The sequence below is a fragment of the Nostoc sp. genome (assembly GCF_036917155.1).
Taxonomy (GTDB): domain Bacteria; phylum Cyanobacteriota; class Cyanobacteriia; order Cyanobacteriales; family Nostocaceae; genus Nostoc.
Genome location: NZ_JBALDZ010000089.1, coordinates 1 through 89,861 on the forward strand (window position 1 = coordinate 1; position 89,861 = coordinate 89,861).

The 89,861-nt window shown below is 43.0% G+C and carries 76 protein-coding genes, 1 tRNA gene and 4 pseudogenes; 54 read left to right on the plus strand and 27 right to left on the minus strand.

Translation table 11 applies throughout. The features are described 5' to 3' along the window. Positions 1-127 precede the first annotated feature (127 nt). Together V7K67_RS12960 and V7K67_RS12965 are read left to right on the plus strand one after the other, a co-directional pair. Positions 128-736, plus strand: a complete 609-nt coding sequence (locus V7K67_RS12960) for a TetR/AcrR family transcriptional regulator (protein WP_334710572.1) — start codon at positions 128-130, stop codon at positions 734-736. 342 nt (positions 737-1,078) lie between these two features. Beyond that, positions 1,079-2,161 carry a class I fructose-bisphosphate aldolase gene (locus tag V7K67_RS12965; protein ID WP_334730243.1) on the plus strand — a complete coding sequence of 361 codons (1,083 nt, stop codon included), beginning with the start codon at positions 1,079-1,081 and terminating at the stop codon, positions 2,159-2,161. A 131-nt stretch (positions 2,162-2,292) separates the two neighbouring features. Here V7K67_RS12965 and V7K67_RS12970 read toward each other — a convergent pair whose 3' ends face one another. From V7K67_RS12970 to V7K67_RS12980, 3 genes are all read right to left on the minus strand, one after another. Next, entirely contained in the window at positions 2,293-3,753 is a 1,461-nt protein-coding gene (locus tag V7K67_RS12970; protein ID WP_335166843.1) for an inorganic phosphate transporter, read from the minus strand. A 444-nt stretch (positions 3,754-4,197) separates the two neighbouring features. Continuing rightward, a complete protein-coding gene (locus V7K67_RS12975) occupies positions 4,198-4,863 on the minus strand; it encodes a ribonuclease T2 family protein (RefSeq protein ID WP_334730245.1) in 666 nt (221 codons plus the stop codon). A 624-nt stretch (positions 4,864-5,487) separates the two neighbouring features. Continuing rightward, entirely contained in the window at positions 5,488-5,739 is a 252-nt protein-coding gene (locus tag V7K67_RS12980) for a gas vesicle protein GvpG (protein WP_334730246.1), read from the minus strand. A 212-nt stretch (positions 5,740-5,951) separates the two neighbouring features. Between V7K67_RS12980 and gvpN the strand changes: the two genes are divergently transcribed. Genes gvpN through V7K67_RS12995 form a run of 3 tightly spaced genes read left to right on the plus strand, consistent with a single transcriptional unit; the run spans position 5,952 to position 7,889 of the window. Further along, positions 5,952-7,124 carry a gas vesicle protein GvpN gene (gene gvpN, locus V7K67_RS12985; protein WP_335166844.1) on the plus strand — a complete coding sequence of 391 codons (1,173 nt, stop codon included), beginning with the start codon at positions 5,952-5,954 and terminating at the stop codon, positions 7,122-7,124. Next, positions 7,121-7,468: a gas vesicle protein gene (locus tag V7K67_RS12990; protein ID WP_334710566.1), complete on the plus strand. Its 348-nt coding sequence runs from the start codon at positions 7,121-7,123 to the stop codon at positions 7,466-7,468. The genes gvpN and V7K67_RS12990 overlap by 4 nt, the downstream gene beginning before the upstream one ends. Continuing rightward, the gene (locus V7K67_RS12995) at positions 7,455-7,889 is read left to right on the plus strand and encodes a gas vesicle protein K (protein WP_334710565.1); all 435 of its coding nucleotides are present in this window, start codon (positions 7,455-7,457) and stop codon (positions 7,887-7,889) included. Before V7K67_RS12990 ends, V7K67_RS12995 begins: the two co-directional genes overlap by 14 nt. Before the next feature lie 89 nt (positions 7,890-7,978). On the opposite strand, the gene V7K67_RS13000 is transcribed toward V7K67_RS12995, so the two are convergent. Continuing rightward, entirely contained in the window at positions 7,979-9,112 is a 1,134-nt protein-coding gene (locus V7K67_RS13000) for an RNA-guided endonuclease InsQ/TnpB family protein (RefSeq protein WP_335166846.1), read from the minus strand. Between the two features lie 112 nt (positions 9,113-9,224). Between V7K67_RS13000 and V7K67_RS13005 the strand changes: the two genes are divergently transcribed. The 16 genes and pseudogenes from V7K67_RS13005 to V7K67_RS13080 all read left to right on the plus strand — a co-directional run bounded on the left by V7K67_RS13005 (position 9,225) and on the right by V7K67_RS13080 (position 34,880). Beyond that, complete coding sequence (locus tag V7K67_RS13005; RefSeq protein ID WP_335166848.1) at positions 9,225-9,974, plus strand: GvpL/GvpF family gas vesicle protein; 750 nt, start codon at positions 9,225-9,227, stop codon at positions 9,972-9,974. Between the two features lie 233 nt (positions 9,975-10,207). After that, a complete protein-coding gene (locus V7K67_RS13010) occupies positions 10,208-12,031 on the plus strand; it encodes an AAA family ATPase (RefSeq protein ID WP_334730250.1) in 1,824 nt (607 codons plus the stop codon). 303 nt (positions 12,032-12,334) lie between these two features. Beyond that, positions 12,335-13,024 carry a GvpL/GvpF family gas vesicle protein gene (locus tag V7K67_RS13015; RefSeq protein WP_334730251.1) on the plus strand — a complete coding sequence of 230 codons (690 nt, stop codon included), beginning with the start codon at positions 12,335-12,337 and terminating at the stop codon, positions 13,022-13,024. 238 nt (positions 13,025-13,262) lie between these two features. After that, a complete protein-coding gene (gene gvpA, locus V7K67_RS13020; protein ID WP_334710560.1) occupies positions 13,263-13,484 on the plus strand; it encodes a gas vesicle structural protein GvpA in 222 nt (73 codons plus the stop codon). 75 nt (positions 13,485-13,559) lie between these two features. Next, positions 13,560-14,258 (plus strand): gas vesicle protein GvpC, encoded by a 699-nt coding sequence (locus V7K67_RS13025; RefSeq protein WP_334730252.1) that lies wholly within the window; start codon positions 13,560-13,562, stop codon positions 14,256-14,258. A gap of 430 nt (positions 14,259-14,688) precedes the next feature. Then, on the plus strand, positions 14,689-16,020 hold the full coding sequence (locus V7K67_RS13030; RefSeq protein WP_334730253.1) for a response regulator: 1,332 nt from the start codon (positions 14,689-14,691) through the stop codon (positions 16,018-16,020). Between the two features lie 148 nt (positions 16,021-16,168). Then, entirely contained in the window at positions 16,169-16,531 is a 363-nt protein-coding gene (locus tag V7K67_RS13035) for a response regulator transcription factor (protein WP_073640802.1), read from the plus strand. 50 nt (positions 16,532-16,581) lie between these two features. After that, the gene (locus V7K67_RS13040) at positions 16,582-17,079 is read left to right on the plus strand and encodes a chemotaxis protein CheW (protein WP_334730254.1); all 498 of its coding nucleotides are present in this window, start codon (positions 16,582-16,584) and stop codon (positions 17,077-17,079) included. A 240-nt stretch (positions 17,080-17,319) separates the two neighbouring features. Beyond that, positions 17,320-22,566 carry a GAF domain-containing protein gene (locus V7K67_RS13045; RefSeq protein WP_335166851.1) on the plus strand — a complete coding sequence of 1,749 codons (5,247 nt, stop codon included), beginning with the start codon at positions 17,320-17,322 and terminating at the stop codon, positions 22,564-22,566. A 235-nt stretch (positions 22,567-22,801) separates the two neighbouring features. Further along, positions 22,802-25,942, plus strand: coding sequence for a hybrid sensor histidine kinase/response regulator (locus V7K67_RS13050; RefSeq protein WP_335166853.1), 3,141 nt, complete (start codon positions 22,802-22,804; stop codon positions 25,940-25,942). Between the two features lie 110 nt (positions 25,943-26,052). Beyond that, complete coding sequence (locus V7K67_RS13055; protein WP_335166855.1) at positions 26,053-26,439, plus strand: four helix bundle protein; 387 nt, start codon at positions 26,053-26,055, stop codon at positions 26,437-26,439. A gap of 74 nt (positions 26,440-26,513) precedes the next feature. After that, complete coding sequence (locus V7K67_RS13060; RefSeq protein WP_334710553.1) at positions 26,514-27,539, plus strand: chemotaxis protein CheW; 1,026 nt, start codon at positions 26,514-26,516, stop codon at positions 27,537-27,539. Between the two features lie 164 nt (positions 27,540-27,703). Beyond that, a complete protein-coding gene (locus V7K67_RS13065; RefSeq protein ID WP_335166857.1) occupies positions 27,704-28,975 on the plus strand; it encodes a GAF domain-containing protein in 1,272 nt (423 codons plus the stop codon). Positions 28,976-28,992: 17 nt separating this feature from the next. Then, positions 28,993-31,245: a chemotaxis protein CheW gene (locus V7K67_RS13070; RefSeq protein ID WP_335166859.1), complete on the plus strand. Its 2,253-nt coding sequence runs from the start codon at positions 28,993-28,995 to the stop codon at positions 31,243-31,245. A 1,249-nt stretch (positions 31,246-32,494) separates the two neighbouring features. Beyond that, positions 32,495-34,147: pseudogene (locus V7K67_RS13075) on the plus strand (calcium-binding protein); the annotation flags it as partial. Positions 34,148-34,640: 493 nt separating this feature from the next. Next, positions 34,641-34,880, plus strand: coding sequence for a hypothetical protein (locus tag V7K67_RS13080; protein ID WP_104909601.1), 240 nt, complete (start codon positions 34,641-34,643; stop codon positions 34,878-34,880). A 67-nt stretch (positions 34,881-34,947) separates the two neighbouring features. On the opposite strand, the gene V7K67_RS13085 is transcribed toward V7K67_RS13080, so the two are convergent. After that, complete coding sequence (locus V7K67_RS13085) at positions 34,948-35,187, minus strand: hypothetical protein (RefSeq protein ID WP_334733014.1); 240 nt, start codon at positions 35,185-35,187, stop codon at positions 34,948-34,950. Beyond that, a complete protein-coding gene (locus tag V7K67_RS13090) occupies positions 35,153-36,307 on the minus strand; it encodes an RNA-guided endonuclease InsQ/TnpB family protein (RefSeq protein WP_335166864.1) in 1,155 nt (384 codons plus the stop codon). Before V7K67_RS13090 ends, V7K67_RS13085 begins: the two co-directional genes overlap by 35 nt. Positions 36,308-36,552: 245 nt before the next feature. Between V7K67_RS13090 and V7K67_RS13095 the strand changes: the two genes are divergently transcribed. From V7K67_RS13095 to V7K67_RS13115, 5 genes are all read left to right on the plus strand, one after another. Beyond that, positions 36,553-36,858, plus strand: a complete 306-nt coding sequence (locus V7K67_RS13095; RefSeq protein ID WP_334792707.1) for a hypothetical protein — start codon at positions 36,553-36,555, stop codon at positions 36,856-36,858. Beyond that, positions 36,855-37,277 carry a type II toxin-antitoxin system VapC family toxin gene (locus tag V7K67_RS13100; RefSeq protein WP_335166866.1) on the plus strand — a complete coding sequence of 141 codons (423 nt, stop codon included), beginning with the start codon at positions 36,855-36,857 and terminating at the stop codon, positions 37,275-37,277. The genes V7K67_RS13095 and V7K67_RS13100 overlap by 4 nt, the downstream gene beginning before the upstream one ends. A gap of 642 nt (positions 37,278-37,919) precedes the next feature. Continuing rightward, the gene (locus tag V7K67_RS13105) at positions 37,920-39,518 is read left to right on the plus strand and encodes an Hsp70 family protein (RefSeq protein WP_335166868.1); all 1,599 of its coding nucleotides are present in this window, start codon (positions 37,920-37,922) and stop codon (positions 39,516-39,518) included. Between the two features lie 5 nt (positions 39,519-39,523). Next, positions 39,524-39,823 carry a type II toxin-antitoxin system HigB family toxin gene (locus V7K67_RS13110; RefSeq protein WP_335166870.1) on the plus strand — a complete coding sequence of 100 codons (300 nt, stop codon included), beginning with the start codon at positions 39,524-39,526 and terminating at the stop codon, positions 39,821-39,823. Continuing rightward, positions 39,807-40,208: a helix-turn-helix domain-containing protein gene (locus V7K67_RS13115; protein WP_334733026.1), complete on the plus strand. Its 402-nt coding sequence runs from the start codon at positions 39,807-39,809 to the stop codon at positions 40,206-40,208. Before V7K67_RS13110 ends, V7K67_RS13115 begins: the two co-directional genes overlap by 17 nt. Positions 40,209-40,496: 288 nt before the next feature. Here V7K67_RS13115 and V7K67_RS13120 read toward each other — a convergent pair whose 3' ends face one another. From V7K67_RS13120 to V7K67_RS13130, 3 genes are all read right to left on the minus strand, one after another. Continuing rightward, complete coding sequence (locus tag V7K67_RS13120) at positions 40,497-41,015, minus strand: L,D-transpeptidase (protein WP_334733027.1); 519 nt, start codon at positions 41,013-41,015, stop codon at positions 40,497-40,499. Positions 41,016-41,921: 906 nt separating this feature from the next. After that, positions 41,922-42,437: a L,D-transpeptidase gene (locus V7K67_RS13125; protein ID WP_334733028.1), complete on the minus strand. Its 516-nt coding sequence runs from the start codon at positions 42,435-42,437 to the stop codon at positions 41,922-41,924. 113 nt (positions 42,438-42,550) lie between these two features. Next, the gene (locus V7K67_RS13130) at positions 42,551-43,183 is read right to left on the minus strand and encodes a bifunctional 4-hydroxy-2-oxoglutarate aldolase/2-dehydro-3-deoxy-phosphogluconate aldolase (RefSeq protein WP_334733029.1); all 633 of its coding nucleotides are present in this window, start codon (positions 43,181-43,183) and stop codon (positions 42,551-42,553) included. 342 nt (positions 43,184-43,525) lie between these two features. On the opposite strand from V7K67_RS13130, the gene V7K67_RS13135 reads away from it, so the two are divergent. The 4 genes from V7K67_RS13135 (at position 43,526) to V7K67_RS13150 (ending at position 47,263) form a co-directional block, all read left to right on the plus strand. Next, positions 43,526-43,798, plus strand: coding sequence for a hypothetical protein (locus tag V7K67_RS13135; RefSeq protein WP_334706447.1), 273 nt, complete (start codon positions 43,526-43,528; stop codon positions 43,796-43,798). A gap of 351 nt (positions 43,799-44,149) precedes the next feature. Then, on the plus strand, positions 44,150-44,422 hold the full coding sequence (locus V7K67_RS13140; protein ID WP_334706446.1) for a GlsB/YeaQ/YmgE family stress response membrane protein: 273 nt from the start codon (positions 44,150-44,152) through the stop codon (positions 44,420-44,422). An 850-nt stretch (positions 44,423-45,272) separates the two neighbouring features. After that, positions 45,273-46,103, plus strand: coding sequence for a metallophosphoesterase (locus V7K67_RS13145; protein WP_334733030.1), 831 nt, complete (start codon positions 45,273-45,275; stop codon positions 46,101-46,103). 326 nt (positions 46,104-46,429) lie between these two features. After that, positions 46,430-47,263, plus strand: a complete 834-nt coding sequence (locus V7K67_RS13150) for a metallophosphoesterase (protein WP_334733031.1) — start codon at positions 46,430-46,432, stop codon at positions 47,261-47,263. A 604-nt stretch (positions 47,264-47,867) separates the two neighbouring features. Here V7K67_RS13150 and V7K67_RS13155 read toward each other — a convergent pair. The 3 genes and pseudogenes from V7K67_RS13155 to V7K67_RS13165 form a co-directional block, all read right to left on the minus strand. Beyond that, the gene (locus V7K67_RS13155; protein ID WP_334733032.1) at positions 47,868-48,593 is read right to left on the minus strand and encodes a hypothetical protein; all 726 of its coding nucleotides are present in this window, start codon (positions 48,591-48,593) and stop codon (positions 47,868-47,870) included. 298 nt (positions 48,594-48,891) lie between these two features. Next, positions 48,892-48,996, minus strand: a pseudogene (locus V7K67_RS13160) (WD40 repeat domain-containing protein); the annotation flags it as partial. Between the two features lie 164 nt (positions 48,997-49,160). Next, on the minus strand, positions 49,161-49,772 hold the full coding sequence (locus V7K67_RS13165; RefSeq protein ID WP_334733033.1) for a J domain-containing protein: 612 nt from the start codon (positions 49,770-49,772) through the stop codon (positions 49,161-49,163). A 25-nt stretch (positions 49,773-49,797) separates the two neighbouring features. Between V7K67_RS13165 and V7K67_RS13170 the strand changes: the two genes are divergently transcribed. Further along, positions 49,798-50,886 carry a tocopherol cyclase family protein gene (locus V7K67_RS13170; protein WP_334733034.1) on the plus strand — a complete coding sequence of 363 codons (1,089 nt, stop codon included), beginning with the start codon at positions 49,798-49,800 and terminating at the stop codon, positions 50,884-50,886. Between the two features lie 33 nt (positions 50,887-50,919). Continuing rightward, a tRNA-Arg gene (locus V7K67_RS13175) sits at positions 50,920-50,993 on the plus strand. On the opposite strand, the gene V7K67_RS13180 is transcribed toward V7K67_RS13175, so the two are convergent. Continuing rightward, positions 50,962-51,267: a hypothetical protein gene (locus V7K67_RS13180; RefSeq protein ID WP_335166874.1), complete on the minus strand. Its 306-nt coding sequence runs from the start codon at positions 51,265-51,267 to the stop codon at positions 50,962-50,964. The two genes, V7K67_RS13175 and V7K67_RS13180, sit on opposite strands and share 32 nt — an antisense overlap. A gap of 222 nt (positions 51,268-51,489) precedes the next feature. On the opposite strand from V7K67_RS13180, the gene V7K67_RS13185 reads away from it, so the two are divergent. Next, the gene (locus V7K67_RS13185) at positions 51,490-52,059 is read left to right on the plus strand and encodes a YdcF family protein (RefSeq protein ID WP_334708495.1); all 570 of its coding nucleotides are present in this window, start codon (positions 51,490-51,492) and stop codon (positions 52,057-52,059) included. Between the two features lie 466 nt (positions 52,060-52,525). Further along, positions 52,526-53,689, plus strand: a complete 1,164-nt coding sequence (locus V7K67_RS13190) for a GuaB3 family IMP dehydrogenase-related protein (protein WP_334708494.1) — start codon at positions 52,526-52,528, stop codon at positions 53,687-53,689. A 256-nt stretch (positions 53,690-53,945) separates the two neighbouring features. Here the strand turns inward: V7K67_RS13190 and V7K67_RS13195 are convergent, their stop codons facing one another. After that, positions 53,946-55,244 carry an ABC transporter substrate-binding protein gene (locus V7K67_RS13195; protein ID WP_334733036.1) on the minus strand — a complete coding sequence of 433 codons (1,299 nt, stop codon included), beginning with the start codon at positions 55,242-55,244 and terminating at the stop codon, positions 53,946-53,948. A gap of 152 nt (positions 55,245-55,396) precedes the next feature. Between V7K67_RS13195 and pilM the strand changes: the two genes are divergently transcribed. The 5 genes and pseudogenes from pilM to V7K67_RS34375 form a co-directional block, all read left to right on the plus strand. Further along, positions 55,397-56,503 carry a type IV pilus biogenesis protein PilM gene (pilM, locus tag V7K67_RS13200; RefSeq protein ID WP_334708492.1) on the plus strand — a complete coding sequence of 369 codons (1,107 nt, stop codon included), beginning with the start codon at positions 55,397-55,399 and terminating at the stop codon, positions 56,501-56,503. Between the two features lie 4 nt (positions 56,504-56,507). After that, on the plus strand, positions 56,508-57,284 hold the full coding sequence (locus V7K67_RS13205) for a PilN domain-containing protein (RefSeq protein ID WP_334708491.1): 777 nt from the start codon (positions 56,508-56,510) through the stop codon (positions 57,282-57,284). Next, positions 57,281-58,045 carry a pilus assembly protein PilO gene (locus tag V7K67_RS13210; RefSeq protein ID WP_334733037.1) on the plus strand — a complete coding sequence of 255 codons (765 nt, stop codon included), beginning with the start codon at positions 57,281-57,283 and terminating at the stop codon, positions 58,043-58,045. The genes V7K67_RS13205 and V7K67_RS13210 overlap by 4 nt, the downstream gene beginning before the upstream one ends. A 167-nt stretch (positions 58,046-58,212) precedes the next feature. Beyond that, positions 58,213-60,654, plus strand: coding sequence for an AMIN domain-containing protein (locus V7K67_RS13215; protein WP_334733038.1), 2,442 nt, complete (start codon positions 58,213-58,215; stop codon positions 60,652-60,654). A gap of 194 nt (positions 60,655-60,848) precedes the next feature. Further along, positions 60,849-61,075, plus strand: a pseudogene (locus V7K67_RS34375) (RNA-guided endonuclease TnpB family protein); the annotation flags it as partial. Positions 61,076-61,158: 83 nt separating this feature from the next. On the opposite strand, the gene V7K67_RS13225 reads toward V7K67_RS34375, so the two are convergent. After that, positions 61,159-63,372: a phosphoketolase gene (locus V7K67_RS13225; protein WP_335166878.1), complete on the minus strand. Its 2,214-nt coding sequence runs from the start codon at positions 63,370-63,372 to the stop codon at positions 61,159-61,161. A gap of 536 nt (positions 63,373-63,908) precedes the next feature. Continuing rightward, the gene (locus V7K67_RS13230; RefSeq protein WP_334731514.1) at positions 63,909-64,070 is read right to left on the minus strand and encodes a hypothetical protein; all 162 of its coding nucleotides are present in this window, start codon (positions 64,068-64,070) and stop codon (positions 63,909-63,911) included. On the opposite strand from V7K67_RS13230, the pseudogene V7K67_RS34380 reads away from it, so the two are divergent. Further along, positions 64,039-64,182: pseudogene (locus V7K67_RS34380) on the plus strand (IS701 family transposase); the annotation flags it as partial. The gene V7K67_RS13230 and the pseudogene V7K67_RS34380 sit on opposite strands and share 32 nt — an antisense overlap. 94 nt (positions 64,183-64,276) lie before the next feature. Here the strand turns inward: V7K67_RS34380 and ctpA are convergent. Next, positions 64,277-65,521, minus strand: coding sequence for a carboxyl-terminal processing protease CtpA (gene ctpA, locus V7K67_RS13235; RefSeq protein WP_335166880.1), 1,245 nt, complete (start codon positions 65,519-65,521; stop codon positions 64,277-64,279). A gap of 405 nt (positions 65,522-65,926) precedes the next feature. Here ctpA and petB point away from each other — a divergent pair, with 405 nt between their 5' ends. From petB to V7K67_RS13265, 6 genes are all read left to right on the plus strand, one after another. Continuing rightward, entirely contained in the window at positions 65,927-66,574 is a 648-nt protein-coding gene (gene petB / locus V7K67_RS13240) for a cytochrome b6 (protein WP_179064867.1), read from the plus strand. 255 nt (positions 66,575-66,829) lie between these two features. Then, complete coding sequence (gene petD, locus V7K67_RS13245; protein WP_334708485.1) at positions 66,830-67,312, plus strand: cytochrome b6-f complex subunit IV; 483 nt, start codon at positions 66,830-66,832, stop codon at positions 67,310-67,312. 460 nt (positions 67,313-67,772) lie between these two features. Then, complete coding sequence (locus V7K67_RS13250) at positions 67,773-68,216, plus strand: ATP-binding protein (protein ID WP_334708483.1); 444 nt, start codon at positions 67,773-67,775, stop codon at positions 68,214-68,216. Between the two features lie 289 nt (positions 68,217-68,505). Next, a complete protein-coding gene (locus tag V7K67_RS13255) occupies positions 68,506-69,519 on the plus strand; it encodes a GDP-mannose 4,6-dehydratase (protein ID WP_334708482.1) in 1,014 nt (337 codons plus the stop codon). A 10-nt stretch (positions 69,520-69,529) separates the two neighbouring features. Next, the gene (locus tag V7K67_RS13260) at positions 69,530-70,732 is read left to right on the plus strand and encodes a glycosyltransferase family 4 protein (protein WP_335166882.1); all 1,203 of its coding nucleotides are present in this window, start codon (positions 69,530-69,532) and stop codon (positions 70,730-70,732) included. Between the two features lie 26 nt (positions 70,733-70,758). Then, positions 70,759-71,130 (plus strand): hypothetical protein, encoded by a 372-nt coding sequence (locus V7K67_RS13265; protein WP_334708480.1) that lies wholly within the window; start codon positions 70,759-70,761, stop codon positions 71,128-71,130. A 202-nt stretch (positions 71,131-71,332) separates the two neighbouring features. Here V7K67_RS13265 and V7K67_RS13270 read toward each other — a convergent pair whose 3' ends face one another. The 5 genes from V7K67_RS13270 to V7K67_RS13290 form a co-directional block, all read right to left on the minus strand. After that, positions 71,333-71,548: an acetyltransferase gene (locus V7K67_RS13270; RefSeq protein WP_334708479.1), complete on the minus strand. Its 216-nt coding sequence runs from the start codon at positions 71,546-71,548 to the stop codon at positions 71,333-71,335. Positions 71,549-71,946: 398 nt separating this feature from the next. Then, a complete protein-coding gene (locus V7K67_RS13275; RefSeq protein WP_334731510.1) occupies positions 71,947-72,255 on the minus strand; it encodes a DUF3181 family protein in 309 nt (102 codons plus the stop codon). Positions 72,256-72,377: 122 nt separating this feature from the next. Beyond that, positions 72,378-72,635 carry a hypothetical protein gene (locus V7K67_RS13280; RefSeq protein WP_334708477.1) on the minus strand — a complete coding sequence of 86 codons (258 nt, stop codon included), beginning with the start codon at positions 72,633-72,635 and terminating at the stop codon, positions 72,378-72,380. Between the two features lie 60 nt (positions 72,636-72,695). Further along, entirely contained in the window at positions 72,696-73,373 is a 678-nt protein-coding gene (gene msrA, locus V7K67_RS13285; RefSeq protein WP_334708476.1) for a peptide-methionine (S)-S-oxide reductase MsrA, read from the minus strand. Positions 73,374-74,164: 791 nt separating this feature from the next. Further along, positions 74,165-74,647: a beta-class carbonic anhydrase gene (locus V7K67_RS13290; protein WP_334731509.1), complete on the minus strand. Its 483-nt coding sequence runs from the start codon at positions 74,645-74,647 to the stop codon at positions 74,165-74,167. A 466-nt stretch (positions 74,648-75,113) separates the two neighbouring features. Here V7K67_RS13290 and V7K67_RS13295 point away from each other — a divergent pair, with 466 nt between their 5' ends. Next, on the plus strand, positions 75,114-75,305 hold the full coding sequence (locus V7K67_RS13295; RefSeq protein WP_334731508.1) for a hypothetical protein: 192 nt from the start codon (positions 75,114-75,116) through the stop codon (positions 75,303-75,305). Positions 75,306-75,481: 176 nt separating this feature from the next. On the opposite strand, the gene tmk is transcribed toward V7K67_RS13295, so the two are convergent. The 5 genes from tmk to V7K67_RS13320 form a co-directional block, all read right to left on the minus strand. Further along, a complete protein-coding gene (gene tmk, locus V7K67_RS13300; protein ID WP_334731507.1) occupies positions 75,482-76,117 on the minus strand; it encodes a dTMP kinase in 636 nt (211 codons plus the stop codon). Between the two features lie 92 nt (positions 76,118-76,209). Then, positions 76,210-77,493, minus strand: a complete 1,284-nt coding sequence (locus V7K67_RS13305; protein ID WP_334731506.1) for a lactate racemase domain-containing protein — start codon at positions 77,491-77,493, stop codon at positions 76,210-76,212. Positions 77,494-77,495: 2 nt separating this feature from the next. Further along, a complete protein-coding gene (locus V7K67_RS13310; RefSeq protein WP_334708471.1) occupies positions 77,496-78,332 on the minus strand; it encodes an SDR family oxidoreductase in 837 nt (278 codons plus the stop codon). Between the two features lie 122 nt (positions 78,333-78,454). After that, complete coding sequence (gene uxaC / locus V7K67_RS13315) at positions 78,455-79,876, minus strand: glucuronate isomerase (protein ID WP_334731505.1); 1,422 nt, start codon at positions 79,874-79,876, stop codon at positions 78,455-78,457. A 133-nt stretch (positions 79,877-80,009) separates the two neighbouring features. Next, on the minus strand, positions 80,010-81,038 hold the full coding sequence (locus V7K67_RS13320; protein WP_334731504.1) for a LacI family DNA-binding transcriptional regulator: 1,029 nt from the start codon (positions 81,036-81,038) through the stop codon (positions 80,010-80,012). A 191-nt stretch (positions 81,039-81,229) separates the two neighbouring features. On the opposite strand from V7K67_RS13320, the gene V7K67_RS13325 reads away from it, so the two are divergent. From V7K67_RS13325 to V7K67_RS13355, 7 genes are all read left to right on the plus strand, one after another. After that, positions 81,230-81,715, plus strand: a complete 486-nt coding sequence (locus V7K67_RS13325; RefSeq protein WP_335166887.1) for a gluconokinase — start codon at positions 81,230-81,232, stop codon at positions 81,713-81,715. Positions 81,716-81,853: 138 nt separating this feature from the next. Continuing rightward, positions 81,854-82,177, plus strand: a complete 324-nt coding sequence (locus V7K67_RS13330; protein WP_334708467.1) for a DUF1815 family protein — start codon at positions 81,854-81,856, stop codon at positions 82,175-82,177. Positions 82,178-82,644: 467 nt separating this feature from the next. After that, positions 82,645-83,541 (plus strand): inositol oxygenase family protein, encoded by an 897-nt coding sequence (locus V7K67_RS13335; RefSeq protein WP_335166889.1) that lies wholly within the window; start codon positions 82,645-82,647, stop codon positions 83,539-83,541. A 1,071-nt stretch (positions 83,542-84,612) separates the two neighbouring features. Beyond that, the gene (locus V7K67_RS13340; protein ID WP_334708464.1) at positions 84,613-85,614 is read left to right on the plus strand and encodes an ABC transporter substrate-binding protein; all 1,002 of its coding nucleotides are present in this window, start codon (positions 84,613-84,615) and stop codon (positions 85,612-85,614) included. Between the two features lie 125 nt (positions 85,615-85,739). Continuing rightward, positions 85,740-86,792 carry an ABC transporter substrate-binding protein gene (locus V7K67_RS13345; RefSeq protein ID WP_334731499.1) on the plus strand — a complete coding sequence of 351 codons (1,053 nt, stop codon included), beginning with the start codon at positions 85,740-85,742 and terminating at the stop codon, positions 86,790-86,792. Between the two features lie 424 nt (positions 86,793-87,216). Further along, positions 87,217-88,773, plus strand: coding sequence for a sugar ABC transporter ATP-binding protein (locus V7K67_RS13350; RefSeq protein ID WP_334731498.1), 1,557 nt, complete (start codon positions 87,217-87,219; stop codon positions 88,771-88,773). Then, complete coding sequence (locus V7K67_RS13355; protein WP_334708462.1) at positions 88,770-89,768, plus strand: ABC transporter permease subunit; 999 nt, start codon at positions 88,770-88,772, stop codon at positions 89,766-89,768. Before V7K67_RS13350 ends, V7K67_RS13355 begins: the two co-directional genes overlap by 4 nt. Positions 89,769-89,861 lie beyond the last annotated feature (93 nt).

The window sequence follows — 89,861 nt, forward strand, 5'->3', positions numbered from 1 at the left end:
ACGATGTTTCAATGTGTCCTTGTACAAATCCCCTGATTTTAATTATGGGGATTTCCCTGTTGCCTGTTGCCCGTTCCCTGTTCCCTTTTAAATAACATATCATTTAAGTAAGTACTTGCCGGCATAAATGAATAAAATCATCCGTTCATCAACTCTCACCCGTACACGTTTGATAGAAGCTGCCTTGCAGGTATTTGCCAGTTTAGGTGTTCAAGGAGCAACTACCCGTGAAATAGCTCGTGTTGCTGGTGTGAATGAGGTGACTTTATTTCGCCATTTTGCTAGCAAAGAACAACTTTTGGGAGCAGTAATGAAAAATGCTTTGGCACTCCAGACAGAAGCCCTTGCACACCCAGAAGCATGGACGCAGGATCTAAAAGTTGATTTAAGACAGTATGCTTATCTTTACAATACTATGTTAGAGGCACAGGAGGACTTAATTCGTACCTTCATTGGAGAAGCCAAACGTCATCCAGAGGCAGCCAAACAAGTCATTCAAGAAGCTGCCAAGCCTTTAGGGGAAAAACTGGTAGCTTACCTGCAATCGAGTCAAAAACGAGGCACTGTCAGAGCAGACCTCGATCCATTTCCGGCAGTGGATATGTTTACAGGAATGCTGTTAGCTGGAATGCTATGCCGCAGTGTAAAATTCAATCAAGGTAGCTATAGCTGTGAGGATTATATCGAAACCTGTGTAGATATTTTTGTGTGCGGTATCAGTGCTACTCCTCTCTAAATGCTTATCTGCTTTGACGATTAAAATATATTCATCTACTTTTTCTTCAGGACATAGTTGCATTAACTTGCGGTAAGTAAATGAGATTTGCTCCTGCTACTTAGCTCAGTGAGCAATACTTCCTATCTCTTGATATTGTTTCAGCAATTTTTTACTCACAACAAGATTCCTGACTTCTTAAAATAAGTGATAAATCTCTGCCTTTTGATTTTCATTTATAAAAGAAGATTGCTATATATTCAAAAAGAATACACATAATTAATTACCATACAACTAAGTTAGCAGTATTAAAAATGCTATCTTAAAAGTAAGGTCATTTGCTCAAATTTTGAGGAAAACGCTATGACTACAACGCTCAAAGAGCCTAATTCTATTGAGTCATTGCTAGGTAAAGAGGCTGAAGACCTGTTTACCTACAAAGCAAAAATTTCTCGTGATTTACTACATTTGCCGGGGCCAGATTTTGTAGATCGAATCTGGCTCAACAGCGATCGCAATCCTCAAGTATTGCGTAATCTCCAGTTACTTTATTCTACTGGTCGTCTGGCAAACACAGGTTATTTGTCTATTCTACCAGTAGACCAAGGGATTGAACACTCAGCCGGTGCGTCTTTTGCGCCCAATCCGATTTACTTTGACCCCGAAAATATTGTCAAGCTAGCGATCGCCGCAGGTTGCAATGCTGTTGCTACCACTTTGGGGACATTAGGTATAGTTTCGCGCAAATATGCCCACAAAATTCCCTTTATTGTCAAAATCAATCACAACGAATTACTGACTTTCCCCAATCAATTTGACCAGGTGTTGTTTGCTGATGTGGAACAAGCTTGGAATTTAGGGGCAGCTGCCGTAGGTGCGACGATTTACTTTGGTTCAGACCAGTCTACCAGACAAATTCACGAAATCAGCCAAGCTTTTAAACGGGCCCATGAACTCGGTTTAGTGACTATTCTCTGGTGCTATCTGCGTAATAACGCCTTTAAACAAGATAAAGATTACCACCTGGCGGCTGACCTCACTGGACAAGCGAATCATTTGGGTGTAACGATTGAAGCCGACATCATCAAACAAAAGTTACCTGAAAATAACAATGGTTATGGTGCAGTTGCCAAAGCTACTGGTAAGAGTTATGGCAAAACCGATGAGCGGGTTTACACAGAATTGACAACCGACCACCCAATTGATTTAACTCGTTACCAAGTACTGAATTGCTACTCTGGGCGTGTGGGGTTAATTAATTCTGGTGGTGCGACTGGTAAAAATGACTTCGCCGAAGCAGTACGCACCGCTGTAATTAACAAACGCGCTGGTGGTTCAGGATTAATTTCTGGGCGAAAAACCTTCCAACGTCCTTTTGAGGAAGGTGTGAAGCTATTTCATACCATTCAAGATGTTTACTTGTCGCCAGATGTGACGATAGCTTAGGGATTGGGGATTGGGGAGTTGGGGATGAGGGAGATAAGGGAGATAAGGGAGCAGGGGGGAGAAGAATTAATAACAAATGCCCCATACCCCATGCCCCATGCCCCATGCCCCATGCCCCATGCCCGATTATCCTACTTTAAACCCAGAATATTCAAGACTATGTACAAGCCACCCGCGTATGTAGCAGAACCCAGCAGTACGCAAACTGGTAGGGTCAGTACCCAGGCTAGCAGCAAATTTCTCAGGGTGTCTATTTGCAAGCCAGAATGGTTCGCCGCCATTGTACCCGCTATACCAGATGACAGTACGTGAGTGGTGCTGACTGGTAGACCGAAGTAATCGGCAGCACCTATAGTTGTCATCGCTACTAACTCGGCGGAAGCTCCTTGAGCGTAGGTAAGGTGGTCTTTACCAATTTTTTCACCCACTGTCACTACGATGCGCTTCCAACCAATCATTGTGCCAAGACCCAGGGCAATAGCAACGGCAAATTTCACCCAATTAGGAATGAATTTGGTTACTTTATCCAACTGGCTCTTATAGCTGGTAAGCAGCTCTTCTTGTTTGGGATTGGTTAATTTTTTCTGCTTGTCCAGCTTCCCAATTGTTCCAGCTACTAGATACATATCGGTTCTTAATGAGCCAAGTTCATCTTTGGAAAGCTGCTTGAAACTAGTCTTACCAGTAAGCTTATCTCCAATTACACGACTCTCGGCAGCAAGGGCTACGAATGTTTTGTCGCTGGCTTCGCCAGTTGGTTTGAGGAAGTTGGAAAGCTCATCTGTGATATTTTGGCCGTTTGAGAATGTCCCAGCTGCTTGTGGTTGCAGCACTGTAATCACAGAGTTGGATGTCGCAGACAACTGAGCGATCGCAGCTGTATCAGTATCCATATTCAGTGCAAACATACCTGGTATGATACCCACCAAGATCAGCATGATCAAACCCATACCTTTTTGACCATCATTTGAACCGTGGGCGAAGCTCACACCAGTACACGTCAAGATTAACAAAGCACGTATCCAAGGTGGCGGTGGTTTACTCCCATCTGGCGCACGGTACAACTCTGGTCGATTGATCAGTCTCTTCGCCAGGATTAACAGCAGTGCAGCACAGGTGAATCCCACAATTGGCGAAACCAACAGAGATGTAAAAACTTCCTGCACCTTTGACCAATTCACGCCCTCGCCAAAGACATGACCCGAAGTTAACATTGAATTTGCTAAACCAACACCCATGATTGAGCCAATCAGTGTGTGTGAACTGGATGCAGGTAAGCCTAAGTACCAAGTTCCCAAGTTCCACATGATCGCCGAAATCAAAAGTGCAAAGACCATTGCGAAGCCTGCACTTGAACCAACATTAATTACCAACTCAACGGGAAGCAAGGCAATAATGCCAAAAGCAACGGCTCCTGTCGATGTCAGCACACCAATTAGGTTCCAACAACCTGACCAAACGACGGCGATGTTTGGCTTCAGCGTGTTAGTGTAGATGACTGTAGCAACTGCATTGGCAGTATCATGAAAACCATTGACAAATTCAAAGCCGAGTGCTAGACCCAGCGCCAAAGCCAGAAATAAATATTCCACTTAGCACTCCTAATAAAAGACAAGAATGCAGTCTGACCAAAACAAGTTGTGTTACAAAAAAACTATTAAAACTATGAAAAAAACCTGGGATCATTGCAATTGTGCGATCTACTCAAAAATTTATGGTTATAAATACAACCTTTCTCTGAACAGATTCTCTGATTGGGTCTACTATCTCGAAATAAGAATGGGTTCTAATTACACTTGAAGATTAGGACAGATAGATTAAGAAATAACTAAGTAACGGTAAAGAATAAGTTAAGGAAATTTAAATATATTATAGTTGTGGGGAGATGAGGGAGCAGGGGGAAAGAGAGCAGGGGAAGCAGGGGAGGTAGGGGGAGAGAAACAAGTTAAAAGTTAAAAGTTAAAAGAAATATTGAATTTATCTTTCTTTTTACTTTTTACTTGGTTCTTTTTACTTGTATGCCCCATCCCCCATTCTTATCTAACGTTTCTCAGTAAGAAATCTGGCTGACCACAACTTTTTTGCGATCGCTTCAAAATCTCGGCGCTACAAATACCAGGTTCACCGTTTTTGGAATAACAAAAGAATACTTCTTGCAAAAATCTTCCTGAACCAGAACAAAAAGGTGCTATACCATCAGCAGTAATATTATTAGCACTCACAAATGAATTTTTAAAATTTGTAATTGTGGTACGCAAGGGTTTTGTAGGACGATTATAAGCTGCGGGAATAGCGATCGCATCTTTTAACTTTTTACTCAATCCCAAGTATTCCGCAGGAGTTTTCCCTGAACAGGTACCATGTTTTTCCCATTCATGATCGTAAAGTTTATTACTAGGATACAAATTGGGAAACTGTCGCTTTACTTCCGACGGTAATTTTTGCGTGGAACAATTAGCAGGATAACCATTTTGGTACTGCGGCCACAAACCATGTAATACAAAACCAAGTTTCCTTCCAGAACCACACTGCTGCTGGTCACGGCTGCCATTTGTTGCACAATAATCTGGCGACCAAGAGAGTGTCAGTACATAAAAGTCAAATTTACCCGGAGTACCGCGATTTTGAGCAATGGCAGCATTCGGTATAAAAAGACTATTAATTAACAGAGAAGATGCGATGAAAAGTCTATTGAATCGCATATAAACAGTTAGTTTTCTCTAAAATTAAAACACTACATAGATTACATTGTTAATAGTCAAAGGTCAAGAGTCAGTAATTATTCGTAATTCCTAGTTCCTAATCCCCAACCAGGGGAAGCGCATCTCAAATACTATTGACCTTAATCAGTAGTAAGACAAAATTAATTACACAAATTTCGACCTGAAACCCTTATGTAGCCTAAAACCTAATGTTTAAAAGGGAACAGGGAACGGGCAACAGGCAACAGGGAAATCCCCATAATTAAAATCAGGGGATTTGTACAAGGACACATTGAAACATCGTGGCTGACGCCATCTCGTTTCAAATATTTTTATCTCTTTTCATAAATAAATTTAGGGGCTTTAAACCCTGTATTCGGGGCTAATTTTTTTTCTGTTCCCTGTTAAGAGTTCCCTGTTCCCGCCCCGAAGGGGCTTGGTAAATATTTCTGTCCGATTACTTATTTGTAACCTTGCGATGCTGTTAATGATTTGGCTGCGCCTGCTATGGCTAACGTATCCAATGCTTGCTCCTGTTTGTTTTGCATCAAGGGTACATTCTACCTCTATTGGTAAATTCTTTCCTAGAAATCACCTAAGTCTAAACTCCAGAGGAAAGATTCACTACTCTTGTGTTTGATTGCGTTCCTCCTGTTCTGCTTCCAGAATTGCTAATAAAAGAGCTTCTTCCTGAATTTCAAACTCTTCTTCAGGAATTTCTCCCATATCAAAAGCAAGTTGGAGTCCAAGAAGCTGCTTGCTGAGATTTTCTTTATCATCAATTTCAGTACTCGCCTGTTCTAAAATTTTTTCCCCAAGCCACGTTACCCCCATTAATGGGCCAGTAATCGGTAATAGTAAGAAGCGCAGAACCATATTGCTTTACACTTGTGTGGACTTATTAAAGGTATCCTCTCAAGACCGTAATCATGCTGATGACATAAATATTAAACATTACTAGTCTTGTGTTGATGCCAAAATCCGTTGGATTTGAGTCCAGTTAAGGCTGATGGACATCTGTATTTTATATTTGCAATGTAAAAAAAATACTTTTGCATGACATTCCTATTTTAGGAGGTACTTAGAGTTTGACAACAGTATTAAATGCATCTCCCCAGCGATTTGTCAATACACCTGCTGTTCAACGCATCGCTCAACGTGCTTTGCGCTATCTACAGTCAGGGTTTTCAATACATTTACGTGGTTCAGCCGGAGTCGGAAAAACTACTCTGGCAATGCATCTAGCTGATTTGCTCAACCAGCCGATTATCCTCTTATTTGGAGATGATGAGTTTAAAACCTCAGACTTGATTGGTAATCAATTAGGTTATACCCGTAAAAAGGTTGTTGATAACTTCATCCACAGCGTTGTCAAAGTTGAGGATGAACTCCGACAACATTGGGTTGATGCACGATTAACCCTAGCTTGTAAAGAAGGATTTACGCTGGTTTATGACGAATTCAATCGATCGCACCCGGAAGTAAATAACGTTTTACTCTCCGTACTTGAGGAGAGGTTGTTAGTATTACCAACAAACCAACATCGAGCCGAGTATATCCGGGTTCATCCTCAGTTTCGGGCAATTTTAACATCAAACCCTCAAGAGTATTGTGGAGTTCATGCAACTCAGGATGCTTTGATAGATCGTGTGATTACCATCGATATGCCTACACCTGATGAACTGACTCAGCAGGAAATTGTAGTTCATAAAACAGGCATAGATTCTGAGAAAGCAGAAGAAATTGTCCGCTTAGTACGGACGTTTTGGAGTCGATCTGGCTCTGGACAGGGCGGTGGATTACGTTCCTGTCTGATGATTGCCAAAATCTGCCACGAACACGAAATTTCCGTAAACCCTGGAGATCCTTGCTTCCAAGATATTTGTGCCGATATCCTGCTTTCTCGCACGAATCAACCTCTCACGGAAGCAACTCGGCTACTGGAAGAGGTTTTAAGTGAATTGTATCATCGTATAAATACTCAATCTCAGTCGTCAGAGATAATACCAAACAACCAAAATCAGATTGTATTGGAACAGCGAGTACCTTACGAGCATGAAGTCTACAACTACCTGTGTAATTCTCCAGGAAGGCGCTTCTCTGAATTGGCAGTAGAATTAGGGATCGATCGCAGTCAAATTGTCGCTGCACTCAAGTCTCTCAGGGAGCAGGGAGTATTAGTCCAAATGCAGGGCAATGCCGAGTCGCCGAAGGTATCACAAACAGTTGCTTTTGATTCTGGCCATTTAATAAACAAATGAGTACTAATACTAACCGAGGAGTGATCACAGCAACTCAGGGTTCTAGCTTGGCAGATATTCTAGAACGGGTTCTGGATAAAGGCATTGTGATCGCAGGAGATATTTCTATTTCCGTAGGCTCTACAGAACTGCTCAACATCCGGATTCGTTTGTTGATTTCTTCTGTTGATAAAGCCAAAGAGATTGGAATTAACTGGTGGGAGAGCGACCCCTATCTTAATAGTCAAACTCGCACCTTATTAGCAACTAATCAACAACTTCAAGAGCGTGTTGCCAGTCTAGAAACAGAACTGCGATCGCTCAAAGTCCTCAATCCTAATAATCATCAGAATGCAGGCGATTAGTAAATCAAAAGGTTCCGATTCCGGTTTAGCACCATTGTTACTGACGGTTGTTGAGCTGATACGCCAACTCATGGAAGCTCAGGTGATTCGGCGAATGGATGCTGGCACCCTCAACGACTATGAGCTAGATCGAGCTGCCGAAAGCCTGCAACAGCTTGAACAACAGGTTGTTAAACTTTGCGAGATATTTGATATTGACCCAGCCGATCTAAATATTAACTTGGGTGAAATGGGAACTTTACTTCCCCAATCTGGAGGATATTACCCCGGTGAAACCTCTAGTCAACCTTCTATTTTAGAACTTCTCGATCGCCTATTAAATACGGGTGTTGTGGTTGAAGGTGACTTGGACTTAGGACTGGCTCAGTTAAGCTTAGTTCATGCCAAGTTAAGACTAGTACTCACTTCTAAACCCCTATAACTTTTTTATCTAAATTCTTCTTGGTAAGACATTCTTGTAAGCAACTCAGGTCTAAAGACACTGAGCTTTAGCCCAGATCGAACATGCCTTCACATTGACATTTGTCCTTGCAATTGGCAGGTCAACCCCGGACTTTCAGGCTGGCTTACAGACAACCCCAAAGCAGCGATATTTTTAGCCGCGTTTATATCAGCATCATGCTCAAATCCACAATGCCCACATTTAAAAACTTTTCCGTTGCGGTAAGATTTGCCCTTAACAGGGTGAATATGTCCGCATCGAGAACAAGTTTGACTCGTGTAAGCAGGTGGAACAAATATCACTCTCACCCCAGCAATATTTGCTTTGTACCCAACAAACAAACGCAGTTGATAAAACGCCCAATTATTAGTTCTACGACGTTCTATTTTACTTCGAGGCTTGGTATTGAGAGATTGTCTAATATTGGTCAAATCTTCAAAAGCCAAACTCGCAAACAGGATCTGAGATTTTTGAACAAGCTGCTTAGAAATATTGTGATTCAACCATTCTTGAAACCTCCGCTCTCTCCCAGAAAGCCTTCTCAAAAGTCGCCTAGACGACCGAGTGCGTTTGGATTGAATATTAGCTCTGACCTTGGTATAACGGTCACGAACCGATTGAATCTGTTTACCACTCCACGAGTCACCTGTAGAAGTAGTGGCGATATCTCTTCTACCAAGATCAACTCCAATTACTTTGGGAGTCTTGCCAGTAGGTTGAGTTGGGATATCGACAACAAAGTTGATATTGTAGTCGCCAAGTTTTGTTTTATTCAGCGTTGCACTGGTTGGAGTCTGACCCCTCAGCAATGCAATCTGATAACCACCAATGGACAGCTTAAATTCAACTCGCCCACACATCAAAGTCACTCCTACAGATTGGGTTTCTTCCTTATAGATAAAGGTGCGAACATCCAAGCTGATAGAGGTGGGTCTAAATTTGTGGATTTGTTTAACTGCTTTAGCATTACCAATAACTCGACGGATAGCTTGACAAACATGATTAGCTTTCAATCCCGTTGTCTCACGCACAGGCTTGTAAACCAAGTGGTGAAGCTTGGTAGTATTCCAGCAATTTTCGCGCTTGGCTACTTCCAAAATCTGATTGCAAGCATCGGCAAACCCCTCCATCGTGCGGTCAATCTCGCCTCGAAAGTCAGGGAGTACTATAAGCTTGCATTTGACAGATATAGGTTGAGTCATCTTTATATGATAACTCATCCAGTGCAATTAATTCTGACTGCGGTTAAAACCGCTTGAGTCGCTTACCTCTCAGCCCTAAAGGGACTGAGTTTCCCGCTTACCAGGAGTTTCTATGAGTTATGGCTTTTACATTTATGGAATTTTGACCTTGCCTGCTCCACAAAATTTAAATTTAGAGGGCTTAGATCGGCAACCTGTACAAATTAAAATTTTGGATGATTTTGCAGTCATCTACTCGGAAGCACAACAAGAGCGTTATTTGGCCAGCCGTCGTAACCTGCTAAGTCATGAGAAAGTCCTTGAGGAGATCATGGAAGGAGGCGATCGCTATTTACTGCCCGTGCAATTTGGACTTTTGGTTTCAAGCTGGGAGACGGTTTCACAGCAATTAATTCGTCCTCATCAAGAAGCATTGACGCAATTGCTTGCGAAGTTATCGGGTTGCCGAGAAGTTAGTGTCAAAGTTTTTTGGGATACCGAGGCAGAAATTCAGGGACTATTGGCAGAACACCCAAATCTCAAAACCGAAAGGGATAAACTAGTGGGTCAACCCCTGAGTATGGAGCGGGTAATCCAAATAGGGCAAGTCATCGAACAGGGAATGAACGATCGCAAGCAAGGCATCATCAATGTATTTCAAGGCACGCTCAACTCCATTGCGATCGAGGTGGTAGAAAATACTCCCCAAATGGACACAATGATCTACAATTCAGCCTACCTAATTCCTTGGGAAGCAGAATCACAATTTAGCGAACACGTTGAAGCACTCGATCGTCAATTTGAAGACCGTTTGCGAATTCGCTACAACAATTTCACTGCCCCGTATAACTTTGCTCGTCTTCGATTAACCACTTCCAACTGATTAATTCTTCTCTCTGTTGAACAGCAATAAAAATTAAAAATCAAAAAATATTGAAACTTTTAATTTTTGGGAACAGAACTTACGCAATAACTCTCTAAAACTCTTATTTCTCTGCGTCCTTTGCGTCCTATCCCAAGGGAAGACGCTAACGCGAATGCGGTTCGTTTTTTCATTATTTTGCGTAAGTCCTATGAAAATAAAATTTTTCTCTGCCTTTTATTTAAGTAAAATCAATGGACGACATATTTAAAGGATTTGAACACCTATTAGAAATTGCCAAAGCTTTAGAAGAAAAAGTAGAGAAAGGGGAGTTAAAAACTTCTATTCAAATTCGATCTCATCATCTCAGTAGTATTCCCCGACAAGGCAATATTCCCAGAACAAGGAGTTCCAGCCGAGTCAGATCCAATTCCACCGATGCAGCTACACCAATGGATGATGCTGATGTCACCCCCCCATCAGTTCGGACGAACTCAAAAACTTCTTGGCAAGATGTCGGCGGCTTGGCTGATGTTCTCCAAGAAATCAGAGAGTTAGTTGAAATTCCACTTAAACGTCCAGATTTATTGGTGAAATTAGGGTTAGAGCCTCCGCGTGGGGTTTTGCTCGTTGGCCCGCCTGGTACAGGAAAAACTTTAACAGCCCGTGTTTTGGCAGAAGAGTTAGAGTTAAACTACATTGCCATCAATGGCCCAGAGGTGATGAGCAAGTATTACGGGGAAGCAGAAGCTCGTTTGCGAAGTATTTTTGAGAAAGCAACTCGTTCTGCTCCCTGCTTGATATTTATTGACGAAATTGATAGCCTTGCCCCAGATCGCAGCCAAGTGGAAGGTGAAGTTGAAAAAAGACTAGTGGCGCAGTTGCTTGGGTTAATGGATGGGTTTGCCAAAACCGAGGGCGTAATTGTATTAGCGGCAACAAATCGTCCCGATGATCTCGATCCGGCGCTTCGTCGTCCGGGACGCTTTGATCGCGAAGTTCATTTTCAAGTTCCCGATCGCAATGGACGATTGGAAATTCTGACGATTTTGACAAGTGCCATGCCCTTGGAGACTTCAGTTAATTTAGGAGCGATCGCCGATTTGGCTGTCGGTTTTGTCGGTGCCGATATCAAAGCTCTTTGTCAAAAAGCAGCCTACATTGCCCTTCGTCGTCAAGTCCCCTCCCTCAACAGTCCCGTTCCTGAGAACATGACTATCATACAGCAGGATTTTCTCGAAGCAATTAAGGAGATAAAACCCTCAGTTCTCAGGACTGTAGCAATTGAAGTACCTAGTGTAAGTTGGGATGACATTGGTGGTTTGGATGATGTGAAACAAAAACTTCAAGAATCTGTTGAAGGCGCACTCCTCTATCCCGAACTATACGAGCAAACCAAAGCCAAGCCTCCCCGTGGGATTCTATTGTGGGGTCCGCCGGGAACGGGAAAAACATTACTGGCAAAAGCGATCGCTTCTCAGGCTAGAGCCAACTTTATTGCTGTCAATGGCCCGGAATTACTCAGCCGATGGGTAGGTGCCGCAGAACAGGCAATCAGAGAACTCTTTCGCAAAGCTCGGCAAGCAGCTCCTTGCGTTGTGTTTATAGATGAAATTGATACCCTGGCACCAGCACGGGGACGATTCAGTGGTGATTCTGGAGTTAGCGATCGCGTTGTCGGTCAACTGCTCACCGAACTGGATGGGTTGCATGAATGCCCGAAAGTACTGTTAGTAGGAGCAACCAATCGTCCAGAAACGCTCGATCCTGCCTTACTCAGAGCCGGAAGATTGGACTTACAAATAAAAATCGATCTACCAGATCGAGCCAGCCGATTAGCGATTTTAGGAGTTCACAATCTAGATCGTCCCCTGGTTGATGTCGATTTAGAAACCTGGGCGACAGTTACCGAGGGTTGGAATGGAGCAGACTTGGCTTTATTGAGCAATCAAGCTGCTTTAAGCGCAATTCGTCGATACCGCGCCCAAGGATTGACTGACTCCAGCTTGATTCAGATTACAAATGATGATTTCCAAGTTACATACCAAATGCTTGCTAATCAGCATCAATCTCAATAGTGGCCTATCGCATTAATTCTGATGGCTGAACTCATTCTTAACTTTTCTTCCTTTGCGCTCTTTGCGTCCTTCTCCCAAGGGGAGACGCTAACGCGAATGCGGTTCGTTCTCTTATCCCTCAAATTTTATGAGACAGACTAATAGTCTCTAGCTTGAAAAAACACAGAAGTTCAGAGCGGAAGCTAGTTATCCTCCGAAAACACCTTTGATGTCAAAAGAAGCGTCCCGGAGGACTTCCTAACTTTGGTAGAACAAAAGGGAATTATTAGTTAGTTAACTTTATTTGTCCAGACTTAATTACTTATGTCAATATACGTTTATGCTCTTCTAGTCCCGACCGCATCACCGCTTGTTCTACCCTTAGGGATGGAAAGGAATATTGAACTCTTTTACTCTTCTGGTTTAGCCGCGATCGTAGAGCCGGAAATCTCACTGGAGGCAATACAGGCAACGGATGAGCGTTTACTTCAAGCTGTATTAAACCACGATCGCGTGATTCGAGAACTTTTTCAACAAACTCCCCTTCTTCCCCTACGCTTTGGGAGGGGTTTTACCTCTGTAGAAAAACTGCTAAATCATCTAGAAAAGCAGCAAGAGCAATATCTAGAAGCCCTAACTCAGCTAGCAGACAAAGTTGAGTACACTTTAAAAGGGACACCCTGTTATTTGCTTGACGATTCTGAGACTATTGATGCTAAGGGAAAAGCATATTTATTAGCTAAAAAACAACGCTACCAAACACAGCAAGTATTTCAGACACAACAATGCGAACAGTGGGAACTCTTGAACCAGTTAATTCTCAAAACATATACAAATGTTATCTGTGAAACTCGACAGCCAGATATGCAGCAAATCCACTTTTTGGCACAGCGCAACGATTCAACGCTCAGTACGCAGCTGTTTTCCCTTTGGCAGGTACAATGCTCGCACTGGCAATTAGCACTGAGCGAACCTCTGCCACCATATCATTTTCTCAAAAATACTCTCATATAAATTCATAAAAAATAATATTTAAAATTTTCTCAGAAAAAATAAAGACGATCTGATTTTTTGTTTAATTTTTTTAGAAAAAATATTGTTAACTTTTTAATATTTTTTTATTTTATTATATTTATCTCAGATTTTTGGGAACACTAAACCCAGGAAGAATAAAACACATAGTGTAAGTTTTACCTACTGCTCAATCAGAGCAAGATGAAATCAATAATTAGAGTTGTGAGAGGAAAAGAAAATGGCTGTTGAAAAAGTTAACTCATCTTCAAGTCTGGCTGAAGTTATTGACCGCATTTTGGACAAAGGAATTGTAATTGATGCTTGGGTACGTGTTTCTTTAGTTGGTATTGAACTGCTATCAATAGAAGCTCGGATTGTGATTGCTTCAGTTGAAACTTACTTAAGATATGCCGAGGCAGTTGGTTTAACATCTCAGGCTGCTGTTCCATCTGCTGTTTAACACCACATTAGAAAAAGGGAGTCTTCATGGCTCCTATTTAATATTTCTAGTTAAAAAAATAGGAGATTTCATCTGATGGCTCTCAAGAATTTATGGGAACAAGAGCGATCGCAGCGATTGCAAATAACTGCTGAACGCCGTCAAAAAGTTAACCAGTGGAAACAGCTAACTCAACAAGAATTTCGGCTGCAAGCAGATCTGCTTCATCAAGAGTTGAGCAGTTTTGTTACCAGCCTTGACAACAACAGAAAGTTACAACAACAGCAATTTCAGCAAGAGATTGTAGAGCGGCAATTGGAAATATTGCAAATAAAAATAGATGTCTGGCAACGCCAGCAAGAATACCGCCAACAGCGGTCAGCAAAGGCTCAGGCATTATTCCAAAACTTGCAAAATTTCCGGGCAATCTTACATAACAGTGTTTGGGACGATTACAGTCATAAACAAGCTGTTTCCCCGACTCCTGCTAAACAAGAGAAATTAGTTGTAACAGTTCCAAAACGCTCAATCTCCCGTTCTGTAATTAAAGCCACTGGTTTTCGTCCTTCCGTCAATACCATGACTAAGAAAGTGCCTGCCTTGAATGCGGATACTGCTAAATCTAAAGTGCAGCAATACATTCAGCAAGCTGAAGGAGCTACTCTGATAGAAATTGAAGAGGTGATAGGCTTAAGCCGGGTGCAAACGATAGATGTCCTGCGCTCCTTGATCAAGCAAGGCGTACTAGAACAACGCGATCGCCAATACTTTATTCGGCAACAAGCAATTTATTGACTTAATTCAAGCTCATTTTTTGTATTTGCAGACTAGCTGTTGGGCGATCGCTTGTGTCTGTCGCCTTAAGCAGCATAGTCCAAAATCGATAAGCATTAAAGCTGGTCTATGCTTTGTAGTATTCAAGATTTCCATCTTTTTCAGGTCTGTATTGCAACTACATCTATACAAGCAATATGCTTAGTAGATGTAACATGGCAAGAAGTTAACCTATTAATAATTAGAAAAAGAGCTTAAATCTTTGTTCAAGCTTCCGGCTTTTAACTTTAAAAATATCCGGATTGGAAAGGCATATAACAAGCTGGGGTAGCTCAATCAAGGTTTTGAACTGTGCTATTGGCAATCGCACAATGAAGTTAGTAAGCTGGATTGTTTGAAGAATTCTAATGTAAATGCAAAAGTCAAGAGATATAAGGAGGTGCGATCCATTGTGAATCAATTGATCAACCAACTTCAAACTAAATTATTCACAGGCAGGCTGAATCTTGAAGCAAGGGATGGGCCGACTTGGACGCTATATTTTCGGTTAGGACGATTAATTTGGCAGGCTGGCGGTTCTAATGCCGATGAGCGATGGCGAAGACACTTGTTGCGGTACTGTTCTCATCTGGATGTGACACAGTTGGAACAGCTTGTCTCTCCCCAGGAAAATTATCGCGAGTATTGCATTCTTGGTAAGTTGCGAGAACAAAAATTAATCGAACAACAACTACTTGTTAACCTGATTACAAGCTCAATAGCTGAAGTCCTGTTTGATATAATGCAGTACATTGAAGCCAAAAGAAATGCCGACAATTCAGCAGGGCAGTTGTCACATACTACCGTTGTTGGTGAAGTTCCTGGGGTTCTCCTAGCTATAATACCAACTGAGGAAATCTTGAAACAGGCGACACTTGCCTGGCAAGAATGGCGAGATGCAGGACTGGCTAGTTGCTCGCCCAATTTATTTCCGATCATTCAACAAATTGAGCTACTCCAAGGACAAGCATCCTCTAAACAGATTATTTCTCTAGTTGATGGCACAAAAACTTTACGAGGTCTAGGGCAAAAAAGCGGTCGGGATGTCTTAGCTTTGACTCGGTTATTGATGCCATTGGTAAAAGCAGGGGCGATCGCTTTTTCACCTACCCCAAGACTCAGGAAGGTTGGGATGAGTCAAGAAACTGGCAACCCGTCCAGTGCAGTTAATAATTCCAATTTTTCACTAAAGACAGAAGAGGATACTGTTATACAAGTTGGACCCAATTTCAAAAAAGTTGCTCTCCCAGCGACTAGTAAAGAAATTGTCAGTCCGTCCAGTGCAGTTAATAATTCCAATTCTTCACTGAAGAGAGAAGAGAACACTGTTTTACAATTTGCCCCCCCAGCGACTAGCAAAGCAATTATTGATGTCTCAAGACCTTTAGTAGCCTGTGTGGATGATAGTCCGACGATCTGTCGCAGTTTGGAGGAAATTCTCACTCATCAAGGTTATCGCTTTGTTGGCATTCAAGAGTCCTTGACGGCAGTTTTAAACCTAATTAAAAGCAAGCCTGACTTCATTTTTTTGGATCTGTTGATGCCAAAAGTGAATGGCTATGAAATTTGTTCTCAAATCCGTAAAACTCCAAGTCTCAAAAATGTGCCGGTTGTCATCTTAACGGGGAAAGATGGAATAGTAGATCGGATGCGAGCAAAATTAGTAGGAGCAACTGACTTTTTGGGTAAACCCGTAGAACCAGAGAAAGTACTCAATGTGCTTCACAAGTATTTAAGCGTTTAGGTTAAAGCGGTAGTCATGCCAGTGGTTACCCTACACCCATTTTCAAAACAGATTTTGGATTGGAAATTGCTTTCTACATCTGGGTTGGTGTTAATTCATTTGTCGCAATCATTTTTCAAATTCTCAATTAAATAGTTAGGAAATAAAAATGAAAAAAGTTCTTTTAGTTGAAGATAGTCTCACAGAATCCGAAAAGATGACACGTTACCTGGAGCAAGGAGGATATTCAGTTTATGAAGTTCGCAGTGGTGAAGAGGCTCAACTCAGGTTGAAACAACAAAAACCTGACTTGATCTTACTGGATTTAATTTTGCCAGGTCAAAGTGGATTTGAGTTCTGCCGTAAGTTGAAAGCCGATCCGACAACAAAAGCAATTCCGGTAGTGATTTGCTCAACTAAAAATACAGATGTTGATAAAACTTGGGGCACTATGAGTGGTGCCGATGGCTATTTAGTCAAACCTGTAGATGAAAATACCTTGCTCCAGACTGTTAATAAATTTATTCGCTAAAGGAAACTAGGGCAATGCTACAGGGCAATGATAGCTTTAGAGAGCTACCCATGAATAGTCAATTTCGACTTGAAAACTCTTCTCAAGGAAACAACCAGAGGTTTTTAAGATTTCCGTTGAATGGAAAGGTAAATGGGTTACTCCCATTAGCTGATTTGCGGGGAGTAATTCAGGTTGCGCTGACCGAGATTTTGCCAGTACCGCAGGTAGCAGAATTCTTGTTAGGCATAATGAATTGGCGGGGAGAAGCGATCTGGATTCTTGATTTAGCAGCTTTGTTGGGAGCAACACACTGGTGTCGGCGAGAAGGTGTGCGTAACTCTGGCATGGCGATGCTTGTTCAAGTCCAAAATCAAACCGTCGGGCTGTTGGTAGAGCAAGTCAATACCATTGAAGTTCACGATCCCCAAGAGCGGTTAGCGATTTCGACATCGATGTTACCTGCCCGACTAGGCTCGTTCTTGCAGGGTTACTTTGTGGATTCTCAAGGTAGCCCTTTGATGTTACTTGACACCCAGGTTGTGATTCAAGCCCTTCAGCCTCTTTAAAGTTCAGAGCTTCCTATACAACGCCAAGGGCGGATGCACAAGGGCTTATGGACGCTGAAGCCGTTCTAGAAAAGTAAAAAGTAAAAAGATAATCCCCATAAATAAATTTCGGCGGCTCTTGACCATTTTTCTTTTTCTTTCTTTTGCCTTTTAACTTTTTACTTTTGCCTTTTTTGGTAATTAGCCTACGCTCTGCATTCTACTTATTAACTCCGACAACCTTACATAGCAAGAAAGATTATGGTAGCGCAACACAATCTTAGACCGAGCCAACCTCAGTCAAATTCCAGCAACGGTTATAAGGAAACCGATAATGGGCATACCGTTGATGTACCAGCAAAACAGCAAATCGCCTCCACTCTAGAAGAATTGCGAACTGAACTGGATCAAGCTGATTGGGTGGAAACAGGGCCATTGCGAGAGAGAATCCGCAACTTAAAAGAACTGGTAAGTGTGTTGCCATATCAAGACGGAGGAGATGGATTAGAAGTAGAGCAAGTACAGGCGATCGCCAGCAAAATCCGCCAATTTTCCGATCTAGATACCTTGCTCGCTACTGCTGTCATAGAGGTACAAAGCTCACTGCAAGCCGATCGCGTGGTGCTGTATGAGTTTACGAATCCGACGCTGGGGATAGTTGTTGCGGAGGCGATGAGGGATGGTTTTACCCCAATGCTGAAGGAAAAACTACCCGCCGTCACTTTTGGGTTAGGTTCTGCCAAGCTTTATCAACAAGAAAAATTAGTCGCGATCGCGGATACCTACACTGCTAGCTTGTCCCCTTACCAAAAGCAGCTCGTGGATCGGTTTCAGGTAAGAGCTTGTGTGAGTTTGCCGATCTTAGTAAAAGATGAGGTTTGGGGTTTGTTGGTAGTGCAGCAATGCACTGCTGCTCGCCAGTGGCAAAATGCTGAAATTCGGTTACTAAAATTGATCGAGCAGGAATTAGAAGTGCAACTGCAAGTTGCCGTGATTCAGGCTACATTGCAACAAGAAGTGGAAAAAGACCAAATCCTGGTCGGTGTAGCGAATAAAATTCTCCAGTCCAAAGATTTGGATACCATCTTTCGCGTTGCCATCCAAGAAGTGCGACAGTCACTAAAATGCGATCGCGTGGCAATTTATCGTTTCCAGCCAGATTGGAGTGGGGAATTTATCGCTGAATCTGTTGGATCTGAGTGGGTTTCTCTATTAGAAGAACAGCGAAACAACCCAGCGATTGTCAAGAACGTTAACTATTGCAGTGTGAGGAACCTTGCAGACGAAGGGGGATTGGCTGGGACAACAGGGCGATTGCCCAGTGCAGATAGCTACATTCATCACACCCAAGGCAAAACTTTCCATCGCGGACAGATTTATCGAGTCACTAATGATATTTACAGTGCTGGTTTTTCTGACTGCTATATCAAAGTTTTAGAAACCTATCAAGCCAAAGCATACATTATTGTTGCCATCTTCCAGGGAGAAAAGTTGTGGGGCTTGCTCGCTGCCTATCAAAATTCTCAGCCTCGTCAGTGGAAAGATAGTGAAGTGCGACTAATGGTGCAGGTTGCATCTCTGTCTAGTATTGCTATTCAACAGTTGCAATATCAGCAACAACTCGATCACCGCTCTGAGGAGTCAGCCAAACTGATTGAACGAGAACGTACTGTTTTCGGCATCATTGAAAAGATCGGGCAAGCAATGGATCTTCGCACCCTTTTCCGGATTACCACCCAAGAGTTGCGGCGATTTTTAAAATGCGATCGCGTTGTCGTTTATCAAGTTTATCCAGACTGGAGTGGAGAAGTGATCGCTGAATCTGTGGCTACTGGTTGGCCGTCACTGTTGGAGATGCAGGAACAAGACAGCATTTTAAAAACAGGTCTGATATCTTCAGAGCGTTGTCATGTTAAGGACTATGGCTCCCCTATTAAACCTGATGCCGATACTTATCTGAAGGAAACCCAGGGTGGACTGTACACCAAAGGAACGCGCTTTCGTAAAGTCAACGATATTTCTGCTGCTGGTTTTTCACCTTGTTATTTAGAAACATTAGAGAAGTTCCAAGCCAAAGCATACATTAATGTTCCCATCTTCCGCGCTGGTAATCTTTGGGGTTTGTTAGCAGCCTATCAGAATTCTGATGTTCGGAAATGGACTGAGGAAGAGATCGGTGCTTTGTTGCAGATCGGCGAACCTTTGAGTATTGCCCTCCAGCAAGCTGAATATATCGAACAGCTACGGTTAAAAAATATCGAAATGACACAAGTAGCTGAAGTAGAAAACGCCATCGCCCGAATGACGGATAGAATGCGTCATTCCCAACAGCCAGAAACAATTTACCGCACTACCTTGGCAGAATTGCGGCAGTTGTTGAAATGCGATCGCCTAGCAATATATCGCTTCAACTCTGACTGGAGTGGTGAATTTATGGCTGAATCTGTAGGAAGTGACTGGGTGCCTCTGGTTGGCCCCGATATCAAGACTGTGTGGGAAGACGAACACCTACAGCAAACCCAAGGCGGGCGCTATCGCAACAATGAAACTTTTGTCGTCAATGACATCTATACTGTTGGTCATGCCCAGTGCCACATCGACCTGTTAGAGCAGTTCCAAGTTAAAGCTTATACCATCGCCCCGATTTTTGCTGGAAACAAACTTTGGGGTTTATTAGGAGCTTACCAAAATAGCGGGCCGCGCCAGTGGAATTCCGAGGAGGTGCGACTGCTGACCAAATTGGGCATTCAGTTGGGGTTAAGCGTGCAGCAAGCCGAGTACATCGAACAACTGAAAACGAAAAATGCAGAGTTGGCGCGAGCAGCAGAAGAGGAACAGGTGCTGACAGGAATGGTGGAAAAAATTCGCCAAGCTCAAGAGGCAGATACAATTTTCCTGAATGTGCTGCCAAGTTTACGCAAACAACTACAGTGCGATCGCCTAGCAGTATTTCGCTTTCATCCCGACTGGAGTGTAGAGTTTGTTGCCGAATCCGTAAAAGATCAATGGCTGTCTTTAGCTGGTTCCGACATCAAAACGATTTGGATGGACGAGCACTTACAAGAAACTCAGGGCGGACGGTATCGTAATCATGAAACCTTTGTTGTCAATGATATCTACACTGTCGGTCACGTTCAGTGCTACCTAGAGATATTAGAAAAAATCCAGGCCAAAGCTTACGCGATCGCTCCTATCTTCACTGGAAACAAACTCTGGGGCTTTTTGGGAGCATACCAAAATACTGGCCCTCGGCAGTGGAAATCCAAGGATGTGCAACTGTTGAGAAAAATAGCTGTGCAAATGGGTATAGGCTTGCAACAGGTTGAGTATATCGAACAGCTTAAGAAGAAGAATGCAGAGTTAGAGCGAACCACAGAAGGGCAACGAGCATTGACACGGCTGGCAGAAAAAATTCGCCAAGTTCAAGAGCTAGATACGATTTTCCGCAATGCCTTACCAGAATTGCGATCGCATTTGGAATGCGATCGTCTAGCCGTGTATCGCTTCAATCCAGATTGGGGTGGGGAGTTTATTGCCGAATCCGTAAGTCGTGAATGGGTGGCTTTGGTTGGCCCCGATATCAAGACTGTATGGGAAGACGAACACCTCCAACAAACCCAAGGTGGACGCTATCGCCACAACGAGACCTTTGTTATAAATGACATTTACACTTCTGGTCATGCCCAGTGCCACTTGAAAATTCTCGAGCAATTCCAGATGAGAGCCTATATCATCACCCCGATTATTGCTGGGAATAAGCTCTGGGGTTTGTTAGGAGCATATCAGAATAGCGGGCCGCGGCAATGGCAAGAGAATGAAGTCAACTTGGTAACGAAAATCGGCACGCAGTTTGGGGTTGCTGTCCAGCAATCGCAATACTTACAACAAACTTTAAGTAAGAATGAGGAACTGATCAAACTGGCAGAACGGGAAGTAGCAAACGCCCGATTTTCCTATCGCCTGCCAAGTCGGTTAACAGAAATGGCCCAAAGTCATGGTAATGTTCTGGAATTTGTCCAGTTTGCCACCCACGAACTTCGTCAGCTACTCAAAGCAGATCGAGTTGGAATTTACCGTTTTGAGCCTGATTGGTCTGGAGAATTTGTAGTTGAGTCTGTGACTGGGGATTGGCCTAAGTTGGTGGGAACTAGCCTTGCCAGAGTTAGAGATACCTATCTCCAGTACAACCAAGGAGGGCGTTATGCCCGTAAAGAAAGTTTGCTGGTTGACAATATATATACTGTCGGTCATGACGAATGTCACATCCAATTGTTAGAGATGTGGGGAACTAAAGCCTACATGATTTCTCCGATTTTTCAAGAAAATCGGCTATGGGGACTGATGGGAGTTTATCAAAATAGCGCACCGCGCCAGTGGGAGCAATCCGAGGAAGATGTTCTCAACCAAGCCAGCGTCCAGATTGGTATTGCCCTGAATCTTGCAGACTACCTAACACAGGTGCGTATTCAAGAGCAGCAACTAGCAGAAGCAGCAGAGCGCGAACGCACCGCCCGAGAAAAACTGCAACAAGGAGCTATCCGCGTTCTCATGGCTTTGGAACCATCCTTCAGAGGCGATCTTACCGTTCGAGCGCCCCTATCTGAAGATGAAATTGGGACGATCGCCGATGGTTACAACACTACGATCCAAAGTTTGCGAGATTTAGTGCGACAAGTGCAGATTGCTGCTGGCAGGGTGAGTGAAACTTCCAGCAATAACACGATCTCAGTAGTGAAACTATCTGACCAAGCTCAACAGCAGGCAGAACGGCTCGAACACGCTCTGGAACAATTACAAATGATGGTAACTTCCACCCAGATAGTTGCTGCTGATGCCCAAAAAGTCGGACAGGCGGTTCAAAGAGCTAATAACACCGTCCAAGCTGGTGATACCCTAATGGAAAAAACCGTAGAGGGCATTTTGGAGATTCGGGAAACCGTGTCGGAAACAGCGAAGAAGATTAAACGCCTCGGTGAAGCTTCTCAGAAAATCTCGAAAGTAGTGAGTCTGATTGAAAACTTTGCCACTCAAACTAATTTGCTGGCACTCAATGCTGCCATCGAGGCTACCCGTGCCGGAGAGTATGGCAAAGGCTTTGCGGTGGTTGCAGATGAAGTTCGTTCTCTGGCTTATCAGTCGGCTAGTGCCACCACAGAAATTGAGCGCCTCGTGCAAGAAATTCAAGCTGGTACCAACGAAGTTACCGAAGCAATGGAAGTGGGGATTAGCCAAGTTGTCCAAGGCTCGAACTTGATCGATGAGACTCGTCATTCCCTCAGTGCGATCGTGGCAGCTACCAACGAAATTGGTGGACTGGTACAAGGAATTACCCAAGCAGTTTCCCATCAAAGTCAGCAATCTCACATATTGACAGAGGCGATGATGGATGTTTCGGCGATCGCCCGTAAGACTTCAGAAAGTGCCATGCACATTTCCGAGTCTTTTGAGGAATTACGGATGACTTCACAACAACTGGAAACCAGCGTTAGCCAGTTCAAAGTTGACTAAGAATTTTAGATTTTAGATTTTAGATTTTAGATTATTTCGGTTTATGCCCCGCCCGAAGTCAAGCGCAACAAATCCAAAATCCCAAATTTAAAATCCGACGCTCGTGACGCTCGATAGCGCAGCGTTAGCGACGCAGGAGCGAGCGTCTGACTCGCTTGCCGTCGGCGCTATCAAGCCCCGCACCCTTGTCGTCGGGGTCAATCCAAAATTGTTTGACTAATCTCGCAAAACTGTTATGAACCCCGATCCCAGTAATCAAGAGCAGGCTTTTCTTGCGGAAGCGGCAGAGTTGTTGCAAACCATTGAGCAGAATCTGATCGGTCTACTTGATGAAAAAACAATAGAAAAAGTTCATGCCTTGATGCGAAGCGCCCATACTATCAAAGGGAGTGCTGCCAGTGTTGGGCAAGAAACTATTCAGACAATTGCCCATCATTTGGAAGATGTATTCCAAGCGTTATACGCTCCAGAACTGGAAATCGATCCAGAATTGGGTGCTTTGCTTCTAGATGCTTATGAGTGCCTGCGAACTCCATTGAGTGCAGCTTTGATGGGCTTATCCTGCAATGAGGCAGAAATACTCGATCGAACTGCCTCAATCTTCGCCCAACTCCAACATAAACTAGGCGACTTTTTTGGTCGTGAGGCTCTGCTTCCTAGTTCGGAAGAACTTGGCTTTGATGTGGTAGAGTCAATCTTTTCCGGGAGTGTACTCCAGGATTTGCAACAGATGGAAGCTGACATCCAAAGCCAAGATCCGCAACAAATTCAAACAACACTCAACTCCCAAGCAGAATTTTTTGTCGAACTAGCAGCATCCTATGGCTTATCGGGATTGGAAGAAATTGCTCAGGCGACCCTAAACGCGCTCAAAGCACATCCAGACAAAATATTGCAAATCGCTCAGGTGGCTTTAGAAAATTTTAAAGCGTCTCAAGTAGCAGTACTTGCAGGCGATCGCACTCAAGGGGGAGAGATATCTCCACAATTGCGAGAATGGGCAGGACTAACTACTCCTGTCCAAGAACCGCAAAGGCAGTCAGTTTCGATAGCTGCCCAACCAACACAAACGACTACAACTGAGAATAAGCCATCCCCTCTCCTCAGTGCCAGCGAAGCGGAATCAATTTGGTCGTTTTTCCCGAAGCGGACTGATAACTCCGTACCGAAAGCACCGGAGGTACTGGCACCTATTTCTCAGGATTCGGTAGTAGTCCCCTCTGCCATAGATCGGATTTTACAGTCAATCTGGATCGGAGATCCAGAGACATCCTGCCGATACTCAGACTCAGATCGGCCAGCCTCTCCACCACCAGCGCCAAGCCTCCAGGCTCAGTCATCGACATCACTTCCCACTATCCGAGTCGCGATAGAACAGCTCGATCGCCTCAGCCATACAATTGGGGAATTGCTAATCAGCGAAAACCAACAAAACCTGCAATCTAACCACATCCAGAAAGCAGCCCAAGACACTCTACTACAGTTTTTGTACTGTCAACAACAACTTAGTAAAGTTTTTACTTGGTCGGATCGACATCTGCTGCTTCCCGAACGCAAGCAGCGACATATACATGTATCTCCACGCTCAATTATCTCTGCTACCGAGGCACAATCTAATTTTGATGCCTTAGAAATGGATAACTATAGCGAGTTGCACATTCTCCTGCAAAATCTTACAGAAGATATGGTGCAATTAGGAGAACAGATTGAGGCTGTTAATGGCTTAGTTCAGCAATCTCGCTTCAGTCTCGGAAAGCGCAAGCAACTGCTTTCAGGAGCGCAGGAAGATTTGCTGCAAGCCAGAATGGTTCCATTGGCAACAGTGTTGAATCGATTACCCCGCCTCCTGCAACAGATGGTAGCAACTTATCATAAGCCTGTTGAACTCAAGCTTGGCGGTACGAAGGTACTGGTGGATAAAGCCATTTCTGAGCAGTTGTACGATCCCTTGCTGCACATGATTCGTAATGCCTTCGATCACGGCATTGAACCGGTAGAAAACCGTCGGCAGCAGGGTAAAACAGAAACCGGAACAATTACAATTCAAGCCTATCATCAAGGCAACCGCACTACTATTGAGGTACGGGATGATGGTCGAGGCTTAAACTGGGAAGCCATTCGTCAGCGAGCGATAGAAAAACACCTGCTGACTCCCGAACAAGCCGCCTACGCCTCAGAAGACCAACTGGCAGACTTATTATTTGAACCAGGCTTTTCTACCGCCAACCAGATTGGTGAGTTATCTGGCCGTGGTATCGGCTTAGATGTCGTTCGCACTCAATTGCAAGCTTTACAAGGTTCGATTGTAGTGCGATCGCTTTCAGGGCAGGGAACCACCTTCATCCTACAATTGCCTCTGAGCTTAACAACAGCACGCTTGCTCGTTTGTCAATCTCAAGGTATTACTTATGGCTTGCTGTCTGAAGGAATTAGCCAGGTTTTATTACCGCAGCCAGAGCAGATTCAAGTCCAGCAATCTTTACACGGGCAAGGCAGCCAAAAATTCTGGCAGTGGGGAGAAGGGCAAAGTCTGCAACTAGTTCCCATCCGCCCGCTTGCCAATTTGCTGGATTACAAATATCCTTTATTCACCCAAGACCACAATTTAAACCTCAGTCCTTTTCCAGTCAAACAACGGAACACCGTCGAACCTCTGCTGCTGTTGGAAACAGAGCATCAATACTTATGTTTGCAAGTCGATCAGATTTTAGTCGAGCAGGAATTAGTAATTAAATCCCTCGGCAGAGTCCTGACTTTACCTAGTTACATCCAAGGCTACAGCGTGTTGGGAAATGGTAGTCTTACCCTAATCGTTGACCCGTTGGAGTTAGTTCGGCAAACTTGGGAGACAGATATGATGCCGACTTCCCCGGCATCAAGTCTTGCAACTAAACTATTGCCCGCGCCTGAGCCTGTTCTGACTCTAGAGGGGCAGCAATCCGAGCTAACGATAACGCAACCCCAGCAACAGCCGATGGAAGTCAATACAGCCGTTGCTCAACCTAACCGACTGATGGTGTTAGTGGTGGAAGATTCGGTTGTACAAAGGCAAAGTTTGGTGCAGACGCTCCAGAAAGCTGATTATCAAGTGTTGCAAGCAGGCGATGGTCGAGAGGCGATCGCGCAAATGCTGCAACACGGTGATGTTGATTTAGTGATTTGTGACATTGAAATGCCACGTATGAATGGATTTGAGTTTTTAGAACACCGTCGCCAAGACGAGCGTTTGTCCGGGATTCCTGTAGTGATGCTAACTACCCGTAGCGGACAGAAGCACCGCCAATTAGCTTTAGCTCTAGGAGCGAAAGCTTACATGACCAAACCCTATTCAGAACAGAATTTCCTCGCCACGATCGCTGAACTGGTTCATACCTGAGATAAGGCAGGGGGGCAGGGGCAGGGGGCAGGGGGCAGGGGCAGGGGAGCAGGGGAGCAGAGGAGCAGAGGAGCAGAGGAGCAGAGGAGTAGATGGAGATGGAGATGGAGATGGAAAAAGAACCAATTAAAAATCATCAAGACTTGAAAGTTTATCAAATGGCATTTGATGCAGCCATGAAAATCTTTGAACTCTCTAAAAAGTTTCCTGTCGAGGAGCGGTATTCATTAACTGATCAGATTCGTAGATCGTCACGTTCTGTTTGTGCAAATCTAGCTGAAGCTTGGAGAAAGCGTAGATATGAAGCAGCTTTTGTGGCTAAACTCAATGACTCTGAAGCAGAGGCAACAGAAACACAAACATGGATTGAATTTGCTGTTAAGTGCAATTATTTGGATGTTGAATTAGGCAGAGAATTATATGGAATCTACAATCGGATCTTAGGTGGTTTGGTAAATATGATTACTGACCCCTCACCTTGGCTAATGAAGCGTTAATATTCTTTCTCCCCTGCTCCCCTGCTCCCCTGCCCCCCTGCCCCCTAACCACAGTTTTCAACACCGACCGACTTATGCTTAACACTCCCTTTCCGTTTAAGCGATTATCTGGCGCTGTGAGCGAGCGCGACTCATTACGAGTCGTTGTTTTTGCGATCGCAGACTATTTATTTGCCCTGCCAGTTGGTGCAGTTCTCAAGGTGATGGCTTGTCCCCCTATTAGCAGTACGGTTGAAAGTGGTATCGGGATGGTTGATTTGGGAGCGCAAACGATCACAATTGTGGACTTACGCCAGAAGTTCATTCCGCAAGTACAAGCCCAACAAGCGCATCAAGTTCTCTCTACGGTTGACACTTCAGGGCGCTTCTTACTTCTGACTCAAACCCGGACTGGGGAAATTTGTGGCATTCCTGTGGACAAGCCCCCTGCCTTAATCGATATTCCTTTAGAAGCTGTGCGTCCGGTGCCGTGGTCTTATCAGCAAGTGGCGGAGTTAAACTTTGTTAGTCACATGGCTGTTTTGTCTGTAGCACCAAACGAAGAACCACTCAAAGTACTTCTTCTAGGCATGAGCCAGATATTGGCTGATAAGTTGGGGTTGCCGGGAACAACCCCAACCTTGGCTCCTGGGCTGACATCAGGCGAACAACGGCAAAGATTTCTCCGTTTTCCCTTGGGGAATCAAGGAAGTGGATTGCTACCATTCCACTCATTACAGGACATTATTCATCTCGCTAGCCAAGAAATTTCCCCAGCCCCGGCCTTACCAAGTTGGATTTTAGGTTTCTATAATTGGCAAGGACAGATGCTGCGGCTGGTTGATTTGGAACATTTGCTTGGTTATGCGCCGCTTTTGAAGCGGCAGTCACGACCAGAAAAGCCAATGGTTCTGGTTCTCGAACTGCAAAATCAGGTAATCGGGTTTTTGGTGGCTCATGTCTACGATGTAGAGTGGCAGGATTTACAGCAAGCACAATCGGCACCAACCGACTTTTCCCCAAACAAACTGCTAAATTTTGTTCGAGGTATTCTGCCAGGCGATCGCTGGATTTTAGACACCAGAGCCATCGCCCAGACATTGCAATGGCAAACCCACTGATAAGAGGCAGGGGGCAGGGGGAGGGGGGCAGGGGGAACTAAAGGTACAAACCGAACTTCGTTCCGCTCCGCTAACACCCGCAAGTGGCGTGATTTTTCCCCCTGCTCCCTTGCTCCCTGCTCCCCTGCTTTTTTATTTGACTTGATGCTGCCAAGGAGTTTTCTGTGACGATCGCAACTTTAGATCCTAATTCTGAAACCCAGCCTGTTGAAAATGAAATCCAGATAGAAGAAATTTTGGCTAATGTGGCTCTAATCAAAGCAGTCTTTCAATCTGCTAAGGGGCCAAAGGTCGCTCAATTGCAGCAGAAGGTGAGTCAAATCGAAGCTTTTATCCAAGCTTTGGCTAAGGATTCGCCCAGTGACAATGATGAAAATGTTCGAGGGGCTTTTCAGCTCCAGCGAGAACAACTTGCGGCCATCGATCGGCAAATGCAGCAGGCAAAAGGTCAAACTGCACTTTTGGAGGTTACAGTCACTGCCCTGCGAGATGTTCTCAACGCCGATCGCGTTTTGATTTATCGTTTTGAGGAAGATAATCGCTCTCGAGTGATCGCTGAAGCGATACAAGCGGATTGGACATCCTTACTCAACCAATCCCTACCGATAAATTTGTTTGTTAATAAACCCGATGTTGGCGACGGACAAAACTCGCAGGGCAACCTAACTGAAGTATTAGAATTAACTCCCCGCCAACAGCAATTTTGGCAACGCTTTCAGGTGCAAGCTAGCCTCTGCTTGCCCTTGATTGTCAAACAACAGCCTTGGGGTTTATTAGTTATTCATCATTGCCTTCAACCCCGACAATGGCAGGAAGCAGAGCGCAGTTTGCTACAACAAGTAGGAATGATGTTGACAATTAACTTGCGTTGGGCTGAAATAGTAGCTCCACCTGCTCAACAGCTGTCATCGCCTCCCCAAAAGGCTGAATCCGGCGATCGCTCTGAGTTACTAGTGCCATTTCAGCAGGTGAGCCAGGCTGTACAAGCAGGAGCAAGAATCGCCGAGCTTGCCGGCGAGCATTTAATGTCTATTCAAGATACTGTTGCTATTACTAATAAACAGCTGCAATACCTTGGTGAATTTTGCCAGCAAGCTTCTGGCTTTGTTCGCCTTGTGGAAGGCTTGAGTACCAAAATTCAGGTTTTGTCCCTGAATACAGCCATCGAAGCCACAAAAGCTAGCGATCAGGAACGAGGTTTGCTAGCTGCTGCCGAACAGGTGGAAATTCTCGCCCGTCAAGCCCGCGATAGCACCCTAAATATAGAGGAATGGTTCCATGAACTCCAGGTGGCAGCAGCAGACGTTGCTTCTGCGATCGAACCGTGCGATGGACAAATCAGCGCGGGGCTGGAGTCAATCGCGCAAATCCAGGAGCAATTCAGAGCGATCGCCGACATCGCTGCTTGTAGCCTCCAAACAATATCGAAGCCATAGAAATGCAGGAGTTGTTCATGAGTACCGATTTTGTCCCCCAACCGCAGAACGATGATCGCTTTCTAGAAGAAGCGATCGATCTGTTACTGTTCTTGGAGCAGGAGTTGCCTAACTATACAAAAGACAGTAACCCTGGTACAGCTTTGGCTCTCATGGAAGCTGCTCGCTCTCTGCATTCGATTGCCATAGCAGCCAAGTTAGATGCCATTGCCATAGTTGCGGCTGCACTAGAAGAGATTTTTCAGCTTTTACATCAGTATCGAGCAACTGTCAACGCCCCAATCGCCTCCCTGTTGTCAGAAGGATTAGATTGCCTACAGATGCTATTGATGGCATTTTTAACAGCCTCGCAAATTGAAGAAGTAGAAATTCTGGAGCGGATGTCTGCCATTGTTGCTCATCTACAAGCAGAGTTTGGCGATCGCCAACAAAGCGTTATCCCCCAGGAAACAAACCTTGAGACATCGATAGAGCAACCGCAGGAATATCAACCAGTTATTCAGTTTGGCGATCGCTTGGCTAAGGTAGAATCTTCTGCATCTCTACCAGAGCAAGTTATGGTTAAAGACAAGGAAAGTCTTGACAGGGAACTAATAGATGAAACTAGCCCCCAGTCTGGCAGCCTTGTTCACGTAGATACCGAGCAGCTTCCCATCAATGTAGGGGAACTAGCAAACCCGAAGGAGTATGGGGAAGAAGATTTTCATCCTTGGTTGGGGGATTTTTCCCTGTCTACTGAAACTTCTGTTGCATCCCTAGTTAAATCTTTTCCTCATCACCATCCACTCTCTTTGCAAGAATCCATTTCTACCATTGTTGCAACAAGTATTCCAACTGCCACACCCATCAATATTCAACATCTCGAACAACTAAAGGTGCTAGTTGCAACATTATTAACTACATATAATCAGCAAGCCTGTCAGGAAGAACAACAACAACATACGATCGGGCGGTTGCTCCGACAAGTTAAACGATTACAACACCTGCTGGATAATCTACAGGAATGGTCAGGACGTTTAGCAGCAATTTCAGATACCCTTTCTCCTCTAGCTGCTTCTCGCTCTCAGCAATTATACAGTACTCTGCAATCTGTTTTGGCTGAAGCCTCTCAGGTGGCATCAACTGTTCATTCGCTGAATAACAATCATCATCAACTCAAACAAGAACTCATGCAGCAGGAAAAGTTGCTTAACCATTCTTCCAATTTAGTCAAAACAGTTACAACTATTCCTTTAAAAGTAGCCTTAGAACCCTTGCATCGGCTTTGGTCTCAGTTACAAGCTCTACAAGATAAGTCTGCTAGACTACATTTACAAATTAGCGATATCCAAGTCGATCGGGTATTTGGCGATCGCCTCCATGCTCTCCTATTGCATATAAGTTGCTATTTACTAGAGCAAAGTATTGAGTCTCGCCAAACACGCCAACAGCTAGGTAAAAATAGCAACGGTATTATTGAAATTCAAGTTTACCAGCAGGGAAATCAACTGATTCTTGATGGCTGTGATGATGGCGCAGGACTTAACTTATCTCAAATCTATCAACAAGCCTTAGCCCAAGGACTCGCCCTGAGAAAACCAGGGGATATCTTACAAGAACTGGTACTTGAACCAGAGGTTTCATCTGTTTTATGCGATCGTGCTGCCTTAGAGTTAGGAGTAGAATTAACTGAAGTTTGCAAGCAATTAACAGCTATTCAGGGAAGAATAGTATTGAAGTCTAAAGCTGGACATGGTACAGCCTTCTCGCTCCAAATTCCCCTCGATCAAAAAATTGCTCAACTTATCGTCTGTCAAGCTAACTCCAGAGTCTATGCATTTATTGCCGATTCTGTAGAGCAGATTTATCTATCCCAGTCCGAACAAATTATCCAAACTCAAGCGGGACGTATGTTATTTTTGCAGTCTTCTGGCAGATCCAGTGGCTTGCTTGGTTGCGATCATGAGGATCTAACAACAGAAATGCTCGTCCCTATCCACTTATTGACTGATGTGCTGACTTGTCCTAACCAGCTTCCCATCTCAGTCACTACTTACAGCACAGATACACTAAATGCTTTCAAGCAGGATAAGCCTTTATTAGTATTTCGTTACTTAGACAAACGATGTGCTTTAGAAGTAGATTGCATCATCGGCAAGCAATCCGCTGCGATCCATCCTCTGGGGAAAGCGATTCCAGTTGCTGCTTATATCCAAGGAACTAGCATTCTTGCCAATGGGCAACTTAGCCTGGTTTTGGATGGTCATCTTCTCACAAAATCTCTAGCTTGAATCCCCAGGGAAGCGATCGCGACAATGAGTTTGTCGCGCGGTGATATTTCATGTCTGCATACTTACAAAACTTTGTCGTTGAGCAAAGAGTAGATATTAGACATCTCCAGAAATTAAAGATGCGTTATCCAGAGTCCTTGTAGAGACGTAGCAGTGCTACGTCTCTACATTCATTTTCACCAGATGTCTATTGAGTCTAGTTCCTTAATTTTCGGCATAGGTGCGGATGGGTTGCAAGTTTTTTTGGTAAGTCAGATCATGTCTGCGTTCGGGATTTTGGTAATATGTAGCTATTCTTGCTGTATCCTGCACTTTTCTACGAGAGGCTACGCCAACAACAAAGCTCTGTGATCACCGCAGGCATCGCAGTGTTCAAAAAGAAAAGTATGTATTTTTTGATCAACCCTTCCAGCATCCCCAAAGTTTGCTGCCTTGAAAATCTCCCCTTAAACCAATACTGCGTAGGTTTTGGAATTTCTTGGTTGAGGCAAGCTGTTCAATAGCCGGGGGAGAAATGGAGGCTGGCGTTGAGTTTTGCTTCCCCTACTTCCCCTGCCTCCCCTGCTTATCCGAGCAGTATTGCCCCTTAAACTTCTTTGTGACTGCTGCTGTCTGTAAATTCTTGACCATAAACTTTAAAAATGTGAAGAACACACTATTAGTAAATACATTTCTCGGTATATAATGTGAAGATTATGCAAAGATAGTTCTTTAGCTATAGACATCTAAATAAATATTCAGTATTTAGTTAGTATCAGGCTATTTAGATGTTCCCTATTTTTAAATTAGACACCCACGGGCAATAGCCCACAGCAAGGGTATAAAAATCCCTTCCCCTGTCAAGAGTTAATTGTTCCCTGATTTCAAGACAGTAGGACTAGCGCTTTTTCAAGGTGTCGTGTGAGTTTCAGGCATTTCAGCTTGATTTGCCGACGCTTTTCAGCAATGCTTGGTTTGGGCTGCACTATTCTATCAAGAATAGTTATAAAAATCCTGAAACGACCTATTCCTGTTCATCCATAAGTTCATGAATTTGTGCAGCGTGTAAGACTTTGATACTTATATAAGTGCTACTTGCAAGCTGGTAAACAGAGTGGATTTTCGAGAAAAATTATTGTCCCTAAAAGGTGACATAAAAGTATTCCGAAAGCGTCAATTATCAGCGAATTATTGTGCTTCAAAATAGCACTGAGTTAGTGCTGAGAACTTAAAAATTACTGAAAAAATTGATTTAGTGAGATATAAGGTTATGGCAAATATCAATGGAACCAACGACGCAGACACAATTCAAGGTCAAGCAGGCAACGATATCATCACAGCTAAGAAGGGTAATGACATCCTGACTGGTGGTGGTGGCAGGGATCAATTTGTTTACAACTTGGGTGACGGTACTGATACCATCACTGATTTTGGTGGCATAGGTAAAGGAGTAAACCCGACAGCAGCAGTCATTGCTGAAGTGGATACCATCAAATTCATTGGTGCTGGCTTGAATGCCCGAAATCTGCTGCTTACCCAGAATGGCAGCAATCTGGAAATTACCTTTGAAGGGGTGGCTGGTGCCAAAGTTATCCTAAAAAACTTCAAACTAGAAAACTTAGATAATCTGAAAGCTTCTGGTACAACACCAGCTATTGGTAATATCCTGTTTAATGGGCAAACTACCATCACCGACAGCTTTGATGTCCTCGATGCCAACTCCACTAATACTAGTTTGGGCACCAAGAACACGGTGACTTTCTTCAATGACCTCAACAATAACATTGTAGGTTTAGACAATTCAGATGATGTTATCAATGGTCAGGGGGGAAATGACAAAATCGATGGCAAGAGTGGCAACGACCTTTTGAGGGGTGGTGCGGGAAATGATACTCTCATTGGTGGTGCGGGAAATAATACTCTCAACGGTGGAACTGGTGACGATAACTTAAGTGCTAACAGTTCAACAGGGAATAATCTGCTCATTGGGGGCGATGGCAATGATACTCTTTCCGTCTCTGGCCACCAATACCTTAGCTACCCAGATGGCGAGGATCTCCGCTCTTCAGGCAAGAACACCCTCAGCGGGGGCGCTGGTAATGATTATTTGAGTGCTAGCGGTTCAACAGGTAATAACCTGCTCAATGGAGATGATGGCAATGATATTCTCTCCATTTCTGGCTACTACCAAGGAAATAGCTACTTTAATGACGATTCTCGCTCGTCAGGCAATAACACCCTCAACGGCGGCACTGGTGACGATAAATTGAGTGCTAGCGGTTCAGCAGGCAATAACCTGCTCAATGGTGGCGATGGCAATGATACTCTCGACATCTCTGGCTACTATAGCTACACTCCCGACAATGATCCGCACGAATTTCGTGATCTCTCCATCACATACGACTCTCGCTCGTCAGGCAATAACACCCTCAACGGTGGTGCTGGTAATGATTACTTGAATGCTAGTGGTTCGACAGGCAATAACCTACTCAATGGTGGCACTGGTAATGATACCCTGATTGGTGGTGCTGGTAATGATACACTCATTGGTGATACAGGCAATGATATCCTCACAGGTGGCAACGGTAATGACACCCTCTATGGAGGAGATGGGATTGATACCTTTGCCTTTAATAGTTACCATGAAGGTATAGACAGTATTTATGACTTCAACGCCAGTAATGAATTGATTCAGGTATCTGCTACTGGTTTTGGTGGTGGGTTATCAATAGGTTCACTTCAGACAAGTCAATTTACACTGGGAACATCTGCAACAACAAGCAATCAACGATTTATCTATGACAATATTACAGGTGCATTGTTCTTTGACCAGGATGGTAGTGCAGGTGGATTTGCTCAAGTAAAATTTGCACAACTATCAGCTGGATTGTCGCTAACCAAAAACAATTTTGTGGTCGTTTAATCTTGATTAACCTTCTTCTATCTCTCTAGGTATGGTTTGCAAGGTGCTTACAAAAGCACCTTGCATTTGATTTTTCGGCGTTGCTGAATCGAGGTATGAATTTGGATGTAGAGACGTAAAATTTTACGTCTCTACAAGGATTTTCACCGCAACGCACAATCGTTTCACCGAACTCAAGATGGTCGGAATCTACCTGTGAAAATAAGCTTTAGTCATCTAGAGTTCAAAGAGCAGCAATATTTATTAACCTGGATTTATCCAATTAAGCGGCATAAACCAGCTGACATTTGCTGCCCAGATGTGTAAAGTAGTTGAGAGTGAACTACTATTTCCAACCCTTGACCAAATTTCAGATTTGGAATTTTGCTGAAGTAGTCCGATTAAGCAGTTGCTCAAGTATGGAAAAATCTAAAATTTCTTATCTAGACTAAGTGTATTCACATGTTGGATGAATTTAAAGTCTAAAATACAAAATTGAGTTAAACATCTATCTATGGCTAGAAAAACACAACGCCTTTTGCTGCTAATTGTCTCTTGTAGTATCACTGGTGTAATTTTAGGAGGTACTGCTGGTTGGGCAGAAAGTAGTCTCTGCTTGGAAGACAGTAAGGTTACAAGTGAGTGCCTAACCCAAGATCCATTCCAAAAAACTATCCAAGGGATGAGTACCGGATTGTTAGCTGGGGCTGGGGCTGCTTTCGGTGCAGTATGGCAGTTGCGGAATGAAGATTGAGTATGAATTATCACCAACCCGGAGTTTTGGTTAGATTAGGTTTCTGTACGCGGTCAATTATCCTGATTTATGTGGCTTTGGAAGAATACCGATCTATTAATGCACGAGCAAATTTCTGGTGTTGTTCAGCCAGATGTTGAGGAGAGATGAACTGAGCATTGCCCATGAAGCGATACACCCAGCGACAAAACTCCTCCAGCGATCGCTCAGGAAGTTTAACAATATAATCTATTTGACATACTCCCCAGCCTAAAGGCGTAGGGATTCTAGGCTCAAACAGCAATTGCAGGCATAGCCTGTCTGACATCACCTAACCCGATGGTTGATGCCCCAACCATTTGAATATTGAGTGCGGCGTTTTCATCTCTGCCATTAATTGACTGACAACCGGAACAACGCCATTCTCTAACAGACAAATCAAGACTTTCTAAAACGTGTCCACAACGAGAGCAAGTCTTAGTACTGGGATACCATTGGTCGATGAAAACAACCAATTTATTCTTCTTTTTGGCAATCCATACTAGGATTTGTAGAAACTCACCGAAAGCCAAGTCTGATATTTTTCTACCCCAAAGACGCTGCATTCCTTTGAGGTTTAGCGTTTCAAAACATAGCACATCAAACCTATTTGTTAACTCATGTGCTAACTTCCAAAACCAATCACGCCGACGATGAGAAATATTCTCGTATCTGCGTACTAAATTCTTTCTGGCTCGTTCTCTGTTAGATGATAGCGAAGCGTTAGAGACGTTAGGAGCGTCGCCTTTCAACTTTTTGGAATGCTGTCTGCTGGCTATTTTGATGGCGTTGAGTGACTGCTTAAAAAATTGGGGTGACTCAATTTTAGTACCATCGGAGCAAGTGAGGAATGTTTTCAAACCAAAGTCAAACCCCGCTATCTTACCAGTCGTGAATTTGGCTTCCGGTTCAACACAATTATCAACCACTACTACCATAAACAACTCACCCAAGGGTGTACGTTTAATGGTTAAGGTTTTGACTGTTCCCTCTATCTCTCTGGATTTCCAAAATTGATATATTCGATTCCCAATTCTTACTTTGTTACCTTCCAAAAACTTATAACCAGCTTGTTTGAGGGTGAATGATTTGTATTTTTTAACTTTCTTAAATCCCGGTGGTTTAACTCCTTTTTTATGATGTTTAAAAAATAGTTTATAGGCTTTCTCGATGCGTTGGCAGATATCTTGTACTGCTTGAGAACCTACCGATTGCCAGAATGAATTACGTTTTCTCAATTTAGCAATGTGCGACTGAAGTTTTGCACAACTCAAGTGCTTGCCCCACATTCTGTAGTAGCGTTTGTGTAGAGCAATGCAATGATTGTAGATTACCCCAGCCGCATTAATCAGGCGCTTAAGGTGTCTATTTTTTTTGTGTTGATATAGCTTAAATTTTAATGTTTTCATATTAATATCGTACCAAAAATATGAGCAAAAAAACTCAATTTTTTCCTAAATTAAACAAAGTCGCCCTTGAAGGGCGAGGCTTTAAACCCATATTTTCGGTAAGTAGGTTTGCCATGTGTCTTATTCATAAGTCTGGGTTAATCGCCTGGATTAGTGAACGAAATAATCAGCTTTTTGGTCACTTACGTTGTTTTATTGACAAAAGCTAGTGATCTCAAAATTTTTAACGTTCTGCTGGTTTCTGTGTGACTGAGGCAGTTGGATTTAGACTTGAAGTGATGGGACTGGAGGAAAGACTGGTGACGAGAGCAATTGGTCTAGAGCAAATTATTGCCCAAAAGGTTCTTACCTTATCAAGAGAACAGCAGCAGCAAGTACTTCACTTTGTAGAATTTCTGCAATTGAAATCACCAACAGTGGAGTTTTTGCACCATGATGGCACGCCAATGTCTGCTTTAGAAGCAGCAGGAGACTTAGTTGGCTGCGTGGATTCTGGGCCTGGGGATCTCTCGACAAACAAGGAGTACCTTAAAAGACCATTAACAGAATGAAGCAAGCGGTACTGCTAGATACAGGCCCATTAGTAGCTTTAATCAATCGGAGAGAGCAGTTTCATAAATGGGTGACAAATCAGTTTGTCCAGATTGAACCACCTTTGTTAACTTGTGAAGCGGTAGTTACAGAGGCTTGTTTTCTCTTACAGAATGTTTATGGAGGAGAAGCAGCAGTAATTTCTTTTGTACAAAAGGGAATTATTCATCTCCCGTTGAGCTTGAGTGAAGAAGCTGGGGCGGTTTATGAGTTGATGCTGCGTTATCAGTCTGTACCGATGTCGTTAGCGGATGCCTGTTTGGTGAGGATGGCAGAACTGTATCCTACTCGTGAATTGCTCACATTTGATAGTGATTTTAGGATTTATAGGAAGAATCGGAATCAATTAATTTCTGTGATTATGCCAGAAGAAGTGTGAGCCTACAAGTTTCAATCCCTAATAGGGATTTTGGTTAATTGCAATAATACTGGAATGTAAATTTTAAGAATGAGTGCTGTCGCTTTCCTCGATATGTAAGAGTGTGCATTAGGAAGGATTTTCATGAGACTTCTCAATTAACAAAACATTTTGCGTAGAACGATGTAACCGATTTTCGCCAACGACAAAAAGACGCACTGCGTAAGGGACTCCTCTTTCAAATGAATCCAATTTAATCGGCACCGTTTAATGAATACAAGTGAGTCCATTCAAAATATCCTGTAGGTATATGAAAATGGGGTTTTCCTTTTGTCAATGCGTTTGTTCTGACTTCTTCTCGAAAAAAAAGCAGACATAATTTTGTATTGCTAATTATTAGCAATAACTTAAGAGTGGCGGGTCATCTGACGGAGTAATAAGGATCTTGGCGTAGTAGACTGTCCATAATAAAGTCGCGTACACCGGACACTACCAGCAAGAGTAAATGAGGCTGCCACCCCCAACTCGTCTACCCAACAAGCATTATATAACACCAACTGAGGTGGCAAGCCTATGGGCGCATTTGCATTCTTGGTAGCTTATAGAGAATAATCACAAAGAAAGCAGCTTTGGCATCTTCGTGCGAGAGAATAAATATAAAATATGGCGATCGCAATCGATTTTGGTACTAGCAACACAGTCATTGCTCGTTGGAACCCCGTAACCCAACAGCCAGAAACCCTGACTCTACCAGGCTTATCAATGAAACAAAGTCTCAATCCGCCACTCATTCCCAGCTTAGTTTATGTTGAAGACGCAGCCCAAAATCAAGTCTTAGTCGGGCAACAAGTACGCGATCGCGGTTTTGACCTCAAAGGCGAAACGCGATTTTTCCGCAGCTTCAAACGCGGTATTGGTGCAGATATTCAAGGTTTCTTACCCGAACTAGATGGGCAAATTGTCACCTTTGAACAAGTAGGGCAATGGTTTCTCACCAAAGTAATTGAACAACTAGCACCCCTAGAAGGTGGCTTAGATTCTCTCGTGTTAACCGTACCCGTAGACAGTTTTGAAGCTTATCGTCACTGGTTGGGAAAAGTTTGTCAAGCTCTCCCCGTCGAACAGGTGCGAATGCTGGATGAACCCACAGCCGCCGCCTTGGGTTATGGCTTGGCAGATCAAGAAATTCTTTTAGTGATTGACTTTGGCGGTGGTACTTTAGATTTGTCCCTTGTGCGGTTGGATCGAGGTGTCCAAGCAACCACCAAACCGCTAGGATTTATCCTCAAGTGGGGTAATAAGTCTCTGGCTGAAGATTCAAAACAAAAAGTTAAAACTGCCCGTGTATTAGCGAAAGCTGGGCAAAATCTGGGTGGTACTGATATTGATAACTGGTTAGTAGATTACTTTGCCAAAACCCAAGAACTGGCGGTAAGTCCTTTGACAACAAGATTGGCAGAACGGGTAAAAATTCAACTATCAACCCAAAACCAAGCTAGTGAAGTTTATTTTGATGATGAGACATTTGAAAGTTATGAACTAGAACTAAACCGCGATACTTTTGAAAATATCCTCAAAGAACACGCCTTTTTTGAGTTACTTGATGAGTCGATGGCGACACTGTTGCAGCAAGCAAGACGGCAAGGGATAGAACTTCCAGATATTAATGCAGTGTTGTTAGTCGGCGGAACAGTGCAATTGCCAGCAGTGCAGACATGGATCAAACAGTATTTTGAGCCAGAAAAAATCCGTTGCGAACGTCCCTTTGAAGCGATCGCTCAAGGTGCATTACAGTTAGCTCAAGGGATACAAATCAAAGATTTTCTGTATCACAGTTATGGTATCCGCTACTGGGATCGCCGCAATCAGCGTCACAAATGGCATTCTTTAATTAAAGCTGGACAGGCATACCCTATGAGCCAGCCTGTGGAATTAGTCTTAGGCGCTTCTGTGGAAAATCAGCCTAGTATTGAATTAATTATGGGAGAATTGGGAGCAGATACAGGTAGTACTGAAGTTTATTTTGATGGCGATCGCTTAATTACTCGTCGTCTGGATGGTAATGAAACCAGCGTCAAACCCCTCAACGATCAAGAAGGTGCGAGGACAATTGCCCAACTGACACCAGCCGGATATCCTGGAAGCGATCGCATCAAAATTCTCTTTCAAGTTGATGAACAACGCTTTTTGCGAATCACCGTTGAAGACTTGTTAACGAATGACACACTTTTGGAGAATCAACTTGTGGCACAGTTAAGCTAGATATAATGCACATCATCAGTCGTAAAAAGCTGCGCGAATTTTGCCAAAATTATGCTGATTCCTGTGATGCACTTAAAAACTGGTACAAGGCTGCCAATAAAAGTACATGGAATAATCTTGCTGAAGTACAAGCAGTTTATCCTCAAGCAGAAGCCGTTGGGAATTTCACTGTTTTTAATATCAAAGGCAACAAATATCGTTTGATAGTTGACTTGGTTTACAGTGACCAAATAATTTATCTTAAATACATTTTGACGCACGCAGAATACGATCAGGATAAGTGGAAAAATGACCCTTACTTTTAACCGTGAAACTTATGCTAGTTTGCTTGCTAAATATCAACCCAAGGTTATTAAAACAGATGAGGAAAACGAGCAAGCTCTTACACTAGCGGAGGAACTGTCTCATCGAGTTAAGCGAACTTTGGAAGAGTCGGCATTATTAGACCTGTTGATCGCTCTGATAGAAAAGTATGAGGATGAGCATTATTCAATGGGAGAATCAACAGCACACTCAATGTTCCTGCATCTAATCGATGCTCAGAGTGTTAAGGAAGCTGAGTTAGTAGCAATTCTCGGTTCAAGAGAGGTTGTTTCTCAAGTTATGAGTGGAAAACAAGAAATTACCCAGGAGATGGCTAAGGTATTAGGGAACTTTTTTCACGTTGATACTAGTTTGTTTGAGAATTAGGCGATGTCTATGATGGGCTACGCTTCAGAAACTCTTCCAATGTGAGAGTTCGAGTTATTATGCCGCTCATAGCTCCTGAATCCCTTGAAGATTAGACATCTGGTGAAAATGAATGTAGAGACGTAGCACTGCTACGTCTCTACAAGGATTCTGGGTAACGCATATTTAATTTCTGGAGATGTCTATTGTTTTTAGTCTAGCAATATGTATAGACAGGTGCTTAACTCCGTGAATGCACCCGTCTATACATCAAAGGAAAAATTGCAGATATTGATTACGAATTAGCAATTATTTCCGCACCACTACTAAAGTTCCCATTGAAGCCCAGTTGTAAAGATCGCGAGCTTGCTTAACAGGTAAATTTACGCAACCGTGGCTGACTGGAGTTCCAAAACGCTTATGCCAGTAAGCGCCGTGGATGGCATACCCTCTGTAGAAATACATTGTGTAAGGAACATCAGGAATATTATAGTCCCTGCCTCGCATCCGGTGAGTACGATACTTAGAATTAATCCGAAATCTACCTATGGGTGTAGGAGTTGATCGCTTACCTCCAGAAATGCGGTATGAATGAACAAGTCTATTACCTTCCCATGCACGTAAACGTTGCTCTGACAAGTCAATTTCAATCCAGCGGTTAATATTATTAGTGCTGTTTTGATCGACTGACGTAGCTGTTGCTGTAGTCGAGTTTGGTATACCTGTTAACGGTGATGACCAAGAGAATAAAGTCACCACTATCAGCGCCACGCCTGTAAAAAAAGTTCCAGAAGAACGAATCCCACCACTACGAATCCAAGTTAGCATTATGTCTCATCTTCTAAACTACGCAAAAATCATGAAGTGAAGTAATTTTCTGGAACACTGCAAATTTCCAGAGTGACTACTCGCTTTCTGTGGAGGATTTACGCAATTCATCCGCTAATCTGACTTTTCACGTTATCTGGAAAACCTCTCTAAATCTCTCTCCTAGAAGGCTATGGTGTACATATAAGTCTGAAATAGTTTATTCACTGAGTTTTTGCGTCAGTTTTACCCCACCCTAACCCTCCCCTTTCTAAGGGGAGGGAACTAGATTTCCTGTTTTCCCCCTTTATAAGAGGGGTAATTCGACTTGTGTATACACCGTAGTGGCGTGGCAAGCAAAAAAATAGTGCATTAGACGTAGGTTGGGTGGAGCGGAGCGCAACCCAACACATATCAGGATGTTGGCTTTGGCAAAGCCTCCAACGCCACTTGCTACAACGCTCTTAACCCGCGCAACGCAGTGGCTCCCCAACCGACAATTTTTTTGCAACATTTTAGCCTTGCCACGCCAGTAGTCTAGAAGGAGAGAGACTTTGAACTTGCACCCTTCCCATGTCGCAAAGGGGGTTAGGGTTAGGTTTATTGTGGGCTTTTCTATACAACGTGAAAAGTTAGATCCCTAATGCTTCTCAAGACAAGCTCAATACAAAAAATCTGTCATTTAAATGCCTAAATGCAAAATTTTCCCTAATTCATCTTTGCATTTGTAATTTCACAGAGGAATTGTCAGGATTTACGCTTATTTTTTGGGCAAATCTTTTAATGCCCTCTTCTGCATTTTATTTCAAGTTCAGTAATTCCGACTCCGAAGATTCCCAGCATAAAATCTTGCTGGGAATCACTTAATTGTCTTGATTTTTTATTATTTATGATTTTACCTAAATTGCATTCTGGCTACTTCACCTACTATTTTTGAATGACTATTGGTGTCCCTACCGATGCCCACTCGAATAGCCATTTTGCATGTTTAGGTGAGATATTCACACAGCCGTGGCTCACTGGAGTGCCAAATCTCTTATGCCAGTAAGCTCCGTGAATAGCGTAATTACCCTGATAAAACATCGCATAAGGAACGTTGGGAACATTATAGTCTTCTCCCTGCATCCGCGTAGTTTTAAACTTGGATTGAATCTTAAAAGTACCAACAAGAGTAGGAGTAGATTTTTTGCCAGAAGAAATAGCACTTCCATAAACTACTTTGTCACCTTCCCAAGCTATTAATCGTTGCTTAGAAAGATTAATTTGAATCCAGCGCTGATCCGATTGTTGTAATGTCTGGATTGTTTGTGCAATCACTTGATCTTTGGAATTCGCCCAAACTTCACTCGTTCCAGTAGTAGTAAAAACACTTAAGGATAGTGCTGTACCAGTGAGGAGTATTTGTAAGCGACGCACCCAGTCAGAATAAATTAGTCTTTTCATTTTAGATACACTCACACTCAAATCATGGGGTCTTGAGAAACTTATCAGGTTTCACTTTTATTTCCCTATCTATTACTTTAATAGACGTGAACTTTTGATGATTTGATTCTAAGTTAACCTAACTGTTGCATGAGGTTTTTTGCCTGAGTTGCGATCGCTTGCCAATTTCCTGCTGTAACAAGCTTTTTGGGAAATAATTCACCACTCAAACCGACAGCGATCGCTCCGGCTTGCAAAAATTCTTTGGCATTTTCGAGAGTCACGCCGCCAGTCGGAATTAAGGGGATCTGACCTAGTGGCCCTTGCAAACTTTTGATATAATCAGCACCTCCTACTGCTTGCACGGGAAACACTTTTACACAACTAGCGCCCTGACTCCAGGCGGTAACAATTTCTGTAGGAGTTAACGCTCCTGGTATAATAGGCACATTTTTTTCTTGTGCTGCTTGAATCATTGCCGGATCAACGTGGGGTGTGAAGAGGAACTGCGCCCCAGATGCGATCGCATCTTGTAGCTGCTGCACATTGAATAGTGTACCAGTGCCAATGATACAGGTTGGTAATTCCGAACGTAGTTGACTGATTAATTCCCCAGCGCGATCGCTATTCCAGGTAATTTCAATTAGCTGCATTCCCCCAGATGCTACAGCCATTGCCATTTGCTCTCCCATTTCGATTTTAGGGGCGCGGATGACTGCGATCGCTCTGTGTTTTTGCAACTGTGATAACCAAATTTGATTAGGCATTTTGACTAGGGATTGGGGACTGGGGAAGGTGGGGCCCCCTCTGGGGATAAGGGGTAATGGGGATTGGGGACTAGAAAATAGTTTTTATACCAATTTGAAAAATGATTGCGACAGATGGTTTCACAAAACCCAGACACAGAAAGCGATTCCCAATCCAAAATCTAAAATTCAAAATGGTACTACTGTAGTAAATACCTAATTTTCAATACTAATGCCCAATCCCCTTAAAACTTGCTTCTTGCATCAAGCTATGAGATATTAGATACAAATAACAGTAAATCTATCGACTTGCCGTATTTAAAGTTAAATACCTCAGAATTTGGGTCTAAAGGAGTAATTAAAATGACAATTGCACAACAAAGCACAGCAGCATCCTTACCAATCACCATTCACGATTCCGAAAGCGTGGATATAGCCAGTCTGTGGAAGCTTATGCAACTAAGTGCAAATAGATTTTGGTGGCATAGTAAGTCATATACAACGATTCTGGGTGTCATGCTGCTAACCTTGGTAAGTCTGGTTTTTCTAAGTATGCATTGGTCTTACCGCAGACTGTTCCCATTTGTCAGCCATCGAGTCATTAGCAGTAATAATGGGATAAGCAATCAAAATTAAAAGCTAGACATGAAGTTGTCCGTCGTCTCAATTGCCTATCTCGCTTCCTTTACATTACTTTAGAGACAGTCTCTAAAACTCAGCTTAATTCTTCTAGTAGAGGAGAGAGCTAATTAAAAATGCCTATACTGCAATTACCAAGCAATAGTTTGATAAGCCCCTAGTTAAAGACCTACTAGGAGCTTTTTTTTAATTGACTATTTACCTCAATTGAGCTATGTATCAAAAACTCAGTAGCAATTAAACTATTCCTTATGGATATTCATAATTAATTCTGATGATAGATTGAGTAAAAAATGAAAATAGTTAATATGTATTTGTAAGTCAAAAACGTTTACCCAACTAATAACAATGAATATTCTTGCTTGGATTGTTTTAGGTCTAATTGCTGGTGCGATCGCAAAAGCTATCTACCCTGGTCATCAAGGCGGCGGAATTCTCGGAACCATATTGTTAGGAATCATCGGTGCTTTTGTTGGCGGCAGTTTAGGTGTATTCTTTAGTACGGGAACCTTAGCTCTAGCAGCACCTACTTTTAGCATTCCAGGTGTCGCAGTAGCAGTTCTTGGTGCAATTGTCGCAGTTTTCTTGTGGAACTTGTTAACCAACCGCAGTGCTGTATAAAAATAAAATTGCGGACAATGAGCAATGAAGATTTAGCAAATTCATTTAACTATTTTTAACTGTGAATTAAATTAAAAAAATAGCGCCACCCTAATTATAGGTAGGCGTTATTTTTTGTTTTTCTCCCTCTCCACACCGTCACCCTAGGAAGTTATCAATAAACGGCAAGAACAACTAATTGAGAAACTGAAACAAGTTTGGCGTTTACAGTAGTAAATTGCACGTGCATAGACCCATAGCGCAAAGTCGAAGACACTCTGCTTTCGAGCTTGTTGTTAGACATCGCATCCCAAATTATACATAAATTTGGAAAGCGATATATTCTCTGCCACACGTTACGCATAGCTTGCTTTCTCGTAGAGTTGATGGGGAGCATCTCACTTTTGTAAAAACACGTCTGCCCTAGCAAATGGAATTCGCGGCTATAAGAGACTTTACCCACCTTTCCTTCTCTACGAGAGGCTGCGCCAACGGAACGCTACGAGAAGTGGGTTGCAAATTCTTTGAGTCCGCGTAGGCGGCCTACCCTTCTCCTTCAGAGACGCTACGCGAACGGGAACGCCAAGGGCGAAGGTTTGTGTAGCCGCGATTTCTAATCGCCTGGTATATTTGCAAAGGTGAGATGCTCCCTTACAATGGGCTATGCCTACGCACACTAACTTTCATATTAATTTAGTATTTTTTTACAAAAAAATTTAGTAGTAAATTTGTTTTTAATTTGAATAAGTATAAATACTATAAAATCTACAGCTTTCATAAAATTTTCAATAAGTTGCATTGGTCGCTGCACACAAACCGACAATGTTTAGTTAAGCTGTAAGCGCTATGATTGAAGTTTATTGAACGTCTTATGCACTGGTTGTTATCTGGGCCGTTGAGTACAGAGGAATTGACGGTTAACATTGCAGGGTTGCCTGCATCGTTACAGGGTAAGAAGGTAGTGCAATTGTCAGATTTTCACTACGATGGTTTGCGGCTGTCGGAGGATATGCTAGAAAAAGCGATCGCAGTTACTAACGAAGCTGAACCAGATTTAATTTTATTAACTGGTGACTACGTAACTGACGATCCGACACCGATTCATCAACTGATACTTCGACTCAAACATCTGCAAAGTCGCAATGGTATCTATGCTATTCTTGGCAATCACGATATATATCACAAACACGCCAAAGCAGAAGTTACAAAAGCCCTCACTAGCATTGGTATTCACGTCCTTTGGAACGAAATTGCCTATCCACTAGGAAAAGAATTGCCACTCGTTGGACTGGCGGATAGTTGGTCACGGGAATTTCACCCTGCACCAGTTATGAACCAACTAAACCCCGACACACCCTGCATCGTTTTATCCCACAACCCAGATACGGCGGAGATATTACAAGCATGGCGAGTCGATTTACAATTATCTGGTCATACGCACGGCGGTCAAATCGTGATTCCTGGAATTGGCCCTGCGGCGTTGCTTTACGAAAAGCTTGCAAAAAAAATACCCAGAAAAATCCGGCGTCTAATGCCATTTTTGGAAGTCAATGTTTCTGTAGTTGACCATTGGGAATGGGCGCAGGGTTTCCATCGGCTAGGAAAAAATCAGCTATATGTCAATCGTGGTTTGGGAACTTACCTCCCAGGACGCTTATTTTGCCGCCCAGAAGTTACTATAATCACCCTAGAAGGTGGGTAGGTAATTCAAAATTAAAAATAAAAGAACGCAATCACAGCAGGTATTCTGGGCTAATATTGCGGTTCCCACTCAAACGCGGTACAAAATTATATCGCAAGGTGTAGGGGCAATTCATGTAGACGCAAAGCAGCTTTCCGCAGGGTATTGCCCCTACGGGTGTACCTCATGTGAATGAGAACCGCTATAATGCTTAGTTTGATCGCATAACTTTGAATCAATGAATCAATTGTATCTGGAGTAGATGACATAAATTATTGCATTTTATCAAGTTACATTTTTATTTTTGGTAAGCTGTAAGCGCTGGTATGAGGAGTATCGGTTGGCTTATGCATTGGTTGTTTACGGGACATTTAAGAGTAGATAAAATAACGGTTAAGATTGCAAAACTTCCTGCATCTTTACAAGGTACAACGTTAGTGCAGTTGTCAGATTTTCACTATGATGGTTTGCGACTGTCGGAAGATATGTTAGAAAAAGCGATCGCAGTTACTAACGAAGCTGAACCAGATTTAATTTTATTAACTGGTGACTACGTAACTGACGATCCCGCACCAATTCACCAACTGGTGCTTCGACTCAAGCATTTGCAAAGTCGCTGTGGTATCTACGCCGTACTTGGGAACCACGATATCTATTACAGCCACTCTCAAGTAGAAGTTACACAGGCATTAACTAGCATTGGGGTGCATGTGCTTTGGAATGAAATTGCCTATCCACTAGGAAAAGAATTACCATTCGTCGGACTGGCTGATTATTGGTCACAGGAATTTTACCCCGCACCAGTCATGAATCAACTAGATTCTGTTACACCGCGCATCGTTTTATCCCATAACCCAGATACAGCCAAGATATTGCAACAATGGCGCGTAGATTTGCAACTATCTGGTCATACCCACGGTGGTCACATCGTAATTCCGGGTATTGGCCCTCTAGTATTTTATTACAAAAAGCTACTCAAACAAATTCCCAAAAAATTGCGGCGTTGGATAACATTTTTTCTGGGAGACTGTTCTAAAGTAGTGCGATATTGGGAGTGGGCGCAAGGGTTTCACAAGGTAGAAGAAAATCAACTATATGTCAATCGTGGTTTAGGAACTTACCGCCCAGGACGTTTATTTTGTCCGCCAGAAGTGACTGTAATTACCTTAATTAGTGATTAGTCATTGGTCATTGGTCATTGGTCTAAATAAATTACTAATGACAAAGGACAGCCTTTGCTGGTCAGAGTGCAATTTGAATGCATAACACTCAAAGCAGAAACCGCCTAAAGCTACGATGGATAAATGTCAGCAGCTTGGGGCGGTTTCTTGAAGATTAGAGAATTCAGGAGTAAATAATTTAAAATTTGGTGGACAGTATTCGCAATCGCTATACTCAGAATTGCACATCCTAACATTCCAACTAGGCAGGCATTTTCTGGCAGTGCGTTTTAAAACCTCCAAAACAACTCATTGAACTTAAGGCAAAATACATTTAATGGATGCCACAACTTCGGAGCGATGTCTACGACGGGCCATGCCTACGCGATAACATTAGAGCAGGAGGCACAGGCTCTAACTTGGAAGTTTTATTTAACTTTTAACCTGTTTGTACCTTGGTCTTAATCTAGCATTGTGTTTGTTTAGCTACAACACACCTTTACTAAACTTGATTACCATTAATTTATCGCAATAATTCCGAAATATTGCTTAAGAATTATCCCACTTGTTATGTATTGGCATGAATACCAACATTATCAAGTGGGCTGAAAGTTCAGAGAAGCCATTATTGACCAGAACTACTTGTAGTCGCATCACCTGCGGTAGAAGAACCACTATTAGATGTACTGTTTGATTGGTCTACTCCTTGAGGTGGAGTGGTTTTAGAGCTATCACTTTTCGTACCTGAACTATCGTTCTGTGAAGTCGGAGTATTAGTAGTTGGACTCGTCGCCGGACTTTGTGCTGCTTTCGGGGTTGGCTGAGTTACAGAAGGTGCTTTTTCTGCCGCAGGCTGTTGGGGTGGAACAGTAATGTTGATATCCGGTTGGCGAGGTGCAGGTTGAGGCACAGCCTGCTGTTGTGGAACAGGGACAGCAACAGGTATTTCCCTAGTTCTTTCGATTATCGTCGTTTGTGGTTGAGGAGATGCACTACTATTACTCGGCACAGGAGCCACGACCGGCGCAGTATCGTTAACCGCCGCGTCATTCTGCTGGTTGAAGTACCAGACCCCACCTACAACCAAACCCAGCAGGGAAGTAACGATAATACCCAACAACAAACCACCACTAGCATTGTTATTGTCACGCTCGGCTAAATCAGCTTGGTATCTACGCTCAGTATTTCGACCTTGTACGTAACCATTAGTGTAAGAATTGGGGTTAGCTACGCTGTTCTTGACTGTTTCAGTGGTTCGCGTCAAGTCAGTGTGAGTATTACCATTAATATCAGTGTAAGATTCTTGTCTGACTTCACTGTTTTTGCTTTCGCGTTCATTGGGAATAGACATAGCTGTTGATTTCACTCCTCAGTACGATATTGACAAACTAAAGCTTTTTATGAGTTAAAAAATGTATGTTGCTGATAAAATTTGAGTTTTATTTACTACTCAATTGTTGGTAATTATCAGAATAACTTCTGCGATCAAACAAGTGGCTCTATCTCCAGTAAGTTAATATTTAATCTAAAGAAAGAGTATCCCAAAGATGAATGCTATTAAGCTGTCAGATGATGGTTTGATAAAACAATCTATTAATTTACTGAAATCATTCATCTAAGTTTTTAATTTGTCGTTAAATGTCGCATCGCCAAAGCTTGATTGTCATATCTCGACTACCACTAACAAGGGTTTTGCCATCAGGACTGAAAGCGACAGAGTTAACCCAATCTGAATGGTTGCCCAGCGTGTAAAGTTCTAGGCATCTTACCCATTTTGTATGACCAGTGAGAGTATGTAGACGCGATAAATCGCCGTCTCTACAATAATCAGTTCCTTGTCTTGACGGCGATTTATCGCGTCTTTGTGATCTAGAATTTTCATCAAAAAACCTTAACCGAACCGTATTGATAGTGATTCTTATCTCCAACGCCGATTTAGCCGCAGTAAACTTTTTATCCTCTCACAAAATCTTTCTACCAAAGGTCTAGGTTTTGATACATATCTAGGCGATCGCGATACACGCCCAGCACCCGGATTTCTTAACTCTTCTTCTATTTGTGCAGCTTTATTTAAATCTGAAGCGGCTCTATATTCGTATCCCAGTTGAGAACAAACTAGCCCCCGATACTTATATGCTTCAACATAGTGAGGATTGAGACGAATTGCGTGGGTAAAATCTGCGATCGCATCTTCATATCTTCCTCTAGTAGCATTCTCTACCCCTAAAGTATAGAAAGTTTCTGCATCCCAACGATTGACAGATATTTTTGGGGGATTTTTAGGCGAAGATGAAGAGGGATTTTCAGGAATGGGAGGCTCAGATGGACTTTCAGATTTGAGCTTGTTGTAAGCTGCATTGATTGATTTAATTTTTTCTTCAGCTTCCTGCTTTTGCTTTTGGTCAACAAAGCGATCGGGATGCCAAATTTTTACCAGTTTACGGTAATTTCGCTTCACCTGTGCTTGAGAAGCACCGGGTTCTAGCCCAAGAATTTCATAAGCATCATTGATATCGAAGCAATCGCGCATACTGAAAAAATCGGCAACTATATCTATGTTAACTATTCCCGTAAATTCTCTCCAAACCCCCCATTCTGGTTATCACTGGGATGACACTAGTCGCCGCTTCTTTGAAGGCTGGTATTACCGCGTGACGCTACCGGAAATTGGACAAACATTCGCCTTTATGTACTCCATTGAAGACCCCATCGGCGGTAAACCTTACAGTGGTGGTGCAGCCCAAATCCTCGGCCCGAATGATGAATATTTATGTCGTACTTTCCCTGATGTGAAGAAATTTTGGGGTAGTCGAGATGTCCTGGGTTTAGGTCATTGGGGTAAAACAGATTTGCAAGTTTCTCCCCTATACCTGCTACCAGCGGAGTTTGAGCATCATGTTCAAGAAGGCTATCAAGCTACAGCCACCTTGAATCAGGGAATAATTCGCGATCGCGCCACCAATAATTATTGCCGTTGGCAGTATGAAATTCAACCAGTATACGGTTGGGGCAATCAAAATAGCATTCAGCAATCAACCGCAGGCTGGCTGTCATTCTTGCAGATTTTTGAACCAGGATGGCAAATTTTGATGGCTCACGGTCTAGCCAGCGGAAAAATTGACTGGAATGGTAAAATCTATGAATTCACCAACGCCCCAGCCTACGGCGAGAAAAATTGGGGTGGTGCTTTTCCGCAAAAATGGTTTTGGATAAATTGCAATTGCTTTGAAGGCGAACCCGATTTAGCATTAACTGCTGGCGGTGGACGGCGGGGCGTGCTGTGGTGGATGGAATCTGTAGCGATGATTGGCTTGCACTATCAAGGCAAGTTTTATGAATTCGTTCCCTGGAATTCCCAAGTAAATTGGGAAATTCAGCCTTGGGGTAGATGGCAAATGAAAGCCAGTAACTCCAATTACGAAATTGAATTGACAGGAACCACTCATCTATCTGGTAAACCTCTACGTGCGCCCACAGCGGAAGGTTTAAAATACTGTTGCCGAGACACCATGCAAGGAAAACTAAATTTAGAATTACGAGAACTAAATGGGAGAAAATCTAAAATAATTCTCAAAGCAGAAAGTCTTCTGTGTGGTTTAGAAGTAGGCGGCGGCTCTTGGGATAATTGTTGGCAATCTCGCTAAAACTACTGCTACAATTATATATGCTTCGCAGTTGGGGTTGTAGCTCAGTTGGATAGAGCGGACGCCTCCTAAGCGTCAGGTCGTGCGTTCAAGTCGCACCAGTCCCGTTTTATTCAGGCGATTGCGTCCAGACATCGCGTTCATTCGACGTTTAGCGCTACGAGTGCCTTTTTGTTGGAGTTGACGACGAGTAACGTCTTTGAATACTTCCCCGCCCACAAGGGGACGGGGTTCAATACTGCGTAGGTTTTGGAATTTCTTGATTGAGGCAAGCTGTTCAATAGCCAGGGGAGAAATGGAGGCTGGCGTTGAGTTTTGCCTCCCCTGCTTCCCCTGCTTCCCCTGCTTATCCGAGCAGTATTGGGACGGGGTTTTACGCACGATTTATAAAGTGGTTACAACCCTTTGATGAATCGTCCGAGACAGGTTAGGATAATCCATCAATTAGAGGAAAAACTTCAAGCACGCTTAATCGCGCTGCAACACAAAAATCAACCAAATATAAATTTGGACAGATCCTTTGGAAGTTTGCTACTCTACTAGCAATTGTTTTTTTCTTCTAGTCAGAGAAATTTTGGATTGAGTAAATAAAGTTATTGAGCCTTGAATAAGCTAATTTTTACAGGTAAATCTTTTCGTTTTACGGCTTTTGCCCTACCGCTAATCATCTGGTGGGGATACAAAGAAGTACAAAACCAATTTGTACAGCCGCAAGCAGTTGTAGTGTTGGGTGGTTCAACGAAGCATTTAGAGCGAGAGAAGTTTACAGCAAAATTCGTTCGCGAGCATCCAAATATACCAATTTGGATTACAGGCGGTAGTCCACGTACATTCACCCAACGAGTGTTTACCAAAGCTGGTGTCGATCCTAAACGTTTACACTTGGATTACGAAGCAGTAGATACAGTTACTAATTTTACTACGTTGGTGGATGATTTGCAACGTCGTGGCATCAAGAGTGTTTATTTGATTACTTCAGACTTCCACATGCGCCGGGCCTGTGTCATCGGCGAAATTATTTTGGGTAGTCGGGGTATTTATTTAAAACCGGTGCCAGTTCCTTCAGAAAAACCTCCTGAATCTATCGAAAAATCTGTTCGCGATGGGGCGAGAGCAATACTTTGGTTAGCAACTGGTTACACTGGCGTGGATGCCGCTAAAAATAAACGGTAAATCAAATCAATTTCGGATTTTGGATTTTGGATTTGAAAATCTTCTGAATCTCAAGATTTATTGCTTTAAAACGATGCAAAATATTCCAATTTGGTGGCATTTAGGGAAATTTGGATGATCTTGACCTAAGTAAAGACAAGCAAAGAAACAGAACATATAGCATTACTAAATCATTCGTGAAAAATTAGATCCCCGACTTCTTTAAAGAAGTCGGGGATCTCGAAACCACGAATTTTCACAAATTCAGATAGGATTGCTATAATGTCAAGATTATTAGCATCAACTTAGTCAAACAAATAAACAACTTTTCCTCATTTGCTTCCTTGGTGTGTATTTTGCATCCACCAAAGTTTTGAGCCGCAGCTTAGACAGTTCGGAAATGTCTAGTGTAGTTCAGGAAAAAAACACTCCAACTTCCCCCACAATTTGATACCCTAGCTTAAACAGATTTGAGAAAATTTAAAGCGTGGAAATTCAACTTGGGCGGGGAAAAACAGCTCGCAGAGCTTACGGAATAGATGAAATTGCTCTAGCCCCTGGTAACAGAACACTAGACCCTAGTTTGGCAGATACTAAGTGGCGTATTGGCAATATTGAGCGAGAAATCCCGATAATTGCCAGTGCAATGGATGGTGTAGTAGATGTTCGTATGGCTGTACGTTTGTCACAGTTAGGAGCATTAGGTGTCCTCAATTTAGAGGGGATTCAAACTCGCTATGCTGACCCAGAGCCAATATTAGATCGAATTACCTCTGTAGGGAAAGATGAATTTGTTGCCTTGATGCAAGAACTCTATGCCGAACCAATAAAGCCGGAATTAATTGAACAACGTATTCAGGAAATTAAACAACAAGGTGCCATTGCAGCGGTAAGTGCAACTCCAGCCGGTGCAAGTAAATACGGTGAGGCGGTGGCAAAAGCTGGGGCCGATTTATTTTTTGTCCAAGCTACAGTCGTTTCTACTGCACATCTATCACCAGAGTCTTTAGTACCACTTGATTTAGCAGAATTTTGCCGTTCCATGCCCATCCCTGTGGTGTTGGGGAATTGCGTAACTTACGAAGTTACCTTGAATTTGTTGAAAGCTGGGGCGGCTGGGGTACTAGTGGGAATTGGACCAGGTGCAGCTTGTACTTCTCGTGGGGTGTTAGGTGTGGGTGTGCCACAAGCAACTGCGATCGCTGATTGTGCCGCAGCACGAGATGATTACTACAACGAAACTGGTAACTATATCCCCATTATTGCTGATGGCGGTTTAATCACTGGTGGCGACATTTGCAAATGCATCGCCTGTGGTGCCGATGGTGTGATGATTGGTTCCCCCTTTGCCAGAGCCACAGAAGCCCCAGGACGGGGGTATCATTGGGGTATGGCAACTCCCAGCCCTGTCTTGCCCCGTGGCACCCGCATTCGCGTTGGCAGCACTGGTAGCCTAGAGCAAATACTCCTTGGTCCAGCAGGACTAGATGATGGCACTCACAACCTTGTAGGAGCCTTAAAGACGAGCATGGGAACCTTAGGAGCGAAAAATATTAAAGAAATGCAGCAAGTCGAAGTTGTGATTGCGCCTTCCCTATTAACGGAGGGTAAAGTTTACCAAAAAGCTCAACAATTAGGTATGGGTAAGTAAAGGGATTAGGGAGATGAGGGAGATAGGGGAGAAATAATTAATCCCCAATCCCCAATTTACCATACTCAGTACTGAGTGCTGAGTAAAGAATATTGAATACTCAGTATTTTTGCACTATGTAAAAGCCCCGCCCGAAGTCAAGCGGAATCAACAATTCGTTTGGAGATTGATACCCCGCCTCTTGTGGCGCGGTCTTTCATCTCAGCACTCAGCACGGGCTAAACGCCCCGCTATCGCTAACGGAACTCAGCACTCTTCATCTCTGATTCCACTCTTGCGCTGCATCTTCTACAGCTTTATCTACAGTCTTCTCGCCTAACATTGCTGCTTGCAAGTTCTCATAAATTGCCTTTTGTAGTTTGTTAAAATCCTTCAAAGTAGGGGTTAATGTTTCTGCATGTTGTAGTTCTTTAGCAGTCAGAACTCGCGCTTTTTCTATGATTGAAGCATTAGCTGGAATATCTTTAAAGTAACTATCAGACAATGCTTTGATTGTAGAAGGTAGGACATTTGCAGCTTTAGCAAAGGCTAACTGATTTTCGTCATTGGTGACAAATAAAGCAAACTTCACAGCGCCGTCTGGCTGTTTAGTATCGCGGGGAATAACTATGTTCATTACCGCGACATTTTTCTTACCTGTGTCACCAGTAAGTTGAGGTGCTACTCCCGTAACTTGGGCAATCTTTGGGGCATTATTTGCGATCGTTTTCAGAAACTCTGGCCCAGAAGCTAGAAGGACAGTCTCACCGGATTGGTATAAATCGATCGCATGGCGATGTCCTTGGGTTAAAACCTCTTTAGGAAGCAACCCTTTTTTATACAAGTCTACCCAATATTGAAACGCTGCTTTCCCTTGTGCTGAATTAAACGCCGCTTTCCCATCAGCATCTATGAGATTAACTCCCATTTGCACGAAAGATTCCAGCACTTCACCGGAATCTTGCGGTACAAAAGTCACAAAAAAGGCATATTTCCCTGTCTTATCTTTAATTTGTTGGGCTGCTTGTGCTAATTCTCCGTATGTTGCAGGTACTTTATTGATACCTGCCTGTTTTAATAAATCAGTGTTATAAATGGTTAACCGTGTGGTGAGATACCAGGGAATCCCAAAACTCTTGCCATTCAGCGTGCTTACTTTCCAGATATTCGGCAGATAGGAGGAACGTACATCATTTGGGACTTTCGCATCTAAATCTAACCAGGCATTTCGTCCAGCAAGTTGGGAAGCAAAACCCGGATTGAGGTTAACTACATCAGGTGGCGTTTTTGCGGAGACAGCTGTTAATATTTTGTTCTCCATTGCTGCCCAAGGTATATCAACCCAGTTAACCTTTATACCTGGATTTTGCGATTCAAAATTTGCAATTAAGCTTTTGAAGTAGTCGGTAAATTGAGGTTGGAGTTGCATTGTCCAAAACTCAACAGTTGCCACTCCTGAAGTAGCTTGTTTTGTACTTTTACTAACATTACCTGTGCTGCAACTTACAATCCAAGTGGTTAATAAGCCAAGCAGTACCAAAGCAACAAGTTGTTTAAATTTTCGCAATTGAATCATTTTCCCAGTATTTTTACGCTTGATCAGTGTGAAAAGCTTAGACAGAATTGTTGAGATTATAGGCTAAATAAATTACCTGTAGAGACGTAATATATAGCGTCCCTATCACAATAAATTTAAATTTTCAATTTAGTAGTCCAGCGGGCACAACTGTGGTAAAAAGTTTCACTAGTCTGTTTGGCAAATCGAAAAAAGGGGTCGGCATTGAACTTGCTCCCGAACGGGTAAATGTAGTTCAGCTACGCAAGCAGGGTCAAGGCTTGAAACTAGAAACTTTTATATCGGTAGCAGTTCCAGAAGGCATAGTTACCGATGGTCAAATTACCGACCCTCCTGCAATGGCGCAATTAATCCAGCAGGCGCTAGCTGAGAGCAAAATCAAAACTTCTCGCGTTGCTACTGGTGTCCCAGGACGAGATTCTATCGTTCGGATCATACCAGTGCCAGCAGAGTTAGATGATAAAGAACTGCGAGAAATGGTGCTGAACCATGAAGCAGGTTTGTATTTACCCTATCCTCGGGAAGAGGCTGATGTAGATTATCAGAAACTTGGGTACTTTGTAGATGAAGATGGCATTGAAAAAGTACACGTACTCCTAGTTGCCACCCGTAAGGAGATCACGGATACCTATATAAGTACATTCGAGCAGGCAGGATTACAAATTGATGTTTTAGAAATTAACAGTTTTGCTCTAATTCGGACTATTCGCGAACAACTGCGACAATTTGGGCCGCAAGAAGCAGCAGTACTCGTTGATATCGAGTTCGATAGTACAGAAATCGCCATCATCGTTAACGGAGTGCCGCAATTTTCGCGCACAGTCCCAATCGGGACTTATCAAATGCAAACTGCCTTAGCAAGGGCAATGAGCTTACCCACATCACGAGATATGGAACTGTTACACGGAATGGTCATTCCCCAAACTTCCCTAGACGGCGGGAAAACTGGCGTTACTGAAATCGATCCTGGCATGGCTGCCATATTGAGAGTCTTGGGAGAACTAACGGATGAACTGCGCCGTTCCATCGATTTTTACCTCAATCAAAGTGAAAATTTGGAAGTAGCGCAGATTTTATTAGCTGGACCAGGAGGTGGATTGCAACAGCTAGATGAATTTTTTACTCAACGACTGAGCTTGCCAACCACCCAAATAGATCCAATCGGGGCTTTGTCTTTGGAAGTTGACACTGAGAAATATCCACAGGTACAACGCTCTGGTTTAGCGATCGTACTCGGTCTAGGAATGCGGGAGGTGTAACAAAATGTACAGCCTAGATGTTAATTTTCTTAAAGACCGCCCAGCATACCAGAAAAAGCCTGAGGGGAAGGGAGGAATAGCCTTCAAGTTTCCTACGGGGGATTTGACACTAGTGTATGTAGGAGTTGCAGTAGGTGTAGGTCTTCCAGCTTTACTGGGAGTTAGTTGGTGGTTATTGCAAGGAAAGATTGTGGAATTAGAGGGGACAATAGCACAACTAGATCAGCAAAGCAAAAAGTTAGATACAGAAATCGGAAATCTTAACAAAATCAAAGCCGAAACGAAGTCAGTTAAAGAGGAGACTCAAGCTTTAGTCACTGTATTTGACCAGATTCGTCCTTGGTCGGCAATGCTGCAAGATTTGCGCGATCGCATCCCAACGACAGTGCAAATCGAGAACATCAAGCAACTTCCGCCGATTCCGGCTGCAAAAGGAGAGCCAGCAAACAATCCCGCTGGGGGATTAGAAATTACCGGATTGGCTCGTTCTTTTAACGATGTCAATGATTTCTTATTGAGTTTACAACAATCTCGGTTCTTGAAGCCCACAGAAAGTAGAATTCTGACAGCAACGTTAGTAGATGCTCCCTTAAAACCAGATGTGGGTAAACCTCCTAATGGTGTAGTAATTAAGCCACCCCAAGTAGTTAAATACACTATCCAATCGACTATGAGCGATGTTCCAGCTTCAGAATTAATCCAGGAGTTGGAAAAAAAAGGCACAGTGGGGTTAGTGACTCGAATTCGTAGTATGCAACAAACAGGAGTCATTCTAAAATGACGCTGAGTGATGATTTAAATTTTGGCGAACAAGGTGGGGAATTCGAGCAGGCAACGCCAGCATCCCCCGTGGTCTTTGGTATTGCTTTTACACCAAAAATTATTGGGATTTTGGTGGGGGTAATTGGTTTAGGGATAGCAGGCTATATATTGGTAAGCCTGCTGATGCCAGCTTGGGAAAATTATCAGCAGCAGCAGGCCAAAACCTCAGAACTACAAGGGCAAATTGAGCAAAAAAAAGCCAATATCAAACAGATTGATAAAGTTAAAGACGAACTAGCGCAGGCAAAGCAGCAAAAAGTTCAGGTTTTAGGTTTATTTGCTAACGAAAAAAGCTTAGATACATTGTTGTTGGATTTGAACCGCTTAATTGAGTCTGGCAATACTCCAAACTCTATTAGTACGGTAAGAGCCAAACTAGATAAATTCGTGCCAGTTTCCCAAAAACCAGAAACTGTTGCTGATGGAAGTCTAGGACTACAGGTTGACAACAAGCTAAAACGCAGCAATATCAATGCCCAAATTACAGGAACTTATGAACAAACACAATCGATAATTCGTAACATTGAGCGGTTACAGCCTTTGTTAATAGTTAAAGATTATCAATCAACTTTGGCTCCAGCTGAAGCAATATCTCCATTAGATAAAACGCCAAAGCCAATAGGCCCAGCAGCGATTAATACATCATTCCAGCTACAGGTATTGATGCCACTTACTCCAGAAGAAATAGCAGCGGCGGCTAAAGCTGCCCCGAAAAAGTAGTTAAGAATGAGAAGTTAGGAGTTAGGAGTTAGGAGTTAGGAGTTAAGAATTATGAATTACGAATTATCATTCCTAACTATTCACTCCTAACTCATAACTATTCACTCCTAAGTCCCAACTTCTCATAATTGTTTGTAAACAAGGTTTTATCAGGTGAGGAATGAACTGTGAAACAGCTTCACGGTAATAATTTTATTTTAGGTACTGCCGCTTTCGTCTTTTTGGCAGCTCAACCAGTTTGGGCACAAATTAGTCAAGTGACTGATGTCCAGCTAAATCCCGTTGATGGTGGAATTAGCGTTGCTTTGAAAACTTCTTCAGGGTCGCGCCCCCAAGTTTTCACTACAAAAAGAGGCAAGGCTTTAGTTGCAGATGTTATCAATACTCAATTACGATTACCACAAGGTAATAGTTTTCGTCAAGATAGCCCAGCACCAGGAATTGCGTCTGTTGAGGTTAGTCAGCTTGATGCCAATAGCATCCGGGTAACGGTAACTGGTAGCAATAACACGCCTAACAGTCAACCTGTGGTGCGATCGCCAAATGGAATTACACTCAGCTTTAGTCCGTCGGCAGGCAATATAGCATCAGCACCTACGCCAACAGCACCAACATCCACAGCACCGCCTGTTACGACTCCAGCCCAACCTGGTCAAAAGCCAGGTGTTCTCGTTCCCAACCCTCAAGTCACCATTGACGGACAACCTGCACAAGCTGCTGGGCCAGGTCAACCTCTGAGTCAGGCTCCACCTTTCTTACCCAGAGCCGTCGCCCCACCAGTGGGAGATATTGCTATTTCTGCTACCGATGCTTCTCCTACCACTATTGACTTGGGAAGTCAGGAACGCGTTCCTCGCCTAGTGTTGCGAGATGCACCAGTGCGTGAGGTTTTGTCATTGCTTGCCCGTGCTGCTAATTTGAACTTGGCTTATATCGGAGGTGATCAAGGTGGTGCAGCAGCAGCACCAACCTCTCAAACAATCTCCCTAGATATAGAAAATGAGCCAGTGCAAGATGTGTTTAATTATGTCTTGCGTCTGAGTGGTTTAGAGGCTAATCGCAGTAATCGCACAATTTTTGTTGGGCCTAAACTACCCAATTCTACCCGTGACGTGGTTATGCGTAACCTGCGACTCAATCAGGTAACAGTAGGAGTTGCCGTCAACTTTTTAGTTGCCTTGGGAGCAGAAAGTGCCATCAGCCGAGAACGACAAGTTACCAGTGTTAGTGCTGTGGCTGTTGGGAATGCAGCTGCTCCCGTCACCCAAACTCAGACGACCACGGAAAACAGAGTTGAAACTCAACGCGTTAATTATACAGACTCTAGCCCATTACTTAGAGGTTTACAGGCATTAGGAGATGAGCGCACTAATTCTTTGACCTTGATTGGCCCTCCCCGACTAGTTGAGATGGCGATGACTCAACTAACTCAGCTTGATATCCGCCGTCGTCAAGTGGTAGTTAACGTCAAGATTATCGATGTTAATCTCAATAACACCCAGGACTACAACACTAGCTTTTCTTTTGGGCTTGGGAACAACTACTTCACTAGTGATGGTGGTGCCGCATCTCTAAATTTTGGCGGTTCCAGACCAGCTACTAGTGCTGAAGTAGCAAACAGTGTGACTGAGACACCTACTATTACGAATCCAATTACAGGAACGCCTTTTGTAAGTACCACCCAGTCTACGATACAAGGTGCTGGTCCAGGTACTACAATCGTTAACCAATCTGCAACTACACGAACGATAAATGGAGTTTCAGTTCCGCCAGGGGGCGTTGTTACAACACCCAACACAAATGCGACAACATTTCAACCAATTTCGCCAGCGTCGTCCAACGCATTACAACCAGGTTTCACAAGCATTACCCCGGCAACGAATAACATTCTAACTATAAATGCAGATGGGACTACAACTGTAACTCAAGGCACTGCTGGTACTGTAACATCTGCTCTCTCTTCTCTTTACCAGTTCCCCAAGCGGCTTCTCACTAGCCTGCAAGCTCAAGTGACAAACGGCAATGCGAAGATTTTGACTGACCCAACCTTAATTGTGCAAGAAGGTCAGCAAGCACTTGTCAATCTGACCCAGGAAGTTGTAGGAAACATAACCATCCAAACAACGGATACTTCTGGTGGTTCTAGGACAGAAAAAACAATTCAAAAACAAAAAGTTGGCTTAACCTTGAATGTGAAAATTGATCGGATTGACGATAATGGTTTCGTTTCTCTATCGGTTGCTCCTACTGTCAGCGCTCCTTCAGCCTCACAAGATACAGGAAATGGAAGTATTATTTTAGTGTCTGAACGCTCCCTTACTTCTGGCTTAATTCGCTTACGAGATGGTCAAACGCTCATTCTTTCAGGCATCATTCAAGACCAAGACCGATCAACTATCTCCAAGCTTCCTATTTTGGGTGATCTTCCCCTGATTGGTGCGCTGTTTAGAAAGACAAGTAGATCCAACCAGCGCAATGAGGTGATCGTATTGCTCACACCTCAAATTATGGATGACACAGAGAACTCCTCCTACGGCTATAACTACAACCCCAGTCCAGAGGTGCGGCAAATCCTTGAGCGTCGAGGTTTGAAGCTTCCTAGTAGGTAATAAAAGTAATGGGTAGGTGAGTCACCTCTCAATTAGACATCTGGTGAAAATGAATGTAGAGACGTAGCACTGCTACGTCTCTACAAGGACTCTGGATAACGCATATTTAATTTCTGGAGATGTCTATAGGGTTCGACTCAAGGGGAAAGGTTTTGAATACATCCTTTCCCCTTTTCCTTTTCCCACAAGAGTGGTTTTATGACAACTGCAAAAAGGGTATTCCAGGTTTAAAGGCGGAAAACGCGGTCTTGGGGTCTCCCCAAGTAGAGCGATTTTCCAAGACAGGGTATCTCAATTCCAGAAAGATTGTCGTTCTGTTGAATACAAGACATCAGGATGGAAGCTTTCAGATAATCGTAAATCCATAACTTTCAGTGATAAAAAGGGCATTGGAAGACTAAAACTCAAAGGTACTCGTGACCCAGAGTAATCCTGCATGAGCAAGTCATGTCTTAGATTCAAGAATCCCCGTCGCTTCAGCGCGGGGAGTGTCAAACCTTAATCCTAATGCACTAACCCAATCGCACGTTTCGTCAACGCTTCAGCAGTCAATCCATTAAACGCCATCAACTCACCAGCACTGGCTGTAGTTTCGCCACGTTTCCACGCAAAAGTATCACGCTTCGCTGTACTCCGCAACAGAATTGGTTCTAGCATCCCCGCCGCACCACCTGTCACCGCAATTAACGCATCACCATCAAATAATTCGGCAAATTTCGCATCATCCAAGAAACCGCCTTCGGGTTCAGAACAAGTATCCCAAGCAGTATCATGGCTACGGTACAATTGCCGAGGATTGATGACAGTAACTATCTTCACGCCAATACCTTCAGTTTCTAAGAAAGCAGCAGCCTCAAATACTGGTATTAATGTTAAATCGCCAATTACAGCAAATACAACTTGCTTATCACCAGCGACTTCATGTAATAGCACCGCACCATCTCGTAACCCTTGACGAGTTTGTTCTAAAGTGGTGCGAATTGGCAATGGCGACTTACTAGCTGTAATCACAATTCCCTTATTCTTAGTTTTCAACGCCCAGTCATAACAGGCTTGAATACTATTAGCATCAGGCGGAAATAATGGGAAAACATTTCCATTTCGCATCAACGAAGCAAAGTAAGCTTCAATTTCGGGACGTTGGTGAGTCCAACCGTTGCGCCCTTGCTCTAATGCGCCTGCTGTGAATAAAGTAATAGTCGAGGGTGTGGGACGGCGCAATTCTGCCATTGCTTGGGTGACAGTTTGCCAAATTGGTAATCCGTTGATGGCAAAAGATTCGTAAGAGCACCACAAAGTTCTCGCACCCATTAATGCTAAACCCGCAGCTAAACCAGCACAAGCATCTTCACTTAATGGTTCATAAACTTGTCCATTTGGTGCTTGATAATATAAATCGTCGGTTGTAGGGTGGATAATCTTTAATGCTTGGTTGATGTTGGCAATTCCTGATGCTTCGTTGCCATCGGCGTTGGTGACAAGGAAGTTCTGATCTTTATTTCCCACTATTCCTACCAATCGTCCCATCGCGGTTGTAGAAACTTTGGGTTCACCACCAACTGCATATTCTTCTAAAGGTAATTCGCCTAAATCTGGTAATGGTAATTCAAATTCTGTCACCACAGTTTTTGCTGCTGGGCCACCACCGGCGCGTTCGGCATTTGTTCTGACTAATTGCCAAGCTTCCGCAGACAAAGCACGGGTTTGTAATGCACTGATAATATGCGGTGCATCTAGCGTATCTTTAGGATAGAGGTTGTGAGATTTTGCCCCCCGCGCGTGGACTCCTGCACCTTTGAGTTGTTTAATAATAAAGACGGTAAGTTTACCACCAAGGGACGATCGCGCTGCTTTATCCACACCGGAAAGTACTGCTTGCGTAAATGCTAGGCGTTTCTCAAAGGAAAAGGCGGTACTATCAACGTAATCCCCTAGCTGGTTTTGATCGTCAAAGTCTTTGGCATCCACTAACACCACTTCATCAAAACCGTTACCTTGCCAATATGCCTGCATCTGTGCATTGGTTTTTAGGGAAACCATGCTGTGATGTTCTTGGCTGTAACCGTTCCACACCAATATCGGTAAAAAGTTGGTGACAGCAGGATAAGCTGTATGGAAATGTGCGATCGCACTGACAATATAAGGCTCACCCAATCCACCATCCCCAACTGTAAAGGGGAATAACTTATCTTTGTGTAACAGTGCAGCCGCCATTGCAAAGTGTTGTCCTTGTCCCAAAGGCCCCGCAGGTGCGAGAATACCGGGGATGTAACCAGAAAGATGCCCTAAAAGTCCGTGCTTTTCTCGGAAGCGATCGCGCAATTGCTGGACTGTAAAAATTCCCATGTCCTCTAGCGAACGATCCAAGAACATGGCACTATAAAATCCAGGGGCGTGGTGTCCGACTTCAGTAATAATGTTCTTGTATCCCAGCATGACAAGAGATGCGTAAGCCTCTGCTTGGCTGGCGAATCCGCCGGGATGCCCAGAAGCCTTACTAGCAGTAACTTGTAAAGTCAGGTAGCGTAAAGCATCGGCAGCCAGTAAAGTTTGATATACAGCATTTGGTTCTGTGGGAGATGCGATCGCTATTTTGCCCGACTCAATAGCAGGTGTTGCACCATAAGTTTCAAAATCTGGTAACGCTTCACCAAAATATTGAATCCCTTCACAAAAATCGGGAAGCGCTGAAGATGCTTTTGGTGTTGTTGCTGTCATGCTGATTACCTTGTAAGGATGAAATGAAACGGTAGATGCTCGTTGAAGTTAACAAAAATTTTACATCCTTAGGGTTATAACAGTTTATTAGTGTTTTGCAGTGCTAGAGATAAATAGTTTCAATCAGTGAAAACTTATCAGACCTATGATCCATCGGTGAGAGGTTAAGATAATCTTACTTTTGTCAATTAGAAATTATGCTTAAAATTTGGAAAGAGCCGAGGTATGAAGTTAACTGTTGTACTGAAATTATGGGTTAAGAATAAATGATGCGTATCAAGATGACGCGTAGGCAAAGCCCAACCTAGGCATCGCCCAATCAAAAATTCTGTTTCTAACCCCGATTTCAGCAATATTTTAAGTACTATTGCTTATTGACAAATTGTATCTGACCTTAACCTCTCACAAATGCCTATGATCAAGCTTGGAGTCTAGACTACCGCAATATAAAATGACTCAGGAACACTGAATTTTTGATATTTAGCAATCCTATTTGATTTATGAAAATCGAAAGGTTCAGACTACAGCGCTTCAAGTTAATTGTTACAAGCAACCCGAGCAATATCTCCAATTATCGTCCCTTCAGGATATCCACCGCCACCAGGTAGCCAATCAAATTCATAATAGGGAGATTGGAGATCGTAGGGCTGACAGGAGGCGATCACAGCCTGCCCTATTTTAGTCTGGCTTAGGCTCAAAGATTTAGCTTATAAAACAGGTCAAACAATTTATCAAATTAAGCATGGATTGCTATCAAATTATTTAGTTCAGCAACTAAAACGTCCGAATGTTCCCATGTTTATCACCTAGTTGTTTGGTGCGCGGCGCGGCTACACCGCGCCATTGCTTGTGACAGTTGCATGAAGAGTGCTGAGTTCCGTTAGCGATAGCGGGCGTCTCTCCTTTAAGCCTTTCCCGCCACCACCGAGTTTTTAACCAAAAGTTCCACTGCTGCTTGATATTGCAGATCCGCTTCGGTACCAATCTGTTCGCGGTTAATGGCTGGTTGGGAAATAACCTTATCTGGCTTAATACCTAGTTTGTTAATATCCCGATGTTGGGGAGTTTCATACTTAGCAATTGTGACTGCCAAGCCCGAACCATCTGATAATTCAAATAAAGATTGAATTAAGCCCTTGCCAAAAGTGGTTTCGCCTACCAACTGGGCGCGATCATTATCTTGGAGTGCGCCGGCGAGAATCTCACTGGCACTAGCAGTTCCTTGATTCACCAAAATCACCAGAGGATCTTTCGTCAGGGCTGGCCCAAGGGCTTCAAAACTTCCCTGAATGCCTTGTCGGTTAACAGTGTAAACGATAGTGCCGGAGTCTAACCACAGACGGGCAATTTCAATTCCTGATTGCAATAACCCTCCAGGATTATTTCGTAAATCTAGAATGTAGGCAGCAGCGCCTTTTTTTTCTAGACCAGAAATAGCGTGTGCCAATTCTGTGGAAGCGTTGGCATTAAATTGTGTAAGACGTAGGTAGCCAATGGGTGTACCCTCAGCAGAAACACGCAATTCTGAAACCACAGGGTTTAGAGCAATGCGATCGCGCGTTAGTCTAATTTCCGTTTCTGGCTCTCCATCCCGTTCGATCAGGAGAGTCACAAGGCTACCACTCGGCCCGCGCATTCTGGTAGCAGCTTCATCAAGGGTAAGATTTTTTGTAGAAACGCCCTCAATTTTGAGAATGCGATCGCGTGGTCGAATCCCTGCTTTATCTGCTGGTGAACCGGCGATGGGAGCTACTACTTCCAAATTCCCAGTCTCAGGATTCAAGGCAATTTGCAATCCCACCCCAGTCAGTTCCCCAGAAGTATTGACCTGCAAGCTGCGGTACTGTTCTGGATCTAAAAAGCGGGTAAAAGGATCGTCGAGGCTCTTGAGCATCTTCCCAATTGCCTCATAACTGGCATTTGAGTCTGCTAGTGGCTTCTCCAGAACCTTTTGCTGCACAGTTGCCCAGTTTTGATGATTAAATGTCTCATCTAGATAAGTGCGATTAACAATTCGCCAAACTTCCGAAACCAGCTTTTGTTCCGTCGTCAAAGCTATCGCCGGCTGAGTAAGCGTACCCAACGCCAAGCAAAACGCCATGAACAATGAAAATCCAACCCGAAAGACTTGTTTATTCATGAACCCCATTATCAATTCCACCTCAACCCAAATTGCCTAGAAATGCCCACTTCCCCTGTTGTTGATGAAATCTATCTCTCGATTATGTTACTTTTTTTATAGAAGTGGTGCATTTTTCTCATCAAGTTGTTCAGTCAACTGATGCATCGTATCCACTCACCAAAGGATAAAATCTACTTTGTGTCCACCATTTTGTGTGTAGGGGCGTAAAGAGATCGCAATATATTCCATCTTTACAGAGTGTAAAGTTTCTGAAGTCTCTTAGCACACCAAAAGCTGAAAAGCAAACAAAAAACTCCCCTTTACGAAAATCCCAAAATTGCTAATTGGGAGAGAAGTCTGAACAAAGGCTTCTGCCGATTCAGAACTTCGGGATTTATCAACCGCAACCGACTTTTAGGAACTTGAGATTGTATGGCCAACGTTTACGACTGGTTTGAGGAACGCCTGGAGATTCAGGCACTCGCCGAAGATGTCACTAGCAAGTACGTCCCTCCCCACGTCAATATCTTTTACTGTCTGGGTGGAATTACCCTGGTTTGCTTTCTCATCCAGTTTGCCACTGGATTTGCCATGACATTCTACTACAGACCAACAGTCACCGAAGCTTTCTCCTCAGTACAGTACATCATGACTGAAGTAAACTTCGGTTGGCTAATTCGCTCCATCCATCGCTGGTCTGCCAGCATGATGGTATTGATGATGATTTTGCACGTCTTCCGGGTTTATCTCACAGGTGGTTTTAAAAAGCCCCGCGAATTGACTTGGGTAAGTGGTGTGATCCTGGCTGTAATTACCGTTTCCTTCGGAGTCACCGGCTATTCCTTACCTTGGGATCAAGTTGGCTATTGGGCTGTGAAAATCGTTAGCGGTGTACCAGAAGCAATTCCCGTGGTTGGTGTTCTGATCTCCGACTTGCTACGCGGCGGTTCTAGTGTTGGTCAAGCAACACTAACCCGTTACTACAGCGCCCACACCTTTGTACTGCCTTGGTTGATTGCAGTCTTCATGCTGTTTCACTTCTTGATGATCCGCAAGCAAGGCATTTCTGGGCCTTTGTAATCTCAGCTATTGGCGAAAGGCAACATTTGTCAGTTTTCAGATGAAGTTGTTTGTTTTAAACTTATGAAACACAAGAAATTAATGGCACATAAGTTCTAAAAAACAAATACTTGTATCTGGAGCCGAAAGCTGTAGAAAACCTCCAAGTGGCTGACTGTAGATAGACAAACGCTGTTCGCCGCCTGCTGGTTGCCTAGTAGCTGATAGCTTTCACAAATGCTTTAATTTAACTTAAGCAGGAGAGCAAATTTCAAAATGGCAACACAAAAAAAACCTGACCTGAGCGATCCTCAGTTAAGAGCTAAACTCGCCAAAGGCATGGGTCACAACTATTATGGTGAACCCGCTTGGCCTAATGACCTACTTTACGTCTTTCCAATCGTGATCATGGGTTCCTTTGCTGCAATTGTGGCTCTAGCTGTGCTAGATCCTGCAATGACCGGTGAACCAGCAAATCCTTTCGCTACACCATTGGAAATTTTGCCAGAGTGGTACTTGTATCCAGTCTTCCAGATTTTGCGATCGCTTCCTAACAAGCTTTTAGGAGTGTTAGCAATGGGTTCCGTACCAGTAGGGCTAATCCTCGTTCCCTTTATTGAGAACGTGAATAAGTTCCAAAATCCCTTCCGCCGTCCAGTTGCAACCACAGTATTCCTCTTTGGTACCCTTGTCACCCTATGGCTGGGTATTGGTGCTGCTTTGCCATTGGATAAATCTTTGACCTTGGGACTATTCTAAATTAGTCAGCTCAAAGTGCTTTGACGCCTGTGAGTTTCAATAGCAGATGCAGATGTGCTTTTGAAAACAATCAACAGGCGTCAATTTTAACAAGTCGCGCCAGGATTCCTCGACTTCGGCGCAGCAAGTCTCTTAGGAATGGCGCTCCGGGACTGGGGACTGGGGACTAGGAAGAGTTTTTTTCTCGTGCGAACGCTGCGCGAAGAAAACTTGGGTAGTGGTCTGAATCCCCGAACAATTTTCCCAGTCCCCAGTCCCTAATCCCCATTCCCTTTTTCAACAAGAATTTACTTAACATAAGTTGCTAGTTACAACCCTCAGAATGCCAAAATCTTTCATGTTTTGTATTTTGGTAAATATAATATATAAATTTAGATTTTTTTATGCCCGAGTAATTTTGCGCTATCCGCAAAATTTAATAACTAACAGCTTGGGTTTACTTACATTCAAGTCACAGTTAATGTTTAGCATAGTGCAGCAAGAGCATCTGATGGTTAAGAGCGAACTCAGGCTCTTAAACCAGGTGCAAGAATGGTTTGAGCAATTTTGTCTGCAACATTTATCTCAACTTGGCTGGTCAAAAACCCAACTTGATCGCCTCAATTTAGCATTAGCAGAAGGCTTCACCAACGCTGTTCGTCATGCTCATCATGCTTTACCGCCGGAAACAACCATTGAGATTAAAGTTTATCTGTGGATTGATCGACTAGAGATTAGAATTTGGGATTATGGAAAACCTTTCGATCCTGATGCGATCGCAGAACCAGCCCCAGGTACTCTACAAGTAGGTGGGTATGGATGGTTTCTCCTGAGGCGGTTGGCTGACCGTGTTGTATATGAACGTGGTGTAGATGGTAGAAATTGCCTGCTCATCGTCAAATACTCTGTAGAAGCACAAAGGTAAAATTGCTTAGTTATTTCTTTTTGTAAAATTCCAAGGGATATATTTGTATAAAAAGAATTTAGTGAAGACAGTAAAGACAGCATTCGAGTTACACTAGCTTCTTTGTTAGGATTTGTTAGCAGTGTTGAGAGTCTTAATTTTTGTTCTCCAACAAATGCCATTTAGTGCTTAAAGAGATAGAGAGAATAGGGAACAAATGACCGAAAACGACTCATGATACAAGCCTCTAAATTTATTTATGGGGATCATTAATTTTGAATTTTGAATTTTGAATTCGGAGCGAAGCGACGTGACTAAGACAGCCCTAGTTACAGGAATTACTGGTCAAGATGGCTACTATCTCAGCCATTTGCTCCTCAATCGTGGTTATCGAGTTGTCGGATTAGTACCTCCGCATCGACAACCTAATTTGACAAAACTGGGAACACTGGCAAATCAGGTAGAAATTTTTACAGTTGATTTGCGCGATAGTGCGGCACTGTTGACCGCAGTTGAACAACTACGTCCCCAAGAAATCTACAATTTGGCGGCTCCTAGTTTTGTACCCGACTCCTGGAACGATCCATTGGGAACCTTGGATTTGATCACTGGTACGGCTACCAGACTCTTGGAAGCAGTAAGAAAGGTTGGTTTGTCTACTAGATTTTATCAAGCTAGCAGTTCAGAAATGTTTGGCGATGTATTCCTCTCGCCTCAAGATGAAGAAACCCCTTTTCGTCCCAAAAATCCCTATGCTGCGGCTAAGATGCACGCCCACTGGACGATGGTGCATCACAGACAGCGCTATGGACTATTTGCCTGTAGCGGAATTTTATATAATCACGAGTCTCCTCTACGCGCACCTCAGTTTGTTACACGCAAAGTTTCTCTAGCGGCTGCATCAATTAAATTGGGTTTAACTGACACTTTAGAAATGGGTAATCTGGATGCCAAACGCGATTGGGGATTTGCTGGAGATTACGCAGAAGCAATGTGGCTAATGTTGCAAGTTGATGAACCAGAAGAATATGTGATTGGCACTGGTAAACTACACAGTGTTAGAGATTTAGTTGCCACAGCCTTTGAGTCTGTCGGATTGGATTGGACACAGCATATAGTATTAAATACTAGTTTGTTGCGACAAGATGAGCATTTTCAACTAGTAGCTAACCCCAGTAAAGCTAAAAGAAACCTTGGCTGGGAACCCCAAGTCAGCTTTGAGGAACTTTTAGAAAAAATGGTCAAAACAGATTTAGAACGATTACAAAGTGGTGCGTTGGATGAAGTCCTTGCCGCAGGCATCGCGCCCTCGCCGCGAGTGTAAATAACCTAACATGCAGATCACTACAGTGACAGAAAACCTCAAGTTAGGCGATAAAATTAACAAAAAAACTAACCATGTCTTCGTGTTCTTAGAAATTTTTGCCCACGAAGGTGGTATCCAATCATATATAAAAGATATTTTTCGCGCCTATTTGGGATTGAGCCAAGCCTATAAGGCAGAAGTCTTTTTGCTGCGAGATAGTCGTGATAGCTTAAATCCGTTTGAAGACGAGAACTTAAAATTTCATTACTTTAAAAACCAGTCCCCCTATTTGGGGAGATTGCAAATGACAGCAGCTTTACTGAAGTGTCTATTGCAAAGCCGTCCGCAGCAAGTTTTCTGCGGTCATATCAACTTAGCAGTATTAGTACAAACTCTTTGCCAGCCGTTGGGGATTCCTTATACCGTACTCACTTACGGTAAAGAAGTCTGGGAACCGCTGAAAAATCAAGAACGCCGCGCCCTGACATCAGCAGTTGGAATTTGGACGATTAGTCGCTATAGCCGCGATCGCGCTTGTGTTGCTAATAGTCTAAACCCGAAAACAGTACAAATGATGCCTTGTGCAATTGATGGGGACAAATTTACTCCTGGTTCCAAGCAGCCAGAATTAATCCAGAAATATGGCTTAACTGGTGCTAAAGTGTTAATGACAGTAGCGCGGTTATGGTCAGGGGATATTTACAAGGGTGTAGATGTCACGATTCGGGCACTACCACAAATCGCTCAAATTTTCCCAGAAGTGAAATATTTAGTAATTGGTCGCGGTGATGACCAACCACGACTAGCACAGCTAGCAAAAGACTTAGGTGTGAGCGATCACGTTGTACTTGCTGGTTTCGTTGCCACAGAAGAATTAATGGAACATTACCGCCTTGCTGATGCCTATATTATGCCTTCACAAGAAGGCTTTGGCATTGTTTATCTAGAAGCAATGGCTTGTGGAGTACCTGTATTATCCGGTGACGACGATGGTTCCGCTGACCCCTTACAGGATGGTAAACTAGGATGGCGAGTACCACACCGCAGTCCTGATGCTGTAGCAGCGGCTTGTATAGAAATGCTGCAAGGTGATGACCAGCGATGTGATGGAGAGTGGCTAAGAGAACAGGCGATCGCTCTGTTTGGCATAGACGCCTTCCAACAGCACTTGCAAAAAATACTTCTATTATCAGTAATGACTAATGACAAACGACTAAAATCGCTATCCTAGAAGGAGAGCAGGACGAAATTTAAAAAATGAGCTTTAAGTCATTTCAATTGAATCTTTTAAATCTCCGCCCTTGGCTCACCCTGCTGGCAGTTGTTTGGTTGCTAGCATCAGTGGGCTTGGGTTGGTTGGTCAATTCATTGCTAATTATTTTCGGGTTGCTGTTGTTGGCACCTATTGTGGCTTTTTTTGGCTTTCGTTGGTGGCTGCAACGCAACTTGGTTGCCGATCAGTGTCCCGTCTGTGAATATGAATTTACAGGTTTAAATAACAGTCAGTTGCAATGTCCTAACTGTGGGGAGTCACTGTTAGTACAAGATAGTCATTTTCAGCGCTTCACACCAGAAGGCACAATTGATGTAACTGCTGTGGAAGTTCCAGCCAAATCACTGGAAGATTAGTTATCAGTAAACCAAAAAGTTTTCCCAAAAGCTCTAACCACTAGGGATACAGGAGATACTGAAGGGGCGACACCGTCTCTGCTGTAGGAGGGGTGGTAAGTCCCAAACTTGGGCGAAAGTCTAAGTTTGGGCACTCCCCCATGATTACAGAAGCCGACACTGTACAAGGCAAGCTCCAAGTCAGTGTGGGTAGTTCACATCATTAACCGTTGTTGTGTCTATAATCGGCATCTAACCAACAGCGTGGGAGAACTTCACCAGAAGGAAAAACAAGATTTTCTTTTTTAAAAGTATCAGGTGGCTGTTCTTCTTCACCTTGTTGTTCTCGTCCGTGGACGACATCATTATTCGGGTCAAGCAATTCTTGAATTTCCAGAATTTTTACCAATTCACCAGAATTTTTGATTTGTAAAAGCATAGAGATTGCCTCAATAAGTTTGCATGAAAGTTGAGAGTGAGCCTCAGATAAACTCACTCATATCTCAACTGATTAGGAGGTTGAGATTCCTTAATTGTTAAAGGAAATTTTTTTTTACTAGACACATATAAATCAATACGCTTGGGTTAAGGGTTATTGGTGTAGATAATTGGTCTAGAGAAGACACGATTTATCGCGTCTCTACATCAGGGTTTTGTTGCTCTATCTGAACTGTATTGATATATAAATGAGTTACACCAGATTTATCTATGTATATCTATGGTTTTTACATTGATAAAACTGACGCTGTAAACTAATCCTCAATTCAGCACCTCAAATTTAATCAGGGAATGCTGACTGAGAAAATTGTTTAATTCAAATAATCTTGGTTTTAGCGATTACATTTCGCGTTGATATTTTTCCAAAATATCTACTAAAGTAACCTGGCATTGCAGCGGTAGTAAATCGATTAAAGGAAGTTCACTTCTACCGCCACCAATTTTTACCGTAATTGATTTCAAGACTTTTATAACTTGGTCTTCACTTACTGTGTTGGAAGTGATTAAGGGATACAACTGTTCAGCAACAAGCGTATGCAGCTTGGCATTAGATAAATAAAGATGCCATTTGGCAATGTCTATGTAGACATTTTCGCCAATTTCAGCTGCTAGGACTTCCAGTAATTCTGTGGTGTTAGTCTTTGCCATAAAAAAAATAACCCTACATTCAGAAAGAGTGCGAAATCTCAGGCTTTTTTAGATTATTGCTCAATTAACAGGCTGATTCCACTACCACAGGTTACAATCGCCCTAGCATCAGCAGTCCGTCTTCAGGTGGATTTAGGTGGAGTTTCGCTGTAATTAGCGATCGCACTAATATAAATTAGATGCACCAAAACTATTACTGTCCAACTTGCAGTCAACCATGGCAGCCACTCCCAGGTAGTGGCTTTCAAGATATGGAAAAACCATAACCCAGAATTAATAGTAGCAGCGATCGCCACATGCACGGCAAAATTCATCCGGTCATCGATCTTGCGGTAATCAGGGTCTTTGCGATCGGGTTTGCGAGGCCAACGAGGAGGCATAAATATTTGTTACAGATTTAAATACACCCTATTCAGGGTAACTGAAACTTTAGCAGATTTTTACTTGTTATACATATCAGGGAACTTTGCTTTAAGTTTAGCCAGCTTCGGCAAGTCATTCACTACCACATAGCGATCGCTTGGATGACGTGCTATATAATTTTGATGGTATGCCGCAGCTTGATAAAAACCTTTCAAAGAAGCTAATTCCGTCACTATAGGCTTATCGAAGACTTGCGATTTGTTGAGTTGAGCGATATATTCTTGTGCAGCCTGTTTCTGCTCATTGTTAGCAAAAAAGATCGCCGAACGATATTGCTTACCTGAGTCGGGGCCTTGTCGATTCAACTGTGTTGGGTCATGGGCTACCAAAAAGTAGACTTTTAGAAGCTGGCTATATGATATTTGTGATGGATCGTAGGTGATTTTCACTGATTCAGCGTGATTGGTTAATCCAGCACTGACAATCGCGTAGTCTGCGGTTCTTGCATCGCCCCCAGAAAAGCCAGAAACGACATCAGAAACTCCCTTGAGATGCTCAAAAACTGCTTCCATTCCCCAGTAGCATCCTCCAGCGAAAACCGCTATTTGTTTTCCCTGCGGTGCAGCAGTTGAGATATCAGTGGCAGGAGCAGGAAGTATCACACGAGATACACCATACACGAGTAAAATAGTCAGCGAAATGATAGACAAGTTGCCTAATAAGTGGCGGGAGATAGTAAAGTTTCGAGTTGACATGGGGTCGTAAATGCCTCTAAGAGGTTGTTTGAAAAGTCTAAATTAATACTAGCCTCGGCGATTATAAATCGCGGCTACACAAACAAAACCCACCTCCGTGGGTTAAAAAAACCTTAATTTTGTGTTAGTCCGCGCAGGCGGACAATGCTAGTGTAGTAGCAAATTATATGAGACTGTTGGCGAATTAATAGAGGGTCTAACCCATCATTATCTATTACTCTTGATTTCCCTGATTGGAGTCCGTTTCAACGGACAGTAGCTCTTAGCCCGAAATTTATTTCAGGGCGGGAAAGGAACGCCAAACCAAAGTTTTTGGGGTGAGGGGTCAAACCCATCGATAAGTAAAAAGTAAAAAGAAACAAAGAAGTTTATCAATATTTTTACTTTTTAATTTCCACTATCTCTTACCCCCTGCCTTTTTATATTAACTAGCCTGACCAATTTGTGTAGCTTCTGGAATTTCAATCAATTTCCCAGTTTTGACATCGTATAACCCGCATTTCTCACAAGTTTGAAATGCAGAGGGGCAGAGGGGCAGAGGGGCAGAGGGGCAGAGGGGCGGAGGGGCGGAGGGGAAAGAACAAGGCACATTGAACTCTCCTCTGCTCCCCTGCTCCCCTGCTCCCCTGCTCCCCTGCACAAGCACAGGCTTTGAGCATTGGTGAGAAATCCGGGATAAGTAGCCATAAATTGGAATTTCTGGCGGTACTAATAGACATCTCCAGAAATTAAATATGCGTTATCCAGAGTCCTTGTAGAGACGTAGCAGTGCTACGTCTCTACATTCATTTTCACCAGATGTCTAATGGATGAAAGCGAATCCGTTTCACGTCTGCATAGACGCTTTGTGCCTGTTCGGTGATAGTCAACCAGTCAATAAACTCGGCTTCGCTTGAACCTCCTCCAGAACCAACATCATGCCAACCTGTTTCGTCTATTTTGGCGGTTTTCAAACTATTCGCCAGTAAATTTCGGATAACTTGGTCTGTGAAGGTTTCCATACCACAATTTGTGTGGTGAATCACGAACCACTCACGAGTACCAAGTAACTTGTAGGAAATTATTAGGGAGCGAATTGCATCATCACTAGCGCGTCCACCTGCATTGCGAATTACATGGGCGTCTCCTTCAGCCAATCCAGCAAATTTTGCTGGGTCAAGTCTAGCGTCCATGCAGGTGAGAATGGCAAATCGACGAGCCGGCGGGATGGTAAGGTCGCCTTTGTCACCAAAATTTTCAACGTAAGCGTGGTTAGCTGATAAGCTAATCGTCATTCATTTTTCCAGAATGATTCGCTTGTAGTAAGGGCTTCAGCCCTGCTTTTATGCAACTTAAATGCCGATTAGCTTATGACTTCTGTTAAAACTTGACTCATGATTTTAATTTGATGTCTCTGTGGGCAATAGTTCAACCAGCAAGTTGATGTTGCTGATTTAACTACGGTAAGTCGATAGATTTTAGATATTTTCTAAAAAGTACTTTCCCACGAGTTCATCTAAAAGGCAAGGATCATTCATTTCGATGCCTGCGGCTTGGGTATATATCCGTAACGCTTACATAAGTCTTTCAACTCAGCAGTGGTTTTGATTTCGAGTTCTGACCTTGTGAACATAAAATAGAATTACCCATTTGTAAAAGTGGTATCGGTGGTGAACTGTTTTGACAGACGCGAACACCACCGATATAAAACTCTATCTATATGTTCACGTATCGTTCAAGCTATATTTACATCTCTCAACAATGCCTAACCCTAAAGGTAATCCAGAAAATTTAAAACCACTTAAGTCTGATAGAGAAGAACCGCTAACACAAAATCTTAATTTTCGTGTCACCGAAAAAATGAAGGAAGAAGTAAAGGCACAAGACGACCCTCCTGAGTTTTGCAGAGAAGCTATTCAGAAAGCACTGGATGAGAAAAAAGGGAAGTCGTGAAAAGGCTTTGTATTAATTAGTACAGCACGGCGTAAGTAAACCACCCATTCCAAATCAACGAAACTCTTACGACGCCGTATTCATTTTGACTTTTGACTTCCGCCTTGCGGTACTAGACCTTTCTCCATATCTAGTTTGCCCAAACTCTCATTAAAAACTTTTAGGTTTATTTTGCCTTACCTCGCCAAGTGCAAGTGTACGCGCAAAATTCCTTGAATTACCTCTTGTACAGCTTCTTTACTTAAGCTGCCATCTACCCGCACAATTCGTGAGGGATGGGATACTGCTAAATGTGCGTATCCTTGCTGAACGCGCCGATGAAAAGCGATTGTCTCTTGTTCAATGCGGTCTAGTCCTACTTGGTCTGAGAGTTTGCGGGCCAGTCCCACTTCAACATCGACATCTAGCCAAATAGTTAGATCGCTTTCTAAACCACCAGTGGCAATATTGTTAAGCTGATTGATTAAACTTATGTTCAGATCACGACCATATCCTTGGTAGGCAATGGTAGAGTCAGTATAGCGATCGCATAAAATATATTTCCCGGCTGCGAGATTTGGTTTAAGTTCTTGTTCAACGTGTTGCGATCGGTCAGCAGCATACAACAAAAGTTCTGTCACTTCTGCAACTGGTTTATCTTCTGACTTTTCTAGTAGCAAGCGCCGAAGATGTAGACCTAACTCTGTTCCCCCTGGTTCACGAGTTACCACCACAGAAACACCGAGACTTTCCAACCACTCAGAACAAAGCTGCATTTGGCTGGTTTTGCCACAGCCTTCCACCCCTTCAAATACAATTAATTTGCCACCCATGCTTTTTTGTTCGCTGCAATAAACTGATTCGCTGACGTTTGATCAAGAATAGCGCGAAGTGTAAAATCTTAAACTGCAATTGCGATCGCTGTCTATGATTTAGTTGCCTGAAAATTGCCGTAACTTAGACGGTATAGTATCTCGCCAGCCTTCGGCACAAGTAAAATGCCTTCATCCTCTCGGTCAGCCCATTCTGTGGGTCGAATAGTAGCGGGGTCACGATAGTTCAAGTTATGAGCAGCACAGCGTTCAGCAGAAATGCCAGTAGCTAAAGTAACGCGAATTCGCGCTTGTTCCCCTTCTATCGGATCAAAAGTACCCATTCCTTTTAAGTGAGTACTATGGGCCAGCACTCCAGCAGGATAGGCTTGAAATTTATGCCACTGTTTGAGAAAGTAATCTCGCACATGATAGCCAACTTCGGATAAAATTTCGCCGTGTGTATAGCTAAACTCAGTAATGTGAGGCGCATATATAATTATCTCGCCTCCATCGGCCACTACTGGCTCTAGCTTGTACATGCCTTTAGCCGCAGTCCAAATGTCATCATACATTTGGGGCATGACTGAAAGCACTTGTTTAAAAGGCTGATCTACATATTTAATATGCAGTTTAGCTGATAGTTTTGCAGCATCTTTCCAGGCTGACTCTGGTTTATCTATATAGAGTCCAGCTAGCTGATTTGTTTTGGGTGCGACTACCATCGCTAGACAAAGTTTTGGGGTAGAAATCAGGTTAGCGGCTCGGTTAATCAAACGCCGGACTGGTGTTATTCCCAGCGTGCCAATAATTTCATAACAAGTGATTAAAGCACCTAACCAGTGGGAGAGATTAATTACTTCTTGACCACCAATACCAGGAAAAAAATATTTATTTCCACCAGAAAAGCCGACAACTTCGTGGGGAAAAACTGGGCCACAAATCACGATCAAATCGTATTCTATTACCAGCTTATTAATCCGCACATCAACTGACTGATGCAGCATTCCGCCACTAATCTCTGCTATCTCGTCTGCCGAAATTACTCCACAAGAAATAAAGGTATCCGGCTCATTCCAAAGGTGGTTAAAGATGCGAACTTTTTTAAAAGTTGTCTCTCGCTCCTCCGGTGTCACTCCTACCAAGTGATTAATCTGTTCTTCACTCATAGGATTATGTGTACCCAGAGCAACTAAAAAATCCAGAGATGCAACCCTTTTACTCAACTCCTGATGAAGCAATCGAAACATTTGCGGGATGGGAGCAGTGCGGGTACTATCTGGAATTAACACCAAGATGCGCTGTCCATCTAACTTACGGTCTGCGAAAGCTTGATGAACTAACTCGGAAACTTGCTCATCTGAAAGTGTTCCATTATTTACGGCTAGTGAATACATTTTTAAACTCCACTGTAGATACTAAATCCACCATCTACTGGCACGACTACCCCGTTAACAAAACTAGAACCAGAACTACATAACCAAATCAAGGTGCTGAGTAATTCATCTGGTTTTCCGAAACGTCCGGCGGGGGTATGGTCAATGATTTTTTGCCCCCGAACGGTCAAACTACCATCAGAATTTAAGAGTAAATCTCGATTTTGTTCGCCAATAAAGAAGCCTGGTGCGATCGCATTTACTCGCATTCCATCACCATACTTTTGGGCGAGTTCTACAGCTAACCAGCGAGTAAAGTTATCTATCCCCGCTTTCGCCGCTGAGTAGCCAACCACCCGACTAATCACCCGAATGGCAGACATAGAAGAAATATTGACAATGCAACCGTGAGGCTGACTTCTTTCCACCATTGCTTGACCAAAAACCTGACAAGGGAGTAGAGTCCCAACTAAATTGAGGCTAACTACTTCCTCAAAAGCAACGCGAGGCATATCAAAAATAGTCGCATCAGCAGTAATTGTGGCAGCCGGAATATTACCGCCAGCCATATTTACCAAGATATCTATTTCACCCCAACGCTGTATAATAACATCCCTAGCGATTTCTAATTGGGAGCGATCGCTAACATCTGCCACCACAGCCATACTTTCCCCACCGTTAGCACTAATCTCAGCCACCACCGCCCCCGCCCTAACTTCGTTGCGACCCAAAACGACCACTCGCGCTCCAGCCAGAGCCAAACCCCGTGCCATAGCCCCACCAAGCACACCAGAACCGCCCGTAACTACAGCTACCCGCTCCTTCAAGCTAAAAAGTTTACTTAAAATCAACTCTGCCATCACCCATTCCCCCACTACAATTCTCTGCGTACCTCTGCGCTTCCCTCCGCGCGACGGCAGTCGCTACAACGGGGGGAACCCCCGCAACGCGCTGCCTCCCCTCTGCGTTTAAATCTCAACTCCTACGCAAACTTATAAGCAACCTTGGCAAGGTCATAAGCCAAAGCACGAGCTATTTCATACCCTTCCTCCTCCTCAACCAACCCCCGTGCGACCAATCCAGCCAACCAATTACAAGCTACCCGCCGCCAGACATTATGACGAGCCGGAATCGAAACAAAAGCCCGTGTATCATCATTAAATCCAGCAGTATTATAAATTCCAGCAGTTTCCATTACCTGATTGAAATAACGCTCCATACCATTTAGGCTGTCATGAAACCACCAAGGCGGCCCAAGCAATATAGTAGGATAATGACCAGCTAACGGAGCCATCTCGCGGCTATAAGCGCTTTCATCCATACCAAAAATGATTAAATGGAAGCGCGGATCATTACCATAAGTTGACAACAACGGACGCAGATTTTGAGTCCACTCTATTTTTACGGGAATATCAGCACCTTTATCAGCTCCAAATCTCTCAAATAAAGCGGGGTTATGGTTACGCATCACACCGCAATGCATTTGCATTACCAAGCCATCTTCTACACTCATCCGCGCCATTTCCATGAAGATATGACCAGTAAAATTTTCGACATCACCTGGATTTAGCTTGTCGGTTAATGCTCTAGCAAAGATGGCTTCGGCTTCTTGGTCAGAAAGACGTGTAGTATAAGGTGTAGCTGCACCTTGATCGGTAGCTGTCGCGCCCATTTTTTTAAAGAAAGCTCGACGTTCTTCTAAAGCTTGCACAAAATTGGCACAAGTGTTAATTTCTCTACCAATAGTACTTTCTAACTTGGTAAGATTTTCACGCCAACCAGGAGCATCCAGATTAACTACTGCATCAGGACGAAAAGTTGGTCTAATTTGAGTAAAACCTTCTTCGTGGAGCGATCGCTGACTCTCTAGGTTATCACTGGCGGCATCGGTAGTACAAAGCACTTCGATATTAAAGCGTTTGAATAAAGCACGAGGGGAAAACTCAGGTAAAGCTAACAAACCTTCTAAACAATCATAGATATATCCTGCGTTGCGAGAATTTAAAGGTTCATCCACCCCAAAGACGTTAGTTAGTTCCTCTTTCAGCCACAACCCAGACGGAGTACCCTGGAATAGATAAAAATGGTCAGCGAACAATTGCCAGATTTTGCGGTGGTCGGTTTCTACTGGTGAACCATCATTAGTAGGTATGCCCAAAGCTTGCAGAGATACGCCCCGACTGTATAGCATCCGCAAAAGGTAGTGGTCAGGAATAATCAGTAATTCCGTTGGTGAACCAAAACGGGCTGCGGGATTAGCTAACAAAGCTGGATCTACGTGTCCGTGTGGACAAACTAGAGGTAACGCAGATATGCTGTCAAAAAATTGATGAGCTAGTCGTCTTTGAAGTGGTTCTGGAGAAAAACAGCGATCGGCAGATAAACTCGGTTTTTTGGTTAACATATTTTTGTCCGATTAAAATTTTTAGTGTTGCTGAGTGCAAATAAGAACGATAAACAGCCTACTCTTTCTCTCTTGGCGTACTTGGCGGTTCGTTCAATAATTAACTGCATCTTCACAACAAATTGGTATGAAATTATTTTATTAATTTGGTACTACTACCACGCTGTAATAGAAAAGGAGATAAAACACGGTTTTTCACAGTTTTTTCTTCTATTAAATCGAGTAACATTTGCATGGCATAGCCACCAATTTCTAACATTGGCTGACTAACTGTGGTCAGCGCCGGCGTAACGTAATTGCCCAAAGCAATACCATCAAATCCGACCAGACTTAAATTTCGCGGTACTAAAATACCTAGTTCTTGGCAAGCTAACAAAGCGCCAACTGCTACCATATCGTTGTAACAAAAGATGCCTGTAACTTCCGCAGCCAATAGTTTAGCAAGCATATTTTGCCCAGTGGCAACATCGCTTCTTCTGATATTATATTCATCACTAATTGAAACCCAATCAGTATTTTGTGCCATACCAGCTTCAGCAAGGGCCATTTGATATCCTTCTAGGCGCTGCTGGTTTGACCTGCTGCGATCGCCTACACCCAGATAACCAATGGCAGTATGTCCCAGACTAATTAGATGCTCTGTAGCTAACTTAGCACCTAAGCGATCGTCTATTTCTACTGAGTGAAATATTTCCGATTGATCTTCGGTCTGGCTATTAATCAGAACCGTTGGCACAGCAATTTGTGTGAGTTGCTTGATATGCTGCTTACTAATTCGTGAGTCGGCTACTAAGATCCCATCCACCCTGCGGCGATGAAAAGTATCAATAGCTGCCATTTCCTGATCAAAATCTCGGTGTGAAGCACTCAATAAAACACTCAAGCCTGCTGGTCTGGCTATCTTCTCGATTCCCTCTACTACCTCTGCAAAAAAGGGATCTGCAATTGAAGTTACTACCACACCAATGGTATTAGTACGTTTATTTTGCAAGCTTTGAGCAATAGCATTCGGCACATAGCTCATCTCCTGCGCCAGTCGCTTAATTTCTTCTCGCACTTTCGGGCTAATTAGAGCATTATCTCGCAAAGCACGTGAAACTGTAGAATGAGAAACGCCTGCTCTGCGGGCAATATCTTCAATGGAAATTCTTCGTTTATTCATTATTTTATCTTAGCTTTTAAATATTGCACACGTGTGCATCTCTATGTATTATAGAAAATAATCGTTATTTGTCAAGAGATTTTAATAGAACTCACATTTTAGATGGAAAGGAGTTAAAAGTTCTGACTTTTACCTCTGTTCATAATTACAACTACAAATTACGAATTAGTTAAACTTTTATTAAGAAAAAAATGATTATTATCGTAATGGGTGTATCTGGTTCTGGGAAAACTACCATCGGAAAACTGCTAGCAGACTCCTTAGACTGGGAGTTTAGTGACGCTGATACTTTCCACTCGCCAGAGAATGTTGAGAAAATGCGGTGCGGTATTCCTCTGAGTGAAGATGACAGGATGCCTTGGTTACAAGATTTGCAAACAGCTATTAAACACTGGCTACAAGAAAATAAAAATGTGGTGCTGGCGTGTTCGGCTTTAAAAGATAGCTATCGGCAATTTTTGGTATTAGATAGCGTTTGCATCAAGCTAGTTTATCTCAAAGGGTCTTATGAGTTGATTCAAATGCGGTTACAAGAGCGTAGCAATCATTACATGAGTGAAGAACTGCTCGACAGCCAGTTTTATACTCTTGAAGAACCATTAGACGCTCTATGTATTGATGTTGCAGAGCCACCCCAGATAATTGTGCAAAATATTAGAACGGCTTTAGAAGTTTAGCTTATTAGTGACAACCGTAATATTAAGATTAATCACGTATCTACGAAAACATGAACTTTTGGCAACTAAATCACATCAGATGTAAGTCTAAAGAGATATCAAAGTAACCACAGAGCTGAGAGTGGTAGGAGAAAACTAGTGTTTTTAAGATTAGCACAACAACATCGAGAATTCGTCCAAGACTTGGTAATGAGCCTGCAAGCCTTGACAATTGTACTTGAACGGTATGGTTACACTGCGTCATGTTATACATGCGGCGACCAAATGAAGAGTGCTTCATTTATGGTTAGCCTCAGAGAAAAGCACCTGATTCGATTTTTAGTCTCTGATTACGGGATTACTTGGATGGAATTGTGGGACGATCGCGAATTAATGAAGTTGGAAGGTGCAGAAGCAATAAACCAACTGCAAGAGTTGGCTAATCTTGTCAAGTATTCCACTGCCATACAATTAATAAAATAATTAACGATTCCCTTGGCTGAATTCGACAAAAAAATTAACATATTTTATGCACACGTGTGTAAAACAAAAGATAAACTGAATATATAATCCGGTTTATGCACACCTGTGCATAAACCGATAATCATACCATTTTCAAAAGTCTATCCAATAGACATCTCCAGAAATTAAATATGCGTTATCCAAAACCCTTGTAGAGACGTAGCAGTGCTACGTCTCTACATTCATTTTCACCAGATGTCTAATGTAGAGGCGTACATTTGTACGCCTCTACATTGTATTTTGTAGATGAAGCGGTGACAACTCTCACCAGTCAATCATGCAGAGGTATCCAAAGACGAAAAGAAACTTAACACACATTCTTGCACACGTGTGCAAGAATTAAAGAACAAGTCTAATAAAAGTTTTGCACAGGTGTGCATAAAAAGGAATGTAAAAGTATTATTTAACAAATCAACAAGTAGGAAAATATGTCGCAAACTCTAAATCATGTAGTTGCTCAAGCTCAAAAAAATCCCTTACATTCCTTAGAAGAATGGGAAGAAGACTTACTAAATCGCTATCCCGATCCAGAAAACATAGTTAAAGAAGGTAAAGCCACTGAAGAGTACAGAAATTACGAAACGACTATTAGAGATACGGTAAAAGAGTTTTATCGGTTAAATCATATTAATCAAACTTATGATTTTGTACTTCAGAAAGAAAAAGAATTTTTGAAGTTTGATAAAAAAGAAATGTCTGTTTGGGATGCAGTCGAATTTTTGAATCAATTGGTTGATGATTCCGATCCTGATACAGACATGGATCAGTTACAGCATCTATTGCAAACATCAGAAGCCATTCGCGCTGATGGTCATCCTGACTGGATGGTACTTACTGGCTTCTTTCATGATATGGGGAAAGTACTTTGTCTGTTTGGTGAGCCTCAATGGGCTACCGTCGGCGATACTTATCCTGTAGGTTGTGCATTTTCTGATAAAATTGTTTTCTCAGAATTCTTCAAAGAAAACCCTGATTATCAGAGCCCCGACTACAACACGAAATATGGCATTTATGAGCCTAACTGTGGATTGAGTAATGTACATATATCATGGGGGCATGATGAGTATTTTTATCAGATGATGAAAAACTATTTGCCCGAACCTGCATTGTATATGCTTCGCTATCACTCATTTTATCCTCAACATCGTGAAAATGCTTATGAACATTTGATGGATAAACACGATAAAGAAATGTTTAAATGGGTGAAGTTATTCAATCCCTACGATTTGTATTCAAAAAACCCTATTCCTCCTGATTGGCAGAAATTAAAACCATACTATGAAGATTTGGTGGCTAAATATTTACCCGCAACTTTAAAGTTTTAAACTGCTTGAAGAAGAATTCAGAATTCAGGAGTCAGAATTAAGACGCTCGATAGCGACGCGCAAAGCGAATCCTTGAGCGTCTGACTCGCTAACGCTTCTCTACGAGACGCTTCGCGAACGCTATCAGTCGCGGATCTGAATCTCCGACTGATTGAAGACTACCAAATCGTAGATTTGGTAGGGGTATTAAACCCGATTATTCATCCACCAGTCATACAGAATTCATTCTGTACATGGATAGCGGGGCGTTTAGCCCATCCTGACTCCTGACTCCTGACTCCTGAATTCTGTTTGATAACAAATAAATACGCTTGCCAAGCAGATTTGAGTTAATTTAAAAAATCTAACTAAAGGATGTTTACATTTCTCAAATTCTGGCATTCACAGTCAAAATTTTCCCTAGTATAACAATATCTTTTCTGAAGGAGATTGATTGAGAAATGTTAAAAACTTTAACATTGAACAAAATGTTGAATAGGCGAATTTATGCAGATGCTTTGCGATGAAGACTTTAGGTTATGTAGAGAGATTTCAACTCTTTTTTGTTTGTAAAGTTCAATAAACAAAATTAATTTTTGCACTGGAGCGATATAAAATGAAACAAGTCAAAACAAATAAAGATTTACAAGTTTAATAAAACTAATTTTTGGAAGTTTCACGTAAAAGCTGTTTTCGGACTACGCACTACTGAATTAATTTCACCAAAAAATAATGTGATTATTTGAAGTAGTGTAATGTTCACAGCTTTGCTTTAAAAACAAAACATCTAGTTTCGTGAAACTAACAATAATAACTCCAATTGGGTCAGATTAGAAGCAATCCACTTCAGATAGAGCAACAAAACACTTGTAGAGACGGCAATTTATCGCGTCTCGAAAACCCAAAATTGTTGCCAGTAGCCCTTAACCCAAGCGTATTGAAATTAGAAGACCTTTGGAGTTGAAATTCCAAAAGCTAGTAACATCACTAACCAGGTCTAAAGTTTTCAGACCTATATATTGTGATGACTCTACAGATTTATATTCTGCTGACCTTTCTCAAATTTAAATACGTTGTTAGAAATAGATGAATATGAAGAGAATTGCGCTGATAGTTGGCATATTAGGTTTCGCGGTTGTTGGTTGCACAAATGGCGCTCAAAATAGCGACACTGCTACTAATAATACTAACAAGGCTACTAATATAAGTACAGAGAGTCTTAGTAATCCAAATAAAAAATTGCAAACAATCGGCGTTGCTTTGGGTGACTTAGGCAACCCCTTCTATAATGCAGTGCAGAAGGGGGCTGAGACAGAAGCCCAGAAAATCGGGGGTAATATCAGAGTTAATGCGGTTTCCAGTGCTTTTGATCTGAACCAACAAAGCAACCAAATCGAAAACTTTACCGCTGCTAAGACTGATTTAATTATCCTGAGCGCTGTTGATAAAAAAGGAGTTAAACCCGTAATTGACCAAGCAAGGCTTGCAGGTAGGGTTGTGATTGCAGTAGATTCAGCCGTTGATGCCGATGTGGATGCAATGATTAGTTCCAACAATACCCAAGCTGGTGAGGTTGCTTGTCAATATATTGCCGATCGCCTCAAAGGTCAAGGTAGTGTAGTCATCCTCAACGGTACGCCGATGGACTCAATCAATCAGCGAGTGAGTGGCTGTGAGAAATCATTGTCCAAATATCCTAATATCAAACTGATCTCTAAAGACCAAAACGCCGAAGGGACAAGGGATGGAGGATTGAGAGTCATGAGTGATTTGCTGACAACCTTTCCCAAAATTGATGCCGTTTTTGCCACCAACGACCAAAGCGGTGTTGGCGCAGATTTAGCAGCGAGACAAGCAAAACGTAAAGAATTTTTTATTGTTGGGGTTGATGGATCGCCAGATGCAACCAAAGCAATGGAAGATAAGGATGGTGTATTTGCTGCAACTGCTGCTCAAAATCCCGCAGGGATGGCCCAAAAAGCAGTTCAGATTGGCAATGATATCATCCAGGGTAAAAAACCTGAGTCACCGAACATTCTGATTCCAGTCAACTTGGTTACTAGAGAGAACCTCAGCAGCTACAAAGGCTGGTAATTTGTAATTCGTAATTACAAGATACGGAAAAAGACTTGATACAGGAAGATTGCAATACTCGACCCTGTTTTTTTAATACATCGTTTTCAAATTTGGTGTAAGTGAAAATGACTTCTAGGAGATATATGAATGTGAAAAAGATTACGTTCACCTCTGGTGTTACGCTTCGCGTAATCGCAGCTAGCCTACTAGGTATCATGAGTGGCAGTCTTATCGGCTGTACAAATGCTTCTCCCGATGGCAACACAGCTACTAACCCTGAAACCAAACCTGCTACCAATACTAGTGCAGAAACTAAAATCGCTACTGGGAATGGAAAATTACGATCGGTTGCCTTCACCGTTGGTGATTTAAGTAATCCCTTCTTCGTCCTTATGGGACAAGCAACTGAGGCAGAAGCGAAGAAAATCGGCGGTAAGGATGTCAATGTTACCGTAGTTTCCAGTGCCTATGACCTCAACCAACAAAGCAATCAAATTGAAAATTTCACTGCTTCCAATACTGACATCATTATCGTCAATGCTGCTGATAAAAGTGGCATTAAGCCAGCAATTGAAAAAGCAAAACAAGCAGGTAGAATTGTCATTGCGGTAGACACAGGTGCGGAAGGAGGTGTAGACGCCACCATTACGACTAATAATGTCCAAGCTGGAGAAGTTGGTTGCAAGTATATTGCTGACCGTCTCAAAGGTAAAGGCAATGTAGTCATAGTTAATGGCCCGCCGGTGGACTCGGTGATTCAGCGAGTTAGTGGCTGCGAGAATGTATTGTCCAAATATCCTGATATCAAAATCCTCTCCAAAAACCAAAATGCAGAGGGTAGTCGGGATGGAGGACTCAGAGTTATGACTGATTTGCTCACAACCTTTCCGAAAATTGATGCGGTTTTTGCCATCAACGACCCAAGTGGAGTTGGCGCAGAACTAGCGGCTAATCAAGCACAACGTAAAGACTTCTTTATTGTCGGGGTTGATGGTGCGCCAGAAGCAATCACTGCCATCAAAAATAAAGATGGTTTATATGCGGCAACTGCTACTCAAAATCCGCGAGGGATGGCCGAAAAAGCAGTTCAAGTTGGCAACGACATCTTAAATGGTAAAAAACCAAGTAATTCAACCATCCTAATACCAGTTAAGTTGATCACGAAAGATAACGTCAGCACAGAAAAAGGCTGGTAAGTAATAAAAATTGTGAATTTGTAGTTGAAAATTTATGTCTTTTGATGTGAATCATCTGCTGCATTTGTAAAGTTTTTGCACATACCTAGAATGTCTGGCGGTTTTCACTTAAATTAATACAAAACCTCACTTCAATTCCTGGCTTTTCGTTAATAGAAATATAGGTTAGATAGAGGTTGAAACTCTGCTGCACCGATTTGAGAACCGCTATGTATGTGCATCAGTGGGAAGTCTGAGTGCCCATTTTTAGCACTTAGACTTTCCCAGCAGTCTCTGTGAACTAATGTTAACAACAGAGGATAAAAATATCTCTTTAAAACTCCTAGTCAGCTTTTAAAACATGATTTTACGGTCAACAGAATATGAGTTTATTAATTGCTAATTCACGCTCACAAATTTTAAATAGTTTTTACAGGAGATAATCATGACAACAACTATTGAAACTTCATTTACTGATGCACCAACTAGCACCCCAGTGTTAGAAATGCAAGGAATTACAAAACGATTTCATGGTGTATCTGCGCTCCAAAATGTTAATCTCACGATTTATCCGGGAGAAGTTCATGCCCTCATGGGTGAAAATGGAGCAGGCAAAAGCACATTGATGAAAATCCTGGCTGGGGCTTACATTGCCGATGAAGGAGAAATTCGCATCAATGGTCAACCCTTGAAAATTACCGATCCGGCGACAGCACGCAAATCGGGTATTAATCTGATTTATCAAGAACTGAATGTTGCACCGAATTTAACCGTTACCGAAAATATGTTTATGGGTAGCGAGTTGCGGCGAGGTCAGTTTTTAGACCGCAAAGCGATGCAACTGGAAGCAGAGGAAGTGTTGGAAAGCCTGGGAGCTAATTTTACCTCCCAGACTATAGTTGGTACCTTATCCATCGCCGAACAGCAGCAAGTGGAAATTGCCAGGGCGCTGAAAGATAAAAGCCGCGTTTTGGTGATGGATGAGCCAACAGCAGCCCTATCTGACCGCGAGAGCGACCATTTATTTGAAGTAATTCGCAAACTGCGGCGTGATGGCATTGCTATTATTTACATCAGCCATCGGATGGAAGAAATCTATGCTTTAGCTGACCGGATTAGTGTGTTGCGCGATGGTCAATATATTGGTAGTTTGACACGCAGCGAAATTTCTCCGCAGCGATTAGTGCAGATGATGGTCGGTCGCTCCATGCAAGACTTTTACGAACATCAACGACAAATGAATCCTGGCCCTGTCGTGCTATCAGTCAGAAATATGAGCGATGCGCGCCAGAAGATTGAGCCGACTAGTTTTGAACTTCATGCTGGAGAAATTCTCGGTTTAGCGGGGCTAGTTGGTGCAGGACGCACAGAACTATCTCGGCTGATTTTTGGTGCAGACCGTAAGGCCAGTGGTGAAGTATTCTTGAACGGCCAAAAACTGGAAATTAATACGCCCAGTGATGCGATCGCCGCCGGAATTGGCTACGTCCCCGAAGACCGCAAAGACCAAGGTTTATTTCTGGAAATGAGCGCCCGCAAGAATATTGCCATCAACACACTCAAACAGGATGCAAGGGCTGGAATTGTTAACTGGGCTTCAGTGAATCGGCTATCAACAGATGCGGTAGAAAACTTTAATATCCGCCTAGCCAACTTGGAAATTAGAGCATTGGATCTTTCTGGTGGTAATCAGCAGAAGCTACTGCTAGCGCGTTGGTTAGCCATTAAACCCAGAGTGCTGATGTTAGATGAGCCGACACGCGGCGTAGATATCGGTGCTAAAAGTGAAATTTACCGAATCATGAGCGAATTAGCAGCACAAGGGGTTGCTATTTTAATGGTTTCCAGCGAACTATCGGAGATTGTCGGCATGAGCGATCGCGTCTTAGTGATGCGAGAAGGACAGCTGGTAGGCGAACTGGATGGCAGTCTTGGCAAAGAAATCACCCAAGAAAAGATTATGCACTACGCAACTGGAGCATCGGAGGTATTAGCATCATGAGTCAGACAGTCAGACCGCCTGCCAATAAATTAGGCAACAATCCCATATCTCGCAACCGGAAATCAATTAGCACTCTGTTGGAAGTTGCGGGTATTCTGCCAATCTTAGTAATTATCTGCATCTTATTTGCATTCCTTTCTCCCAACTTCCTCACCGGCGGTAACATCGTCAATATCTTGCGTCAGGCATCAATTAATATTGTGCTGGCAACAGGAATGACCTTTGTAATTCTCACCGGAGGTATTGACCTTTCCGTTGGGTCAATCTTAGCCGTTTCTGCCGTAGTTGCCCTGCTAGTATCGCTACTGCCGGCTTTAAGTTGGGCGGCTGTACCTGCTGCGTTGTTGGCAGGATTGCTTTTAGGTTTACTTAACGGTGCGCTGATTACCTTTTTGGATGTACCACCTTTTATTGTCACTTTGGGTTCACTTACCGCCTTGCGGGGTGTGGCCTTTTTAATTGCCAAGGGGACAACGCTGATTAACCGGGACATCAATTTTGCTTGGGTGGGTAATAGTTATATCGGCCCTCTGCCGTGGCTAGTAATCATTGCGCTGCTGACTGTAATCGCTAGCTGGTTTGTCCTGCGGCAAACTGTTTTAGGAGTGCAGATATATGCTGTTGGTGGTAACGAACGGGCAGCGAGATTAACTGGGATTAAAGTTAATCGGGTGTTGCTATTCGTGTATGGTATTAGCGGATTACTGGCAGGCTTAGGAGGAATCATGAGCGCCAGCCGTCTTTATAGTGCCAGTGGCGTATTAGGTCAAGGTTATGAATTAGATGCGATCGCAGCTGTTATTTTAGGTGGAACCAGCTTTACAGGTGGTATTGGTACCATTGGTGGTACCCTTCTAGGTGCATTAATTATTGCGATTCTCAACAACGGTTTAACCTTGTTGAACCTATCTTACTTCTGGCAACTAGTCGTCAAAGGACTAGTAATTATTTTGGCAGTAATGATCGATCGGTTACGCAGACGTTCCAGACGATAAAAGGGACTGGGGACTGGGGACTGGGGACTGGGGACTGGGGACTGGGGACTGGGGACTGGGGACTGGGGACTGGGGACTGGGGACTGGGGACTG

Excerpts from the sequence above, each read along its gene's own strand:
- V7K67_RS13135 (WP_334706447.1), top strand. The coding sequence starts at position 43,526 with ATGACAATTGCACAACAAAGCACAGCAGCATCCTTACCAATCACCATT.
- V7K67_RS13010 (WP_334730250.1), top strand. The coding sequence starts at position 10,208 with ATGGACGACATATTTAAAGGATTTGAACACCTATTAGAAATTGCCAAA.
- V7K67_RS13050 (WP_335166853.1), top strand. The coding sequence starts at position 22,802 with ATGAACCCCGATCCCAGTAATCAAGAGCAGGCTTTTCTTGCGGAAGCG.
- V7K67_RS12995 (WP_334710565.1), top strand. The coding sequence starts at position 7,455 with ATGCAGGCGATTAGTAAATCAAAAGGTTCCGATTCCGGTTTAGCACCA.
- V7K67_RS13165 (WP_334733033.1), bottom strand. The coding sequence starts at position 49,772 with ATGCGCGATTGCTTCGATATCAATGATGCTTATGAAATTCTTGGGCTA.
- V7K67_RS12960 (WP_334710572.1), top strand. The coding sequence starts at position 128 with ATGAATAAAATCATCCGTTCATCAACTCTCACCCGTACACGTTTGATA.
- V7K67_RS13325 (WP_335166887.1), top strand. The coding sequence starts at position 81,230 with ATGATTATTATCGTAATGGGTGTATCTGGTTCTGGGAAAACTACCATC.
- V7K67_RS13345 (WP_334731499.1), top strand. The coding sequence starts at position 85,740 with ATGAATGTGAAAAAGATTACGTTCACCTCTGGTGTTACGCTTCGCGTA.
- V7K67_RS13155 (WP_334733032.1), bottom strand. The coding sequence starts at position 48,593 with ATGTCTATTCCCAATGAACGCGAAAGCAAAAACAGTGAAGTCAGACAA.
- V7K67_RS13205 (WP_334708491.1), top strand. The coding sequence starts at position 56,508 with ATGTACAGCCTAGATGTTAATTTTCTTAAAGACCGCCCAGCATACCAG.
- V7K67_RS13275 (WP_334731510.1), bottom strand. The coding sequence starts at position 72,255 with ATGGCAAAGACTAACACCACAGAATTACTGGAAGTCCTAGCAGCTGAA.
- V7K67_RS13005 (WP_335166848.1), top strand. The coding sequence starts at position 9,225 with ATGAGTTATGGCTTTTACATTTATGGAATTTTGACCTTGCCTGCTCCA.
- V7K67_RS12965 (WP_334730243.1), top strand. The coding sequence starts at position 1,079 with ATGACTACAACGCTCAAAGAGCCTAATTCTATTGAGTCATTGCTAGGT.
- uxaC (WP_334731505.1), bottom strand. The coding sequence starts at position 79,876 with ATGTTAACCAAAAAACCGAGTTTATCTGCCGATCGCTGTTTTTCTCCA.
- V7K67_RS13145 (WP_334733030.1), top strand. The coding sequence starts at position 45,273 with ATGCACTGGTTGTTATCTGGGCCGTTGAGTACAGAGGAATTGACGGTT.
- V7K67_RS13120 (WP_334733027.1), bottom strand. The coding sequence starts at position 41,015 with ATGCTAACTTGGATTCGTAGTGGTGGGATTCGTTCTTCTGGAACTTTT.
- V7K67_RS13115 (WP_334733026.1), top strand. The coding sequence starts at position 39,807 with ATGACCCTTACTTTTAACCGTGAAACTTATGCTAGTTTGCTTGCTAAA.
- V7K67_RS13335 (WP_335166889.1), top strand. The coding sequence starts at position 82,645 with ATGTCGCAAACTCTAAATCATGTAGTTGCTCAAGCTCAAAAAAATCCC.
- V7K67_RS13350 (WP_334731498.1), top strand. The coding sequence starts at position 87,217 with ATGACAACAACTATTGAAACTTCATTTACTGATGCACCAACTAGCACC.
- V7K67_RS13040 (WP_334730254.1), top strand. The coding sequence starts at position 16,582 with ATGAATAGTCAATTTCGACTTGAAAACTCTTCTCAAGGAAACAACCAG.
- V7K67_RS13320 (WP_334731504.1), bottom strand. The coding sequence starts at position 81,038 with ATGAATAAACGAAGAATTTCCATTGAAGATATTGCCCGCAGAGCAGGC.
- V7K67_RS13310 (WP_334708471.1), bottom strand. The coding sequence starts at position 78,332 with ATGGCAGAGTTGATTTTAAGTAAACTTTTTAGCTTGAAGGAGCGGGTA.
- V7K67_RS13090 (WP_335166864.1), bottom strand. The coding sequence starts at position 36,307 with ATGAAAACATTAAAATTTAAGCTATATCAACACAAAAAAAATAGACAC.
- V7K67_RS13035 (WP_073640802.1), top strand. The coding sequence starts at position 16,169 with ATGAAAAAAGTTCTTTTAGTTGAAGATAGTCTCACAGAATCCGAAAAG.
- V7K67_RS13280 (WP_334708477.1), bottom strand. The coding sequence starts at position 72,635 with ATGCCTCCTCGTTGGCCTCGCAAACCCGATCGCAAAGACCCTGATTAC.
- V7K67_RS13070 (WP_335166859.1), top strand. The coding sequence starts at position 28,993 with ATGAGTACCGATTTTGTCCCCCAACCGCAGAACGATGATCGCTTTCTA.
- V7K67_RS13130 (WP_334733029.1), bottom strand. The coding sequence starts at position 43,183 with ATGCCTAATCAAATTTGGTTATCACAGTTGCAAAAACACAGAGCGATC.
- V7K67_RS13355 (WP_334708462.1), top strand. The coding sequence starts at position 88,770 with ATGAGTCAGACAGTCAGACCGCCTGCCAATAAATTAGGCAACAATCCC.
- V7K67_RS13015 (WP_334730251.1), top strand. The coding sequence starts at position 12,335 with ATGTCAATATACGTTTATGCTCTTCTAGTCCCGACCGCATCACCGCTT.
- V7K67_RS13340 (WP_334708464.1), top strand. The coding sequence starts at position 84,613 with ATGAAGAGAATTGCGCTGATAGTTGGCATATTAGGTTTCGCGGTTGTT.
- V7K67_RS13000 (WP_335166846.1), bottom strand. The coding sequence starts at position 9,112 with ATGACTCAACCTATATCTGTCAAATGCAAGCTTATAGTACTCCCTGAC.
- V7K67_RS13260 (WP_335166882.1), top strand. The coding sequence starts at position 69,530 with ATGCAGATCACTACAGTGACAGAAAACCTCAAGTTAGGCGATAAAATT.
- V7K67_RS13105 (WP_335166868.1), top strand. The coding sequence starts at position 37,920 with ATGGCGATCGCAATCGATTTTGGTACTAGCAACACAGTCATTGCTCGT.
- V7K67_RS13290 (WP_334731509.1), bottom strand. The coding sequence starts at position 74,647 with ATGACGATTAGCTTATCAGCTAACCACGCTTACGTTGAAAATTTTGGT.
- V7K67_RS12975 (WP_334730245.1), bottom strand. The coding sequence starts at position 4,863 with ATGCGATTCAATAGACTTTTCATCGCATCTTCTCTGTTAATTAATAGT.
- V7K67_RS13170 (WP_334733034.1), top strand. The coding sequence starts at position 49,798 with ATGTTAACTATTCCCGTAAATTCTCTCCAAACCCCCCATTCTGGTTAT.
- V7K67_RS13265 (WP_334708480.1), top strand. The coding sequence starts at position 70,759 with ATGAGCTTTAAGTCATTTCAATTGAATCTTTTAAATCTCCGCCCTTGG.
- V7K67_RS13100 (WP_335166866.1), top strand. The coding sequence starts at position 36,855 with ATGAAGCAAGCGGTACTGCTAGATACAGGCCCATTAGTAGCTTTAATC.
- ctpA (WP_335166880.1), bottom strand. The coding sequence starts at position 65,521 with ATGGGGTTCATGAATAAACAAGTCTTTCGGGTTGGATTTTCATTGTTC.
- V7K67_RS13270 (WP_334708479.1), bottom strand. The coding sequence starts at position 71,548 with ATGCTTTTACAAATCAAAAATTCTGGTGAATTGGTAAAAATTCTGGAA.
- petD (WP_334708485.1), top strand. The coding sequence starts at position 66,830 with ATGGCAACACAAAAAAAACCTGACCTGAGCGATCCTCAGTTAAGAGCT.
- msrA (WP_334708476.1), bottom strand. The coding sequence starts at position 73,373 with ATGTCAACTCGAAACTTTACTATCTCCCGCCACTTATTAGGCAACTTG.
- V7K67_RS13305 (WP_334731506.1), bottom strand. The coding sequence starts at position 77,493 with ATGTATTCACTAGCCGTAAATAATGGAACACTTTCAGATGAGCAAGTT.
- V7K67_RS13125 (WP_334733028.1), bottom strand. The coding sequence starts at position 42,437 with ATGAAAAGACTAATTTATTCTGACTGGGTGCGTCGCTTACAAATACTC.
- V7K67_RS13150 (WP_334733031.1), top strand. The coding sequence starts at position 46,430 with ATGCATTGGTTGTTTACGGGACATTTAAGAGTAGATAAAATAACGGTT.
- V7K67_RS13085 (WP_334733014.1), bottom strand. The coding sequence starts at position 35,187 with ATGTCAGACAGGCTATGCCTGCAATTGCTGTTTGAGCCTAGAATCCCT.
- V7K67_RS13055 (WP_335166855.1), top strand. The coding sequence starts at position 26,053 with ATGGAAAAAGAACCAATTAAAAATCATCAAGACTTGAAAGTTTATCAA.
- V7K67_RS13250 (WP_334708483.1), top strand. The coding sequence starts at position 67,773 with ATGTTTAGCATAGTGCAGCAAGAGCATCTGATGGTTAAGAGCGAACTC.
- V7K67_RS13060 (WP_334710553.1), top strand. The coding sequence starts at position 26,514 with ATGCTTAACACTCCCTTTCCGTTTAAGCGATTATCTGGCGCTGTGAGC.
- V7K67_RS13210 (WP_334733037.1), top strand. The coding sequence starts at position 57,281 with ATGACGCTGAGTGATGATTTAAATTTTGGCGAACAAGGTGGGGAATTC.
- V7K67_RS13195 (WP_334733036.1), bottom strand. The coding sequence starts at position 55,244 with ATGATTCAATTGCGAAAATTTAAACAACTTGTTGCTTTGGTACTGCTT.
- V7K67_RS13295 (WP_334731508.1), top strand. The coding sequence starts at position 75,114 with ATGCCTAACCCTAAAGGTAATCCAGAAAATTTAAAACCACTTAAGTCT.
- V7K67_RS13225 (WP_335166878.1), bottom strand. The coding sequence starts at position 63,372 with ATGACAGCAACAACACCAAAAGCATCTTCAGCGCTTCCCGATTTTTGT.
- V7K67_RS13025 (WP_334730252.1), top strand. The coding sequence starts at position 13,560 with ATGGCTCTCAAGAATTTATGGGAACAAGAGCGATCGCAGCGATTGCAA.
- petB (WP_179064867.1), top strand. The coding sequence starts at position 65,927 with ATGGCCAACGTTTACGACTGGTTTGAGGAACGCCTGGAGATTCAGGCA.
- tmk (WP_334731507.1), bottom strand. The coding sequence starts at position 76,117 with ATGGGTGGCAAATTAATTGTATTTGAAGGGGTGGAAGGCTGTGGCAAA.
- V7K67_RS13140 (WP_334706446.1), top strand. The coding sequence starts at position 44,150 with ATGAATATTCTTGCTTGGATTGTTTTAGGTCTAATTGCTGGTGCGATC.
- V7K67_RS13080 (WP_104909601.1), top strand. The coding sequence starts at position 34,641 with ATGGCTAGAAAAACACAACGCCTTTTGCTGCTAATTGTCTCTTGTAGT.
- V7K67_RS12980 (WP_334730246.1), bottom strand. The coding sequence starts at position 5,739 with ATGGTTCTGCGCTTCTTACTATTACCGATTACTGGCCCATTAATGGGG.
- V7K67_RS13045 (WP_335166851.1), top strand. The coding sequence starts at position 17,320 with ATGGTAGCGCAACACAATCTTAGACCGAGCCAACCTCAGTCAAATTCC.
- gvpA (WP_334710560.1), top strand. The coding sequence starts at position 13,263 with ATGGCTGTTGAAAAAGTTAACTCATCTTCAAGTCTGGCTGAAGTTATT.
- V7K67_RS12990 (WP_334710566.1), top strand. The coding sequence starts at position 7,121 with ATGAGTACTAATACTAACCGAGGAGTGATCACAGCAACTCAGGGTTCT.
- V7K67_RS13110 (WP_335166870.1), top strand. The coding sequence starts at position 39,524 with ATGCACATCATCAGTCGTAAAAAGCTGCGCGAATTTTGCCAAAATTAT.